This window comes from Pseudomonas sp. B33.4 (genome assembly GCF_034555375.1).
Taxonomy (GTDB): domain Bacteria; phylum Pseudomonadota; class Gammaproteobacteria; order Pseudomonadales; family Pseudomonadaceae; genus Aquipseudomonas.
In genome coordinates this window covers 1,549,748-1,665,090 of the sequence record NZ_CP140706.1, presented here as the reverse complement: position 1 = coordinate 1,665,090, position 115,343 = coordinate 1,549,748, and the positions used below count along the sequence as shown (strand labels likewise).

Genomic DNA, 115,343 nt, shown 5'->3' with positions numbered 1-115,343 from the left:
TTTCAGCGCGGCTTCGTCAGCAGCGTTGATGTCACCTTCATTGGGTTTGCCGTCCGAGAAGAAGTAACCGACGTTCTGCGCCCCGGTGAGTTTGCCCGAGGTGTTGAACGCGGTTTGCATCACCGCCACCGCGGCGTCGTAGTTGGTGCCGCCGCCCGCCGTCAGGCCGGCGAGAATCGTCTTCGCCGTCGCCACATCGACCCATACCGAGGTTCGGTCAGTGGCGTTGCTGCTGAAGGTGACGAGCTGGACTTTGACGTCGCCGAGATCGTCGTACTTGTCGAGCAAGGCACTGATCGCCTGCTTGGCCAGCGCCAGTCGCGACAGGCCCGGCACACCGGAGGCGTCGGCCATACTGCCGGAGATGTCGAGGACGATGAGCAGGTTGGAATCGATCTCCACCGCTGCTACTGAACGATCCGACGCCACGGCTTTTGGCACGTCATCGACGATGTTGACCACGAGGGTGCTGGTGGTGCTGTTGCCCAGCGCGTCAGTGGCTTTGTAGGTAAAACTTTCGCTGAGGGTGTTCGCACCGTCGTTGGCGCTCGGCGAGGTTTTCGGCGCTGAGGTCAGCGTGTAGGTGTAGGTGCCGTCGGCGTTCAGCTGGATCTGCCCGTAAGTGCCAGTGGCGCTGCCGACCAGGGTGTAAGTGATCGCGCCCGTGCCGCCAGTGACTGCGCCGACCAGCGTGCCGGTGGCGGTTTCGCCAGTGTTGCTCGGGTCGCTGCCGGTGACCGTACCAGGGGCCAGATCCGCGCCGTCCTTGCTCAGATCGAGGGCTTTTTCATACACCGTCACGTCCTGATCGACCGAGGCCAGCAGTTTGCTGTCGGCGACGTTTATGGTGATGGTCGTGGTGCTTTCGTCGCCGTCGCTGTCGCGGATGGTGTAGGTGAACGTGTCGGTGGCACCCGGTGGGCTCACCGAGTTCGGGTTGCTGTGGTAAACGGCGTTGCCCGCCGCATCGAGGGTCAGGTAACCGAAGTTGCCATTGATGTTGCTGTTGAGGCCACCGATGGCTGAAGTGCCAGTATTGCTGCCGGCACGCACGCCAACCACCGTGGCCGCGCCATCGGCACCGCTGACGTCATTGCCGAGCACACTGACGTTGACCGTACCGCCCTCCGCCACCGAGCCGGTGTCGGGTTTGGCGGTCGGCAGGTCGTCGATGATATTGACGTTGATCTGACCGTTAGCGGTGCTGCCATCGGTGTCGGTAGCCACCACATTGAAGTTCTCGGTGAGGCTGTTGGCACCGTTGGCGTTCGGGTGGGTTTCGTTATCGACCAGGGTATAGCTGTAGCTGATCACGCCAGTGGCCGGGTTGTAACCGGTGATGGTGAAGGTGCTGCCCAGCGGCGAGACGACCGATTGCGGGAAGCCTGCGGCGACGCCATTAGTGACCACGGCAATGCCGCCGACGGTGAGGGTTTGCAGGCCATCGAGCGCAGTGACGGTGAACGTACCGCTCTGGGTCAGCGCCGGAGTGTTGGGGCTGGTGCCGTCGCTGAGGTTTTTCTCGTAGACGGTGAGTTCGCCGCCGTTGACGTCGAGGCCATTGAGCAGCACCGGATCGTCATTGTTGTGAATGTTCAGCACCAAGTTGGCGGTGCTGGTGTCGCCGTCGGCATCGGTCAGCGTGTAGGTGAAGGTCTCGGTGCCGTTGCCACCGCCATGCAGGTTTTTGAAGTCGGCATCGTTGGGATTCAGCGTGTAGGTGTACGTGCCGTTGGCGTTGAGCACCAGGGTGCCGTACGTACCGGTGAAGGTGCCGGCGGTGATCGGCCCGGCATTTGGTCCGGTCGCCACCACATCGGCGCCTTGCACATCGTTGCTCAGCACGTTGCCGGTCAGGGTCAACTGGGTTTCCGAGGCGCTGTTGATGTTGCTGTCGTTCACTGCTTTCGGCACGTCATCGACGATGTTCACCACAATGGTGCTGGTGACGATGTTGCCCAGCGAGTCGGTAGCCTGATAGGTGAAGGTTTCGCTCAGGCTGTTGGCGCCGTCGTCGGCATGTGGCGTGGTGCTCGCCGGCGAGGTCAGCGTGTAGGTGTACGTGCCGTTGGGGTTGAGGACGATCTGCCCGTAGTTGCCAGTAGCACTGCCGACCAGCGCATAGCTGATCGCACCGACCGCGCCGGTGACCGAACCGACCAGGGTGCCGGACGCGGTTTCGCCGGTGCTGGTCGGGTCGCTGCCAGTGACCGTACCGGGCGCCAGATCCGCGCCGTCCTTGGTCAGATCCAGCGCTTTCTCGAAGACGGTGACGTCGGTGTCGCTGGTCGCGCACAGTTTGCTGTTGGAAACATCGATGGTGATGGTGGTGGTGCTTTCATCGCCGTCGGCATCGCGCACGGTGTAGGTGAACACATCCACCGCGCCCGGGCCGCTCACGACGTTGGGATTGCTGTGGTAAACGGCGTTGCCGTTGGCGTCCAGGGTCAGGTAGCCGTAGGTGCCGTTGATGTTGCTATTGAGGCCGCCGATGGCCGAGGTTGAGGTGTCGGCGCCGGCGCGCACGCCGACCACTGCGCCGGTCACGGCTGGGCCGTCAGCGCCACCGATATCGTTATCCAGAACATTACCGCTGACCGTGCCGCCTTCCGCCACCGACGCGGCATCAGGATGGGCGCTCGGCAAATCATCGACGATGTTGACGTTGATCTGGCCGTTGGCGGTGCTGCCATCGGTGTCAGTCGCCACCACGTTGAAGTTTTCGGTGATGCTGTTGGCGCCGTTGGCGTTTGGATGAGTTTCGTTGTCGACCAAGGTGTAGCTGTAACTGACCACGCCGGTGGCCGGGTTGTAACCGGTGATGGTCAACGTGCTGCCGAGCGGCGTGACGATCGATTGCGGGAAGCCTGCGGCCACGCCGCCGGTGACCACGTTGATGCCGCCCACGGTCAGGGTTTGCAGACCGTCGAGGGCGGTGACAGTGAAGGTGCCGCTCTGGGTCAGCGCCGGTGTATCTGGAGCGGTACCGTCGCTGAGGTTTTTCTCGTAGACGGTGAGCTCGCCGCCATTGACGTCGAGGCCGTTGATGATCACCGGATCGTCGTTGTTGTGGATCTGCAGGACGAGGTTGGCGGTGCTGGTATCGCCGTCCGAATCGGTGATTGTGTAGGCGAAGGTTTCTGTGCCGTTGCCACCACCGTGGAGGTTTTTGAAGTCTGCGTCATTGGTGTTCAGCGTATAGGTGTAGGTGCCGTTGGCGTTCAGAACCAAGGTACCGTAAGTCCCGGTGAATGTGCCTGGCGTGACGGGTCCGGTCGGCACACGATCAGCACCTTGCACATCATTGGTCAGGACGTTGCCGGTGAGGGTCAGCAAGGTTTCCGACGCAGTGCCGGTGTTGCTGTCATCCACGGCTTTGGGCAGATCGTCGACGATGTTCACATCGAGGGTGGCGTTGGCGGTGGTGCCGTTGTCATCGACCACGGTGACGGCGAATTGCTCAGGCAGATTATTCGCGCCGTTGGCAGTTGGATGCGCTTCGTTGTCGACCAGGGTGTAGCTGTAGCTGACCACGCCAGTGGCGGCGTTGAAACCGGTGATGGTCAGCGTACTGCCCAATGGCGTCGTCACGGATTGCGGGAAGCCTGCGGCCACGCCGTTGGTGACCACGGCAATGCCGCCGACGGTCAGCGTTGTCACGCCATCGAGTGCAGTGATGGTGAACGTGCCGCTTTGAGTCAGCGCGGTGGCGTCCGGCGTGCTGCCATCAGTGAGGTTTTTCTCGTAGACGGTGAGTTCGCCGCCATTGACGTCGAGGCCGTTGATAATCACCGGATCGTCGTTGTTGTGGATCTGCAGAACCAGATTCGCTGTGCTGGTATCACCGTCCGAATCATTGATCGTGTAGGCGAAGGTTTCAGTGCCGTTGCCACCACCGTGCAGGTTTTTGAAGTCGGCGTCGTTGGTGTTCAGCGTGTAGGTATACGTGCCGTTGGCGTTCAGCACCAAGGTGCCGTAAGTCCCGGTGAAGGTGCCCGGGGTGACCGGTCCGGTGGGTACACGGTCGGCGCCTTGCACGTCATTGGTCAGGACGTTGCCGGTCAGGGTCAGCAGGGTTTCCGACGCGGTGCCGGTGTTGCTGTCATCCACGGCTTTGGGCAGATCGTCGACGATGTTCACATCAAGGGTGGCGTTGGCGGTGGTGCCGTTGTCATCGACCACGGTGACGGCGAACTGCTCAGGCAGATTGTTCGCGCCGTTGGCCGTTGGGTGTGCTTCGTTGTCGACGAGGGTGTAGCTGTAGCTGACCACGCCGGTGGTGGTGTTGAAACCGGTGATGGTCAGCGTGCTGCCCAATGGCGTCGTGACCGATTGTGGGAAACCTGCCGCTACGCCGTTGGTGACGACGGCGATGCCGCCGACAGTCAGGGTCGTCACGCCGTCCAGCGCAGTGATGGTGAACGTGCCGCTTTGGGTCAGAGCGCTGGAATCCGGTGCGCTGCCGTCGCTGAGGTTTTTCTCGTAAACAGTGAGTTCGCCGCCATTCACGTCGAGGCCGCTGATGACTACTGGATCGTCGTTGTTGTGGATCTGCAGAACGAGATTCGCCGTGCTGGTATCACCGTCCGAATCGGTGATGGTATAGGCGAAGGTTTCCGTGCCATTGCCACCGCCGTGCAGGTTTTTGAAGTCGGCGTCATTGGTGTTCAGCGTGTAGGTGTAAGTGCCGTTGGCGTTCAGCACCAAGGTGCCGTAAGTCCCGGTGAACGTGCCCGGGGTGACCGGTCCGGTCGGTACGCGATCGGCACCTTGCACGTCATTGGTCAGGACGTTGCCGGTGAGGGTCAGCAAGGTTTCAGAGGCTGTGCCATTGGCGTCGTCAACCGCACGGGGAACATCGTCGACGATGTTCACGTCCAGCGTGCCATTGGCGGTGGTGCCGTTATCGTCGACCACCGTGACGGCGAACTGCTCAGGCAGATTGTTCGCGCCATTGGCGTTTGGATGTGCTTCGTTATCGGCCAAGGTGTAGCTGTAGCTGACCACGCCGGTGGCGGCGTTGAAACCGGTGATGGTCAGCGTACTGCCCAATGGCGTGGTCACGGATTGCGGGAAGCCTGCGGCCACCCCGTTGGTGACAACGGCGATGCCACCGACAGTCAGGGTCGTTACTCCATCGAGTGCAGTGATGGTGAACGTGCCGCTTTGAGTCAGCGCGGTGGCGTCCGGTGCGCTGCCGTCACTGAGGTTTTTCTCGTAAACCGTCAGCTCGCCGCCCTCAACGTTCAGGCCATTGATGACCACCGGGTCATCATTGTTGTGGATCTGCAGAACCAGATTCGCCGTGCTGGTATCACCATCGGAATCGGTGATGGTGTACGCGAACGTCTCGGTGCCATTGCCGCCACCGTGCAGATTTTTGAAGTCGGCGTCGTTGGTGTTCAGCGTGTAGGTGTACGTGCCGTTGGCATTGAGCACCAAGGTGCCGTAAGTCCCGGTGAACGTGCCCGGCGTGACTGGCCCGGTCGGCACGCGATCGGCACCTTGCACATCATTGGTCAGCACATTGCCGGTCAGTGTCACCTGCGTCTCTGACGCCGTGCCATTGCTGTCATCAAAGGCCTTGGGCACGTCGTCGGAAATATTGACGTCGAGCGTACCGGTCGCGGTGTCGCCATTGCTGTCACCGGCAATCACGGTGAACTGTTCGCTGAGGTTGTTCGCGCCATCGCCAGCCGCGTGGCTTTCGTTGCCGTTAAGGGTGTAGCTGTAACTGACCACGCCGGTCGCCGGGTTGTAGCCGGTGATGGTCAAAGTGTTGCCCAGTTGCGTGGTGATCGATTGCGGGAAACCGACCGCTACGCCGCCGTTGATCAGGTTGATGCCGCCGATGCTCAGGCTGGTCAGACCGTCCGGCGCCGACACGGTGAAGCTGCCACTTTGCGTCAGTGCGCCCGGATTGGCCGCCGAACCGTCCGGCAGGTTGGCTTCATTGAGGTTCAGTTCGCCGCCCGCGACATTCAGGCCGGTAAGGGTTACCGGGTTGTTGACCGGAGGCGGCACGACGACCACCAGGTTGTCATCGCCGTTGTCGATCACCGCGTTGTGGCGTTCTTCAGGGAATTCAGGAATACCACCGAACCCGGCAGTGGGGAAACCGATGATCGGATCGACCCGGCCGCCGACTTCCGTCAGCAAGACAAAACTGTGGCCGCCGCCCAGCTCACCCGGCGCACCGCCCGGAGCATTCGGGCCGGCGGCAGTGGCTTGGGCGGTTTTGCTCGGGTCATCACCGGCAGCGATGGCTTTCTGGATCTGCTCAACGTCAGTCAGTTGCGCTTCGCTCGGGGTTACGGCTTCCGCAACGTTCACATGCGCCGCTTGATCGGCCAGCAACTGACCGGTCATGGTCAGGCTGCTGTCACGACCCAGGGTCAGTTCCTGGCCGTTCTGCAGATGAACGGCGACGGCGCCTTCTGCGCCGGTGATCAGTTGATCGCCGGCATACAGGCGATCCCCCTCAACCAGTGCGCGTTTAGTACCGTCGGCTGACTGGGCGAAAACCTGGCCAATGACTTTAGTGACTGTGCCGATGAGCGTTGCCATGTGAAATCCTCCGCTGCCGACCACCGTCGGCACTGGTAAGCGAAGCAGCCCATGGCTCAATCGGGTTGTTGGAGGCGACGCTCGCACCTTCAACAGTTCGTTTCGCAGGTGGCTTATTCCGGAAACATCAGTGCTATCAAGCACTTCCGCATTCTGATCAAAGCAATACGCCTACTAACGCTACGTAACGGTGGTGAATCACCCGAGTGACAAAAATCTGTCACTCATCAACCGCTACGCGTCCCTCCCCTTCAGCAGTACTTCGCCGTATGTCGCAAAGTGAGTGGAACTTTCCTCAAGCCTTTCTGCGCTCCCTAAAGCGCACAAAACAAAGGCTTTCATGCTGAACAATGTGCCGGTTTTTACAAAGCGCATAAGTTTTTTTCGGCATAAGCCTTATGAAAATTTTTTCTTAGCTACGCTTCAGGATGTTCTTAGCTCTGTTGTTACAAGAGTGAAACGCTTAGACCTAAAAATATCGTCAAATATTTGGCGACAGTAACACACCATCAGGACTCAGGGAGATGCACCCATGCGCGTTCTAACCCCCCTCTGCAGCGCGGTTTTGCTGGCCATGGCTTGCACTTCTCAAGCCCAGGCCATGAACCTCACCGAGGCTATTCAAAGCACCATCGCCACTCACCCGGAACTGGCCTCGCGCGTGGACGCCCGCCTGTCGGCTGATGAACAAGTCAAAGTAGCCAAGGGCGGCTTCTATCCGTCGGTCGATTTGAACGCTGCGTATGGCCGTGGCTACAGCGATAACACCAACACCCGGGCCTTCGGTAATCACCACACCGAAATCCTCAATTACACCCAGTCCGAGCTGCGCCTGCGGCAAATGCTGTTCGACGGCTTCAATACCGCTAACGAAGTCGAGCGCACCAAAGGCGTGTCCAATTCGCGCGCCTACTACGCGCAAGGTACCGCTCAGGATCTGGCCCTGCGCACCATCGAGGTCTACCTCGAAGTGCTCAAGCGTCGCGAACTGGTGACCCTGGCCCGCAACAACTTGCAGGCGCACCTGCGCGTCAACGACCAGATTGGCCTGCGCACCGAGCGTGGCGTCGGCAGTACCGCCGACTCGGATCAATCGGTCGCGCGTAAAGCGCTGGCGCAGAACAACCTCGACACCGCCGAAGTCGATCTGTCTGACGCTGAAGCCAACTTCTACAGCGTGGTCGGGCGAATGCCAGATGAGCTGGAAACGCCGGCCTCGACCCGTGGCGAACTGCCGACCGAATTGCGTGAAGCGCAGCAGAGCATGGTCGACAACAACCCGTATCTGAAGTCCGCTCAGGCTGACGTGCAATCGGCCGAGAGCCAGTATGAAGTCGCCAAATCGCCGTTCTACCCGCGCTTCGATGCCGAAGCCGCCGTGGGCGCGAACAACAACGTGCAAGGCGATGAAGGCCACGACAACGAATGGCGCGTAGGTGTGGTGATGAACTACAACCTGTTCCGTGGCGGCAGCGACAAGGCACGCCTCGCCTCCGACGCGCACCAGATCAATCAGGCGATGGACATCCGCAACAACGCCCTGCGCCAGCTCAACGAGAACATCCGCCTGGCGTGGAACGCCATGGAAAACGCGAAGAAACAGACCCCGACCGCCCGCGAGTACGCCGAAACCACCAAACGCGTACGCGCTGCGTATCAGGATCAGTTCGGCCTTGGCCAACGTACCCTGCTCGACTTGCTCGACAGTGAAAACGAGCTCTACAACGCCAACCGCCGCTACACCGAAATCCGCTACACCGAGGAATATTCGATGTACCGCGTGCTGGCGAACATGGGCCAGTTGCTGAGCAAGCAACGGGTGGTGCTGCCGGCGGATGCGATTGCGTCCAGTGAAGTGAAAAGCGAGGCCCGCCTCCCCGAATTGAAATAACCAACTCCCTGTAGGAGCTGCCGCAGGCTGCGATCTTTTGACGTTGTTTTTTACGATCAAGATCAAAAGATCGCAGCCTGCGGCAGCTCCTACACGTGATTGGGGTGATAGACGATCAAGCGTTCCGTTCAGTTTTGTGTAGCCAGTGCCACCGTTTCAGGGGAGCGATCAATATGACCAGCATGGAACCCGGCCACACCGGGGTCGATCCGCGGCTGAGCTTCGATGATCCGTTACTCGACGGTCTGTTGATCCTCTGCAAACTGCATGGCGCGACGGTCAGTCGCGCCAGCCTGAGTGCCGGGCTGCCCCTCAACAAACAGCGCCTGAGCCTGGATCTGCTGCCCCGCGCCGCCGCCCGGGCCGGGTTGCAGGCGCGCATTTTACGCCGCGATTTAAAGGACATCTCACCGCTTAACCTGCCAATTCTGCTGCTGCTCAACGACGGACGCACCGCTGTTTTACGGCGTTTCGGCGACGACGGCAAAGCGTTGATCCTGCCCAGCGAAGCCGACGGCGGTGAGCAATGGATCAGCCGCGACGAACTCAATGAGCACTACAGCGGCCAAGCCTTGTTCGCTCGGCCGCGCCACGAACTCGAAGACCTGCGTTCACCGCTGGTGCCGCGCGTCCATGCCTGGTTTCGCGACACATTGAAGCTGTCGAAATGGCTCTACAGCGATGCGATTCTCGCCAGTTTCCTGATCAACTTGCTGGGCCTGATGGTGCCGCTGTTCGTGATGCAGACCTACGACCGCGTGGTGCCGAATCAGGCCACCTCGACCTTGTGGGTGCTGTCGATCGGTTTGCTGATCGGCACCGGGTTTGAACTGGTCCTGCGGGTGGTGCGCGCGCACTTGCTCGACACTGCCGGCAAGAAAACCGATGTGATTCTTTCCGCCACATTGTTCGAGCGCATCACCGGCATGTCGATGAAGGCACGGCCGGCGACCATCGGCGGTTTCGCCCAAAGCATTCATGATTTTCAGGGTCTGCGTGAATTTCTCACGGCGGTAACGCTGACCAGTCTGATCGACCTGCCCTTCGTGGTGTTGATGCTGGTGGTGATCGGCTTGCTCGGCGGCTGGCTGGTGGTGATTCCATTGCTGGCGTTTCCAATCACCATCATCTTCGCGATGATCATTCAGGTGCGCCTGCGTGACACCGTGCAAAAGAGCCTGAGCCTCGGCGCCGAACGTCAGGCGGTGCTGATCGAAACCCTCGGTGGCCTGGAAACCCTCAAGGCTTGCAGCGCCGAAAGCGAGCGCCAGCACAAATGGGAAAGCACCCACGGCGCCCTCACCCGCCTCGACAGCCATGCGCGCAATCTCTCGGCGCTGGCCACCAATGGCACGCTGTTCATTCAGCAGTTTTCCGGGATGGCGACGATTGTCGCCGGGGTCTACAGCATCATCGCCGGCAACCTCAGCGTCGGTGCGCTGGTCGCCAGTTATATGCTCGGCAGCCGTGTGCTCGCGCCGCTGGGCCAGATTGCCGGGCTGATCACCCGCTATCAGCAAGCGCAACTGACCATGAAAAGCACCGATGCGCTGATGGCCCTGCCGCAGGAACGCGATGGCAAACAGCGGCCACTGGAGCGCACACAACTGCAAGGCGCGCTGGACGTCAACGGCGTGACCTTTCATTACAACGGCCAGAATGCCCCGGCACTGAGCAATGTCAGCTTCAGCCTGAAACCCGGCGAGCGGGTCGGCATCATCGGCCGCAGCGGTTCGGGCAAAAGTACCTTGGCGCGTTTGGTCATGGGCTTCTATGAACCCGAGGAAGGCCAACTGCTGCTCGACGGCCTCGACCTGCGCCAACTCGATGTCGCCGACCTGCGTCAGCAGATCGGCTACGTCGCCCACGACCTGCCACTGCTGGCCGGCAGCCTGCGCGACAACCTGACACTCGGCGCACGTTACATCAGCGATTCACGAATGCTCGAAGTCGCCGAACTGACCGGCGTCACCGAACTCGCCCGCCAGCATCCGCAGGGCTTTGATCGGCCAGTGGGCGAGCGCGGGCAATTGCTCTCCGGCGGCCAGCGCCAGGCCGTTTTGCTGGCGCGCTCGCTGTTGCTCGATCCGCCGATCATGCTGCTCGACGAACCCACCAGTGCCATGGACAACAGCAGCGAAGACCAATTGCGCCAGAAGTTGCACGGCTGGGTGCAAGGCAAAACCTTGCTGCTGGTCACCCACCGTACTTCGATGCTGAGTCTGGTGGACCGCTTGCTGGTGCTGGACAACGGCCGGGTCGTCGCCGACGGTCCGAAAGAAGCGGTCATCGATGCACTGCGCAAGGGCCGTGTCGGCTCGGCGGCGGTTTAGGAGTTGCCCCATGTCTGCTTCCTCCGATAGCAAAGAGCGCGGCTACTTCGACAGTTTCGGTAAAAGCGCCGAAGCCGAATTCATGCCGGAAACCGCCGGCGCTTCATTGCAGGATTCACCGCGCTGGTCGCGGATCACCGTATGGCTGGCGGCGGCGCTGCTGATCAGCGCGGTGGTCTGGGCCAAGTTCGCCGTGCTCGAAGAAGTCACCATGGGCGAAGGCAAGGCGATTCCGTCGAGCAAAGTGCAGGTGATCCAGAACCTTGAAGGCGGGATCGTCACTGAAATTTTCGTGCGTGAAGGGCAAATGGTGAACAAGGGCGACACCCTGCTGCGTCTGGATGACACACGCTTTCGCTCGAACAAGGGCGAAAGCGAGGCCGATCGATATGCGCTGACGGCACAGGTCGAACGGCTGTCAGCGGAGGCCGAAGGTCGGCCATTCAAGCTCTCCGATGAGGTTATCGCCAAGGCGCCGCAAGTCGCCGAAGACGAGCGTTCACTGTACGAACAACGCCAGCGCCGCTTGGCCAGCGAGCAGCGCACGCTGAGCGAACAACTGCGGCAGAAGACTCAGGAACTCGCCGAGTTTCGCTCCAAACAAGGCCAGTTCAGTTCCAGCCTGGCGTTGCTGCAACAAGAGATGAACATGTCCGAACCACTGGTGAAAACCGGCGCGGTGTCCCCCGTGGAAATCCTCCGCCTCAAGCGCAGCGCCGTGGAAATTCGTGGCTCGCTGAACGCCACCACTTTGGCGATTCCCCGCGCCGAATCAGCGATTGCCGAGATCCGCAGCAAGATCGACGAGTCGGAACAGACCTTCCGCTCGGAGGCCGCGAAAGAGCTGAATGAGAAACGCACCGACCTATCGAAAATCACCGCGACCAGCATCGCCATCGACGACCGCGTCACCCGCACTACCGTGACCTCACCGGTCCACGGCGTGATCAAGCAATTGAAGGTCAACACCATCGGCGGCGTGGTCCAGCCGGGCAGCGACATGGTCGAAATCGTACCGCTGGAAGACAACCTGTTGATCGAGGCCAAAGTGCGGCCACAGGATGTCGCGTTTCTGCATCCGGGCCAGAAAGCCATGGTCAAGTTCAGTGCCTATGACTACACGATTTACGGCGGGCTGAGCGCCAAGCTTGAGTTGATCGGTGCAGACACCATCACCGATGACAAGGGCAACAGCTTTTATCTGATTCAGGTGCGCACTGATAAAAATCATTTGGGCGGGGATGTAAAACCGTTGCTGATCATCCCGGGGATGGTGGCGACGGTGGACATTATTACCGGGGAGAAGAGTGTCTTGGATTATCTGTTGAAACCGGTGCTGAAAGCGCGGACCGAGGCGATGCGCGAACGGTAAATCTCGCCGTAACCTGTGTTGACTGAACAATTGCTATCGCGAGCAGGCTCACTCCTACATTTGGAATGTGTTCCCCCTGTAGGAGTGAGCCTGCTCGCGATAGCGCCAGTCCAAACGACAATTATCTTTCGCCATGGTTACGCTGAAACGTCTCCTCCCCCATCGCCGCAATCTGCCCCTCGATCAACGCCTCGAACGGTTTTAGCAACGGCTCGAATGAGGCCGGTGCCTCCAGCATCTGCAACGCCTGTACAATCGCCTCAATCGTCGACAACGCCCCCGGCCCCGGTGCCTTGCGCAGGCGATAGCGCGACACGCCGCCCTCGGCCAGCGTCACCCGTGGCAACGCCGCCAGCAGCGGATTGAGGTGCAGCATCTTGCGCGCCTTGCGCCACGTGCCATCAGGAACGACCAATAGCAAGGGTTCATCAGACTCGCCGTAAGCCTGCATCGGTTGCGCATCCTCAGCCGGAAACAACAACCGCGCCCGATAGCCCGGCCGGTTCAGCAGCGCCGGCAAATCCTCGAATACCTCACCGACAATCAGCTCGGCATTGGTCAACCCGAGTGCCGCCAACCGCGCGGTATTCAACGCATGATTAACTTCACTTGGATGCTGCAACAGCAACACCCGCGTGCGGCTGTCGAGGCTCGGGATCAGCGGGCACAGGCAATGGGTTTGGGGGCGCAGGCAGCGCGGGCATTGGGGTCTGGACATCGTTGTTAGGCCTGATTGAGCTGTGCTTTGAGCAAATCACGGAAGGTCTGGATAAGCGGCTCGCGGCTGCGGCCCCGGCGCATGATCATCGAAAATGGTGCCTGATAACCGAAGGTCGCCGGCAGCAATACGCGCAAGTCACCCTTGTCCGCCCACGCCTGAGCGTAGTGCTCCGGCAAGTAACCGATGTAAGCGCCGGACAGCACGAGAATCAGTTGCGCCTCCATACTTTCCACCGTCGCGGCGCTGTGTTTGAAACCATGGCGCGCCAGCTCGGCCTGACTCCAGTAACCGCGCCCGACCATGCGTTGCTGGGTGATGACTTGCTCGGGGATGCGCCGCTCGTTGAACAACGGATGGCGGCTGCTGCAATACAACCAGTGTTGTTCACGGTACAGCGGCATGTAGACCAGCCCGCTCATGCGCGTGGAAAACGCGCCGATGGCCAGGTCGAGGCGGTTGTCCTGCACACCGAGTTGCAGTTCGTAAGGGCTCATCACCGACAGGTGCAAATGCACCGCCGGGTGTTCCTGACTGTAAGCGCCGATGGCTTCGGCGAATGGCAACGCCTTGTCGCTGACGGTGGAGTCGATCACGCCGAGGTTGAGCGTGCCGCGCAGTTCGCCCTTGAGCGCCGCGGCGTATTGCTCGAAACCTTCGAGCTCGGCGAGCAGGCGCAGGGTTTCCTGATGGAACAGCTCTCCTTTGCTGGTCAGGCTGAAGCCGCCGCGCCCGCGATGGCACAACACCAGGCCGAGCGCGGCTTCGAGCTGGCTCATGTAGGTGCTGATCGCCGAGGTCGACAGGTTGAGTTCCTGCTGCGCGTTGGCGAAGCCCTGATGACGCACGACGCTGACGAAGATGCGCAACAGTTTCAGGTCGGGTAAAGCGTTGGCCATGTCTGCTCCGGGCTTTAGAGATGTGTTGCCTGATAAAACTTTCCCTCACCCCAGCCCTCTCCCAGAGGGAGAGGGAGCCTACCGAGCTGTTAAGAGGATCTACGCCGACCTGCGATATCAAGTCGAACTCAGGATTAGAAGCCAAGGAGATCGGCCCCCTCTCCCTCCGGGAGAGGGCTGGGGTGAGGGCAGCAATGTTCAGCCAGGCAAGAATCCCGAGACCGCAAAGTCTAATCCCAGCCTCGCCATTAGTTTAGAAAAATCTGAACTAAGTTTTTGCCCGTAGCGATTCTTTCCCCTCACTACATTTCGCATCATCGGCCCCACAGCGGCGTCCGACCCCGTGCTCCACGGCGCGCCGACATAAATAAAACAAAGACGATGAGGCCTTACCCGTGGACAAGATTCTTCACCAACCACTGGGCGGCAACGAAATGCCGCGCTTCGGCGGCATCGCCACCATGCTCCGACTCCCCCATGTACCGACCGCTGCCGGCCTGGACGCTGCCTTTGTTGGCGTGCCACTGGACATCGGTACTTCACTGCGCCCCGGCACCCGCTTCGGGCCACGCGACATCCGCACCGAATCGGTGATGATCCGCCCGTACAACATGGCCACCGGCGCTGCGCCGTTCGACTCGCTGTCGGTTGCCGACATCGGTGACGTGGCGATCAACACCTTCAACCTGCTCGACGCCGTGCGCATCATCGAAGAAGCCTACGACAACATCCTCGAGCACAACGTGATCCCGATGACCCTGGGTGGCGACCACACCATCACCCTGCCGATCCTGCGTGCGATTCATAAAAAGCACGGCAAGGTCGGACTGGTGCACATCGATGCCCACGCTGACGTCAACGATCACATGTTCGGCGAGAAAATCGCCCATGGCACCACCTTCCGTCGCGCCGTCGAAGAAGGCCTTCTGGACTGCGACCGCGTGGTGCAAATTGGTTTGCGTGCGCAGGGTTACACCGCTGATGACTTCAACTGGAGCCGCGATCAGGGCTTCCGCGTCGTACAAGCCGAAGAGTGCTGGCACAAATCGCTGGCGCCACTGATGGCTGAAGTGCGCGAGAAAGTCGGCGGCGGCCCGGTTTATTTGAGCTTCGACATCGACGGCATCGATCCGGCCTGGGCACCGGGCACCGGCACCCCGGAAATCGGTGGTCTGACGACCATTCAGGCGATCGAAATCGTTCGCGGCTGCCAAGGCCTCGACCTGATCGGTTGCGATCTGGTAGAAGTCTCGCCCGCTTATGACACCACCGGCAACACCTCGCTGCTGGCCGCCAACCTGCTGTACGAAATGCTCTGCGTACTGCCTGGCGTGGTCCATCGCTGAGGGTCGGGTCATGAACGAACGTGATCAGGTTTTGCAAGCGGCCGCCGATCTGGTGGCCGCCTTCGCCCGTAACGATCGCGAAGCTTATTTCGGCGCGTTCAGCGCCGATGCAAGTTTCGTCTTCTACACCCTCGAACAGCCGCTGCTGTCGCGCGATGCCTATCAGGCCTTGTGGGACAGCTGGCGCGCCGAGCATGGCTTCGAGGTGCTTGCGTGCACCTCGAGCAACGCTTTCGTCAGCCTGCAGGGTGACGTGGCGATTTTCATCCATGACGTGGCCACCGAGCTGCGCATGCAAGGGGAGCAACACTTCAGCCAGGAGCGCGAGACGATTGTTTTCAAGAAACACGCGTCGAGCCTAGAACAACAAGGCCTTTGGCTGGCCTGTCACGAACATTTGTCCGCAATGCCGGAAGGGCTGCCATCCCCTTAGCCAAGACAGGTGACGCTCACGCACGATGAGCGCGCCTTTATGATCGGAGCAGATCATGAATAACAACAACAACGACCAAAGCCTTACGCAGATTGAAACCCACGGGGTCGAGCAGATCCCGGACCACGAACGCAGCGCAGGCCCGACGGACTTGTTCCGGATGATCTTCGGTGGTTCGAATACCTTTGCCACCGCCGTGCTCGGCAGTTTCCCGGTGCTGTTCGGTCTGTCTTTTCAGGCCGGCGTCTGGGCGATTGTGTCGGGCGTGCTGCTCGGCTCGCTGATCCTCGCACCGATGGGCCTGTTCGGCCCGCTCAACGGCACCAACAATGCCGTGTCGTCGGGTGCGCATTTCGGCGTGCATGGGCGCATCGTCGGTTCGTTTCTGTCGCTGTTGACCGCTATCGCGTTTTTCTCGCTCTCGGTGTGGAGTTCGGGAGATGCGCTGATCGGGGGTGCGAAACGCCTGATCGGTCTGCCGGAAACCGACCTGACTTTGGGCCTGGCCTACGGTCTGTTCGCGATTCTGGTGCTGACCGTGTGCATCTACGGCTTCCGCTTTTTGCTGTGGGTAAACAAGATCTCGGTGTGGAGCGCCAGCCTGTTGTTCCTGCTGGGCATCTTCGCCTTCGCCGGTCCTTTCGATGTGAACTACGCCGGTACGGTGAACCTCGGTCAGCCGGGCTTCTGGGCGGCGTTCATCGGCGCTGCGCTGGTGGCGATGAGCAATCCGATTTCCTTCGGCGCGTTCCTCGGCGACTGGTCGCGTTACATCCCGCGTGACACCTCCAAGCAACGCATCATGGCGGCGGTGGTGCTGTCGCAGATCGCCACGTTCATCCCGTTCCTGTTCGGCCTGACTACCGCGACCATCGTCGCGATCAAGGCGCCGGACTACATCGCGGCGAACAACTATGTGGGCGGTTTGCTGGCGGTGTCGCCGAGCTGGTTCTTCCTGCCGGTGTGCTTGATTGCGGTGATCGGCGGCATGTCCACCGGCACCACTTCGCTGTATGGCACCGGGCTGGACATGTCCAGCGTATTCCCGCGGGTGCTGTCGCGCGTGAAAGCGACGTTGCTGATCGGCGTGCTGTCGATTGCCTTCATCTTCATCGGCCGGTTTGCGGCGAACCTGGTGCAGAGCGTGTCGACCTTCGCCGTGCTGATCATCACCTGCACCACGCCGTGGATGGTGATCATGATCATCGGTCTGCTGGTGCGTCGCGGCTTCTACTGCCCGGATGACCTGCAAGTGTTCACACGCGGCGAACAGGGCGGACGCTACTGGTTCAGCCACGGCTGGAACTGGCGCGGTCTGGGCGCATGGATCCCGAGCGCGGCGGTCGGTTTGTGCTTCGTCAATCTACCCGGGCAGTTCGTCGGCCCGCTGGGAGAAATGGCCGGTGGCATCGACATCAGTTTGCCGGTGACCCTGGGCCTGGCCTCGGTGGTGTACCTGACGCTGCTGAGCCTGTTCCCGGAACCGCGCGAAGTGTTCGGCCCGAAGGATGCGCGCAGCCAAGTCGTGGAAAAACCTGAACTGCGCCAAGCCGCCTGATTAAACACAAAACCCTGTGGGAGCGAGCTTGCTCGCGAAGGCGGCGGCACATTCAAAGGTGATGTGACTGACAGATCGCTTTCGCGAGCAAGCTCGCTCCCACAGGGAGATTCGAATTCAGCCTCACATAAAAAAGACAATCGGAGACACGCCATCATGGCTTTGGATTTATTCGTCGTCCTCATCTACGCCGCCGGCATGCTCTTGCTCGGCTACTTCGGCATGCGCAAGGCCAAGACCAACGAGGACTTTCTCGTCGCCGGTCGTAACCTCGGCCCAAGCCTGTACATGGGCACCATGGCCGCGACCGTGCTCGGTGGTGCGTCCACCGTCGGCACCGTGCGTCTGGGCTACGTGCATGGCATCTCCGGCTTCTGGCTGTGTGCGGCACTGGGTTGCGGGATCATCGCGCTGAACCTGTTCCTCGCCAAACCGCTGCTGAAACTGAAGATCTACACCGTTACCCAGGTGCTGGAAAAACGCTACAACCCGATGGCCCGCTCGGCGAGCGCGATCATCATGCTGGCCTACGCGCTGATGATCGGCGTGACCTCGATTCTGGCAATCGGCACCGTGCTGCAAGTGCTGTTCGATCTGCCGTTCTGGGTATCGGTATTGCTCGGGGGTGGCGTCGTGGTGGTTTACTCGGCCATCGGCGGCATGTGGTCGCTGACCCTGACCGACATCGTCCAGTTCATCATCAAGACCGTGGGCCTGATGTTCATCCTGTTGCCGATCTGCCTGTACCGCGTCGGCGGCTGGGACGAACTGGTGCTGAAGTTGCCGGCCGCTGCGTTCAACTTCACCAGCATCGGCTGGGACACCATCATCACCTACTTCATGATCTACTTCTTCGGCATCCTGATCGGTCAGGACATCTGGCAACGGGTGTTCACCGTCAAGAACGAAAAAGTCGCCAAGTACGCCGGCACCTTCGCAGGCTTCTACTGCATCCTTTACGGCCTGGCCTGCGCCCTGATCGGCATGGCCGCTCACGTCCTGATCCCGGACCTGAGCAACGTCAACAACGCCTTCGCCGCCATCGTCAAACTGTCGCTGCCGGACGGCATTCGTGGTCTGGTGATCGCTGCCGCACTGGCGGCCATGATGTCCACCGCCAGCGCCGGCCTGCTCGCCGCTGCCACCACCGTGACGGAAGACCTGCTGCCGAAACTGCGCGGCGGCAAACAGTCGAGCCTGGGCATCAACCGCCTGTTCACCCTGCTGACCGGCATCGTCGTGCTGGGCATCGCGCTGGTGGTGAACGATGTGATCAGCGCCCTGACGCTGGCGTACAACCTGCTGGTGGGCGGCATGCTGATCCCGCTGATCGGCGCGATCTTCTGGAAACGCGCGACCACCGCCGGCGCCATTGCCTCCATGGGTCTGGGTTTCGCCACTTCGCTGCTGTTCATGTTCAAGGACGGTCTGGATGCCAACACGCCGATCTACTACAGCCTCGGCGTAGGCCTGGTGAGTTTTGTGGTTGTCAGCCTGTTCTCCCCTCGCCCGGCAACCGTGGCGAGTGCGATCTAAGCTTTGATGTAACGACTTGATGCTTTCTTCGACGGGTGTGGCGTCGGTTGCCACACCCGTTTTTTTCGTCTGAAGGAAAGTGCTGATGAAGATTGTTTCTCGCGATAAATGGTTCGAAGTACAACACCTGAGTGACGGCATTCGGCTGATTCACGAGCCGTATATTCGGCCGTTTTACCGATGCAACCTCTGGCACGTTCAGGGCCGTGACAAAGACTTGTTGCTCGATAGCGGTTCAGGGCTGGTGAGCTTGCGGGAGCAATTGCCGTGGATAACCGAACGGCCGTTGGTGGCGGTGGCCAGTCATTGCCATTTCGACCATATCGCCGGGCATCACGAATTTGCTGAACGGCTGGTGCATCCAGCCGAAGCGGACATTCTGGCTGCGCCGGATGGCGAAAACGACTTGAGCCGCGCCTTCGTCGGCGACGACATGTTTGAAGCGCACCCGGATTGCCCGTTGTGCTACGCCGAATACCGGGTCAAAGCCGCGCCGGCCACCGGGTTTGTCGAGGACGGTGATGTGCTGGATCTGGGCAATCGCACGCTGCAAGTGCTGCACACGCCTGGACATTCGCCGGGCGGGATCAGCCTGTACGAGGCGGCGACTGAAACATTGTTCAGCGGCGACATCATCTACGACGGACCGTTGATCGAAGACGCCTACCATTCGAATCTCGAGGACTACGCCGCCAGCCTGCGACGTTTGCAGGCGTTGCCGATCCGCACGGTGCATGGCGGGCATTTCGGCAGTTTTTCCGGGGAGCATTTGCGTTCGATGATTGACCAGTGGTTGCGCGAGCACGCCTGAGGCCTGCTTCACTCAAGCAGAACAACCATCAGAAAAATCTGCCATGAGAAGAGCTGCCGTGCGTGCCGCCGTGCACCGATACATCCGGCGTCTGCTGGAAACCCGAGAATTCAACGACAACACCAGCCTGGTGCAACTGGGGCTGGAGAAAGCCGATATAGAAGATCTGATCTTTCATCTGGAAGATGAATTCGGACTGACGGCGTTCACCGCCGAGGAAGACCGCATGCTCAAGACCGCGAAGACGGCGAATGACTTGAGCCGGTTTTTGCTTGAGATAGGCCGTCATTAAAAGCAAAAGATCGCAGCCTTCGGCAGCTCCTACATTAATCCGTGTAGGAGTTGCCGAAGACTGCGATCTCTTGATCTTGAATCCTTGATCTCGGATCGGGGGCGTTACCGGCGCCGTTGTTGACGGCGGCGCTGCTCGTCATCGGTGCGGATCGGTACAGGCAGCAGAGGCGGTTCGATCAAGCCAAGGGCAACACCCAAGTCGTGCAGCCAGTTTTGAATTTTCTCTTTCATCGTCATGCCCCCTTCAGGGTGGTGCTGAGCGGCCGGAATTCTGAGGCCGCTTCGCACTGATAATAGTCCGAAGTCCCACGCAATGCTCGGCCAAATCCGCAATGATCTGTTACTGAATTGAACAGAATTCGCCGAGATTGGTTCAGGCTGTTTCCCGGGTTTCGATCTGAGCCGCAGGATAGACAGCCTGCTGCACCTCAATCCAGGCATTGAGGTTGGCGCCGACCATGCCCTTGCGCCACATGAGCCATGTTGTCGCACCCGCGAATGATTCGGCCAATGGGTGCACCGCTACGCTTTCACGCCCCGGCAGACTGGCCAGCATCGACTCCGACATCAACGCCACGCCACTGCCGGCAATCACGCAGGCGAGCATGCCCTGATAGGATTCGATCTCCATCGCCCGGCCCATCGTCGCGTGATAGTGCGAAAACCACGCCTCCAGGCGCATGCGATACGAACATCCGCGACGAAAGGTGAACACCGACCGCCCTTCAACGTCCCGGGCGCTATGCACTGGCGGATGATCAGGTTCGCTGATCAACACCAATCGCTCTTCACACAACGGCACACCGTCCAGTCCGGCCAGCTCCAGCGGACCGTCCACCAGCGCCGCATCGAGCCGTCCGGTGAGCAAACCTTCCAGCAACTCGGCACTCGGCGCCGACTGGACCTGCAGATTCACCGCCGGGTATTGCTTGTGATAGCGCGCGAGCAAGGCCGGCAGATGAATCGCTGCCGTGCTGTACATGGTGCCGAGGACAAAATCCCCCGCCGGCTGCCCGCCCATCACCGCCGCACTGGCCTGATCGCGTAACGCAAACAACTTGCCGGTGTAGTCCAGCAGGACTTTTCCCGCAGGCGAAAGCTGCAAACGCTGACGCTCACGGACGAAAAGTTCGACACCGAGTTGCTCTTCCAGCTGTTTGAGCCGCGTCGACAGATTCGACGGCACTCGGTGCAAACGTTCGGCGGCGCGGGTAATCGAACCCTCCTCGGCCACAGCCTGAAAGATCCGCAGTTGGCTGAACTCCACAAGCTTTCTCCATAACAGAACAAGTTGCTCACTATTATTCAATTTTAAAGAAAGTCAATCAGTCCTAGCCTGACGGTCATTGATCCTTCAAAGGAATCCCGACCATGTCGCCGCTGATTCGCTTATCCGCTTGTTTTGTTGCCCTGATGATGGCCATGGGTATCGGCCGTTTCGCCCTCACCCCGCAAATGCCGCACCTGCTCAGCGAAGGTCAGTTCGACCTGACGGCCGCCGGTCTGATTGCGGCGGCCAACTACCTCGGCTACCTGCTCGGCGCGGTGGACGCGATGTTCGCCCATCGCCCGCAGCAAGTTCAGCGGCGCCTGCATGGCGGTCTGTGGTTGTGCGTGCTGCTGACCCTGGCGTCGTTTTGGGCCAATGGTTTCTGGTCGCATCTGGTGCTGCGCTTCGGTACCGGGATAGCGAGTGCCTGGGTGCTGGTGATGATCACTTCGTTGAGTCAACCGTTGGCGGCGGCAGCAGGTCGTCCGGGATTGGGCGCACTGGTGTTTGCCGGACCGGGGTTGGGGATTTTTCTGACGGGGTTGCTGGCACTGGTCTCACATCTGCTGAACCAGACGTCCGCGACGTTGTGGTTGATTTATGCGGCGGCCGCATTGGTCATGCTGCTGAGCGTCTGGCGATTGCTGCCAACGCCCGTCGCAACGGCGAAGGTGGTTGCCGCGCCGGTCAGTCTGTCGAATCGGGGCATTGCGCGGCTGGCGGTGATTTATGCGTTGTACGGCGTCGGCTACATCATTCCGGCGACCTTCCTCTCGCAAATGGCCAACGCGCAGTTTCACGGGCAATGGCAGGCGGATCTGTTCTGGCCTTGTTTTGGTCTGGCTGCGGCGCTTGGCGTATTGCTGGTGAGCCTGCGGCGTCACGATCCCGCAACCACCCGTCACTGGTTGATGGCGACGCTGTGGCTGCAAGCGGCCGGCGTGTTTGCCTGTCTGCTGGGCAGCGGCCTCGGCCTGGCGCTGGGTGTGATCCTTTGCGGCACTCCGTTCCTGGCGTGTATGCAACTGGTCATGCAACGCTCGCGGGAACTGGTACCGCACGCCACCCAGCGCAACGCCGGCATGCTTACCGCGTGCTTTGCGCTCGGCCAACTCAGCGGCCCATTGCTGGCGGCGCTGAGCAGTCATTTCAGCGGCGGTTTGCAGCCGGCATTGGTGATCGCCGGCAGCGGCTTGCTGATGGCCGGCGGTCTGGCGATGCAATCGGCTAGCGCTGGCCGAGCGCTTTGCGCAAACGCCGACGCAGCCACTGCTCGGCGCTGACAAAGGTGATGCCGAGCAACACCAGCACCGCGCCGATAACGAAGTTCACGCTCAGCTGTTCGCCCAACAGAATCACGCCGAAGGTCACGCCGAACAACGGCGTCATGAACGAAAACACCGCCAGGTTGGCCGCCAGATAACGGCGCAGCAACCAGAACCAGATCAGGTAGCTGAAGAACGACACCACCAGGCCCTGAAACAACACGCTGGCCACCGCTACGGGAGTCAGACTGACGTGAGTGATCTGGCCGCTGAACAGCGCAATCAGCAGCAGGCCGAGGAAGCCGACGATCAACTGATAGAACAGAGTCAGTGTCACCGGTGCTTCCGACAGCCGCGAGGCGCGCACTACCACTGTGGTCGCGCCCCAGCAGGCCCCGGCCAGTACACCGAAGGCATCGCCCAGCAGCATGCGCCGGTCAAGATTGTCCCATGACACGCCGCCGGCGAAAGCAATCGCGATGCCGATAAACGCAAGCAGAATGCCCAGCCATTGCAGCGGTCGCAGGCGCTCACTGGCCAACAGGAAATGCACGCCCAGCGCGGTGAAAATCGGCGCGGTATAGAGGAACACCGACATGTGCGCGGCGGTGGTCAGTTGCAAGCCTTCGGCGATGAAGAAGAACTCCAGACCGAACAAGGCACCGGCCAGCAATCCACCGCGCCAGGTAATGCCGACCTGATCCCAGCCGCCCTTCCAGCAGATCAGCAAACCGACCAGCAGCGCGGAAATCCCCGAGCGCGCCGCCGCCTGCATCACTGGCGCAATGTCCGGCGCCGCCCATTTGATCATCACCTGCTGCACGCCCCAGATCAGGCACAGGCCGATCATCACTTGCAGAGCAAAACTGTCGGCATTACGCCGCTCGACACTCACCGCAACACCTCGAACACGCACAACATGGCAGGCCATCCAATGGTCAAAAACAATGCTGGGGATTATCAATCAGTCGGGCGGAAAAAACCGTCTGGAAAAGACATTTAGTTCTTCAGTGGCGTCAGCGGTGAGTGGCTGTCGGCTGCGCCGCCATTCGCTGGCAAGCCAGCTCCCACAGGGACCGGGGTTGCTCACTGATTCTTTGTTCAACACAAAACCCTGTGGGAGCCTGGCTTGCCAGCGATGGCGTCAGTTCACTCAACCCTGCTCATGGATCTGAATTCAGTCGTTTAGCCAGCAAAAACCCAACGCTACAAGCCACAGCAGTAGCAAACGTCCCCCACGCCCAATCCATCAGCGTCACCTGCACCGACCAGCCGCGCAATGTTGCCCAATTGGTCAGATCATAGGTGCCGTAAGCTATCAGCCCTAACAACGCGCCCCGCTTCGCCGCCCATTGCCATGTCACGGCCGGCGTCACCACAAACACCACACAGCCAAAAACATACAGGCAATAAAAAACCGCTGCCGGAACCAGCAGCGGTTTTTCGAGCATCAGCGGACCGAGTAGCTCACGATAGGTCGGCGCCATCAACAGGCCGAGCCAGATGCCGTCGAGCAGCAGAAACGCAATCAGCGTCGCAACATAGGCAACCAGAGACTTCTTCATCACACCCGCCCTCATGTAGGAACTGCCGCAGGCTGCGATCTGTTGATCTTCAAAGTCAAAAGATCGCAGACTGCGGCAGCTCCTACATGGGGCCAGCGGTGTCTCAGGTTAGTTCAATGCGATCAGCATGAATGACGATCTTGCCTTCCTTGTACAGCGCACCGATGGCCTTCTTGAAGTTGCCTTTACTGACGCCAAACAGGCTGCTGATCAGCGCCGGATCGCTCTTGTCGCTGACCGGCAGCGTGCCGCTGTTGTCGCGCAACTTGGCGAGGATCTTCGAGTTCAAACTGCTCGCCGCTTCCTGGCCAACCGGTTGCAGGCTCAGGGCGATCTTGCCGTCGGCACGGACTTCCTTGATGTAGCCCTTCTCGATCATGCCGGCGCGCATGAATTTGAAGATTTCGTTCTTGTGAATCAAACCCCAGTGCTTGTTGTTGATGATCGCCTTGAAGCCCATGTCGGTGGCTTCGGCAACCAGCAGATCAACTTCCTGGCCCTGGCTGTAGTTGGCCGGGGTCTTGTCGAGGTAGCGATCCAGGCGCGCAGTGGCGGTGATGCGGCGGGTGTGCTTGTCGAGGTAGACGTGCACCACGCAGTATTCGCCGGCGGTCATCTGGCGCTTTTCTTCGGAATACGGCAGCAACAGATCCTTCGGCAGCCCCCAATCGAGGAACACACCGATGCTGTTGACTTCAACGACTTTCAGACTGGCAAATTCGCCGACCTGAACTTTCGGTTTTTCCGTGGTAGCGAGAAGTTTGTCTTCGCTGTCCAGATAAACAAATACGTTGAGCCAATCTTCATCTTCGGTCGGAATATCTTTCGGGATATAACGATTAGGCAAAAGAATCTCGCCGTCAGCACCGCCGTCCAGATATAAACCGAAGTTAGTGTGTTTAACCACTTGCAAACTGTTGTAACGCCCGACTAAAGCCATTTCCAGAACCCTCATTGCGTGGGCGGCATTCTACCCGTTTTTGGCGTGGCCGTCGGGCGGCAGATCCGCACGCGTCGGAATTCTGCGCAACGCCTTGATTTTCCTTGTGTGCGGCTGGGTTGAGGTGCCGCTCGTCTGGCAGGCAGCACCGCTCGCGGCTGAGTATTTCAATACCGCCAAGCGCAAATGTTCTTATTTAAAACAGCAGGTTAGGCGGATATATCGAATATTCAATCGAGAATAATGCAGCACAGCGCTGGGTTATTCCGGGGGATATTTACCAAGCAATTGTCAAGTTATTCCTGTACGATGCCTGGCCGAGTTACTTTTCTACAGGTTAATGGCCGCCATGCGTGTAAAAGCATCCACCAGCAAAGCAAAGCCAGCTCCAGCCGTTGAAACCAGCGAATCGATCAACGATCAGATCGCAGCGTTCCTCAAGTCTGGCGGCGAGATCCAGCAAATTGCCAAAGGCGTCAGTGGCCAGACATTCGGCCCGTCCAAGCAGATCAGCCTGGGCAAGAAGTAACACCCGGTTTTACACCCGTCCAGAGGCGCTTTGAGCTTCGAAGCGCCTGGACTGGCACCTCGCAACCCCCCTCCTTTTTCAACAAAAATTCTTGTAAATCGACGAACGGCCCTCAATGCCGGTCATTCGCCGGTATCCTTGCACGCGTCTAGATCAAGCGTTTCAGCAGGCCCGCCGCCCTGCGCTCGCTGTTCATGGAGTGACGCATGCGCAAATCATCCTGTTTATCACTTGTAGGCCTGCTGGTTTGCACGACTGCGCACGCGCAGATTTTCCAGCGTGAACTGGGCGATTTCGATCTCAAACTCGGCACCACGCCTTCACGCAGCATGGCCCAGGGTCTGGTCAAACCGGCTGCGGTCGGTTCCTTCCACGGCGGCCTCGACCTGAGCCACGACAGTGGCCTCTACGTTGGCCAATACGCGCCGAGCATGGGCATCACACCTGGAAAGAATCTCGAAATCGATTCCTACGTCGGCTTCAAACAACCTTTCGATCAAACCCTCGGCTATGAAGTCGGCATGATCCACTACAGCTATCCCGAAGTAGACACGCTCGACAGTCAGGAACTGTTCGGCGGCCTGACTCTGCTCGGCAGCCGTTTCGGCGTGGCCTTGAGCAACGACCCGGACAAACAGAACAACACCTTGTTTGCCGACCTTGGCGGCAATCAACCGTTCGGCATCGGCGTCAGCATGAAATACACCACTCACCAACTGAACACGCCAGTGGCCGTGGACGGCGGTTATGTCAGCAGTTTTACCGATTGGTCGGTGAAACTGTCCCGGCCGTTCATGGGCGTCGATCTCGACCTGATCTACAGCAACTCCAGCCTCAGCGGCAGCGATTGCTCGGCTTATTCCGGGCACAACAGCCAGTGCGACGGCCTCGTCACCCTCAAGGCTGCGCGCGCGTTCTATTGATCGGCTGAACTGCCGGGTTCATTCTGCGTTCACATAGGAATCAGTCCCTCGAAGCCAGGCTCACGCAAGGATTCGCCCATGTCTCGCTGGTTCAAGCACATCGCCGCGCTACTGATCTTTACCCTCGCCCTCGGCGCTTGCAGTCGCGTCGGCCTGGCCTATCGCAATCTCGACGTCATTATTCCGTGGACGCTCGGCGACTACCTGGACATGAACGGCGAGCAGAAAGACTGGTTCAACGAACGCCTTAAGGACCACCTGAGCTGGCATTGCACCACGCAATTGCCGGGTTACCTGGACTGGCTGGATCGTCTGCAGACCATGGTCGAAACCAATCAGGTCACCGATGCCGCGTTACAGGCGCGCACTACGGAAGCCAAGCAGGCCATTGCCGAAACCGCTCGAGAGATCACCCCGTCGGCGATCGAGTTGCTGCAAGGGCTGGATGACAAGCAAGTGGCCGAGATGAATGACGCGTTTGCCAAGGATCTGCGCAAGCGTCAGCAGGAATACCTCAAGCCGCCGCTTGATCAGCAAATTGCCGAGCGTGGCGCGCGAATGGTTAAACGCTTGAATGACTGGCTCGGCCCCTTGAGCGCCACCCAGGAACAGCGGGTCATGGCGTGGTCGACCGCGCTGGGCGATCAGTACACGCAATGGATTGCCAACCGCGCCCATTGGCAGAAGCAATTCAGTGCTGCCGTAGCGCAACGCAAAAGCCCCGAATTCCCACAGAGAATCGAGACGCTTCTGGTCAATCGCGAGAACTTATGGACAGCGGATTACCGCAAGGCCTTCGCCGATACTGAAGCGCAGGGACGCTCTCTGGCGGTTGACCTGATGGCCGAAAGTACGCCGCAACAGCGTCAGCGGTTGCTGAAGAAGATCGAGGGTGTGCGTAAAGACTTCAACGACCTCAAGTGCCTCAAGGCCGCGAAGCAGAATTAGAAGATCAAAAGATCGCAGCCTTCGGCAGCTCCTACACCGATCTCTGTAGGAGCTGCCGAAGGCTGCGATCTTTTGCCCTGTGGAAAATCAGGCGATCTGGGCTTTGGAAGCCACTTCATCAAACGTCGCCTCAGCCAGCGCATCCTCCTGCTCATCCAGCACCTGACGCGGATGGTCATTGCCCGGAATGCTGCTGTCGATCAGGCTCAGCAGGCTAGAGCCGCGCGGGGTCAGGACAAAATTGTTTCCCGTGCTGCCCTCCTCATCCGGACGCGGTGCGATGTAGCCACGCAAGAGCAACAACCTTTCATAGTCGCAGGCCAGCGTTTTCAGATGATCAAGGTTCTCGATCGGCTCGCCGGCGCTGGCTTTTTCCGCCGCATAGTCTTCGGCGTAAGCCCGAGGGGCAAAACTGTGGCCGGCACTGTTCTGCACTTCGTGCAGCAAGCGTTCAATCAAATCCCAGTTATAAGTCGTCATCCTGATACAACCTCCGGTGCGCGTGATTTATGGCGCGTTCATAGGTTGTGACCGGAGCGGCTCGCAGCCGTTCAGCCGCATTTTCAGGGCCGACCGACCGGCGGTCTGTCGATTTCCCGCTGGGTTAAACGACTAGTCTGAGACAGACGGTTTCAACCCCGCAGGAGAAATCATCATGAACGTTGAGAATCATCCGGTGGTGTCGCGCGAAGAATGGCTCGCCGCCCGTAAGCAGCATCTGGCCCACGAAAAAGCCTTCACCAAGGAACGCGACCGCCTCAGCGCTGAACGTCGCGCATTGCCATGGGTAAAGGTCGACAAGGACTACCACTTTCAGGGCCCGAACGGCGAATTGAAGCTGACCGATCTGTTTGGCAAACACAGCCAATTGGTGGTTTACCACTTCATGTTTGCCAAGGATTGGGAGGAAGGCTGCCAGGGTTGCTCCTTTCTCAGCGATCACATTGATGGCGCCAACCAGCATCTGGCTCATCACGACATCGCGGTGGTAGCTGTTTCGCATGCGCCGTTCAACGAGTTTCAAGACTTTAAACGGCGAATGGGCTGGAAGTTTGACTGGGTGTCGTCAGAGGGTTGCGACTTCAACTATGACTTCGGTGTTTGCTCACGGGCTGAGGATGTCGCGGCCGGAAAGGCTACTTACAACTACGAAAAGACTGACAGCGCCGAGGAAGAAATGCCCGGCCTGAGCGTGTTTTATCGTGATGCAAAGGGCGACATCTTCCACACCTATTCAACTTACGCTCGCGGTCTCGACATGCTGGTCGGCGCCTACAACTATCTCGACCTCACGCCCAAGGGCAGGAATGAGGACGAGATCATGGAGTGGGTGCGGCATCATGATCGGTATGAAGGGGGAAAAGCGTCCAGTTGCTGCCACGAAAAATAAGTATTGAGTAGATGGAAATAGTGAGAGTGGGTGCGCTCACAAGTGCCCTGTTTCGCATCCTTCCGGGCGCCTGTTCAGGGACCCTGAATTGTTTTGTCGCCCGAGCGGTAGATATCAATGTTTCCCTGAGGAAGGAACAATCGGGCGGCGAACCAACACGTTGCCAGTGATGCGAAAAACACGCCCGACAACTCCAACAGATAATCCGAAATCCCACCGCCCTTAATGTCTTCGTCGAACACCACGAGCAAGACAAAACAAAACACCCACCCGGTGGCGACACTGGCACCCGCCAGTGCCACCAGCGAACAGCTCGCCGTCGTCCTCCTGACCTTCAGCAATGAAATTGCCCCTGCTAATATTAAAAAGGGCAGGAGGAAAATCAGTTGCGCAAGAAATGGCGCTAATAGCGGCATCAGAACCAGTTCGCCTCCCCTGACCTCGCCCAAGAGTTTCGGGGTATTGACCAAGTGAGCAAGCAGAGTGATGGTCTTGATGATCCCCCCAATGAATCCCAAAACGAACGGGCATAAAAGAAACGCCAGGAAAACCCTGCGGCGTGGATACCCCGTCTTACTCATGGTGCGCAACCCTGGCTTTTCGAAAGACCCAGCAATTTACAGCCATATTCGACCCTTGAGTCGTAATTCAAAATAATCACGCCACCATCGACGCCCTGTTTGTCGCCAATAAACGGGTTGAGTGATGTATCTGTTGCGTACTTGCCAACCGTTTGAAAGAACGTGTGATCACCCAGAAACTTCTCATGAATGGTCTGCAACAACGACTGCTCGTTCTTCAATTGTTTGATATCCCAGGCTGCCGGATCCGTAGCGTTTTTATTGTAAAGGTCTTTGAAGTTATCAAACCCGCCTGTAATCAACGCATCGCCAGCCGCTTTACGCCAGTCATAAACGGGCGCCAGGAACCAGCCCAGCCCAAAGCTGAGGAACGATGCATTGCCATCTGCGCCCAAACCGGTCAACAGCGCTCGGGAAACGGTCTCAGCGCCTCCAAACCATGACGCGCCTATTCCGAGTTGTTGCTCATACACATTGCTCGCACCGAAAAAGTTGGCTCGGTTATCGATCGTGTTCAGATAGGTCACCAGACGATCAGAAGCACCTTGGGTGTTGTAGAGATAGTCAAAGGTCGTTTGCGATGTACGTGCCACGTCTTTGTGCATGACATTCCACGCATCCTGCATGGCAATGTATTTGAGTGCCGAGTTGACCGCCGTGCGGCAGCCATCACTTTGGGGGGCCTTGTCACACATGCTGCGCATTTCCGAATCGAGAAATTCGCTCAGCTTTTCGGCCTTGGCGATGGCAGCGTCTTTCTGTTCCTTCGTCGTGCAGGTTTTGCCATTGAGGCAGTTTTCGACTTCCTCGAAGGCTTGGTGAGACAGATAGTTGTAAAGCGTTCCATTGGCAGCCACCGAAGCGGCGATACCCACATCGCTACCGGAAGCGGCAGCGCCCAACACCCCCACTATTTGTGAGACGGCCAGCAGATTGGCCTGCGCCTGAATGTATTCAGGGGTTCCCGGAACATAGTTTTCCGGCAAGAGCTTATCGCCCAGCAAACCGACCAGAAACTCGTTGGCACCACCGGCAAGCGCTCCGGTGCCGAAATCTCCGCCCATGGCTTTGGACACCAGACCGCCGAGTCCGGCGTGCAGGAGAATTTTCTCCAGGCTGCCCTCGGGCAGTTTCAGGTCGCCAATTTCCCCCGCGCCCATGGCTGCGCCGATGCTGGCCAGCGTTCCGGCCGCAGAGCTGACCAGGTTGTCCTTGAAACTGCCTCCGTAGACGACGGTTTTGATCAACGCATCGGCAGTCACTTTGGTCGCCACGGCCTTGAGCCCCTCCGGCGTCAAAGTGATATTGCCCACATCGAACTTCATTCCCTGAGTAACGCCTGCAGTTGCCGCCGCCACGACGTAGCTTTTCAAGGCATCTTCGGACGTAACGTCCTTGAGCACTTTTCCAAGGTTACCGCGGTTGTCGATCGTGCTGACCGTCGCTTTGGTTGCGGCGGTAATGGCGACTCCCTGCAACATTGCGTTCATGCCGGCCATCATCGGTCCGAGGATGGCCGCCATGGCGATGGCAATGATCAGTTGTGAAGCTGGCCCCAATCCGGAGTTCTGGTATTTGAAAGACTCATGAATCTCCTTGACCTGCCGCCAGTCCACATCGCCACGTTCTTCTGCCTGTTTAAGCCAGGCCATCTGCGGATCGGCCTTGACCATGGCATCAATGGACTCGCTGACCGTTTGCTGATTGACCTGCTTTACATCGATTTTCAGGCCATCGACCGCTTTGATGACGATGTCGCCCTTGGCAAACATCTGCGTCTGACGGAACGTTTCGTCGGTATTGCCCTTACCTTTGGAAGAGTTCCAGAACGCATTATTGTTGGTTTTCGTATGGCTCTCATCGTGCAGATCCTTCACGCCTTCAAAGACAATCTGCCCACCACTGTCCAACAGGATGTCGCCACCGCTGTTGAGTTTCGCGACCTGGAATCGTTGATCGCCGCCACTCACTACAGCCAGGTTTCCACCGGTCGTAATCTCACTGCCAACGTTCGTCACCTGCGTGACTTCGTCATGCTTCAATTTCTTTTTGCCAAAACTGCCTTTGTCTTTTTTGTCGTACAAAGAGTAGTCCGTGTCTTGTGCGGCAAGCACTTGAATATCGTTCTCCGCCACCAGATAGGCTTCATCGCCAGCGGTGATACGACTGGAGATCAGCGCCAAATCATTACCTGCCCGGATCGCGACATCACCACCGGCAGTGATCGTGCTGGCAATCTGTTTAACGTGGTCTTCCTGAGTCGTGAGTTTTTTGGTTTTTGAATAGGAGTGACTTTCATCAGCGGCTGAAGCAATCGTCACATCACCCTCTGCAACGAGGGTGAAATTGCGCTTGGCATTCATGTCACTGCCCACGGCGGCAAAGTCACGGCCCGCGCTCATCAGGATATCGCGTCCGGCATTGATGCTGGATCCGTACTGCGTGATGGAGCTGCGTTGTTCCTTGCCGCCACTGTCAACGCTCAGCTGTTGGGCCGAAGCGATGGCGATATCTCGACTGGCCTCGATCCGCGTGTCTCCCCCGCTGGACATGGCCCCACCGATGCCAAGCACGTCCCGGCCCGAGAAGATGGTCAGATCATTGGCTGCTTCGATACGTGCAGCGCTATCAACATAGTCACGTTGCTGGATTTGGCCCTTGTTGTTGAAGACCGTACTGTTGACCGTGCGCTCGTTGATGACGTCTCCGGTCAGCGTCACCATGGTGACATCGCGTCCGGAAATGACACCGCCTGATTTATTGATGATGTCATGGGTGGCTAGCAGCCCCAGCCGATTCCCCGCCTCAATCAAGCCACTGTTGGTCAGGTCTTGCCCGGCACTGGCCGCCAGATTGTTGGTAGCGCGCAACGTTCCTGCGTTGGTCAGGTTCTGGCCCGCGATCAGGTCAACATCATTGCCCTGGATCAGCGCACCGTTCGGCGCCAGGCGGTTATCGGCATGGGCTAGATACAAGACAGGCACGAGCACCTTCTCACCGTTCACTTCGTGCTCTTCGAGCCAGACGATGTCGTGGGTCAGTGCCGCCACTTGCTGAGCGGTCAGGGTCACGCCCATCGAAAGATTGAGTTCATTCTTGCTGGCGATGGCGTTGTTCATCAGGTACTTGAACATCGCTTCGTCGGAGGTCTGGCCGTCGATGAAGCGCTGACCGGTGCGGGCGACCACGGCTTGTTGCACCAAGCGCTGTTCAAACAGGCCGTCGCCCAAGCGCTTGGCGCTGTTGTCGGGGTCGTAGCCGAGCTTGGCCAACAGATAGTCCGAACTCATGAACTGCTTGAGATCGGTGAGTACCGGGTTGGTCTCGATCAGGTATTTGTGCGGGTTGGAGCGCACGCTGGTGTCAGGCAAGCCTTGGACACGCGGGACGTTGAATGAGGGGCCGCCACGATTGGGCAGCATGACGCCAACGGGGCCATCGCCAGCGGCGGCATTGACGTTTATGTCAGCAATTTTGTCGTTGAGATTCAGCGATGGTCGATCGGCCAACGCCAGTTCACGGTTTTTAACCGAAACCGGATCGTTCTTGTCGATCTGGAAATCCGTTGCATGTCTGACCGGCATGCCGCCTGCGTGTCCAGCGGGTGCGGCAGTGATAGAGCCAATGGTCCAGTCTTTGCCCGCAACAATCGTCTGTTCGCTACCGTCCTTGCGGCTGAGTCGGAACAGGCCGTTATCACCTGTTGGCAAGGTGAAGCCCGGCAGCGCCAGTGGGTTGACTTGCTGTTGAGCCAGATCCGGAGGCAACTGCGGATTCAAGAAGACTACGGTGGGTTTGGCGGAGTTCTTCACCCCGGTGTCAGCCGTGTCTTTTACCGTGCCACCGAAATTGGTGTACGGGTTCAGGTTGCCGTTGTTGATGGTGGTTTTGGCGTTGATCTCGACCGCTTGCCCGGCTTGAACGATAGAGGAGACACTACTTCCGCCATTAGTGAAAACTCGGTCATCACGCTGCTTGGTGCCCGCCAGAATCTGCGAAGGCACTGCGACTTCAGGTCCAATACCGAACTTGGTATTGACCCTGTTCATGAGTTGCTTGTCCAGCGACTGATAAGCCCAGTGAGTCCCCCCCTTGTCGGGTTCGTGCCAAGTGTCTATGTAGTCATATTGGTTTTTTGAGTTTCGGTTTGCGTAGTTCTGCAGATCGACGCTGACCCAACTGGTTTGTTTGTTCGGTAACCCGCCAAGCTTATAAACACGCATCCGCGTGAAGCTGCCCGACTGCAACCCGAAGTTGTCGAATGTGTCGACATCAAGTTTGATGTTCCTGCCAGCGGAAATCAGCGACGCAGTATTGGTGAAAGCCCCCACATTAGCAGTCAGACTTCCCGCCACCGAAAGCGATGCTTGCGGCCCGGTGATCGTCGAGGTCGATTCAAAGTTTTCATTGACGTAAAACGTAGTGCCACTGAAGGTGATGTCCCCGGAGATAAGCTTCTCCTCGCCAACCACCCCTTCCGTCTTGTTATTGAAGCTATTGGCCGACAGCGAAAAATCACCATCCACATTGATCGAAGCTGCAAGGTTATTAACGCTGTTTGCACGCCCACCGTATTGCCCGCCAATCGTCAAATTGCCAATGCTGTAAACGTCACCGGTCTGGTTGGTGAAATCGTTTACCAGTAGATTCATATTGCCGCCGCTGAAAATCAGGCCGCGATTATTCACCAGATTTGCAGTCCTGATTGTCAGGTCCTGCGCAGCCCCCAACGTACCAGTGTTGCTCACCGCACCGGCGTTGATCGTCATCGCATAGTTGGACGTCAGTCGTCCGCCGGCATTGTTCAGCAGGCCTCCGACGTTAACGGTGGTCAGGCCACCACCGCCAATGCTTGAAGCGCTGGTCAAGCCAAGTTGCGCAGCATTGAAGGTCATATCACCCAAGCTGCTGACACGACCATTGCCGCCGTAGGTGCCGCCCAGTTGCATGTCCATGCTGCCGTCACTGGCGATCAAACCTTCGTTGCTCCAGTTGCCGCCACGTCCCACCAGTTGATTGGAAGCCAGCAACTGCCCGCTCGCGGTCTGCACAAAATTGCCGACATTCACCGTCAACCGCCCGGCCTGAATCACGCTACTGTTGGTCCAGCTGTCGGCGTTCAGCGTCAGGCCGCCACGGGTCACCAGCGAGCCGCCGGCGTTCATCACGTTGGCGGTGGAAATGCCGAATTCACCGAGGCCGACATGCGTCACCGAACCGCCGGCGTTGAGGAAGCTTGGTGCGGCGAGAGTGAAATCGGTGTTAGCGGTTTCCACCAGACCGTTGCGGTTGTCGAACTGGCTGCCGATCTGGAAATCGGTTTTGCCGCTGGTGCCGAGCGCGCGCAGTTTGCCGCCCTGGTTGTCGAGATTGGCGGCGCGAATCGCCAGTGTGCTGGCGCTTTCGATCAGGCCGCTGCGGTTGCTCAAGTTGCCGTCGGCACCCAGCTCGATGCTGCTGCCGCTGATCTGGCCGTTGTTGTTGCTCATCAGGCCGGCGATGGTTTTCACCACGCCTTTGGCATAGATCCCGCCGCCGCTGTTGTCGAGGGTGTTGCCGCCGGCGTTGAGCAGGATGTTGCCGGTGTTGGCGGCGATCCGTCCGCCATCGCTGTAGATACCGCCGAGCGCTTGCAGGTCGAGGCGACTGCCTTCGATCTTGCCGCCCTGACCGTTGCGCAACACGCCGCTCAGACGGGTTTGCAGCAAACCGTTAAGGCTTGAGAGCACCCCGCCACGGCTGTCGAGGCTGGCAGCGTTGAGGGTCAGGTCGCCGTTCTGGGCGATGATTTTGCCGCCCTGGTTGTCGATCGCGCCGCTGCCGGTGTTCACGGTCAGCGCGGTCATGCTTTGCACCGCGCCTTTAGCGTTGTTCAGCGCAGCGGCAGTGAGGGTCACGCCGGCATCGCGGCTGGAGATCAAACCATCGTTTTTATTATCCAGCGTGCCGCCAGCAGCGATATCCAGTTGATCTTTGGCCGACAGGGTGCCGCGTTGGCTGTTGTCCAGGTCGCCGCTGGTAAACAGGCTCAGCAGGGTCTGGCTGATCAATTGCCCGCCGCGGTTATCAATGTTGGTGGAGCGGTTGATCAAGAATGCGCCGGTACTGCCCAGAGTCCCATTGATATTGATGAGAGCACCGAGCAGGTCGAGGGTGACGCTGTCATCGCTAACCAGACTGCCGCTGGTGTTGTTCAGTTGCGTGCCAGTGAAATTCAGGGCTTTTGTGGCGCTGATTCTGCCGGAGGTGTTGTCCAGCGTGGCGGCACGGATATCCAGTGCGTCGCCACTTTCGATCAACCCACCCGCAGTGTTGCTGATATTGCCGCCGCTGATGGTCAACGTCTGCTTGCCGCCGCTCGTGACGATGCCGTTGCTGTTGTCCAGACTGGTAGCCTTGATGCTCACCTCGCCTTTGCCGCCCACGCCCCCATTGCTGTGGTTGATCAACGCGCCGCTGAGGTCGATGCTGGTGTTGCCGAGCAGACTGGAGACGGTGCCTTCGCGACTGTTATCGAGCGTGCCGCCTGTAAGGGTGACACCCTTCCAGCCCGAAATCAGTCCACCCTGGTTTTTCAGTTCGGCAGCCGTGAGGCTCAACTGATCGTTGCTGATCAGGTTACCGCCACGGTTATCGAAACGGTTGCCGGTGAGGCTGAAGCTGTTGACGCTGGAGATTTCGCCCTGCTGGTTATTCAGGTCACGCAGGGTGGCGATGCTCAGCACGCCTTTGCTGTTGATCACGCCGTTCTGGTTACTCAGGTCGCGCAGATGGGCAATGCTCAACCCGCCTTTGCTGCTGATCACTCCGTCCTGGTTGTTCAGATCCTGCGCGCTGGCGCCCAGGTCAATGTTCAGGCCTGAGACGCCGACCAGCGTGCCGCCCTGATTGTTCAGGCCGGTGCTGTTGAGGGTCAGTTGTTGCGCGGCGCGAATGCTGCCTTTGTTGGTATTTTTCAGCAGGCCATCGACAGTCACCTCGATGTCGCTGTCACTGAGCAACACGCCGCCGTCGCTGTTATCCAGACTCGCCGCGCGAACCTGCAACGCCGCAGCGGCAATCGTGCCTTTGATCGAGGTCAGCGCGTTGTCGAGGGTCAGGGTGAGTTTCTGGTTGCTCAGCAATTGGCCGCCGCTGTTGTCCAGCGACTTGGCGATCAGTTCAAAAGCCTGATCGCTGGAAATCTCGCCGCCACGGTTGTTCACGTCGGAGAGGTTTTTCAGCCGCAACTGGTCCGGCGCGTTGATCACGCCGCCCTGGTTATTCAGCGCGCCGCCGTTCAGATCGACACTGACGGTGCCGCCGCTGAACAGTTTGCCGCCCTGCTGGTCGAGGCCTTGGACATTGGCGGTCAGCGTCTTGCCGGCGCCGAGGCTGCCAGCGGTGTTGGTCACCTGACCGGCATTAATCTCAACGTGGTCGGCCGCGTAAATATTCGCTTGGCTGTTGTTGAGTTCGCCAGTGCTGATGCTCAGGTTGGCCTTGCTGCTGAGCACACCTTTTTGCTGGTTATCCAGCGTGCTGCTGTTGAGGGTGAGATCGCCATCGGTCAGCAGGCTGCCGCCGCGGTTGCTGATGGAGCCGCGCGTGTCGACGGTGAGCGCTTTGGCACTGGAGACGGTGCCGGCGTTGTTGTTGAGACTTTGCGCGGTGATCGCCAAAGCGCCTTCGTTGACGAGGCTGCCCTGCGCGTTGTTCAGATCCCCGGAGAGATTGATCGCGAGGTCTTTCTGGCTGGTCAGGCGCCCGCTGTTTTCCAGTGTCTTGCCGGTCAGTGTCAGCCCGCTGTCACCGGACAGCAGGCCTTTATTGCGGTTGATGACGTCGTTAACGGTCAGCGCCAGATTGCCGCCGGCGAGCATGTAACCGCTGTCGCTGTTATCGAGCCACGCACCGATCAGGCTGACATCGCTCTTGCTCGACAGCTCGCCGCTGCGGTTGTCGACACGCTCGACGTTGAGCTTCAGCGCATTAGTCGAACCGATCAGACCTTCCTGACGGTTATCCAGACTCGCGGCGGTGATCGTCAGGCCGTTGTCGGCGATAACCACGCCGTTCTGGTTATCGAACATGCCGGTGACGCTGAAATCAGCATCACCGCGCACACGGATGTCGCCACTGCTGTTGTTCAACGTATCGCTGCGACTGTCGAGGCTGGCGGAGGCGATCAGGCCTTTGACGTTGCTCAGCGCACGCTCGATGACCAGGGTGAGTTTTTCATTGCTGAGCAGTTTGCCGCCGTCGTTGTTGAAGCTTTGTGCGTTGACGCTCCAGGCCTTGGCGGCGGAGATTTCGCCGGCGCTGTTGTTGACGTCCTTGAGGTTTTTCAGCAGCAACTGGCCCGGCGTATGGATGTTGCCGCGCTGGTTGTCGAACAGACCGTTGTGCATGTCCAGGGTCAGGTCGCCGTTGCTGAACAGCTCGCCGCCATCCTGTTCCAGCGAGGTCACCGAGACCTCGAGTTTCTGCTGACTGCCGAGGCTGCCGCCGGAGTTGTCCAGGTGCGCGGCGGTGAGCAACAGCGTACCGTCGCTGGCGATGCTGCCGCCCTGGCGGTTTTTCAGCTCGCCGGTGGTCAAGGTCGAATCGGCCTTGGCGCTGATGATGCCGTTGTCGCTGTTATCCAGACTGCCACTTTTAAAGGTCAGGCCTTTCTGCGAAACGATCAGGCCGCCCTGACTCAGCACGGCACCGCTGGCAGTCAGCGCCATCGCTTCAAGGCTCGACAGTTTGCCCAGACGGTTGTCGAGGCTGCCGGCAGTAAGGGTCATCTGCCCTTCGCTGCTGATCAGGCCTTGCTGGTTGTCCGTGGCCTCGTCGAAGTTCAGCCCGAGCGTGTTCTGGCTGACAATGCGCCCGCCAACGTTGCTCAGGCCGATGCCGCTGAGGGTGCTCGCGCCTTTGCTGAAAATCAGGCCGTTAGTGGCGTTGATGATCTGTTCGATTTTCAGCGCCAGTGTGGTGTCGGACAGCACCTTGCCGCCGTCGCTGTTGTCCAGGCGTGCGCCGTTGATGTGCAGGTCCAGCTGGCTGGACAGTGTGCTGGCGCGGTTGTCGATCTGCTCGACATTGACGGTCAAAGTCTTGAGCGAACCAACCAGACTGTCCTGATGGCTGTTGAGGGTTTTGCCGGTCAGCAACAGGTTGCCTTCGGCGACCAGTTCACCATGCTCTTGATTGAGGCTGTCGATGTTGGCGTCGATATCGCCCTTGGTGGAAATCCGTCCACCGTCGTTGGTCACGGCTTTGGCTTTGAGGCTCAACAGACCGGTTGCGGTGAGCAGGCCGCCATTGCTGTTATCCAGCGTGTTGCCGTCGACGCTCAGCGCGGTCTTGCTTTCGAGGCGGCCCTTGTCGCGGTTGTCCAGGTTGTCGATCAGCAGTTTGGCGGCCTGATCGGCGCGAATCGTCCCGCCACGGTTGTCGGTGTTTGCGCTGCTGACGGTCAGGGTGTCGAGGCTGGAAATCTTGCCGGCGCGGTTATCCAGGCGCGTGGCCTGCACGTCCATGGCGCCGTTGGCCTGGATCAGGCCCTTGTTCTGGTTGTTCAGTTGCTCGCTGACCCGCGTGGTCAGCGTGCCTTCGCTGGTCAACTGGCCTTGCTGGCTGTTGTCGAGTTGTTGGGCTTTTACCAGCAAGGTCTGTTTGGCGCCGATCCTGCCGGTGCGGTTGTTGATCGCGCCGAGGGCGCTGATGTCGAGCAAACGGCCGGCGCTCATCAGGCCGGCAACGTTATCCAGCGAGGTGACGTTGAGAACCGCGTCGGTCTGGCTGCTGAGTTCGCCGTTGCTGTTGATCAACTGGCCGATGTTGGCGGTGAGGCCGGCGTTGCTGTTGATCACACCCTGACTGTTGAGCACCTGCGCGGCGTTGAGGTTCAGGGTGGTGTTGCTCTGCACCTTGCCGGCATTGCGGTTGTCCAGCGTGCCGGCACTGATCGCAGCGGTTTGGCCGCTGAGCGTGCCGCCCTGGTTGTTCAGGGTTTGCGCGGTGTTGACCGTCAGATTGCGGCTGGCGGTGAGGCTTTTGCCGGTGTTGTCGAGGTTCTGCGCAGTGATGCCCAGATCGCCGTTGGCATTGCGGCTGCCGTCGGCGTTGACGCCGGCATCGATGACGCCGGCGTTGGTCAGTTGGCCGCCGGCGCTGAGGCTGATGCTGTCGCGGGCCGCGAGGGTCTGGCGGTTGGTCAGGTTGCCCTGGGTTTGCACGTTGAGCGCGGTGCCGGCGTAGACCGGGCCGCGTGCATCAAGGCTGGCGGCTTTGACGTTGACCGCGCCCGTGGCCGAGGTATCGGCCAGACTCAGTTGGCCATTGGCATCGAGCTGAATATCGCCGCCGCTGGCAATCAGTTTGCCGTCGAGTTTCACCCCGACCCCGGCCTCGGTGCCGACCAGTTTGATCGCGCCTGCGTACATGCCGCCCAGCGCTGAAGAGTCGATGGCCAGTTGCGGTTTGGCGCTACCGTCATCGACCCGCGCCGTGGCATTCAGGGTTTGCGCGTTGACGTCGTTACGACCGGCCACAATCGTCAGGTTCTGCGCCTGAATCTCGGCGTTGATCTTTGCGCTGCGGGTGATGATTTCGAAGCGGTCGACATTGGTTGCATTAAGGCCCGCGCCCTCGATGGCTACAGAACCCTGATCAACCTGAAAGCGATCCAGTCGGCCGTTGTCGAGCACCGGTTTACCGGTGGTCAAGGTCACACGCGGTGAGTTGATGAAACCGCAACCGTTGCAGGTAATGCCATAAGGGTTGGCGACGATCACCCGCGCCGACTGCCCTGCCACTTCGGTGTAACCGCGCAACTGGCTTGGGTTGCCACTGATGACTTCGTTGAGAATCGCCTGCGCCGAACCGCTGTTCTTCAGGTTCGGGTTGTCGATGATGTGCCCGCCCAGCTGGGTCAGATTATTCTGCGTCGAGCCGTTGTTGAGGATCAGCCCCTGCGCACCGACGTTGTAATCATGGAACTGGTTGTGCGACAGGCCGCTGGCATTGGGCGTAGCGATGTTGATGATCGGCACGCCATTGCCGGCGCGATCCAGCGAGGTGTTGGGGTTGGCCACCACGATACCGTCGGCCTGCGCCCACATCGGTTGCCAGAACATCACGTTCGCCAAGAGAAACGCCAGCCCGCGCTTGGGCATGCCAAGGAATGACTCGCGGGTTTTCACGGCAGCGGCAGGCTGACGAGCAAGGAAGGCGTACAGGCGAACGTCCATGTTTAAAGTCTCTTTGCAACGGGCAAGTTGATCGGGGCAATCGACAGGCAAAGCAATCCCTACCCGGCAAATACAGGGTGCCGACAGAGTGAAAGAAACAAATGGGGATAAATGCGCGTTTCGGTCAGAACGTCCGAAACGATGCGAAAACAATCGCAGTGCAGACTGCAAAAAGTCTTTTCGATCCCTCGAAAGCGCACACTGATATCAATGTGATGGCGCGATGGTAGATTGCCATCATTCTGGCGTCAATAAGTCGTAACAAGGCTTTTTTGGCAACCGCTCTAGAACGCGGCTTTTCGGGACATAATCGAAGTTTTGCCGAAAATCGCGACTTATCGGTCACACAAGTCGACACGCATCAGGTGCATTGCACTGAACTTTTCCAGACCAGCAGCCCTCAACCGATCAACCCGCCTTGACCGGAACTGAGGCCGTCCTCCATGAAAATCCTTAACACACTATTGATCGCTACCACCCTTGCCTGCGCCCTGCCCGTCTGGGCCTGTACGCCGGAAGAAGCCACCGCCAAGCGTGAGCAACTGGCCAAGGAAGTTGCCAAGCTGACCGAGCAGAATCCAGCCAAGGCCAAAGAGATCAACGCCGAGTTGCAGAAAATGGACCTGGGTACGGCCAGTGCGGATCTGCCGGATAAATGCCAGTTGATTGATCAGCGGTTGAAAGAGTTGGCCACGGCTGAGAAAAAAGCCGAAAGCTAAAAGCCAGATCAAAAGATCGCAGCCTGCGGCAGCTCCTGCACCGATCCCTGTAGGAACGGCCGAAGGCTGCGATCTTTTGCTCTTGAAAATGCATTTATGCATTTATTTATTTGCATTAACGCATATCAACATCTACGGTTACATCGAGCAACGAGATCGGAACCCGCCATATGACATGGCAACCCGTAAACACCGATCGCTCGGCAACACCGCAACACCCATACAAGCTGGACGCTTGTTTTCACTCATGGAGGATTGAAAAATGTTAACTACAGCAGCAACACAATTCACCGGCGAATCACTGCCAAGGTGCCTGGCCGGTCACCTGCTCGACCCGCAACTCGCCGAAGTCGAAGCCGCTGAAAAGCTCAGCGCTCTCGCCGCCGGCAGCCTCAACTTCAACATGCAGAAACAGACCCAGACCAACTGGTGCTGGGCCGCCGTTTCCGCCTCGGTCGGCAATTATTACGGCACCGGAAACTGGACCCAGTGTGGCGTCGCCAGCACTCAGCTCGATCGCAACTGCTGCAATCAGCCGGGGCCATGCAACGTCTACGGCTATCTGGATTCGGCCCTGCAAACCACCCGCAGCTACAACGGCATGAATCAGGGGTCGCTGCAGATGTCGGCCATTCAGAACCAGATCAGCATGGGCCGTCCGGTCGGCCTGCGCTGCGCCTGGTACGGCGGCGGTGCGCATTTTCTGACGATCTACGGCACCAACGGCGACTACGTATTGGTTGCAGACTCGATCTACGGCTATTCGACCCGCGCACTGAACGCATTCCCCCGCGCCTACAACGGCGGCGGCAATTGGACTCACACTTACTTCACCGTGAAAAACTAGGAGGGCGACATCATGCAACTGACTTATCCAAAGGCGCCTTCCAACGGCGTACAGACCTTGCGCCCGGCGCTGCAAGCCGCGCTGCAAACCCAGGGCTTTGGCGCCAATCGCCAATTCGCCAACGCAGCACCTGCGAAGATCAGCCTCAGTGAGGCCTATCGCGGCTACTCGCTGAACCTGGAAGACCTGAGCCACGGCAAAGGTCTGAAAGACGCCCGACTCGGCGACTGGCATTACCTGGTTTTTGCCGACGGCGTGACGATTGCCGGTGCGCAATTGGCCGAAGTGCGCGGGCATGTCGAGTTTGCCTCGTTGAACCACGGCGATCATGCCGCTGCTACGGTGGGTGCGCTGAAACTGGCAGAACAAGCACCGCAACTTCAGGGCAAGACCGTTGAGTTGCGCGTGCTGTTTGTCTCGGCCCTGCACGTTGTCGCGATCTGGCTGCATGCCGACGGTGAAGACGTGCTGATCCCGATCGAGCCGACACCGAAAGAACTGGCGACCACGCGGTTGTACAGCGAAGCAACACTGCTCGCCGCACTGAAACCGGCAGCGGATCAAGCCAAGCGGCGCTTTGACGCCGACACCAGTGGCCAACTCGGCAACTGATGGACGAAAAAAAACCCGGACACTGTCCGGGTTTTTTTATGCATGCCTGAAACGCCTTACTCTGCCGCAGGCTCTGCTGGCTTGCGGCGTTTCAGCGGCGCCATGCCATCGCTGCTCACCAACGAGTCCGGCTTCGGACGGTTGGCGCTCTTGCGCTTGGTCGGCGTCTTGGCGGCAGTTTTCTTCTTGTCGCCCTTGGCGTCAGTCTTTTTCTTCTTCACGCCGACGGCTTTGCCCGAAGCCTTGACCTTTTTCGGCCCGCCGTAGGTGCCTTTGACTTCCTTGATGGTGCGGCGCTCGAAGCTTTGCTTCAGGTAGCGCTCGATGCTCGACATCAGGTTCCAGTCGCCGTGGCAGATCAGCGAGATCGCCAGACCGTCGTTACCGGCGCGGCCAGTACGGCCGATGCGGTGCACGTATTCGTCGCCGCTGCGTGGCATGTCGAAGTTGATCACCAGATCCAGACCATCAACGTCCAGACCACGGGCCGCGACGTCGGTAGCGACCAGAATCTTCACGCCGCCCTGCTTCAGACGGTCGATCGCCAGTTTGCGATCCTTCTGGTCTTTCTCGCCGTGCAGCACGAACGCCTTGTATTCCTGAGCCACGAGGCGGCCGTAGATGCGGTCGGCCATGGCGCGGGTGTTGGTGAAGACGATGGCCTTCTGATAGGTCTCGTTGGCCAGCAGCCAGTTCACAATCTGCTCTTTGTGCTGATTGTGGTCGGCGGTGATGATTTGCTGACGGGTTGTCGAGTTCAGCTGGCTGACCGCGTTGAGCTGCAAGTGCTCAGGGTTGTTCAGCACCTTGGCGATCATGTCGCGCAGACCGGAACCGCCGGTGGTAGCGGAGAACAGCATGGTCTGCTGACGATTCGGGCATTCGTCAACCAGACGCTGGACGTCTTCGGCAAAGCCCATGTCGAGCATGCGGTCAGCTTCGTCGAGCACCAGCACTTCGACTTCTTTGAGGTCGAGGTTGCCGGCGTTGAGTTGCTCGATCATCCGGCCCGGGGTGCCGATGAGGATGTCCGGCACTTTGCGCAGCATTGCGGCCTGGACCTTGAAGTCTTCACCGCCGGTGATCAGGCCGGACTTGATGAAAGTGAACTGCGAAAAGCGCTCAACTTCCTTCAACGTCTGCTGGGCCAGTTCACGGGTCGGCAGCAGGATCAGCGTCTTGATGCTGACGCGGACCTTGGCCGGGCCGATCAGGCGATTGAGGATCGGCAGAACGAAAGCGGCGGTTTTGCCGCTACCGGTTTGCGCCGTCACCCGCAGATCACGCCCTTGGAGCGCCAGCGGAATGGCCGCGGCTTGCACAGGCGTTGGCTCGACAAATTTCAGCTCGGCCACAGCTTTAAGCAGGCGTTCGTGCAGGGCGAATTGGGAAAACACGGGTGCTACCTCGAAGATATGCAAAAAAACAGCTGCATAGGTTACCGGTTTCGAGCGCTCAGGCCGAGTTTCTTTATACAAACGGACGCAATCAGTGGCTTTTTTGTTGCTCGATTTGTCTCCAACGGTAATACACGGCGGCTTAAATGCTCTAATCACCCATCGCGTCTCACAGAAGAATCGTTGCTCATATGGATTTCAAACAGCTCTGGCTCAACGCCCAGGACCTCTGGGGCACCCTCGAACAGCATCCGCTTTTGCAGGCGGGCCTTGCCCTGACGCTGCTGCTGGTGATCGCGCTGGTGCTCGGACGAGTGGCGCGTTACCTGATCCTGCATGCCAGCCGCATGCTCGGGCGCCAACCGGCGCTGCACTGGATCAATGACTTTCGTCACAACAAGGTGTTCCAGCGTCTGGCGCAGATGACGCCATCGCTGGTGATCCAGTTCGGCCTGCATCTGGTGCCGGAACTGAGCAAAACCGCGATGACCTTCCTCGGCAATGTGGCGTTGTCGTTCACCATTCTTTTCCTGCTGCTCTCGGTCAGCGCTCTGCTCAATGCCCTGCTCGACATCTACGCCCGAACCGAGCACGCCCGCACACGCTCGATCAAAGGCTACGTACAACTGGCGAAAATGGTTTTGTACGTGTTCGGTGCGATTATCATCGTCGCCACATTGATCGACCGCTCGCCGCTGTTGCTGCTGTCCGGTCTGGGTGCGATGTCGGCGGTGATTCTGTTGGTCTACAAGGACACGCTGCTGTCGTTCGTTGCCAGCGTGCAGTTGACCAGCAACGACATGTTGCGCGTGGGCGACTGGATCGAGATGCCGCAAGTCGGCGCCGACGGCGATGTGGTCGACATCACCCTGCACACGGTCAAGGTGCAGAACTTCGATAAGACCATCGTTTCCATCCCGACCTGGCGGCTGATGTCCGAGTCGTTCAAGAACTGGCGCGGCATGCAGCAATCGGGCGGGCGACGGATCAAGCGCAGCCTGTTCATCGACGCCAGCGGCGTGCGTTTCATCCGTGACGACGAAGAAGAAAAGCTCTCGCAGGTGCACCTGCTCACCGACTACATGAGCCGCAAAAAAGCCGAACTCAAAGCGTGGAACGAGGCACAGGGCAATGTCGCGGCGATGTCGGCCAACCGTCGGCGCATGACCAATATCGGCACTTTCCGCGCCTATGCACTGGCGTATCTGAAGAGCCATCCGGAGATTCAGCCGAACATGACCTGCATGGTCCGCCAGATGCAGACTACCGCGCAGGGCATTCCGCTGGAGATCTACTGCTTTACCCGCACCACGGCGTGGGCCGATTACGAGCGGATTCAGGGGGATATTTTCGATTATCTGCTGGCGGTGCTGCCGGAGTTTGGTTTGAGTCTGTATCAGCAGCCGAGTGGTGGGGATTTGCGCTCTGGCCTGCTGCCGGCGGTGCTCGGCGCGGCCAGCATCCCCGAGCCGCAGAAACACCTGATGTAGCCAAAAACTCTCGTGTAGGAGCTGCCGCAGGCTGCGATCTTTAGACTTTAAAGATCAAAAGATCGCAGCCTTCGGCAGCTCCTACACCGGATCATGCAGTGCGGCGGATGCCCAGTCGACTGATCCATACGGCAGCAAGGATGACGCTGCCACCCAGGAACAACCGCCCCAATTCCTCATGCTGATTCCAGATCAGCAGATTCAGCAGCAATCCCACCGGCACGTGCAGGTTGTTCATCACCGCCAGCGTGCCACCGTTGACCATGCACGCACCCTTGTTCCACCAGTACATGCCCAGCGCGGTAGAGACCAGCCCGAGGAACAGCAATACGCCCCACTGCAACGGTGCTTCCGGCAGGAAGTTGGCTTTGCCGAACATCAGGAATGCAGGCAGCACCACCGCCAGCGCGCCGAGATAGAAGAAGCCGAAACGCCGGTAATGCGGCAGGTCGCTCGGGTGTTTCGCCACCAGATGCTTGTACATCACCTGACCTGCGGCGTAGGTGAAGTTGGCCAGTTGCAGCAGCAGGAAGCCCATGAAGAAATCCGGATTGATGCTGTCGAAACGAATCACTGCCGCGCCGCCCACCGCCACCAGCGCGGCGATCAGAGCCCACGGATTGAAGCGCCGATTCAGCGCGTCTTCGATCAACGTCACGTGCAACGGCGTGAGGATGGTGAACAGCAACACCTCTGGCACCGTCAGCACGCGAAAGCTCAGGTACAGGCAGACGTAGGTCACACCGAACTGCAACGCGCCGATCAGTAGCATGCCGCGCATGAACGCCGGTTCCACCGAGCGCCAGCGGGTCAACGGAATGAACACCAACCCGGCCAGCACCACACGCACCAGCACCGCGAAGTAACTGTCGACATGACCGGCCAGGTATTCGCCGATCAGACTGAAGGAAAACGCCTGGATCAGCGTGACAAAAAGTAGATAGCCCATGCTCGCCTCGAAATCGAATGGCGGCGACGATAGCGGTTTTTCCACCCTGCAACCAACAAAAATCCCCCTGTAGGAGCTGCCGCAGGCTGCTCCTACAGGGGATCGGTGAATCCCAGGCAAAAAAAAGCCCGATCTCGCTAATGCGTTCAATCGGGCTACAGCACTCAGGAGCAACAAGTGCAAAGGGAGGTTCGATGCGCGTAGAGCCTTGAAGGGGTTGCGCCAGGTCACTTAAACAATCGGCGATTATCTGGCGATTAACATATCAAGCAACCTGGGACAGCTTGGCGTTGGCCTGATTCAGGCCCTTCTCCTGGAAGTCGCCACCGAGGTTCATGCCCTCGGCGTGAATGAACGTCACGTCGTTGATGCCGATGAAGCCCATGACCTGACGCAGGTACGGTTCCTGATGGTCCGCCGGGCCGCCGGCGTAGATACCGCCGCGAGCGGTGAGCACGTAGGCACGTTTGCCGCTGAGCAGGCCTTGCGGACCGGTTTCGGTGTACTTGAAGGTCACGCCGGCACGCAGCACGTGATCGAGCCAGGCCTTGAGGGTGCTCGGGATCGCAAAGTTGTACATCGGCGCCGCCATCACCAGTACGTCGGCGGCGAGCAACTCATCGGTCAATTCGTTGGAACGGTCCAGCGACGATTGCTCGTTGGCGTTGCGCTGCTCGGCAGGCTTCATCCAGCCGCCCAGCAGATTGATGTCCAGGTGTGGCACCGGGTTCACGGCAAGGTCACGCACGGTGATCTGATCGGACGGGTGCGCCGCTTTCCACTGACTGATGAATGTCTGGGTCAGTTGACGGGATACCGAGTCTTGCTGGCGGGCGCTGCTTTCGATGATCAGAACGCGGGACATGGTGTGTAGCCTCCATCCGAGAATGTTGTAGGTCGATGGAGTGAAGGTTAAACAGAGTTGAATCGATGAAAAAGCGCAAATAATTGCTGCAAAGTATCGAAAAATTCGTTTAGATGCTGACACATACCCTTGTAGGAGTGAGCCTGCTCGCGATAGCGGTGTGTCAGTTAACACCGATGTATATGACACACCGCTATCGCGAGCAGGCTCACTCCTACAGGTGATCGACCGTTATTTCGGGGTGCAGGTCAGTTCGATGCGCAACTTGATGATCTCGCGGGTGAACTTGGCCGTGGCGTTCTTATGTTTGCCGGCTGGTACATCGATGCTGCGGATGCGCGGCGCTTCAGGGCCATTGCTGAATTTCGCTTTGCACGTCGCATCGACATCACCGTAGTTGGCCACCCGAATGGAGCCGATGTCGTTATCGGTGTCGAAGGTCTCGTAATCGATCTTCATGCCGTTGAGATCTTTCTCCACATCAATCGGATAAGCAAAAGCCGTCAGCGGCAGCAACGCCAGCAGCACACAACAGATTTTTTTCATTCGGCAGTCTCCATGAGGGACGGCCAGCTTAGGACAAGAGGAGCTATTGATGAAAGCGCCCCGCGTGACCCTTGATCAATGGCGAACATTGCAGGCCGTGGTCGACCACGGCGGGTTCGCCCAGGCCGCCGAGGCCCTGCACCGTTCGCAATCGTCGGTGAGTTACACCGTCGCCCGCATGCAGGACCAGCTCGGCGTGCCGTTGCTGCGCATCGACGGGCGCAAAGCCGTGCTCACCGAAGCCGGTGGCGTGTTGCTGCGCCGTTCGCGGCAACTGGTGAAACAGGCCAGTCAACTGGAAGACCTCGCCCATCACATGGAGCAAGGCTGGGAAGCTGAAGTCCGTTTGGTGGTCGACGCTGCTTACCCGAGTGCGCGCATCGTCCGCGCGTTGACCGCGTTCATGCCGCAAAGTCGCGGCTGCCGCGTGCGTCTGCGTGAGGAAGTGTTGTCGGGTGTTGAAGAGGTGCTGCTCGAAGGCGTGGCCGATCTGGCGATCACTGGCCTGAGCATTCCGGGTTACCTGGGTGCGGAATTGAGCGACGTCGAATTCGTCGCCGTCGCCCACCCGGATCACCCGCTGCATCGGCTCAATCGCGAGCTGAGCTTTCAGGATCTGGAAACCCAGATGCAGGTGGTGATCCGCGACTCCGGTCGTCAGCAACCACGGGACGTTGGCTGGCTCGGCGCCGAGCAGCGCTGGACCGTCGGCAGCCTCGCCACGGCGGCGACGTTCGTCAGCAGCGGCCTCGGTTTTGCCTGGCTACCACGACATATGATCGAACGAGAACTGAAAGATGGCTCGCTCAAGCTGCTACCGTTGGACAGGGGCGGCAACCGCAACTCGAGCTTCTATCTGTATTCGAACAAGGACAAACCCCTGGGCCCGGCCACGCAAATCCTCATCGAACTGCTGCGCACCTTCGACACTTTGCCGCTGGACGCACCGTTCGCCGCCCCTGAACAAGCCTGATACGGAGTTCACCGATGGCGTATTTCGAGCACGAAGGTTGCAACCTGCACTACGAGGAATATGGCCACGGCACGCCGTTGCTGCTGGTTCACGGGCTCGGCTCGAGCACGCTCGACTGGGAAATGCAGATCCCGGCACTGGCCGCGCACTACCGGGTGATCGTCCCGGATATTCGCGGTCACGGGCGCTCGGACAAACCGCGCGAGCGCTACAGCATCGCCGGTTTCAGCGCCGACCTGCTTGCCCTGATAGAGCATCTGAACCTTGGCCCGGTACATTATGTCGGGCTGTCGATGGGCGGCATGATCGGTTTCCAGTTTGGCGTCGATCAGCCGCAATTGCTTAAAAGCCTGACCATCGTCAACAGCGCACCCGAGGTGAAAATACGCAGCCGCGACGATTATTGGCAGTGGTTCAAACGCTGGAGCCTGATGCGTGTGCTCAGCCTCGCGACCATTGGCAAAGCCCTTGGCAGCAAACTTTTTCCCAAGCCGGAACAAGCCGATCTGCGGCAGAAAATGGCCGAACGCTGGGCAAAAAACGACAAACGTGCTTATCTCGCCAGCTTCGATGCAATTGTTGGCTGGGGCGTTCAGGAACGACTTTCCCGAGTGTCCTGTCCAACGCTCGTCATCAGCGCCGACCGTGACTACACGCCGGTCGCGCTGAAAGAAACCTATGTAAAACTGCTGCCGAATGCGCGGCTGGTGGTGATTGCCGATTCACGCCACGCCACCCCGCTCGATCAACCCGAACGCTTCAATCAAACGCTGCTGGAGTTTCTCGCCGCAGTCGATATTCAATCTCAGGATCACTGACCCATGCTGAAAAAAATCGCCCTCGCCGCTGGTACTGTGCTGTTTGCCGCCAACCTGATGGCTGCCACGCCGGCCAAAGCACCGCACGTGCTGCTGGACACCACCAACGGTCAGATCGAAATCGAACTGGACCCGGTCAAGGCGCCGATCAGTACCAAGAACTTTCTGGATTACGTCAACAGCGGCTTCTACAACAACACGATTTTCCACCGTGTGATCCCGGGCTTTATGGTCCAGGGCGGCGGGTTCACTCAACAAATGCAGCAAAAAGAAACCAAGGCTCCAATCAAGAACGAACACAAAAACGGTCTGGCGAACGTTCGTGGCACCTTGTCGATGGCTCGCACTTCCGTACCTGATTCGGCGACCAGCCAGTTCTTCATCAACGTCAAGGACAACGACTTCCTCGACCAGGGCGATGGCTACGCAGTATTCGGCAAAGTGGTCAAAGGCATGGACGTCGTCGACATCATCGTCAACTCGCCAACCACCACCAAACAAGGCATGCAAAACGTGCCTTCCGACCCTGTGTTCATCAAGTCGGCTAAAGTCATCGACTAAGCTGTACAGGGCGTATCGAGCGGCGTGAATTCAACCTCACGCCGCTCACACCGATAAAAGGAGAGCCCGTACTCCGGGCGGTTATCTGATGCTCTATCGCCGTTTCGAACAACTGATCGACATATTCCGCGACGCCCCGACGGCGTCTCCGCCGGACCGCGTTCTCCCCTTCTATACCTATTACCTCAAGCAGGTCTGGCCAAGTTTTGCCGCCCTGCTCGTCGTCGGCCTGTTTGCCGCGCTGATCGAAGTGGCGCTGTTCAGTTATCTGAGCCGCATCATCGACCTGGCCCAAGGCACGCCCAACCCGAATTTCTTCAGCGATCACGCCCTCGAACTGACGTGGATGCTGGTAGTTGCCCTGGTACTGCGACCGATCTTCTTCGGCCTGCACGACCTGCTGGTGCACCAGACGTTAAGCCCCGGCATGACCAGCATGATTCGCTGGCAGAACCACAGCTACGTGCTCAAGCAGAGCCTGAATTTCTTCCAGAACGACTTCGCCGGGCGCATCGCCCAACGCATCATGCAGACCGGCAACTCGCTGCGTGACTCGGCGGTGCAGGCTGTGGATGCGCTATGGCACGTGGTGATCTATGCGATCAGCTCGCTGGTGTTGTTCGCCGAGGCCGACTGGCGCCTGATGATTCCGCTGCTGACGTGGATCGTCGCCTACATCGGCGCGCTGTATTACTTCGTGCCCCGGGTGAAAGACCGCTCGGTGGAAGCTTCTGACGCGCGCTCGAAACTGATGGGCCGCATCGTCGACGGTTACACCAACATCGCCACGCTGAAGCTGTTCGCCCACACCAATTTCGAACAGCATTACGCCAAGGAAGCCATCGAAGAACAGACCGTCAAAGCGCAAATGGCCGGCCGGGTCGTCACCAGCATGGACGTAGTGATCACCGCCATGAACGGCTTGTTGATCGTCGGCACCACAGCTCTGGCGCTTTGGTTGTGGACGCAGTCGATGATTACCGTCGGCGCAATTGCCTTGGCCACTGGACTGGTGATTCGCATCGTCAACATGTCCGGCTGGATCATGTGGGTGGTCACTGGCATTTTCGAAAACATCGGCATGGTTCAGGACGGTCTGCGCACCATCTCGCAACCGGTCAGCGTCACCGATCACGAGCAGGCCAAACCGCTGGAGGTGGCCCGTGGCGAAGTGCGTTTCGAGCACGTGGATTTTCACTACGGCAAGAAGCGCGGGATCATCGGCGACCTCAACCTGAACATCAAACCGGGCGAAAAAATCGGCTTGATCGGGCCGTCCGGTGCCGGTAAATCGACGCTGGTCAACCTGCTGCTGCGCCTGTACGACGTCGAGGGCGGACGGATTATGATCGACGGCCAGAACATCGCCGAAGTCGGCCAGGAAAGCCTGCGTGCGCGCATCGGCATGATCACCCAGGACACCTCGCTGCTGCACCGTTCGATCCGCGACAACTTGCTGTACGGCAAACCGGATGCGACCGACGCCGAGTTGTGGGATGCGGTGCACAAGGCGCGCGCCGATGAGTTTATTCCGCAGCTGTCGGACGCTGAGGGCCGCACAGGCTTTGATGCGCATGTCGGTGAGCGTGGGGTGAAACTGTCCGGCGGCCAGCGCCAGCGCATCGCCATTGCACGCGTGCTGCTCAAGGACGCGCCGATCCTGATCATGGACGAAGCGACCTCGGCACTGGATTCGGAAGTCGAAGCGGCGATTCAGGAAAGCCTGGAAACCCTGATGCAGGGCAAAACCGTGATCGCGATTGCGCACCGACTCTCGACCATTGCGCGGATGGATCGGCTGGTGGTGCTGGAGAACGGCAAGATTGCCGAGAGCGGCACCCATGCTGAATTGCTCGCTCACCGTGGGTTGTATGCACGGTTGTGGGCGCATCAGACCGGGGGGTTTGTCGGCATAGATTGATGCACTGGATTTCCCTGTGGGAGCAAGCTTGCTCGCGAAAGCGTCGTGTCAGTCGACACTTGCGTTGCTGATCCACCGCTTTCGCGAGCAAGCTCGCTCCCACAATGGACATGCGACAGCTCACAAAGCCGCCACAGCCCGCCAACCACGGGCGCTGGCGGTTTTTTTGTGGCCGCTGGAAATCCGTTGAAAGCCTGCTGTACTCAGCCAAGGTTCCGGAACGGAGCCTGTCGTAAGTCTGCAAGGACGCACAACTCGATGCAGTCTCGATAGCGACGCTATCAAGGACGCTCTCATGTCTCTGTTCAAACGTTCAGTCACTGAGTTGTTGGGTACGTTCTGGTTGGTATTGGGTGGTTGCGGCAGCGCGGTGATCGCCGCGTCTTCACCGCTGGGAATCGGGGTGCTGGGGGTGGCCCTGGCGTTTGGTCTGACGGTGCTGACCATGGCCTTCGCCATCGGTCACATCAGCGGATGTCACCTCAACCCGGCCGTCTCGGTCGGTCTGTTCGTCGGCGGTCGGTTTCCGGCCAAAGAGTTGCCCGCTTACATCATTGCCCAAGTGCTCGGCGCAATTCTCGCGGCGGCGCTGATCGCCCACATCGCCAGTGGCAAGGAGGGTTTCGATATCGCCTCAGGCCTCGCTTCCAACGGTTATGGAGAACACTCGCCGGGCAAGTACTCGATGGCGGCAGGGTTTGTCACCGAGCTCGTGATGACCGCGATATTTGTGATCATCATCCTCGGCGCCACCGATAAACGCGCACCACCCGGGCTGGCACCGATAGCCATCGGCCTGGGTCTGACCCTGATTCACTTGATCTCGATTCCGGTCACCAACACCTCGGTAAATCCAGCCCGCAGCACGGGGCCGGCGCTGATGGTCGGCGGCTGGGCGATTGCGCAGTTGTGGATGTTCTGGGTCGCGCCGTTGATTGGTGCGGTGGTCGGTGGCGGGATTTATCGATGGCTGGGCAAGGAAGAAACCTGAGGGGTGCCTGAGATCCCTTTGTAGGAGCTGCCGAAGGCTCGGGCCGCGATCGGACGATCTTTTGATCTTGATGTTCAAAAAACAAAATCAAAAGATCGCAGCCTTCGGCAGCTCCTACAGGGGATCTAGGTTTGGCGGTAGGGCAACGCGGTTTTCGCTTCCTCGGCGTAGGCAAGGATGCCGTCCCGTTCCTGTTGCAGGAAATCTTTCACCGCTGCTTTCAGACCGGGATGCCGCAGGTAATGCCATGAATGGGTGATCACCGGTTCGAAACCGCGGATCAACTTGTGTTCGCCCTGCGCCCCGGCATCGAAACGCTGAAAACCCTGGGCAATCGCATAATCCATCCCCTGATAAAAACAGGTCTCGAAGTGCAGCCGATCAAACTCCGCCAGACATCCCCAGTAACGCCCATAGAAACTGTCGCCGCCGACCAGGCTGAACGCCATCGCCACCGGCCGTGAGCCCTGTCTGGCCAGTACCACACGGATCGCTTCGGGCATGCGTTCGGCCAACAGACTGAAAAACTCCCGCGTCAGATACGGGGTCTGACGGCGCACCGCGTAGGTATTGGCGTAACAGGCGTAGACGAAATCCCACTGCAACTCGTCCAGTTCGCGCCCCTCCAGCCACTCAAATTCAAAGCCCTGCCCCGCCACCTGCTCGCGCTCCTTGCGCATCTGCTTGCGCTTGCGCGAACTGAGCACATCGAGGAAGTCCTGGAAGTCGCGGTAACCGCGATTCTGCCAGTGATACTGACAACCAATGCGTTGCAGCCAGCCTGGCTGTTCGGCCATCGCAGCGTCGGTGAAAGCGTCGGTGAAATTGATGTGCGCACTGGAAAGCCCTTCGATCTCCAGATAGCCGGGCAGGCTCTTGAGCAGTTCGAAACCGTCCTCGACATTGGCCGCCAGCAGGCGCGGGCCGCTGACCGGACTGAACGGCACGGCGGTCAACAGCTTGGGGTAGTAATCGATGCCGGCGCGGGCACAAGCGTCGGCCCAGCCGTGATCGAACACGTACTCGCCGTAGGAATGCCACTTGCGGTAACTGGGTAACGCGGCGATCAGACGATCGTCCTCGATGTGCAGCAAATGCTCAGGTTGCCAGCCGGTGTGGGGGCCAACGCTACCGCTGTCTTCCAGCGAACCGAGAAAAGCGTGGCGCAGAAATGGCTGGCTTTCAGGCACCAGTGCATCCCAGCTTGCCGAGGCGATTTGCGACAGGTTTTGCAGGCGTTGCAACGGCATCAACAAGCTCTCCACAACAGGACTTCAGCGCCCGGCGAGTATCGCCGATTGCGCGGCATTGCACACCCGCAATCGGCCGACAGCGCTCTAGATCAATAGTTCAGGGCGAATCGATATCGTCATCAAGCTGCCATCATCGTGCCACTGCTCTGTCATAAACGATCGCGATACTGGCGCCTGTTTTTAGAGCGCCGGGTTCTACCCGGACACTGTTTTCCGACCGTATGCGTCGGTTGTGCCCGGGATGGTTCAGCCATCCCTCTCATCTTCGGAGATTGCTATGCGTCTTGCTTCCACGAAAACTGCGGCGGCCCTGTGTGGCGGCCTGTTGCTGGCCATGAGTGTTCCGGCCAGTGCCGCAGTCGACGCCAAACTGCTCGACATGCTCAAGGCTAACGGTTCCATTTCCCAGGCGCAGTACATCGAACTGCAAACTGAACTGGCCAAGGATCAGAAGGCTCAGCAAATCGCGCAGCAGGCGCAGCAAGAGACCAACGAACAAGTCGCGGCTGTCGCGAAGAAGAGCACCGAACAAAGCGCTTTCGACCAGAAACTGGCCTGGGCCGCGAAGACCCAGTTCAAGGGCGACGTACGTATTCGTCAGGAAACCATCAAGATCGACGGCGAGCCGAACAACGGCGGCCGCGACAAGGATCGTCAGCGTATCCGTGCCCGTCTGGGTGCCTACACCGAGATCAACCCGCAGGTCGACACTGGCATTCGTATCGCCACCGGCGGCGGCGACGATGCCCGTTCCACCAACCAGGACCAGGACAACTACTTCGACAAGAAGCAGATCTGGCTTGACCTCGGCTACATCGACTACCACCCCGATCAAATCAAGAATCTGCACATCATCGGCGGCAAGATGCTGCAGCCGTGGGTCAGCATGGGCGACGTGATCTGGGACAGCGACATCAACCCGGAAGGTCTGGCCGTCACCTACAAATACCCGTTGGGCGGCAGCGCCGAACTGTTCGGCAGCCTGGGTAACTACAACCTCAAAGACAACGTCGACGGCGATGGCGTGCAATTCCGTCACGACTTGCGTCTGACCGCTGGCCAGTTGGGTAGCCGCTTCAACATCACCGACAACCTGAAAGTAACCGTGGGCGGCAGCGTCTACGCCTACCAGAATGACGAAGACAGCCGTTGCACCGGTACTTCCACGCCGTGCGCACTGGCGGTCAACGGCAACTCGGCCAACAACGAATTCCGTCTGTATGAAGGGTTCAGCCAGGTCGACATCGGCGGTCTGCCGATGCCACTGTCGTTCTACGGTCAGTACGTGAAGAACAACGATGCCGTGACCGATCAGGACACCGCATGGCTGTTGGGTGCCAAGTCGAAAGTCTTCGGCCTGAACCTCGATTACAACTATCGTGACGTGCAGCGCAACGCCGTGGTCGGCGCCTTCACCGACTCCGACTTCGCCAACGGCACCACCGATTCCCGTGGCCACAAGTTCAAGGTCGGTTACGACATCGACAAGAACTTCGCCATTGGCGCTACGTACTTCCTGACCAAGGCCGATTTCGCCAGCCGTACTCAGCGTGATGCTGACGCCAACACCCTGCAGCTGGACGCGGAAGCCAAGTTCTAAAACGCTTCACCCTATAGCCCGGTGCGGGCGGGACGATCCCCATCATCCGTTCGTTTCACCCGCACTGTGCTATTTCCTGTGTGGGAGCTGCCGAAGGCTGCGATCTTTTGATCTTGTTTTCAAAGATCAAGATCAAAAGATCGCAGCCTTCGGCAGCTCCTACAGGGGACTGTCTTTGCGTCGTTGCTCGGCCAGGCGTTCAGCCAACGCATCCACCCCCTCCTCCGGTTTCTCCGGCATCGCCTTCAAGGTCGCTTGCATCAAACGCATCTGACGAATGAAACGCCGACAGTTCGGGCAGAACATCAGGTGATGACGCACCATCAGCTTTTCGCGAAAGCTCAATTGGCCATCGAGATAATCGCTGGAGCGCGCCACTTGTTCCTTGCAGGTCAGCATTCCCCGGTCTCCTCAAAATGCTCCACGGTCGCGAAGACTTTCAGCCGCGCACGATGCAGCAGCACACGGACATTGGAGAGCGAGATCTCCAGAAGATTACAGATCTCTTCCAGCTCCAGCCCCTGGCGCTCACGCAACAGCAAAACGCTGCTTTGCAATTCCGACAGATTCAACAAGGTGTGCTCCAGACAGTCGCGCAATTCGCTCTCGGTCAGCAGCGCTTCCGGTGTGTCCTGGTGCCAGGCGAACGGGGCGACCAGCCAATGGCCGTCACCGGGAGAAAAGCGATCGTCGTCGATCGTGCCGTGGGGCGATGGCAAATCATCCATCAACACTTCCCGGCGATTTTGTTTATAACGACTTTTGGCTGAGTTGGCCGTGATGGTCAACAGCCAGGTCTTGAGACTGGAGCGACCTTCGAAACCGGCGATGTGGCGAACCACCGACAGCCAGGCGTCCTGCACCACTTCTTCGACATGACGCTGGCCGACAATGGCATACGCCACGGCGCGCATGGCGCTCTGATACGTCGTCACCAGTTCCTTGAAAGCCTGTTGCTCACCTGCCAGCAGGCGCGCAAGCAGTTGGGTGTCGTCAGCCGCCATCCAAAAATCTCCTTGTGCCGATTCCGAAAATGATAGCGGCAGGTTTTCACCTGCCGCCATTTCCGAAAAATTACAGCGTTTGAGCCGATTCGGATGTAGGAAAGGTCGGCGCGATTAAGGGGAAATTAAACCCTTATCAACGCTTGCGCAGAATCACGCTGCCGATCGAATAACCCGCGCCGAACGAACTCAGCACCGCCAGCGAACCGCTCGCCAGATCATCCTGATACTTGTGGAAAGCAATCACCGAACCCGCCGAGCTGGTGTTGGCGTAGGTGTCGAGAATCACCGGGGCTTCTTCTTCGGTGGCTTCGCGACCCAGCAGCTTGCGCACGATCAGGTGATTCATGCTCAGGTTGGCCTGGTGCAGCCAGAAGCGTTTCACATCGCCGACGTTGAGCTGGTTCTCTTGCAGATGCTCGCCGATCAGTTCGGCAACCATCGGGCAGACATCCTTAAACACCTTGCGGCCTTCCTGCACGAACAGCTTGTCGCGGGCACCGATGCCCTCTTCCGCTGCGCGGTTGAGGAAGCCGAAGTTGTTGCGGATGTTGTTGGAGAACTTGGTCAGCAGCTTGGTGCTGACCACGTCGAACTGGTGCTTGGACGTCGCGGTGTCAGCACGTTCGATGATCACCGCAGTGGCGGCGTCGCCGAAGATGAAGTGGCTGTCGCGGTCACGGAAGTTCAGGTGACCGGTGCAGACTTCCGGGTTGACCATCAGGATCGCCCGGGCCTGGCCCAGTTGCACGCTGTTGGCGGCGGCCTGAATGCCGAAGGTTGCCGAAGAGCAGGCCACGTTCATGTCGAAACCGAAGCCCTGAATGCCCAGCGCTTCCTGGACTTCGATGGCGATGGCCGGGTAAGCACGTTGCAGGTTGGAGCAGGCAACGATCACGCCGTCGATATCAGCGGCGGTTTTACCGGCGCGCTGCAAGGCTTGTTCGGCAGCGCCGATGGCCATCTGGCACAGCACCGACCATTCGTCGTTGGAGCGCTCCGGCAGGCGCGGGGCCATGCGTTGTGGATCAAGGATGCCGTCCTTGTCCATGACAAAGCGGCTCTTGATGCCCGAGGCTTTTTCGATGAACGCGGCGCTGGATTCGGTCAGTGCCTGGACTTCGCCGCTGGCAATGGCCTCGGCGTTGTCGGCGTTGAACTGGGCGACGTAGGTATTGAAAGACTGCACCAGCTCTTCGTTGGAGATGCTGTTGGCCGGGGTGTACAGGCCGGTGCCGCTGATGACGACGTTATGCATGGTCGTTTCTCTAATCTGTTCAGGCAGAAAGTGCTGGAACCGTCGTACCAACACACAAAGGGTCTATTCCCATCCGGGGGACGCAAACCTGGCATCGCTTTATTCCGTCTCGCACCACGGCCGAAGGCTCTGGGTCGCGAAACCGGCGTTTATGGTCGCGAAGTTTGCCATAAACGGGGCCTTTTGGCGCCTTTCTCAAGATCAACACCAATCCCCTGTGGGATTGTGCAGGTCTCCAGGTCAGGGTTCTACCTGGCTCCACTGCTTGCTCAGGCGCTTGTCGGAAATCGGCACCTTGGTGCCCAACTGCTGGGCGAAAAGCGACACCCGGTATTCCTCCAGCCACCAGCGATACAACTCAAGCTGCGGATCGCGTTTGCCTTCCTGCGCATGTTTCGCCGCGCGGGTCTGGTATTGCGCCCAGAAGCCGGCGAGTTCGCCGCTCCAGACGCGATCCTTCTGCACCTGCGCACCGAGTTTCTCGAAACGCTGCTCGACGGCTTTCAGGTAACGCGGCAGTTCCTTGAGCCATTGCATCGGCGTCTCGCGGACAAAACCCGGGTAAACCAGATTGTTGATCTGCTGCTTGATGTCGTTCAACGCCACGGCCTGGGCCAGATCGATCTTGCCCTTGAAGCGCTTTTGCAGACCGTGCCAGACCTTGAGGATCTCCAGCGTCAGCCGCGCCACCCGTTCGGCATGCTCGGTCCAGCTGCCGCGTTTGCGCTCGGCCAATGCCGCCAACCCGGCGCCATCACGCGGCAGCGGGTCTTCGCCCTCAAGAATGCAGCTGTCGAGGCTGGCCAACAGAATGTCTTCGACCAGCGCATCGACCCGGCCCAGTTCGCGATAGAGCAGGCCCAACTCGGTCTGCCCCGGCAACTTGCTGCGCAGGAATTTCGCCGGTTCTGCCAGTTGCTGCATCAACAACCGCTGCAAGGCGCGACGGTGCTGGAATTCGGCTTCGGCCGGGGTCGAGAAGCGCCCCTCCTTGACCGTACCGCCCTCCTCGACCAGCGCCGGATACACCGTCATCGACAGCCCGGCGATCTTCTGTTGAGTCTTTTCCGCCACCGGCGCAAAGACTTTGGCCTCGACCGGCTGCTGGCTTTTCGCAGTTTGCGGCACGGCCAACGCGGCCTGGCTGGCTTCGGCAAACCGCGCGGTCAGCTCGGCCAGATCGCGCCCCTCACCGAGGAACTTGCCCTGGCCGTCGACGATTTCCAGGTTCATCCGCAGATGTCCTTCAACGCCTTGCTCAGCTTCCGCCCACGCTTCATCGCTGACCCGCGCGCCGGTCATGCGCAACAGCTCACGGCCCAGCGCTTGCGGCAACGAGCCTTCGGCAAAGGTCATGCGCTGCAAGGCAGCCTTGATGAAGTCCGGCACCGGCACAAAATTCTTGCGCAGCGCTTTCGGCAGGTTGCGCACGAGGGCGATGCACTTGGCCTCGATCAGCCCCGGCACCAGCCACTCCAGTCGTTCTGGCGGCAACATCGGCAGCAGCGGCGCCGGCACACGCAGGGTCACACCGTCGCGCGGGTGATTGGGTTCGAAGTGAAAGGTCAGCGCCAGTTCCAGATCACCGATGTGCAGGGTGTCCGGGTAATCGCGCGCGGTGACTTCACTGGCCTCGCGAGCAAGCACGTCTTCTTCGCGCATGATCAACAACTGCGGATCTTTCTGACTGTTGATGCGATACCAACTGTCGAACGTCGCGGTCTGGTGAATCTCCGCTGGCAGCCGCGCATCGTAGAACGCGTACAAGGTTTCTTCGTCAGCGAGAATGTCGCGGCGACGGGCCTTGGCTTCCAGTTCGTCGAGCTGTTCCAGCAGTTGCTGGTTGGCCGTCAGGCACTTGGCTCTGGACTGAATCTCGCCACGCACCAGACCTTCACGGATAAACAGCTCACGCGAAACGACGGGATCGACCGGACCGTAATGCACCGGCCGGCGGCCGACCACGATCAGCCCGAACAGGGTGATCTGTTCAAACGCCACGACTTGGCCGCGCTTCTTCTCCCAATGCGGTTCGAAGTGATTTTTCTTGATCAGGTGCCCGGCCAGCGGCTCAATCCAGTCGGCGTCGATCTTCGCGACCATGCGCGCGTATAGCTTGGTGGTTTCCACCAGTTCGGCGGTCATCAGCCATTGCGGGCGCTTCTTGCCGATGCCCGACGATGGATGAATCCAGAAGCGGCGCTGACGGGCGCCGAGGTAATCGCCATCTTCGGTTTTCTGACCGATCTGGCTGAGCAGACCAACCAGCACCGCTTTGTGCAGTTTCGGATAATCCGCCGGCTCTTTGTTCAGGCTCAGCTGCATGTCGCGGCAGATCAGGCTCAACTGACGGTGGGAATCGCGCCATTCGCGCAAGCGTAGATAGTTGAGGAAATTCTTGCGGCACCAGTTGCGTAGCGGACTCGCGGTCAACGCCTGGCGCTGCTCCTCAAAACCACGCCACAGATTAACCAAACCGGCGAAGTCCGAATCGATGTCTTTCCATTGCGCGTGGGCCTGATCGGCGGCTTGCTGACGCTCCGGCGGACGCTCGCGCGGGTCCTGGATCGACATGGCACTGGCGACGATCAGCACTTCTTGCAGGCTGCCAAGTTTTGCCGCTTCAAGCAGCATGCGGCCCATGCGCGGATCGACCGGCAAGCGCGCCAACTGACGGCCCAGCGGCGTCAGTTGGCTGTTTCGGTCAACCGCCGAGAGTTCTTGCAGCAGGTTGAAACCGTCGCTGATCGCCTTGCCATCCGGCGGCTCGATAAACGGGAATGCAGTAATTTCGCCAAGGCGCAGATGCAGCATCTGCAGGATTACGGCGGCAAGGTTGGTGCGCAGAATTTCCGGATCGGTAAATTCCGGGCGCCCGTTAAAATCTTCTTCGCTGTACAAGCGAATGCAGATACCCGGCTCGACCCGGCCGCAACGACCCTTTCGCTGATTGGCGCTGGCCTGGGAAATCGCCTCGATCGGCAGGCGCTGCACCTTGGCGCGATAGCTGTAACGGCTGATGCGCGCGGTGCCGCTGTCGATCACGTAACGGATGCCCGGCACGGTCAGCGAGGTCTCGGCGACGTTGGTCGCCAACACCACGCGACGGCCCGGGTGCGACTGGAAAATCCGCTGCTGCTCGGCCGGCGACAGGCGCGCGTACAACGGCAGGATTTCAGTGTGTTTGATCTGGGCCTTGCGCAGCATGTCGGCGGCGTCGCGAATCTCGCGCTCGCCCGGCAAGAACACCAGCACATCACCGGGGCTGCGCCGTTCGCTGCGCTCGTAAGCGGCGATTTCGTCGAGGGTCGCGAGGATCGCCTGATCCACCGTCAGGTCATCCTCGACGCGGTTGCCCTCTTCGTCCTGCTCCAGCGTCAGCGGGCGATACCAGGTGTCCACCGGGAAAGTACGGCCCGACACCTCAACGATCGGCGCATCGTCGAAGTGCTTGGAAAAGCGCTCCAGATCAATGGTCGCCGAAGTGATGATGACTTTCAGATCCGGGCGACGCGGCAGCAGGGTTTTCAGGTAACCGAGCAGGAAGTCGATATTGAGACTGCGTTCGTGGGCTTCGTCGACGATGATCGTGTCGTAGCGTTCGAGGTAGCGGTCATTCTGGGTTTCCGCGAGCAGGATGCCGTCGGTCATCAGTTTGATCAGGGTGTTGGAATCGCTTTGATCTTCGAAACGCACCTGATAGCCGACCAGCGATCCGAGCGGCGTGCCGAGCTCTTCAGCAACGCGGCTGGCAACGCTGCGTGCAGCGATTCGGCGTGGCTGGGTGTGGCCGATCAAGCCATGCTGACCGCGACCGATTTCCAGACAGATCTTCGGCAACTGGGTGGTTTTGCCCGAGCCGGTTTCGCCGGCGATGATCAGCACCTGATGCTGCTCCAGCGCCTTCTTGATTTCGTCGCGCTTGGCCGCAATCGGCAAACTGTCGTCGTAACGAATCACCGGCAGGCTCGCCTTGCGCGCCAGCACCTGATCACAGGACGCCTGCATGCGCGTCACCCACTGGGCCAGCTTGGCCTCGTCGGGTTTCTTGCGCAGCTCAAGCAACTGCCGCCGCAGCCGGTGACGGTCGGCGAGCATGGCGTGATCGAGGTTTTTCAGCAGTTTGTCGATGGAGGGCGATTCGTCGGTCATCGGGTAGGCAATTCGGTCGTCTATTTATGCAGGGGGCGGATTGTCGCAGATTTGGCGGATTTGTGGCGTGTCAGGGGGATTGCTGCCCTCACCCTAGCCCTCTCCCAGAGGGAGAGGGGACCGACCGAGTCAACTTTGCCAGCTTCGCCGACCTGAACGTGCATCACTGAATCCACAATCGCCAACATCTTTCAGGTCGGCGCTTGGCGCAAGACACCTCGGTCGGCCCCCTCTCCCCCTGGGAGAGGGCTGGGGTGAGGGTTTCAGGGCTTACTCGTTATCCAAGCCTCTGCGCCGATACGGAAAGACATCAATAACCTTCCCCGCCCGAATCGCCTCCTGCAGGCTCTTCCAGTAATCGGCGTTATACAACTCGCCATGCAACTGATCGAACAGCTTGCGCTGCCCGGAATCGGCAAACAGAAACGGCGGAAACTCCTCGGGAAAGACATCCAGCGGCCCGATCGAATACCACGGCTCGGAGGCCATTTCGTCCTCCGGCGTACGCGGCGCGGGGATATGGCGGAAGTTGGCTTCGGTCAGGAAGCAAATTTCGTCATAGTCATAAAACACCACCCGCCCATGCCGGGTGACGCCAAAGTTTTTCAACAGCATGTCGCCGGGAAAGATGTTCGCCGCCGCCAATTGCTTGATCGCCAGACCGTAGTCCTCCAGCGCCTCGCGCACCTGCGCATCGTTGGCATTTTCCAGATAGAGATTGAGCGGGGTCATCCGCCGCTCGGTCCAGCAGTGACGGATCAGCACCGTCTCGCCTTCCACCGATACCGTGGACGGCGCGACTTCCAGCAGCTCTTCCAGACACGCCGGATCAAACTTGCTCAGCGGAAAACGGAAGTCGGCAAACTCCTGGGTATCGGCCATGCGCCCTACCCGGTCGACGCTTTTCACCAGCCGGTATTTTTCGATCACCGTGGCGCGGTCGACGTTTTTCGACGGTGAAAAACGGTCCTTGATGATTTTGAACACGGTGTTGAAACCCGGCAGGGTAAACACGCTCATGACCATGCCGCGCACGCCCGGCGCCATGATGAACTGGTCATCAGTGTTGGCCAGATGATTGATCAGTGCTCGGTAGAACTCGGATTTACCGTGCTTGTAGAAACCGATCGAGGTGTAGAGCTCGGCAATGTGCTTGCCCGGCAAGATGCGCCGCAGGAAACCGATGAACTCCGCTGGCACCGGCACGTCGACCATGAAGTACGAGCGGGTGAACGAGAAGATGATCGACACATCGGCTTCGTCGGTGATCAACGCATCGATCTGAATCCCGCGCCCTTCGCGGTGCAGCAATGGAATCACCAGTGGCCATTGTTCGTCGCGGGTGTAAATGCGCCCGACCAGGTACGCGCCCTTGTTGCGGTACAGCACCGAGGAAAACAGCTCGACACTCAGTTCCGGGTCTTTGCACACCCAGTCCGGCAGGTTCTCGCGCAATTGTGCTTCGAGGCGAAGCAAATCGCCGGGCAGATCGGCGTAATCCTCGCTGAAACGATAGTCGGCAAAAATGCTCGCGAGCATCCCCGACAACTGCCCTTGCGGTTTATACGTACGGGTTTGCGCGGCGCGGGCACGGCGCAGGCTCGGGCGCGTGGTGTGGATGAACATGCAGCCGTCGCTGATCAGGTCATGGCTGAACAGCCCGCAGAAAATCGAGTTGTACCAGGTCTCGGACAGCTCATCGTCGAAGCGCAGGTCGATAACGCTAATGTAGGCGCTTTTCACCAGCGGCCAGCAGCTGACATTCATCAGCGTGTCGTCGTCGAAATACTCGCGCAGGCGGGCGATGGTTTCGCCGACCTTTTCTTCGTAGAGATTGATCCGCGCTGCCGACGCCGTTTGCGTCTCCTGCCAGCGGGCCTGTTCGAAGCGTTCCCGGGCGCCGTCGGTGATACGCCGGAAATGCTCGCGGTAATCGTCAAAGCCATCGAGGATCATCCGGGCGATGTCGGTGGCTGGCCATTGCTGCGGCATAGATAAGACCTCGGCGTAGGTGTGGAAATCTGTGCCTGAGCTTAGTCACGCAAGCGTGTGCGCGTGAAGTGCAATTTCGGCCAAATCCGCGTCAGGGTTGTACAGCGACGCAGTTTTTAGCAAAGTTTTTTTAATCGACCGTTCGGTCAATTAATCACCTCATCGGTCGTTCTTGCAGCCCTGCGCCAACCCGCTAATTCTCTGGGCTTCGGATCCAATACTGATCAGACGCCTCTAGCTCGTGGCTTTGCTGCAAATTCACTTACCGCCGGCGGCGCATGCAGATTGGTCTTACCAAAATAGTGGCACTTTGATATACAGCCCGCCGTTACCCGCCTCATAACAAGATCCTCGCTGACGAGGACGACCTCCCCCATCAAAGATCAAGGAGCACACTGATGTCTATCCGGAATCTGCGCATAGGTTTGCGCGCCAGTTTGAGCTTTGCCGTTTTGGCCAGTCTGCTGGTGGTGGTCGGCCTGTTCGGGCTGGGCCAGATGAAAACCCTGCGCGAAAGTGCCACGGTGATTGAAGAATCCTGGATGCCGAGCATCGAGAGCATCCATGACGCGGCGGCGAACATCGCCAGCATCCGTCTCGAATCGTTGCGCTTGATCACCAGCACCCAGCCTGCCGTGCGCGACAGAAGCAAAGGCATCATCAAGGCGCAGCGCGAGGAATTGCTCAAGCGCCTTACCGATCACAAAACCCTGCTCGCCAGCGAGGAAGAACGGGTGATGCTCGACGGTTTGAATGCCAACACCGCCAAGTACATGAGCATCCTCGAACAAATCATCGGCCAGATCGACGCCGGACAGAGTGAACAGGCCTACACGCGTCTTAACAATGAATTGGCACCACAGGGAACGGTACTCGACAAGGCACTCGAGCAGATGATCTCGTTCAATCAGCAGGGCGCCGATGCCGCTGCTGATGCCGCCGCCGCGATGTACCAACGGGCATTGTGGATCGTCGCAATCATCATCGTGGTCGCCCTGATTGCCACGCTGCTGTTGGCCTGGCAACTGACACGCAGCATCACCACGCCGATCAATCAGGCACTGGATGTGGCGCGGCGCATTGCGGCCGGCAATCTCAGTGGCGAAATCATCAGTAGCGGCAAAGATGAGGCGTCGCAGCTGCTCGACGCCTTGGCCGAGATGCAGGGCAATCTGCGCTCGACCATCCGCGGTATCAGCGAATCGGCGCAGCAACTGGCCTCCGCTGCCGAGGAAATGAGTTCGGTGATGGAGCAAAGTACTCGCGGACTGCAGCAGCAGAATGATCAGATCGAACAAGCCGCCACGGCAGTCACCGAGATGAGCACAGCGGTGGATGAAGTCGCCGCCAACGCCGTGTCCAGCGCCGAGGCGTCCGCCGCCTCCAATGAAGACAGCAAGCACGGCCATGTACAGGTCAGCGAAACCATCAGCTCGATTCAACAACTGGTCGATGCGGTACTCGGCGCATCGGAGCAAGCCGAGGGCCTGGCCACTCAGGCGCAGGACATCAGCAAAGTGCTGGAGGTGATTCGCGGAATTGCCGGGCAGACCAATCTGCTGGCGCTCAATGCGGCGATCGAAGCGGCTCGGGCCGGTGAAGCCGGGCGCGGCTTTGCCGTGGTCGCCGATGAAGTGCGTTCGCTGGCCCAACGCACGCAGAACTCCACCGAAGAAATCGAGCTGATGATCAGCAGCATCCAGCAAGGTACGGGGTCGACCGTGGGTGCGTTGCAGAGCAGTGCTGAGCAGGCGGGTCAGACGTTGCGCCGCGCCAACAGCGCCGGTCAGGCACTGGAAAAAATCACCGCGTCGATCTCGCAGATCAACCAACGCAACCTGGTGATCGCCAGTGCGGCCGAGCAGCAGGCATTGGTGGCGCGTGAGGTCGATCAGAATCTGGTGACCATCCGCGACCTCTCGGCCCAGACCGCCGCTGGCGCCACTCAGACTTCGGCGGCGAGCCAGGAACTGTCGCGTCTGGCCGTCGATCTCAACGGCCTGGTGACACGCTTTGTGATCTGATCGGAAAGTTGCATGCCCCAATAGCGGTTGCCTTCGTCAGGGCGCTCGGCAACACTCTCGTCCCGATCAAGGAAGGAGACCCGCCGTGAGCCCTGTCGATATTTTCCGTATGTTGTCGCTGGCGGCCATCTGGGGCGCGAGTTTTCTGTTCATGCGCATTATTGCGCCGGTGATCGGCACGATCCCGACCGGGTTCTTTCGCGTGTCGATTGCAGCCGTTGGCCTGTTGGTAATCCTTGGGCTGATGCGCGTGCGCTGGGATTTCAAAGGCAAACTGAAAACCGTGATGCTGCTCGGCGTCATCAACTCGGGAATTCCGGCGACGCTGTATTCCGTTGCGGCCCAGGTACTGCCAGCCGGCTACTCAGCGATTTTCAATGCCACCACGCCGTTGATGGGCGTACTGATTGGCGGATTGTTCTTCAGTGAAAAACTCTCCGCAGCCAAGTTGGGTGGGGTGTTTCTCGGGTTATTCGGTGTTGGCGTGCTGACCCGCGCCGGACCCGTGGCGTTCGACTTGCAGCTGTTGATGGGCGCCGTCGCCTGTCTGCTCGCAACCACTTGTTATGGTTTCGCCGGATTCCTCGCGCGGCGCTGGCTGGATCAGGCCGGAGGACTGGACAGTCGTCTGTCGGCGCTGGGCAGCATGCTCGGTGCGACGTTGTTCCTGTTGCCGTTGTTCACTTATAGCGTGATCAGCGCTCCGCCCGTCAGTTGGGGCGGCTGGAATGTCTGGCTGTCGCTGCTCGGTCTTGGTCTGGGCTGCACAGCGTTCGCCTACATCATTTACTTCCGCCTGCTGAGCTCGATCGGCCCGGTGAAATCGATGACCGTGACCTTCATGATTCCGCCGTTCGGGGTTTTGTGGGGGGCGTTGTTGCTGGATGAGCCGTTGTCGATGGCGCATATCTACGGTGGCGTGCTGATTGCGGCGGCGTTGTGGTTGGTGTTGAAGCCGGCGGTGGTGAAGCCGGCTGAGGTGCCGGCCCGATAAATTTGTGCTGTGGCCAAGACGGCCATCGCGAGCAGGCTCACTCCTCCAATTGGAATGCGTTCCCCTGTAGGCGTGAGCCTGCTCGCGATCGGCGGCCTAAAAGCCGCCACCTGACGATCTGTTAGCTGGTTTTACGGAACACAAACGCCAGACCGACAATGATCAACAGCATCCCCAGCACACTCAACGCTGCCAGGCGATTGCCGAAAATCAGATAATCCATCACCGCCGTCACCGCCGGCACCAGATAGAACAAACTGGTGACATTCACCAGATTGCCCCGCGCGATCAGGCGATACAGCAACAGCGTCGCCAGCACCGAGACCACCAGCCCCATCCACAACACCGGCACGATGAAACCTGTGCTGTGTTCAAAATGAAATGGCTGGAACGGCACGAAAATCCCGCACAACAACAGCCCGGCCAGATACTGCACCGGCAGCGTACCGAGAGGATTGTCGGTGATGCGCTTCTGCATGATCGAACCCAGCGTCATGCTCGCCAGCGCCAGCAACCCAAACAGCATTCCCGCCCAGGACATCCCGGCAAGACCAATGCCCTGGTACACCACCATGATCAGCCCCGCCAGCCCCAGCGCCAAACCGAACAGGCGGCTGGCCGAGCGCTGCCGCTCCATCAAGACCACGGTGAGAATCGGCTGCACACCCATGATGGTCGCCATCACACCGGGGGTGACTTTGGTGTTGAGCGCCAATAGATAGAAAATCTGATAGGCCCCCAACAACACCACGCCCGTGGCGATCGCAAACAACATCGGCCGCCCGCCCTTGGGCAACTTCAATTTGAGCAACGGCGCCAGCAACACCAGCCCGCACAAGGCAATCGCGAAGCGAATCAGCAGAAAGGCAAACGGGGAAGCATGGGCCAGGCCCCATTTGGAGAAGATCGCACCGCTGCTCCACAGCAGAACGAACAGGCTCGTGGACGTCGCCGCGAGCGCGGATTTTTTCGACAGGACAAACATGAATACCACCTGTAGTCAGGCAAGAAGCCAACTCAGCCGAAGCTGAAATTCAGTAGGTTTTTCTGGCGGGCGGCAGGACTCTGCAGACAGTGCTGATCAGTCCGAAACGCCAACGCCCGGCGGTGATACGACTGCGCACACCGGCGTGCTACTGACAGGTGGGGGGTAATGACTGATCTGCTTGGGCTGCTGATTCCCGCACGGCACCACGACAGCGTTGACCGCTGAATCGACTACCGCGTTGATGAGGGATGCAGGCATTGGGGCAGATCTTTTTGAGAGTGTGGAAGGTGAGGCATACGACTCACGAGCGCCGACTATAACCAGCGTGGGACATGGATTGCAATGATTTGGACAAAGGGCCAGCAGGGACAGTTGGCCGCAAGGTGAATAGGCTGGATTGCAATCGCGACACCCAACCATGGGGGACAAGGAATGCACAGGATCTCCTCTTTACCGGCAGCTGGGTTTTGAATTCGATTCAGAGGGTAGGCTTGTGAAGCTAATTTGGTAAGACTAGTATCGGACAACTGCTCATTTAATGATCAACGCCGGAGGCACCATGAAGGCTGCCGATGAAAAAAGGGCGCCAGGCGCCAGATCGATAAAAGCTGTTAGAAAACGCTCTTCCGGAAAGTTGTCTGAACGGGAGTTGCACCGAATCAGAGAAGCATTGGTGAATCCAGCTGCGGTAGAGCCAGGAGGCGTGCTCGCTGGCGCTTCGTTCACCTTCTCTTCATAAAAAAAACCGCTCTCAAGGAACGGTTTTTTATTACAACATCCAGCCTTAACCAAACAGCCAATACCCCAACAACGTCAACACCGCCACTGCCAGCACCGGCCGCATCACGCGGTAAGCCTTCGGATGACGGCGTTTCCACTGTTTGACCACGCCACTGAACTTGTCACTGAAGCTCTTGCTCCAGGCGTAGGCCTGATTGATCCCGCCAACGCGTTCATCGTCGAGGTTCTGCGGTGCGGTGGCACGGCCGAGCCAGGCGCTGATCGAGCGGTTGATGCGAGTCATCAGACGGTTGCTCAGCGGACGCTCGACGTCGCAGAACAGGATCACGCGGGTTTTGTCGGTTTCATTCTTGACCCAGTGCACGTAGGTCTCGTCGAACATCACGTCTTCGCCGTCACGCCAGGCGTACACCTGACCATCAACGAAGATCCGGCAATCGTCGGAGTTCGGCGTCGACAGGCCGAGGTGATAACGCAGTGAACCGGCAAACGGATCACGATGCGGGTTCAGGTGACTGCCACCCGGCAGCAACGCGAACATCGCGCCTTTGACGTTGGGAATCGCACTGACCAGCGCCACGGTTTTCGGGCAGAGAGTTTCGGCCGATGGCAGCGGTTTGTCGTACCACTTGAGGTAGAAACGTTTCCAGCCCTTCTTGAAGAACGAACCGAAACCGGCGTCGTTGTTCTTTTCCGCCGCGCGAATGTAGCCTTCATCGAAGAGATGCATGGCTTCGTCGCGAATGGTTTCCCAGTTGTCGCGCAGCACGTCCAGTTCCGGGAATTTGCTGCGATCCAGATACGGCTTGGACGGCACGCCGGAGAACAGGTACATCAAGGCGTTGTACGGGGCGAACAGCGCCGAGTGGTTGACGAACTGGCGCAGAACCGGCAAACGCGCCTTGCCGCGCAAATGCACATACAGGATGCTGCCCACGAACAGCAGCAGCACCAATACCTTGGCGGCTAACGAAAAGGTCATCAACGACTCCTTGAATAAAGACAACGCTGCGCAATGCCCTTTACCCGGCATGGCAGCCGGCCATGATAAACACTACCGGCGCCGGGCAAAACCCGTTCAACCCAAGATTCAGTGTTAAGAATTGCGCAACAAAGCATTTATTAGCATATCGATCCTGAACCCCGGCTGACCTGAATCAACTCGGTTACTGCTGCGTCTCCTGTTCGGTAAACAGATCACTGAACAACATGCTCGACAGATAACGCTCGCCGGAGTCCGGCAGAATCACGACGATAGTCTTGCCCTGCATCTCCGGCGTCTCTGCCAGACGCACCGCCACGGCCATCGCCGCACCGCAAGAGATACCGCACAAAATCCCTTCTTCCTGCATCAGACGCAGCGCCATGGCCTTGGACTCGTCGTCGGTGACCTGCTCGACCCGGTCAACCATCGACAGATCAAGGTTCTTCGGCACAAAACCGGCACCGATGCCCTGAATCTTGTGCGGGCTCGGTTTGATCTCTTCACCGGCCAGCGCCTGGGTGATCACCGGCGAGGACATCGGCTCCACGGCTACCGACAGAATCGGCTTGCCTTGGGTATTCTTGATATAACGCGAAACGCCAGTGATGGTTCCACCGGTGCCGACGCCAGCGACCAGTACATCGACAGCGCCGTCGGTATCGTTCCAGATTTCCGGGCCGGTGGTTTTTTCGTGAATCGCCGGGTTGGCCGGGTTGTCGAACTGCGCCGGCATGAAATATTTGTCGGCGTCGCTGGCGACGATCTCGGCAGCCTTTTCGATAGCCCCTTTCATGCCCTTGGCCGGCTCGGTCAGCACCAGTTCGGCACCCAATGCCTTGAGGACCTTTCGGCGCTCGATGCTCATCGAGGCCGGCATGGTCAGCATCAATTTGTAACCACGGGCAGCAGCAACAAATGCCAGGCCAATCCCTGTGTTACCCGATGTAGGCTCGACAATGGTCATGCCCGGCTTGAGTTTGCCGCTGCTTTCGGCGTCCCAGATCATGTTGGCGCCGATCCGGCACTTGACCGAATAACCGGGGTTGCGCCCCTCGATCTTGGCCAGAATGGTCACGCCACGCGGCGCGATGCGGTTGATCTGCACCAGCGGCGTGTTGCCGATGGAATGGGCGTTGTCAGCAAAAATACGGCTCATGGCTGGGTCCTTATGCAGCATTGAATTCAGCGTTCCAAGGTAAGCCTGTTGCCCATCACAGTCCAGTCGGGTCGAACGTCTGCGCGACGTAACAGTCAATCGCTTACATCGTCAGGGAATTGCCGTCATGAAGCGTCGCTACAGCTGGCCATTAGGGATTTTTGCCGTCGTCGTTGTGTTGCTGATCGCGCTGCATATCGCGCTGCCTTACATGGTGCGCGACTACCTGAACGGCAAACTCGCGGACATGGGTGACTATCGGGGCCAGATCACTGATGTCGATCTGGCCCTATGGCGCGGCGCCTACAAGATCAACGGGCTGAAAATCGTCAAGGTCGACGGCAAGGTACCGGTACCATTCGTCAACGCACCGCTGATCGATCTGGCAGTCAGTTGGCATTCGCTGTGGTACGACCATGCCGTCGTGGCGCAGGTGAGATTCGTAAATCCTGAAGTCAATTTCGTCGATGGTGGCGCTAACAAACAGAACTCACAAACAGGTCAAGGCACCGACTGGCGCGCGCAACTGGGCAAATTGCTGCCGATCACTCTCGACGAAGTACAGATTCAGGACGGCAAGATCAGTTTCCGCAACTTCAATTCAAAACCTCCAGTGAACATGAACGCGACCAATGTCGACGCGAGCATCTACAACCTGACCAATGTGGTCGACAAACAGGGCAAACGCGACGCCCGTTTCGAAGGTAAAGCCTTGCTGCTGGGCCACGCACCGCTGGAAACCACTGCCACGTTCGACCCCCTGAGCAATTTCGAAGACTTCGAATTCCGCCTGCGTGCCAAAGACATCGAACTCAAGCGCATGAACGACTTCGCCTCGGCCTACGGCAAGTTCGACTTCAACGCTGGCCACGGTGATGTGGTAATCGAGGCCAAAGCCAAGAAAGCCCAGGTCAACGGCTATATCAAACCGCTGCTGCGCGACGTCGAAGTGTTCAACTGGCAACAAGACGTTGAGAACAAGAACAAGAGCATCTTCCGCTCGGTCTGGGAGGCATTGGTGGGCGGGACGGAAACCGTGCTGAAGAATCAGGCGAAAAACCAGTTCGCCACCAAGGTCGAACTCAGCGGCAACGTGCATCAGCAAAATATCAGCGCGTTCGAAGCGTTTTTGCAGATTTTACGCAATGGTTTCGTACAGGCATTCAACGCCCGGTATGAGCGGCCGAAGCCTGATGCGGGTTAGGGTTCATTTCTGGAAAGCATCCAGATATAGAGTATCAGCGCCAATCTGAATATCCGGGGCAGGCCATTCAACGGTCCAACCTTCGTCGCCCAAGATGGCAGTCGCAAAGACTTGGGGATCAAGCAAGGGCTGCAACTGCTTATACGTTTGAATATCTCGACTCAAATCGAGTGTCAGCGCTCGGCCATCAACAAAGCAGAGTGCAAGCCGGCTATCAGATAGCGCAGTAACTGCCGCCAAGCGTGGTCGTTCCATGGATAGCATCAATTCGGCGCCTCCGGGCACATGGGGACTGCTTCGCAGCCCAGCGGGAGCAAGCTCCTTCGCCACAGACTCAGTGGACATCCTGAAGGCTATCGTCAAATCAACGAGGCCTGAATACTGGCCATCGGCCGAGACTGAGTCAACATGTGACGCCCCATTCAGAGACTGAATAAGCCGTCTGCGTTCACAGTCGACCGGGCTGCGCGTTATAGTCGGGCATCCGATTATTTCGCCCCCGCCCTGCCCGTCAGGTCGGCGTTACCGTTCGAGGATTAGCAGATGAAGTTCGAAGGCACCCAGGCCTACGTCGCCACCGATGACCTGAAGCTGGCGGTCAACGCCGCCATCACCCTGGAGCGGCCGCTGCTGGTCAAGGGCGAGCCAGGCACCGGCAAGACCATGCTCGCCGAACAACTGGCCGAATCGTTCGGCGCCAAGTTGATCACCTGGCACATCAAGTCCACCACCAAGGCTCATCAGGGCCTCTACGAGTACGATGCGGTCAGCCGTCTGCGCGACTCGCAACTGGGCAATGAGAAAGTCCACGATGTGCGCAACTACCTGAAGAAGGGCAAGCTCTGGGAGGCTTTCGAGTCCGAGGAGCGGGTCATTCTGCTGATCGACGAGATCGACAAGGCCGACATCGAGTTCCCCAACGACCTGCTGCAAGAACTCGACAAGATGGAGTTCTACGTTTACGAGATCGACGAGACCATCAAAGCGAAGAAGCGCCCGATCATCATCATTACCTCCAACAACGAGAAAGAGCTGCCGGACGCTTTCCTGCGCCGCTGCTTCTTCCATTACATCGCCTTCCCCGACCGCACCACCCTGCAAAAAATCGTCGACGTGCACTACCCGGACATCAAGAAGGATCTGGTCAGCGAAGCGCTGGACGTGTTCTTTGACGTGCGCAAGGTGCCAGGCCTGAAGAAGAAGCCATCGACCTCGGAACTGGTCGACTGGCTGAAGCTGCTGATGGCCGACAACATTGGCGAAGCGGTGTTGCGCGAACGCGATCCAACCAAAGCGATTCCGCCACTGGCCGGCGCACTGGTGAAGAACGAACAGGACGTGCAACTGCTTGAGCGCCTGGCGTTCATGAGCCGTCGCGGCACCCGTTAAGAGGCTGATGCCATGTTGCTCAACCTGTTCAATGAAATGCGTGCAGCCAAGGTGCCGGTGTCGGTGCGCGAGCTGCTCGACCTGATCAACGCGCTGAAACAGCGCGTGACTTTCGCCGACATGGACGAGTTCTACTACTTGTCGCGGGCGATTCTGGTGAAGGACGAACGCCATTTCGACAAGTTCGACCGCGCGTTCGGCGCCTACTTCAATGGCCTCGAAAAGCTCGATGATCACTTGCAGGCGCTGATTCCCGAAGACTGGCTGCGCAAGGAGTTCGAGCGCTCGTTGAGCGACGAGGAACGTGCGCAGATCCAGTCACTCGGCGGTCTGGACAAGCTGATCGAAGAGTTCAAGAAACGTCTGGAAGAACAGAAGGAACGCCACGCCGGCGGCAATAAGTGGATCGGCACCGGCGGCACCAGTCCGTTCGGCTCCGGCGGCTTCAACCCGGAAGGCATTCGGGTCGGCGATGCCGGCAAGCGCCAGGGCAAAGCAGTAAAAGTCTGGGATCAGCGCGAGTACAAGAACCTCGACGACTCGGTGGAACTCGGCACGCGCAATATCAAAGTCGCCCTGCGTCGGCTGCGCAAGTTTGCCCGTCAAGGCGCTGCGGAAGAACTCGACATCGATGGCACCATCGACCACACCGCTCGCGATGCCGGTTTGCTGAATATCCAGATGCGCCCCGAGCGACGCAACACGGTGAAGCTGTTGCTGCTGTTCGATATCGGCGGTTCGATGGACGCGCACGTGAAGATCTGCGAGGAGCTGTTCTCGGCCTGCAAGACCGAATTCAAGCATCTGGAGTACTTCTACTTCCACAACTTCGTTTATGAATCGGTGTGGAAGAACAACATGCGCCGCACCTCCGAGCGCACTTCAACTCAGGATCTGCTGCACAAGTATGGCGCCGACTACAAAGTGATCTTCATCGGTGACGCCGCCATGGCGCCTTATGAAATCACCCAGGCTGGCGGCAGTGTCGAGCACTGGAACGAAGAGCCCGGCTACGTGTGGATGCAGCGTTTCATGGAGAAGTACAAGAAGCTCATCTGGATCAATCCGTATCCGAAAGATACCTGGGGCTATACCTCGTCGACCAATATCGTGCGGGATCTGATCGAGGATCAGATGTATCCGTTGACGTTGCGCGGGCTTGAGGAGGGGATGCGGTTTTTGTCCAAGTAAGGTCCCGAAGGTAAATACTGAAAGGCAAACCGTATGAAAGCGGCTGCCTTTCAGGCTTGCGGATTTACCAACCTGTCGCGAGATAAGACTTGCAGAGCCGGTCCATGAAGGAGGTGTCCTGAATCGCCGGTCCTACAGCAGCCGTTTGTTGCCCGCGGCGTTTTTTCTTCCCTTTGGCGACAACTTTCGCCCCACCATTTTCCAGCGCTACCCTGCGATTTTTTTCAATGTCCGTTTCAGGACTCAGGGTCATTTCATTCTTCAATTCGCCCTCAGGGGTCAGAATGCGAAACCTCACGCTTTTCGCCTCTGCACCCGAGCTGGCCTCCACGGCAATCAGCTCAATGACATTGCCGCTCGCCTCTGTACGGTGATTCCATTTAAACATACGTATCATGTCGACGGTTGCGTTGGACATGAATGTCTCGATGCGCGCCACGATGTCCTGATCAGCGGCGTGTTCGCCGTTCAGTCGCTGCACATTGTAGAAATGGTCAACGCTGGCCTGATAAACAGGCACGCTGCCCACGCCATCATAAAACCCGACAATGTGCCCATCGACACCGCTCGCGCACTCGCCCTCTGACTGAGCCATTACTTTCAAATAACGCATCTGGAACTTCCTTGTAAAAGATGAAGACCGATAGTTCCACACCCCCTCGCCAAGTGATGTAGGGCGACTTACCCATGCACGTGGAATCGTCTCGGTCTTCAGTCCGAATGACGGACAATCACAAGTAGGACTTCAGATAGTTGAGATGAGTTTGCCATGCGCGCTCTTGCATGACTGGCGTGAACCGCACCCTGTCACCCGGCAGACATTGCGCCAACCGTGCCAGCGCCAGCGGCGTCAATGCCCCCAAGCGTGGATAACCACCGATGGTCTGCCGATCATTGAGCAGCACGATCGGTTGTCCGTCCGGCGGCACCTGCACTGCGCCGAGAGGAATCCCTTCGGAAATCATCGGCTGCCCCTGATAGTGCAAGGCGCTGCCCAACAAGCGAATGCCCATGCGATCTGCGCGGCTGTCCAGAACCCAGGTCGTATTGAATACATCAAACAGGCTTTGCCCGCTGAACTGGCCGATCTGCGCGCCGAGTACCAGATCCAGCGGCGCATTCGCTTGCAAATCCGGCCGTACACCCAAAGGCACTTCGCGAACCAACAGCGATTCACCGTGATATCTCAATGTCGATCCCTTGGCCAACGGCAAACCCAGGCCATCGAGTCCCCCAAGCTCTTCGCGCACGACGGTGGCGCTGCTGCCCAATACCTTCGGTGCGTCAAAACCACCGGGCGCTGCCAGATAAGCCCGGGCGCCAAGCAACGGCTGAGTGAGCTGCAACCGCTGCCCTTTGCCCAACTTGAAACTGCGCCACGGCGCCAGCGGCTGACCATCAATCTGCGCGCCAAGATCCGCTCCGGCCAACGCCAGCAAGCAATTATCCTCTGCCACCACAGTAAAGCCGCCGAGGGTGATTTCGATCACCGTTGCATCGAGATTATTGCCCAGCAACCAGTTGGCCCAGCTCATCGAACGCCAATCCGCCGCACCGCCCTGTGTGACGCCCAGATGGCGCACGCCAAACCGTCCTGCGTCCTGCAACAGGCACAGCGCAGTACTCGCCTCAATCGTCAATCGGCTCACGCCTGCACCTCCAGTGGCGTGTCATCACCGCCCAGACTCACGAACTCGGCGTGACTGACTGCTTCGAACCGCACGGTGTCACCGGGCTGCATCAAGCTGTAGCCATCACGATGACGGTCGAACAGTTGCGCCGGGGTGCGGCCAATCAGGTTCCAGCCACCGGGGGATACGACCGGATAGGCAGCGGTCTGGCGCTCGGCGATACCGACACTGCCCGCCGCGACTTTCTTGCGTGGAGTGTTCAGACGTGGCGCGGCAAGAATCTCTTCGACCAGCCCCATAAAGGCGAAACCCGGCGCGAAACCCAAAGCGAACACCTGATATTCGCGGCCACTGTGGCGCCGGATCACCTCCTCCACCGCCAGCCCGCTGCGCTCGGCGAGCAGAGTCAATTCAGGCCCGACGCTCAAGTCATACCAGACCGGCAGCACATGGCATTGCCCAGCGTTGCGCGCATTCGGCGACAAATCAATCAGCGCCTCAGCAATCAATGCCCGCGCCTGATTCGGGCTCAAAACCGTCAGATCGTAATGCACCATCAATGTCGTATACGACGGCACCAGATCGATTAATTGCGCGCCAAATGCCGCACGCAAGCGCTCACTGGCGGCGAGCATCCACGGCATGTTGGCTTCGGCGATTTCATCGAACAGACGCAGCATCAGGCAATCCAGTGCCACCACTTCAATCCTTGGGTTCATGACGCGCTCTGCTGGTTCAAGGCCTCGCGAATGCGCTGCACGGCGGCCACCGAACTGGTGTTGTCGCCGTGTACGCAGAGGGTGTTGGCGTGCAGACGCAAGGCGCTGCCGTCGCTGGCGGTGAGGTTGTCACCACGGGCGATGGTCAGCGCTTGTTCGATGATTTTTTCAGGTTCGTGATGCACCGCGCCCGGCAGTTGTCGCGACACCAGTTTGCCGGCGCGGTCGTAGGCGCGGTCGGCGAACGCTTCGAACCACAACGTCACTCCGTACTCGTCACCGATTTGCTGCGCGGCGCAGTTGTCGCGAGTAGCCATGAGCATCAACGGCAGACTGCGGTCATAAGCGGCCACGGCCTGAATCACTGCACGCAATTGTGCCGGGTTGGCCATCATGTCGTTGTACATCGCCCCGTGAGGTTTGACGTAACTGACGCGCCCGCCCTGGGCTTTGCAAATACCGTCGAGTGCACCGATCTGGTAATGCAGGATGTCCTGCAGCTCTTGCGCCGAATACGCCATGGAGCGACGGCCGAAACCGACCAGATCCTGATAAGCCGGGTGGGCGCCGATCTGCACGCCATGGCTCAACGCCAGGCTGACGGTCTTGCGCATGATGCTCGGGTCGCCGGCGTGGAAACCACAGGCCACGTTGGCGCAATCGATGAAGGGCATGACCTCGGCGTCCAGACCCATGGTCCAGCTGCCGAAGCTCTCGCCAATGTCGCAATTCAATAGCAGGCGGCTCACGGTGAACACTCCTGTAGGTGCTTGTCTTTTTATCTGTAGGACTGTGCTTGGCAGGTTATCAGTTACTGCGCATCGAGTTGCTTGCCGCGGGTTTCCGGCAGGCTCAACGCCGCGATAATCACCACGCCGTAGGACACCGCCGCAAACGCGCCAATGCCAACGCTCAATGGCACTTTCTGGCTGAGCAGTCCGATCAGCAGCGGAAACAATGCCGCCAGCGCTCGACCGATGTTGTAGCAAAAGCCCTGCCCGGAACCGCGAATCCGCGTGGGGAACAGCTCAGTCAGAAAAGCGCCCATGCCGCTAAAAATCCCCGAGGCGAAGGAGCCCAGCGGGAAGCCCAGCCACAGCATCACGCCGTTGCTCACCGGCAACTGCGTATAGAGCAGAACGATGGTGAACGAGCCGACCGCGAAGAGGATGAAGTTCTTTTTCCGGCCGAGCAGGTCAGTCAGGTAAGCGCTGATCACATAGCCGACATAGGAACCGACAATCACCATCGCCAGATAACCGCCCGTGCCGAGTACGCTCAAACCGCGCTCGTTTTTGAGGAAGGTCGGCAGCCAGGAAGTAATCGCGTAGTAGCCGCCCAAAGCACCCGTGGTCAGCAGTGATGCGCGGATTGTGGTGAACAGCATGCCGGGGGCAAAGATCTCGTAAAACTTCGACGGGTTCTCCGGCGTTTGCTGGGCTTTGGCCTCGCGGTAGATCTCCGGATCTTTTACCAAGCGACGGACGAAAATCACGAAAATCGCCGGCACGATGCCGAGGATGAACAGCGCGCGCCAGGCATCTTCCGGCGGCAGCACCGAGAACAGCAGCGCATATAGAATCGCTGTGAGCCCCCAGCCCAGCGCCCACCCGGATTGCACCATGCCCACGGCTTTGCCGCGATCCTTGGCGCGGATTACCTCACCGATCAGCACAGCGCCAGCGGTCCATTCGCCACCGAAACCAAAGCCCATCAACGTGCGAGCGATCAGCAGTTGTTCATAGTTTTGCGCGAAGCCGCAGAGGAAGGTGAAGAAGGCGAACCACAGCACCGTCAGTTGCAGGGTGCGCACGCGGCCGATGCGATCGGAAAGAATCCCGGCGACCCAGCCGCCAATCGCCGACGCAATCAACGTGCTGGTGTGAATCAGCCCGGCTTCGCCAGTGGTGATGCCCCACATCGCAATCAGCGTCGGCACGACGAAGCTGAGCATCTGCGTGTCCATGCCGTCCAGACCGTAGCCGATCTTGCAGCTCCAGAACGTACGGCGCTCCTGCTGATTGATGTTGCGATACCAGTCAAACGGCCCGGGACGCGCCGTTGCCGTGGATGCTTCTAGGGTGTCGGGAGCACGCATGGCTTATCTCCGCAGGTTTTTTATTGGTCTTGTTCGTAGCCCCGACGACGCCTATCGTGGGAACCGGATGCGCCGATTTTTCGTCGCGCGGCCCTGCTGCGTCCAACGAATAAAAACCCGCCTTAGCCATAAGAAAAATTTGTCACCCGAGCCTTGCCCATGAATCTGAAGTTTCTCGAGACCTTTGTCTGGGTCGCCCGACTGAAGAGTTTTCGCCTGACCGCCGACAAGCTGTTCACCACCCAGGCGTCGATCTCCAGCCGCATTGCGGTGCTGGAAGGCGAGTTGGGGGTGAAGCTGTTTCTGCGCGATTCGCGCGGTGTCAGCCTGACGCCCGAAGGGTTGAAAGTACTGGAGTATGCCGAGCAGATGCTCGACACGATGTCGGCACTGAAGCAGTCGATCGAGACCCGTTCGAGCAAGGTCGGCCGGGTGCGTATTGGCGTGATGGACACGGTAATCCACACCTGGCTCAGCCCGTTGGTGGCGCAGATGACCGATCTGTATCCACGGGTGGAAATCGAGTTGGTGGCGGATACTTCACTGAACCTCTGCGATCAGCTGCAAAAAGGTTTTCTCGACATCGTTCTGCAAACCGATCTGATCCGCCATGAGAGTGTGCGCAGTCTGGAGCTGGCCAGTCATCCGCTGGGCTGGATTGTCGCGAGTAATTCGATCTACAACCGCGACTATGCTGACCTCACCGAACTGGCGCAGGAACGGATCATCACTTACTCGAAAAACTCCCGACCGCATCAGGACCTGCTCGCGTTGATGCAGGCCAGCGGCGTGATTGCGCCGCGTTTGAATTGCGTGAATTCGGTGTCGGCGATTACCCGGTTATTGCGTGATGGATTTGGGATTGGTGTGCTGCCACCGGTGTTGGTCGCCGAAGAGTTGGCTCGGGGCGAATTGACTTTGCTCGACATCGATCAACGGCCACCGAACTTGCAAGTGGTGGTGTCGTGGCGGATGGGGGTTGAGTGGGTCGAGGAGATTGTGACGTTGTGTCAGCAGGTGTTGGCGGGGTATGCGCAGAAGGTTGGTGATGGGTATGTGGTTTTGACCCCTTAACAGCAAAAGATCGCAGCCTTCGGCAGCTCCTACATTGATCTCTGGAGCTGCCGAAGGTTCGGGCCGCGATCGGACGATCTTTTGATCTTGTGCTGTTACAACCCACGCACGTCGCGGTCTTCGATCGGCCGGCTCTGGCGCAAACGTCGGCCACCGAGGACGACCCAGTCGATCAGTCGGAACAGGCATTCAATGCCGAGCGACAGCAACAACGCGCCGCTCATGCCCCAGATCATCGCTTCCGGCGTCAGCAGGATCTGATAACTGTAACCGTTCCAGGTTTCCTTGCGGATATCCGGATCAGCGGCCAACACCACTTGCAGGAAGCGGATGTACCACGGGCCCTGCATCGCCTGGAACTGCTTGTCCAACGCGATCTGGCGGCTGAGCAAAGTGCTCAGGCTGTCGGCATCGCTGCGAAACACCGGGTCTTCACTGGCGCGATAATGCGCCACCAGCGCTTGCATATCGCCTTTGAAAAACTGCTCGGCAGTCCCCTGAAAACCGCGCAGACCGGTCTGCGCCTCGATCAGATGCGCCTCGACCCGTTTCGCGTAATCGTTGATGAATCCCGGCACCTGGACACCGATCAACAGGCCCGCCGCAAACAACACCAGCCGTACATAACTGAGCAACATCGGGGTAGATCCTTATTCGGTCTTGCCCTGGCTTACGCATTCGCCGCGTCGCCACAGGCTCCATTGGCCCGGTTCGTAGCGGGTCCAGGTTTCGTTTTCGGTCAAAGGCTCGGTGGCGATCACCGTGACCACGTCGTTGGGCGTGGTTTCTGCCTGAAAATCGACGATCACGTCGACATCCTTCAGACGCGCCGGGCCGAACGGTGCGCGCCGGGTGATCTGTGCGAGTTTGGTCGAGCAATAGCAGAACAGCCAGTCGCCATCGCTGAGCAAGCAGTTGAATACGCCTTTGCTGCGGTATTCGGCGCACGCGGCAACCAGATCCGGCAGCAGCGCTTCTATATCGACCGGCTCCGGAAAAGCTGCACGCACGCGATTGAGCAAATCGCAGAATGCCGCCTCGCTGTCGGTATCGCCGACCGGGCGGTAGAAGCTTTTGATCGAGGTGAAATCGGCGAGCTGGCCGTTATGCGCGAAACACCAGTTGCGCCCCCACAGTTCACGGACGAACGGGTGGGTGTTGGACAGGCAGACCTTGCCGACGTTGGCCTGGCGGATGTGGCCGATGACCACTTCGCTCTTGATCGGATAACGCTGTACCAGATTGGCTACTTCCGATTCGCAACTCGCCGCCGGGTCCTGAAACAGACGCAAGCCACGGCCCTCATAGAAGGCAATGCCCCAGCCGTCGCGGTGCGGGCCGGTGCGGCCGCCGCGCTGCATCAGGCCGGTGAAGCTGAACACGATATCGGTCGGCACGTTGGCACTCATGCCCAGTAATTCACACATGTGCGGACTCTCGGGTTACAGGCGCGGCTCGACCCGCATGCGCTGCGGATTGTTTGGTACTGGCGGGCGACCGTAACGGTCATCACCAGCGCCGCCAAACGGTTGATCGTCATCGCGGTCATCGGCGCGGGCGGCAGCTTTGGCGGCCTCGGCCTGCTCTCGACGCGCGCGGGAAGCTTCGATCGGGAAGCGGATCAGCACAAAGATCAGGTAGATGCCGAAAGCGATCATGCTGTACATGAACAGATCGGAGATCGCCCGCCAGGCGTTGTTGCCGACCTTGAAAGCCAGGTCCAGCGCGGTAATGGCGATGGACGGTGCAACCTTGGCTTTCACCGGATCAATGATGGTCGGGCTGAACAACAACACCGCCATCAGCACACGCAGCGGCTCGCGCAACCAGCGCCACATCCAGGTGGTCAGGCGCATCCATACCAACAGGCAGCCCACAGCGGCAAAGGCGTAGAGGCCCCAGGCGATCAGATAGTCGTTCTCGGTCATGGTGTCCATGGCAAGGCAGGCAAAGAGGCGCTTATAGTAACGACTTTTCGCCCGTGCGGCTTGTCCCAATAGACACACGACCTGTGGGAGCGAGCCTGCTCGCGAATACGGACTGTCAGTTGAAACATTGTTGTCTGACCCACCGCTTTCGCGAGCAGGCTCGCTCCCACAGGGGCCTGCGACGGTTTCAAAAGCTGCGAAAACCCTATTCCGTCATTTGTCCGAGAGCCTTCCATGCCCCAATCCGCCAACGCCAACAGTGCCCCGATCGCCCACAAGGCCGCCGGTGCCGACCCGTATGCCTGGCTGCAGGAGCGCGACACCGACGCGGTGCTCGATTACCTCAAGGCCGAAAACTCATACCAAGAGGCGCAAACCGCCGATCAGGCCGATTTGCGCGAAACGCTGTTCGAAGAGATCAAGGGCCGGATTCTTGAAACCGACCTGTCGCTGCCCTCGCCTTGGGGCCCGTATCTGTATTACACCCGCACCACGGCGGGCGACGAATACGCCCGGCATTACCGCTGCCCGCGTCCGGCAGACGACAGCCTGAGCCTCGACGAAAGCCGCGAACAACTGCTGCTCGACCCGAATGTGCTGGCTAACGGCGGGTTCTTCTCGCTGGGCGCGTTCAGTATCAGCCCGGACCACCAGCGTCTGGCCTACAGCGTCGACGCCTCGGGCGATGAGATTTACACGCTGTTCGTCAAGGAACTGGCCAACGACAAAGTCAGCGAACTGGAATTCGAAGACTGCGACGGCAGCATGACCTGGGCCAACGACAGCCTGACCCTGTTTTTCGGCGTACTCGACGACACCCATCGTCCACACAAATTGTTCCGCTATCGCCTGGATGGCACCGCCGCTGAAGAGGTCTTTCACGAGGCGGACGGGCGTTTCTTCCTGCATTGCTACCGTTCCAGTTCCGAGCAACAACTGCTGTTGTCGCTGGGCAGCAAGACCACCAGCGAAGTCTGGGCGCTCGACGCCAATCTGCCGCACCTGCCCTTCACGTGCCTGGCGCCACGGGTCGAAGATCACGAGTACGACGTCGATCACGGCCTGCTTGATGGCGTATGGACATGGTTCATCCGCAGCAACCGTGACGGCATCAACTACGCGCTGTATCAGGCGCCGGACACCGGCACCGCGCCGACCGAAGCCGACTGGCAGAACCTGATCCCCCACAGCGATACGGTGATGCTCGACGGCGTCAGCCTCAACACCGAGGCCATGACCCTGAGCCTGCGCGAAGGTGGCCTGCCGATCATCGAAGTTCACCCACACGGTCTGGCGCCGTATCGCGTGCAATTGCCGGACGCGGCCTACAGCCTGTATGTGCAAAACAGCCTGGAGTTTGAAAGCGACCGCATTCGCCTGCGCTACGAAGCGTTGAACCGTCCGGCACAGGTTCGCCAACTGATTCTCGCCAGCGGCGAACAAACGGTGTTGAAAGAAACCCCGGTACTTGGCCCCTTCGATGCCGACGCTTACGTTAGCCAGCGTCTGTGGGCAACGGCGCCGGACGGCACGCAAGTGCCGATCAGTCTGGTGATGAAGCGCGAAATGGTTGGCAAAGCGGTGCCGCTGTACCTGTACGGTTATGGCGCCTACGGTTCGAGCCTTGATCCGTGGTTTTCTCACGCGCGCCTGAGCCTTCTGGATCGGGGCATGGCCTTCGCCATCGCCCATGTGCGCGGCGGCGGTGAACTGGGCGAAGCCTGGTATCGCGCCGGCAAGCAGGAACACAAGCACAACACCTTCAGCGATTTCATTGCCTGCGCCGAGTTTCTGATCCTCAACGGCATTACCACGGCGGAAAAACTGGCGATCAGCGGCGGCAGCGCGGGTGGTTTGCTGATTGGCGCGGTGCTCAACCAGCGTCCGGATCTGTTCGCCGTGGCGATTGCCGAAGTGCCGTTCGTCGACGTGCTCAACACCATGCTCGATCCGGATCTGCCGCTGACCGTCACCGAATATGACGAATGGGGCAATCCTGAAGAGCCGGAGGTTTACGAGCGGATCAAGGCTTACGCGCCGTACGAAAACGTCAGCGCGCAGGACTATCCTGCAACGCTGGTAATCGCCGGCTACAACGACAGCCGCGTGCAATATTGGGAAGCGGCCAAGTGGGTGGCGAAACTGCGCGCGACCAAGACTGACAACAACGTGCTGCTGCTCAAGACTGAACTGGGCGCCGGGCATGGCGGGATGAGCGGGCGCTATCAGGGATTACGTGACGTAGCACTCGAATACGCATTTGTTTTCAAGGTTTTGGGTCTGGCCTGAGGAACTCCGTTGGTCACTTGGGTCTTAATTGCAGACCCAAGAGGCCGATACTCCACAGATCCCCTGTAGGAGCTGCCGAAGGCTGCGATCTTTTGATTTTGATTTTCTCTAAGGCAAGATCAAAAGATCGCAGCCTTCGGCAGCTCCTACATGGGGACCGTGTGAAGCCTGAAACAGTGAAAACAAAAAGACCGTGACGACATGTCAGAACCGACCTTCCTGAACAACGAAATCCGCGACTGGCTGATGGACTGTGGCCTGTTCGATCAATTGCAGCTGGCCGACTTTGCGGCCGCTTCCGGCTATTTCAGCATCAGCACCGTGGCCGAAGGCGAGGCGATTTTCCGCGAGGGCGATGCCGGCAGTTTCATGTGCATCCTCCACACCGGCCAGGTCGCTGTGCAGAAAACCGGGCCAGATGGCCAGGTCATCACCATGGCCACCCTGCGCAGCGGTCGCGCCTTCGGTGAAATGGCCGTGCTCGATGGCGAACGACGTTCGGCGACCTGCATTGCCGCGAGCAACTGCCAGTTGCTGAACCTCGGCAAGGACTCGCTGGAAAAAATGCTCAATGACGCGCCGAAGATCGCCGCCAAGATCATCCGCGCCCTCGCCGTCTCCCTGTCGAAACGTCTGCGCATGGCCGACGGCCAACTGGCCGCGCAACAGGTTTAACCGCCGGGTGATTTCGCTTTGGTGCCGCTCGGTTCAATGCCCGGCACAGGTTGATCCTTGCTCGGCGGAGTAGGCATTTCAATCGGCACCAGCGGCGGGCTGCCACTGCCGGCGCCCGACTTGGGAATGTTGATCGGCGTGATCTGCGGATACGGCGTCGGCGTTGCGGTGCCGGGCGAGCCGGGTTGCGGCGCCGGGCTGACCGGTATTGTCTGTTGCGCCTGCACTGCAGTAATCGAGAGCGCGGCCAGGGCAATGACCGTTAGAATGGTGCGCTTCATCAAGGGCTCCGTTTGGCCTCTAGTCTGTGCTCAGGCTACTCCCAACGCGCCTGCTTGCCTTCCCCCTTGTAGAGATTTCCATGAAACGTTTCGTTCTGCTCGACACCACCCCGATCCCTGAAAGCGGCGGTGCCCTGTGCCTGTTCGAATATGGCGAGGATTTCGTCATCAAGATCCAGGGCGGCGACGGCGGGCAATTGATGAACACGCGCATGCACGGTTCCGAAGATGCGCTGGCCGAAATTCCATGCCGTAAAGTGGCCGGGCGGCCGGACTCGCGGGTACTGATCGGCGGTCTGGGCATGGGCTTCACCCTCGCCTCCGCGCTCAAGCATCTGGGCAAAACCGCTGAAGTGGTGGTCGCCGAACTGGTGCCCGGCGTAGTCGAGTGGAACCGTGGCCCGCTCGGCGAAAAGTCCGGTCGACCGCTGCTCGATCCGCGCACGGTGATCCGTCAGGAAGACGTGGCGAAGGTGCTGCAAAGCGAACCGAACGGCTTCGACGCGATCATGCTCGACGTCGACAACGGCCCCGAAGGCCTGACCCAGAAGGCCAACAGCTGGCTGTACTCCGCCGCCGGTCTGAATGCTTGCGCCAAGGCTTTGCGCCCGAAAGGCGTGCTGGCGGTATGGTCGGCCAGCGCTGATCGGCTGTTTTCCGACAAATTGAAAAAGGCCGGATTCAAGGCCGAAGAGGTCCAGGTCTTCGCCCACGGCAACAAGGGCACGCGCCACACGATCTGGATTGCCGAGAAGCTCAAGGGCTGAGCTAAACTCTGCGCATAACCGTCATTAGTCTTTTACAAAGGTGAACCCATGAGTTCGTCCACCCCAACCAACACGTCGAAGCTGGATCGCATCCTCGCCGACAACCAGCGCGACAAGGAAATGGGCTACCGCGACAAAGCCCTGAAGATGTACCCGCACGTCTGTGGCCGCTGCACCCGCGAGTTTTCCGGCAAGCGCCTGAGCGAACTGACCGTGCACCACCGCGACCACAATCACGACAACAACCCGCAGGACGGCTCTAACTGGGAATTGTTGTGCCTGTATTGCCACGATAACGAGCACTCGCGTTATACCGATCAGCAGTATTTCAGCGAAGGCTCGTTGAGCACGCCGAAGATTGCCAAGGCGACGCATAACCCGTTTGCCGCCCTCGCCGGTCTCATGAAAAAAGAAGATTAATGATCTTCATCGCCTGAACTGGCCCCATCGCTGGCAAGCCAGCTCCCACAGTGATCAGGCTCGTTCACAAATTTTGTGTGTATCCAGGAAACCTGTGGGAGCTGGCTTGCCAGCGATGAGGCCGGGCCAGACACCGCAGATCTCGAATCTGCCCGCCCTCCCCCAATCCCCGTATAATCGCGCTCTTTTTCCCGAAGGCACCCCGCTCGTGGCAGACAAACGGTACAGCTGCATTGGTTTGTATAACCCCAAATCACCGGAGAACGTCGGTTCGGTGATGCGCGCCGCAGGCTGCTATGGCGTGGCGTCGGTGTTTTACACCGGCAAGCGTTATGAACGCGCCGCCGACTTCGTCACCGACACCAAACGCGTGCACTACGACATCCCGCTGATCGGCATCGACGATCTGAAAAAGATCCTCCCGCTCAACTGCGTGCCCGTCGCCGTGGAACTGGTCGAGGGCGCCCGTCCGCTGCCGGAATACACTCACCCGGATCGCGCCCTGTACATCTTCGGCCCCGAAGACGGCTCGCTGGATAAAGAGATCCGCGACTGGTGCGAAGACGTCGTGTACATCCCGACCACCGGCTGCATGAACCTCGCCGCGACAGTCAACGTCGTGCTCTACGACCGCATGGCCAAGGGCTTGAACACCCGCTCCGGGCCGAAATTCCGCTGAAACGCCGCATATTCGATGGAACGAGCTGACCGCTGCGGCAGTCAGCTTGTTTATCGATTACTCATTGCCTGGAGAAAGATCATGACCGAGCTCAAACGTGTCGAACGCATCGAATCCACCCCGTTCCAGAGCCATCCCGAGCAGAACGTCGAAGGCTGGGAGCGCATCGGCTCACTCGCGGGCGGCGTGATCATGGTCGGTAAAGGCCTGCGCCGTGGCGGCGTGTTCGGTTTGATTCAGGTGGCAATTGGCGGCGTGGCCATGGCGCGCGGGATTACCGGGCACAGCTCGGTGAAGAGCCTGTTTGAGAAAAGTCGTCAGGACATGAATAACGTGCGGGCGAAGATCGAGCGGGCCGGGGAGGAGTTGAGCAAGCTGAAGGCGAATGCCGAGGCGGCGACCAAGACGGCTACCGTGACTGGCAATGATTCGGTGAAATCGCCTAAAGCCGGGGTTTGATCCGAGATTTGCGGTGGGGCTGATGGCCTCATCGCTGGCAAGCCAGCTCCCACAGGTTCTGTGGAGACCACAGAATTTGTGCCCAGTCCAAATAGGTTTATGGGTTGTGCACTGATTTGTGCCCAACCTAAAACACTGTAGGAGCCGGCTTGCCAGCGATCGCGGTGTTACTGAAGTAACGTGGTATCGAGGACTTTTGAGGACTCACCGAGAACGCTCTCGGTCAGTTGCACAAACTCCTTGGTACTCACCGTCCCCAGATGCATTGCCCCACGCAACACATCATCCAGCGAACGCTTGTTACGCGTCTTCAAGCGAATCTCGCGATCCAGTTCCTGCAACACCACCACCGCTTTCGAAACCTGTGCCGGGCTGATCTGTTCGCCACGCAAGGTCGTGACTTTCTGGCTGTCCTTGGCCAGTTTCGCCTGCAACGCCTGATAGCGCTCATCGCTCATTCCACCGGCACGGCGCACCAGTTCGATCGCGTAATACTCGGCAAAGCCTTCACTGATCCAGTCACTGCGCTGCTCGTCATTGATCCGCCCGAACACCTGGGCTAGCTCACGCACCAGCGCGCTGCTGCCGTTCTCGCTGACCAGCGGCAATCGTGTGTTCAGATAAATCGACTCATGCGCGCCGAGACTGCCGCGCCACATCGGGTCGTTGGCGCCGACAATCAACAGTTTGGCCGGATGGCGTGGATAAACGGCCTGCACCTGCGGCCAGACGAACGTCAGCAAGGTCAGCACATCCATGCGGCGCATGCCCTGCCCTTGTGGCGAAGCCACGGTGACTTCGGTTTCGCCCAGCCGTGTGCGGCGGCTGCCGAGATGACCGGCGAGCACCCAGCCGGTCGGGCGGTCAAACAGGCGTGATGGATTATCGATGCGGAATTTGTTCTTGCCGATACGTGGCCACGCGGTTTCGATACTCTTCCAGCCGTCGGGCAATTCGAATTGCAGACGCGCGACCAATTCGGTGCCGTCCTGCTGATCAAGTTTGGCCGGCGGCACCAACTCATCACCCCGCATCAGCGCCCAGTTCGCGGTCATGCGTGTATCGAAGCTACCGTTCTTGCGACCATGGCTGATGCGCACGCGGTAGGTGAGACTGGATTGGTCACTGGCTGGCCGCCAGACGCCGCGTGCATTTTTGCCCGGGGTCAGCAGCCATTGGCCGTCAGCCTTGAAGTCACTGTAATGGCTGCCATCGCCAAGGTCGAAATCGAGGCTGCGCACGGCTTCGCCTTTGGCCAGGGTCAGGCGCACTTCGGCCTGATCGCTCTGTGGCAATAGGCGTACGTGGTAATCGAGATCGACTTTTTTTGCTGCCCACACCGGTGCGCTCAGCGCCAGCAGTGCAACCAGCAGCGATCGCTGCAATCCGACAGCCATACACACTCCTTGGTAAAGCTTGAATCCGCAGGTGTTTAACCTGCGCGGAAAATCAGGTGATCTTCCCAGTCATCCTCCGGCACGCTGCCTTCGGCGAGCATGCGCCCGGACTGGGAAATCCGTTCGTGGTGCACTGCATCGCGGTCACCGCTGACCAGATGGTGCCACGACGGCAAATCCTTGCCTTCGCTGACCAGTCGATAACCGCAGGTCGGCGGCAGCCATTTGAATTCTTCGGCCTGGCCCGGGGTGAGCTGGATGCAGTCCGGGACAAACTTGATGCGATTCGGGTAATCGCTGCACTGGCAGGTGTTCAGATCGAGCAGTTTGCAGGCGATGCGCGTGTAATAGACGCTGTTGTCTTCTTCATCCTCGAGTTTTTGCAGGCAGCACAAACCACAGCCGTCGCACAGCGATTCCCATTCCTCGTGATCCAGTTGATCGAGGGTTTTGCGTTTCCAGAACGGTTCAAGTGTGGCGGACATGGCTCAAGCATCAACATCAGGTGGTGAAAAGGCCGCCAGTCTAGTGCTCAAGGCCTTGCGGGCCAAGCGCTGGCGACTGCCGGTTGTGCGGGACTTGTCAGTTTTTGTGGCGGCGCGTAGCTTTGCCAGTCGCAGGAGCCTTGCCCGCAAGCCATTAACGCTCGACCGCGTTGCATTGTGGTGAACCCTCAGGCTCGGAAAACCCCATCGTTCAGCGCAACTGATCCCGCCGGGTTTTCATTCAAATCCCTGACTCAAACGTAGCAAGGAATCTCTCGATGAGTGCCAACCCTCGTGTTGCCGATTACGCCATTCACCCGCAATTCACCGACCGCTGGTCGCCGCGCGCCTTCACCGGCGAAGCGATCCCGGAAGAAACCCTGCTGAGCTTCTTCGAAGCCGCCCGCTGGGCGCCATCGGCGTACAACTCGCAACCGTGGCGTTTCCTGTATGCGCGTCGCGATACGCCGAACTGGGAGCGTTATCTGGGCCTGCTCAACGAATTCAACCGCAGCTGGGCGCAGCATGCCTCGGCGCTGGTGATCGTGATTTCGAAAACCACCTTCACCGCACCGGGCGCGACGGAAGAAACCCCAGCGTTGTGGCACACCTTCGACACCGGCTCGGCGTGGGGCCATCTGGCGCTGCAAGCGAGCATCAGCGGCTGGCACACCCACGGCATGGCCGGTTTCGATCAGGAGTTGACGCGCAAGGAGCTGAATATTCCTGAAGGTTACGCGCTGCATGCGGCGGTGGCTGTTGGCAAACTGGGTGACAAGGCAACCTTGGCTGAGTACCTGCAGGCCCGTGAGGAGCCGAGCCCGCGCCGTCCACTGAACGAACTGGCGGCCGAAGGCGACTTCACCCTCTAAGCCAGCACAAAAACAAATGTGGGAGCGAGCCTGCTCGCGAAAGCGGTGTATCAGGCAACGATGATGTTGGCTGACACTCCCCCTTCGCGAGCAGGCTCGCTCCCACATTTTATCCGGCGAACACTCAATACCCGCGGTTGAAATCCACTTCCCCGCGCAAGGTTTCACCCGCCTGATACGCCTTCAGGTTCTCGACGAACAACTGCACCATCAACGCCGGTGACGTCGGTGCCGAGCTGTGCCCGGTCAGCAGCAAGCCCCACGCGGTCCAGAACGGATGCCGTTGCGGCAACGGTTCCTGACGGCAAACGTCGATCACCGCCCCCGCCAGATGCCCTTCCTTCAACGCCTCCACCAGATCGGCATCGACCACTGCGACTCCGCGCCCGGCATTGATAAACAACCCGGTCGGCTTGAATTGCTTGAACAGCGCCGCGTCGTAGATATCGTGGGTGTGTTCAGTGTTCGGCAACAGATTGACCACGTAATCCACCTCGCCCACCAGGCGTGGCAGATCGGCCATCGAACCGACTTCGACAAATGGCGCCTGCTCGCGAGCAGTGCTGGCGATCCCGTACAACTCGATACCAAATGGCAGCAGGAACTGCGCAACGCTCTGGCCAATGTCGCCGGTGCCGACGATCAGCACCTTGCGTCCGACCAAGCTCTGGCCGCTGCGGTTGTCCCACTTGCGTTCGACCTGGCTGACCAGTCTCGCCAGCACTTCGCGCTCATGGCCAAGAATGTACGTCAGCACGTATTCGGCCATCACCTGACCGAAAATCCCCACCGCACGGGTCAAACGATAATCGCGGCGCAAGCCGTCAGCGAGCAGCGGCGTGATACCGGCCCAGGTCGATTGCAGCCATTGTGGTTGATGGCCCTGGCGCAGCAGGGTCGCCAGCAGGTCCGGCTGACCCAGCCACACCGGGCAATCGGCGGCCTGACGGGCCAGTTCGGCGGAGTCACCGCTGGTCAGTACTTCAAGCTCGGGCGCTGCCTGACGCAGCAGCCGGGCGTATATCGCGTGGTCGTGTTCAGCAATCAGAACGCGCATCTTCAAACCTTTCGCAAACCGTGCAGACGGCCGCCGGATTCGGACGGCCATCGCGGTATAAACAGTTCCAGGGTAAACCGAGACTCAGAACAGAGCCTCGCAGATCAGACCGGATCGTTGCGTCGCAGCAACTCTTCGGGCAAATGCTCGATGTACTCGTCTTCGGCCGGTGGCATTTGCAGGTGGTAGCCCTGCTTGTCGAGGTTTTCCAGGACCAAGACGATGTCTTCACTGGCCAGTTTGCGCTCGGGCGACAGCACCAGATCAAAGGAATGCTTCGGCTTGCCGAACGCCAGCATCAGCGCTTCCGGCACACGCTCCAGAGCATCGCTCTTGAGCACATAAAGGTACATGCCGCTGCGCTTGGAGCTTTGGTAGATGGAACAAATACGTTTCAAGGCTGTTCTCCGGCGGTGGCCAGGCTGTCGAGCAGCTTCTGGCCCATGAGTTCGCGGCGCCAGCCACGCAACGACTCAGGCAATTGGTAAGGACCCTCGGGGAAGCCACTTTTGACCAAGGCTTCGAGGGTTTTCTTGCGCAGCATCAGTTCCGGCGCGATGCCCAGACGCTCGGCCTCGGCCTGGCCCAGTGCGCGCAGTTGTTTGATCAATGCAGCCGCTTCAATCGGCAACGGCTCAGGTACGGCAGGCGGCCATTGATCAGGCCCCACACTGCCAGAGCGCTTGATCAGATCAAGCAGAAATTGACCGTCCTGACGCACGGTACGCGGGTGCATGTCTTCGATCTTGCCCAGCGCCGCAAGATTGTCCGGCTGCGTGCGGGCCAGCGGCCACAACGAGTGTTCGCGGACAATGCGGTTACGCGGCAGATCGCGGGCGCGGGCTTCGGTTTCACGCCAGGCGCACAGTTCACGCAGGACGGCCAGTTGCGCACGCGAGAGTTTCCACGCCAGCTTGGCGTCGCGGTAGACCTCGTACGGGTCGGTTTCGCGGCGCAGGTTGGCGACCAGTTCGGCACCGTCCTCCAGCACCCAGGCAAATTTGTCGTCAGACAGTTTCGGCCGCAGCTGTACGAAAACTTCCGCCAGATGCACGGCATCTTCAGCGGCGTAGCTGATTTGCGTGTCGGACAGCGGACGTTGCAACCAGTCGGAGCGGGTCTCGCCTTTCGGCAACTCGATGCCGAGCACTTCCTGCACCAACCGCGAATAGCCCATCGAGAACCCGAGGTTCAGATAGGCAGCGGCCAGTTGCGTGTCGAACATCGGCGCCGGCAGGCTGCCGGTCAGGCGCAACAGCACTTCGAGGTCTTCGCTGCACGCGTGCAGGACTTTCAGCACCGCCGGGTTTTCCAGCAGAGCGGCCAGCGGTTGCCAAGCGTTGATGGTCAGCGGATCGATCAGGTAAGCACGTTTGCCGTCGCCCACCTGCAACAAACCGGCAATCGGGTAGAAGGTGTCGACCCGCATGAATTCGGTGTCGAGGGCAACGAACGGCAGTTGCTGCCACTCGGCGCAAAACTGCGCGAGGCTTTCGTTGTCGCGAATCCAGTGAATATCGATGGCCACACGGCTCTCCCTTGAAGAATGGCGCGCAGTATATATCGCCACTGGCGATTTACGCGCCTGCGAAGGGCAAGAGCTATAACGAAATGTCCTGCCAAAGAGCAAGAATAGTCTGACAGAGGAAACAGACAGGCCCGTCGCGTCAGAACGACAGGCGCGAAACGGCTCAGTCCTTGGCCAGTACGCCGTCGATCACCGCGCCACGGCAACCGGCAAACATGTCCAGATCCGGCTGATAGACCTTGCTCTTGACCTCCAGCAGGCCAAGCATCGAGTGGAACAGATTGTCCTGGCTCAACGGTTTATCGCGACTCATCTGCAAGCAATGCGTGTCGACCGAATAGGCTTTCTGGTAGTTGTCGGAGAACCACGCCAGCATCGCCACGTGTTTCTGCTGTTCCGGCGCGAGCATGTAGGGCGTGCCGTGCAGGAACAGGTTGTACTCGCCCAGCGACTCGCCGTGGTCCGACAGATACAACATGGCGGTATCGACTTTGTCCTGATTGCTGCGTAACACATCAATCAGGCTCGACAGCACATGGTCGGTATACACCAATGTGTTGTCGTAACCGTTGACGATACTTTCGCGGCTGCAATTGTTCAGCGCGTTACTTTCGCAAACCGGGGTGAAGTGCTCGTATTCCTTCGGGTAACGCTTGAAGTATTCCGGGCCGTGACTGCCCATCTGGTGCAGGACCAGCACCGTGTCTTTGTCCAGATGATCGATAAAGCTTTGCAAACCTTGCAGGAGGATTTCGTCACGGCATTCGCTGTTGGCACACAGCGCCGGGTCTTTCAGGTTGCTGACATCCTGCAGGGTGACCCGATCGCAGGTGCCTTTGCAGCCAGACTGGTTGTCGCGCCAGATCACGTCGATACCGGCACGCTTGAGCACGTCGAGCAGACCTTCTTCATTTTTCGCCTTACTGGCGTCGTAATCCTTGCGGCCCATGTTGGAGAACATGCACGGCACCGAAACGGCAGTCTCCGTGCCACAGGAATGCACATCGGTAAAGGCGATCAACCCGGCTTCCTTGTCGAGTTTCGGCGTGGTGTCACGGTCATAGCCGAGGATGCCGAAGTTCTCTGCGCGAGCGCTTTCACCCACGACCAGCACGGTCAGGGATTTGCGCGGCTGAAGTTTCAAATCGGGATTGCGCTGTGCGTCTTCGCCGATCTTGACGAACGGTTGCTGCGACGAGACCACTTGCTCACGCAGGTAACCGGCCGATGCGCCAATGTAGTTGCTCGGTACCAGCATCAGGCGAATTTCGTGGTGATTGCGAAACAGCGAAGACAGCCCTTGGTAGTTGGCCAAGGCAACACCACCGATAACGGCTGCCGAGGCCACACTGACAATAACTTTGCTGAACAACTCACGGTGCCAGCGACGATATTTAACCGGCAACTTCCACAACAACCAGGAGGGCAAAACCCCGAGAAATAAAATATAGGCAAACAACTTCAACGACAGCAGGTCGCGAACTTCTGTGGCATTGGTCTCGGCAAAGTTACGCAACATGCCCGCATCAATCATGACGCCATATTGGCTCATGAAGTAAGCCACCCCGGCACTGATCAAAAAAATCAATATCAGTGCTGGCTTAAGCACCGGCCGAAAGGCGATAAACGTCAGCACGATGTTGAACGCCGCGAGAATCATCACCCCGAAAGCCACGCGCATGGCGATGCCTTTGCCATCGGCGGCGGTGATTTCAAAGAGATGCTGCCAGAGGACAAAATTGAAACCGATCAAAAGAAAGGCGCTGGCGATCAACGTCACCCATTCCGGGCGCGCGGCTTTTAACTTCAACATAAAGGTGGGCGATTCCTGAAAAGAAGAGCCCTAGTTAATGACGAAAAATTCGATTGTGAAAAATTCATTAACCAAGGCAGTACAAATGTTAAGCAGGTAACCATCAATTTTTTGTGAAAAAGACGCCAACGATTAGTTGGCTTTCGGCAATACAAAGAAACTTGTGAAGTATTTGAGAATGGTTCAGCTTTGATTCAGAAAAAACAACACGGCTGCACATTGTGGGGGCGAGCCTGTTCTCGAAGAGGCCGGCACATTCGATATTTTCGCCGGCAGACAATCCGCTTTCGCCAGCAGGCTCGTTCCACCGAGAGTGGCGGGGTATCGACTTTTTAAATACTGCTGAGGGTTTTCTGGTTTGCTCGGGCCAGACGGCTGAGCGCCTAATCACCAGCCCCGCCCAAAGGTTTGAAGATGGATAATGTCCGCGCCACCGCCCGTCCTGCTGTCTGGTTGATGTTCGCCATCATCCTCGTTGCGCTCAACCTGCGCCCGTCGATGGCTGCGGTCGGTCCCCTGCTGTCTGCGATTCGCAATGATATTGCGCTCAGTTTCAGCCTCGCCGCACTGCTGACCATGTTGCCGGTAATGGCCATGGGACTGGCGATGTTTGTCGGCCTCGGCATCAGTCAGCGTTTGGGTGAGCAACGAACGGTGCTGCTGTCATTGCTGATCATCGCGCTGGCAACGTTGTCACGGCTGTTTATCGACACGGCATTTCAACTGATCGTCAGCGCGGTGCTGGCCGGGATCGGTATTGCGCTGATTCAGGCATTGATGCCGGTGTTGATCAAATCGCGCTTCACCAATAACGTCTCGTTGTGCATGGGTTTGTACGTCACTTCGATCATGGGCGGTGCGGCCATTGCCGCCTCGCTTGCACCGCTGGTCATGGTGCAAACCGGCAGCTGGCGCAGTGGTCTGGCAATCTGGGCAATCCTCGCTTTGCTCGCACTGGTGTTCTGGTGGTCGCAACGCCGCCATCTGCCCTCCGTGGTGTCGGCAAAGCGTGAGGATCGCTTTTTCAGCAATCCTCGCGCCTGGCTTCTGGCGATCTTCTTTGGGCTGGGTACCGCGTCCTACACCTGTGTGCTTGCCTGGCTCGCCCCGTACTACGTGGAAAAAGGCTGGAGCGAACAAAACGCCGGGCTGCTGTTAGGTTTTCTGACGGCCATGGAGGTAATTTCCGGCTTGGTGGTTCCTGCTATCGCCAATCGCAGTCAGGATCGGCGCGTGATTCTGATGGCGCTGCTGACGCTGATCATCGGCGGGTTTTGCGGCCTGATCCTCAGCCCGCAACAGTTCAGCCTGCTGTGGCCCTGCCTGTTGGGTCTGGGTATCGGCGGTCTGTTTCCGATGAGTCTGATTGTCTCTCTCGACCACCTCGACAATCCGCAACGTGCCGGGGGCCTGGTCGCTTTCGTGCAGGGTATCGGCTACTTGATCGCTGGCCTCTCGCCGTTGTTGGCCGGAATGATCCGCGATCGACTCGGCAGCTTCGAAGGGGCCTGGTGGTCATTGATGGCCGTGATGGGTTTGATGTTGCTGATGGTGTGGCGCTTCGATCCTCGGCATTACGTGCGGCACTTTCGGGGCTCAAGCTAAAGGCCTCTGGCCATCTTTCCGCGCTTTGATCGGCGACGTCGTGTTACTAAAACTTTCTGTCCCACAACTGACCGTGAAACGTCCTACAGGGCTTTGTCCTGGCACCATCGTTCCGTTAGGATCATTCGCACACGTTTGCGCGGATTCAGCGCAAGGAGCACAGCGAGACAGAACGGATGCTGAACAGTAACTTGCTTCGAAAGCTCGACATGCAGGACCTCATGGTGTTTATCGCCGTTTATGAGCAGAGCAGCGTCACCGATGTGTCAGAAACCCTGTTCGTCAGCCAGTCCACCGTCAGTTACTGTTTGAAAAAACTGCGCACAAGTTTCGAGGACGAACTGTTCATCAATACCCGCACTGGCATGCGTCCGACCTACAAGGCCAGCACCATGTATGGCCACGTGCAGAAGATCCTCGAAAGCATCAACCTGTGCCATGCTGGCGCGCCCACGTTCGACCCGACCCAGCAAGCCGTCACCTTCAACATCTGCGCGCCGGAATACTTCGAGCAACTGATTCTGCCGCGCCTGCTGAAGCGTTTCGATTTCGATGATTTGCCAGTGATGGTCAACATGCACAAGTTCGAGACCGACGTCCCGGCGGATGAACTGCGCGACGGCAGCCTCGATCTGGTGATCAGCTTCGGCCCCAACTTCCACCGCCATCACACCGACCTGAAATCACGGATGCTGCTGGAAGATGATCTGGTCTGCGTCTTCGACAAACGTGCCACGCCACTGGAACCGCGCCTGAGCCTGCAGGCCTTTACCGAACGCCGGCATGTGTTCCCGACGCCGTGGACGTCGACCACCAACATGGTCGATGGCTGGCTGGCACGGCAGGCGCAGAAGCGCCAGATCGTCGCGCGCTCGAACAGCTACAGCGCGGCATTGAAAATGATCACCGGGACTGACTTCATCCTCACCCTGCCCCGCCGTATTCAGCGTTTGCTGACCAACGAAGCAGTGTTCAATCACTGTGAAGCGCCGAACGGCTTGCCTGGTTTTACCCTCGACATGCAGTGGTGCCAGAGCGTTGATCAGGACAGCGCCAACCTGTGGTTGCGCGAGCAGGTGGTCAATGTGTGCAACGAGCTGGAAACGGCCTGAATCCTACGCGCCAATCGCGGTTTTGCTGTAAGACTCGCGATCCATATCGACCAGCTCGACACACAGCTGCACTTCGACGCCGGCCGGCCATTCGCACAAGTCCTGCAAGACGGCCAACAGGCTTTCTGACAACTGCTTCTTGATCTGCGGCGAACGCCCGCTGAGCAGCGCCAGCTTCACATAGACGAAACCGCGCTCGGCCATGGCGGTGCCGACCTTGAACGTTTCGACTTTCACCGCGCGACTTTTGATATCGAACTCCGCCGCGAACTGCCCGGAACCCACCAAGGTGTTGTTCAGGCGGATCAACGCGACGTCGGCGTTCAACTGCGGCAGGTTGGCGGTGTATTCCATATGCAGGTGTGGCATTGCAGTTCCCCGGTGAGTTGGCAGAAAGGTCGTACATATAGCACAGCTCTGTCCTACCCTCCCGGTGACTTTCCAATGTGGGAGCGAGCTTGCTCGCGAATGCGCTCGTTCAGCGACACTCAAGGTGCCTGATACGCCGCTTTCGCGAGCAAGCTCGCTCCCACACGGTATGTGATGTTCGTCAGACCGGGGTCAGTGGCCGTTCGCTCATGAATTGCTCCAGCCTTGAGCGCAACCAGCGCTCGGCCGGGTCGCTGTCCACGTGGCTGAGCCAGACCATCGACAGATCCAGCGTTGGCGTCTTGAACGGAAACGGCTCCTTGAACAGTAACCCGGAGGTGGCCATGGCGGCCGCGGTGTAATCCGGCAGGCTGGCGATCAGATCAGTACCGGCCAGCAGCGCCGGCAACGCGCTGTATTGCGGCACCGACAGCACCACCTGACGGGTACGACCGAGCTCCGCCAGCCACTCATCAGCGAAACCACTGACATTGGCGGTGTGCGAAACCAGTACGTGCGGACGCGCGCAATATTCATCCAGTGTCAGCGGTGTGTCGCTGGCGTCGGCGCGCAGGATGCTCGGCTGGATGTGCCGCAACAGTTTGCGTTTGGCGTTGGCCGGCAGACCACGGGTCTGACTGATGCCGACAGTGATGTCGCCCGCCGCCAGCAGATCGGGAATTCGCCAGTAATCGACGTGTTGCACCACAAACACCACATTCGGCGCTTCCTGACGCAGCGCACGCAACAGCGGCGGCAGCAGGCCGAATTCGACGTCATCGGACAGGCCGATGCGGAAAGTCATGGTGCTGACGGCCGGATCAAAATCGCGGGTCAGGCTCAGCGCCACCGACAGCGAATCCAGCGCAGGCTTGAGATGGCGGAAAATATCTTCGGCGCGGGCAGTCGGTTCCATGCGGTGACCGACGCGGATGAACAGCGGATCGTTAAGCATCGTGCGCAAGCGGTTAAGTGCCGAACTGATGGTCGGCTGACCGAGAAACAGTTTCTCGGCGGCCCGGGTCACGTTGCGTTCAAGCATCAAGGTCTCGAACACCACCATCAGGTTTATGTCAGCCTTGCGTAGTTCATTGCGGTTCATCCTTTACCCCCTGCCCCCCGGAATACCGGCAGTGTAGAAAGGCGCAGGCCCCGGCGTCCATCGCCACAGTGCGTCAGTTCACCGTCAAGCGCTTCAAGCCCAGGCCCATGACCCGTGAATCGTCGTTCAGGCCCATTTGTTCCGGGCTGATGGCGTCGGGTAATTGCAGCTCGATCGTCAGGCGATCAGTGTCCACCAGCTGCTCGCGGATCGCCGCAGGGATCGGGATTTCCAGATGATTATCCTGAAGTTGCGTCAGCCGCGTGGTCAGCACCTGCTCGCCATTCAAACTGACAATCACTCGCTGCGCCGGGTGTTGCGGCAGAACGAATGCCATGACCTCCAGTGCAATCGAGCGTGCTTCGGGTGTCACCCGCAAGTCAATCTGCGCCTGCTGCCCCGCGGACCATGTTCCCCAGTTTTCCGGGGTCGACCAACCGCTGCTGAGCTGCCGGGTGGTGTGGTTGAACGTCATGACCTGACCGGGACGGGACAGCGCCATCCATGACATTCGCCGACCTTCATCCGGCATGCTCAAGCATTGCGAACAGCGCTTCCAGCCCGGCGCCAGCACCACCAGGTCATCTACTCTGGTCAGCAGATCGGTTTCACTGTTGACACTTTTGGCAGCATCGGCCAGCACGGAATCGTCGAGTATGTACAACGAGTCGGCATCGTATTGCCCTGATTCGAGCATGCGCTGCGTTTTCTGCCTGGCCTGATCCAGTGCTTTGGCACTCATGCGCCCCAAATAGACAGCATCGGTTTTCAGGCCATGGGTCGCGGCGAAATCGGCAATCACTTGCCAGCGTTCGGACTGATTCTGTGGCATCAGACTGCGCACCTTCGAGTACCGCGCCGCTGCACTCGCCCAGAACGGATCGCGCATCGGCGTTGCCCATTCTGCGGAGGGCGTGATCATCTTGCTGTTGCGCAAACCCATCCAGCCGTTGCGTGTGTCGACAATCTGTATCGTCAATGCCAGTGCCAGCAGCGCGACGACGATGCGTGGCTGGTAACCGCGCACCAGCAGGAACATCACCATCAGGATGAGCGCGTACAACACCGGCCAGAACATCCGTCCCGAAGCGCGAAAAACATTGGCCAGTTTGAGGGCGATTTTCGGCAGCGGGTAGCTGAACGTGTGCGCGCCGGCACCGATCTGGTTCGATAGCGCGAACAAAGCCAATCCGATCAACGCCAGCAACAACCAGGGGCGAACGCGAAGCTCTTCCTTCACGGGCTGGCGGTTCCTCACCCAGGCAATCAGTGCCAACGGCACCAGCAACAGCACGCCGAGGCCCGGGTAGTTGAAGCCTTCGTAATCGCCGCTGGCTTTCGGCAGATTCGGCAAAATGAACGACCAGCCTGCCGGATCCAATGGCGACAGCAGATTCATCCGGTACAAACCGAAACCACCGGATTGCCCGCCGTCAGCAATGGCGAAGTACCCGGCCTGCCAGCAACACACACTCACCACGGCAAACAGCGAAACGCCTTCGAGCAGCCCTTGGCGCCGAGTCAGTTGTTGGCTGAAGGTCTTGCCAAGCAGATCCGCCACCCAGATCAGCGCCACCATCGCCAGCAGGTACGCATGCACCATCGCCGTAACCGCCAGTAACGCGCCCCAGGCCAGGCGTCGTCGAGACAGGTTCGGCAACAACGCCAGGTACAGCGCCGCCAGGATCAGAAAATGCCCGGACAGAGAAAGGTGTCCGCCCATGCGCAGGAACATCGGTGGTGAGACCACCAGCAAACCGGTGCCCAGCAAGCGAATCAGCGGATTGCCGGTCATCAACCCCAGCAGTTTCCAGGCGAACCAGGCTTGCAGCACGAAGCACGCCAGCAGCCACAGTCCGAAATACTGGAAGGTCGCCGGTAACCAGCCATTGAACGGTTTGAACAGCAGCGCCAACAGCGGATTGGAGTCGGAAAAAATGATCGAATTGCCCAGTTCCAGACCATAGAACGGGTTGAGCCCGAGCGGAAAGGTCCAGGGTGAATGGCGGAAATATTCCCAGCCCAGATAATGCGTTGCCGGATCGCCCTGCTCCAGCCAGGCAATGTTTTGCGGATCCAGCGCTTGCGGCCCGATCACGCAGAAAAACGCCAACACGCCGAGCAACAATGGCAAAACGCCCAACGCCGGATGGTTTCGTGAAGCCTTCATCGATACGTCCAGAAATTGTGCAAGACAAAGGTGAATGCCGGAATTGTCAGCGCGACTGCAACGATGCCCAGCAGATAGGGCAACCCGGCAATCTGCGCCGCCCAGGCAACGAACATCGCGAGGAAAAACCCACCCGTGGAAACCAATAGAAAACGCCGCAGTGTTCGCCCGTGCAGTCGGGCAGAAAAACTCCAGGTGGTATTGATTACGTAGGACACCACCGTCGCCACGGCAAACGCCACACCATTGGCAAGCGGCGGTTGCGCGGCGATGAAGTTGATGAACAGCACCGCCACCAGCGCATGCAGCGCAGTGACGAACAGACCGGTCAGGGCAAAGCGCAAACCACGCTGAATCAGCGCTGACTTTTCGCCTGAAGTCACGGTTTTTGCGCCAACACAAAAACACTCAAACCGGCGAGACGGTTCATGCCCATCAACGGTAACTCGAGGCTGCACAAGGTCTTGAGCACGCCATTCACCAGCGGATGATGGCGTTTGAGTTGCGAACGCACCGGCTGGGTCTGGGCGCTTTGCGGCAACAAACGCAACGCCGCCGCAATCGGGAACACCGCTCCGAAATAATAGGTACCGCGCTGTACCGTCAAACCCGCGTCACGTGCCAGTGTTTCGAACTGCGCCAGAGTGTAGCGGCGCTTGTGTTCGAGAAAGTCGTCGTGACCACTCCACAAGAACTGGAATGCCGGCACTGTCATCAGGAAGCGACTCCCCGATGGCACTTTATCGACATACATCTTGAGCAAGCCGAGGTCGTCATCGACATGCTCCAGCACGTCCATCAACAGCACCAGATCGGCATCGATGGTTTCAATTGCGCGACGGTAATGCACCGGTTTGCCGGCAGTGGTGGCGCTGGAGTCGGCGGGATAACTGATATCCACGCACCACGCTTCACGTGCATCGGTATGCGTCAGCAAATGATGGGAAAAAAATCCCGAGCCGGCGCCGACATCGAGGATTCGGCTGATGCGGGCATCGCCCAGCAATCGCCTGGTGGCTGCAGCTTTCGAGCAGTAATACCAATGCTCGTTGATGCTGTCGCCGAGGATGTCGGTTTCCTTGAGATCCATGTGTCAGTCCTTGGGGTCGTAGACGCGACGCACCAGAAAAACCGGCCGGCGTTTGGATTCGATATAGGTGCGGCCCAGGTACTCGCCGAGCACCCCGATGCCGATCAATTGCAGCCCACCGAGAAAGGTTACGGCTACCATTAGCGAGGCATAACCGGGCATGTCGACACCGTGAATCAATGTGCGCACGACAATGAAAATGGCGAAGGCAAAGGACACCAGCGATACCAGCGCACCGACATACGTCCAGACCCGCAATGGCTCGGTGCTGAAACTGGTGATGCCCTCCAGTGCGAAATTCCACAGCCGCCAGCCATTGAATTTGCTCTGCCCCGCTACGCGCTCCGGACGTTCGTAATCGACGTGGGTGGTGCGAAAGCCAACCCAGGCAAACAGGCCTTTCATGAAGCGCCGGGATTCGGGCAACGTCAGCAAGGCATCGACCACGCAGCGATCCATCAGACGAAAATCGCCGACGTTTTCGGGTAAAGGCTGTTCGGCAATTTTATTGTGCAGGCGGTAGAACCAGTGGGCCGAGGTCTGCTTGGCCCAGGTGTCGCTGCGACGACTGATGCGGTGACCGAGCACCACCTCGAAGCCTTCTCGCCAGCGCTCGATCATCTGCAGAATGATCTCCGGCGGGTCTTGCAGGTCGGCGTCAATTGGCACCACGATCCGCCCGGTCGCGATCTGCAAACCGGCGGACAACGCCGCTTCTTTGCCGAAGTTGCGGCTCAGGTCGACGATGCGCAGACGCGCATCCTGGCGCTGATGTTCGAGCAAGCGTTCGAGCGTGGCATCGGTGCTGCCGTCGTTGACGAACACCAGTTCAAGAGCGATCAACGTCTGTGCCTGAAAGACTTCATTGATGCGCCGCAGAAACGTGTCGAGACTGTCCTCCTCGTTAAATACGGGGACCACCAGCGATAACGTCACCTGCCCGGCCTGTTGCGTTCCGTACTCAGTCAAAGGAGTGCTCTTTTTATAGTGTTTGTCGGTCGCCGAACGCTGTTCGACGCCATGAGCCGTCCCGTATTAAGCAGGAGCGTCGACGGCGTTGCAAGGAGCAGACGGCGTCATATTGGCCAATCCAGACGCTTATCCGTGCGCTCTAGCCCGCGCCCTTCAGAAACATCCGCGAACGATTGGAAACAAATGTCCGATAGCCAAAAAAACCGTCTGCGCTAGGCTTGCGACCATGCGCCACACAGGCTGTCGCACAAAATCAATCGCATGGAGCGAACTGAATGTATTTCGAGATTTACAGGCAATCCAGAGGCACCCCGAGTACCGGCAAGGGACAATGGCGCTGGAGGTTGAGGGCGGGTAATCACGAGACGATCGCCAGTGGCGAGTCTTATGTGAACAAGGCGGATTGCTTGCATGTGATCGGGTTGATCAAGGCTGTGCAGGGGGAGACGCCGGTTAAGGAGATTTAATGGTTTGTGGCATTCACTGCTGTGAATGACTGGATGCGGGAAGTGGTGTGTTTCCTGCAGAAATGGGAAAGTCCCCTGATTTGATGCAGTGGGGCTTTCGTGTGCATTCAAAAAATAAGATTCCGAAAATAGCACCTGGTCGACCAGGCACTTATCCACAAACGAAAAACCCAGCAAACACGCTGGGCTTTCAGGTTGAAAATATTCGCAACATTACTTGCAAGATTCTGATCTGAGCTTTTTCGCAGTCAGAATTACTGCTTTTTGCATCGCAATCGCTTCGTTTGCCGCAACAAGGTAGGCTTCTCGCCTTTCCTGTACGGATCCAGTACGAAAAAAATCAGACATCGTGGTCGATGCTGCCTTTTTCTTGGTTTCGTCGCTTTCGCCTTTCATAAGGCTACTCCGTTCAAAATACGTTGCAGTTCGTTCTGATCATAGGGCTGGGTAACGAAACGGTCAATTTCGTCAGCTGAAAGGTCAATGCCGATGTCAGCGTTCCCACATCGGTGTTTTTAAGGATTACATCTACTTTTAACGAATTGCCCCACTCCTGCTTAAGTTCACAGACCGTCGTTTTCGAAGCATAAAACTGTCGCACGAACTCGTTGCATGGAATATTTCGCCCTTCAGTTTCCTCCCGCGCCAGTACAAATTCCCACGCTAGCTCAGGTCGTTGGTAAACGTAAATGATCTGAGCTGATCTGCCTTCCTTATCAAGAGTGCGCTGAATGTTTCTTCGTGCGACCTCATAGTTCGCGAGCGTTCCATCCAGTAAAAATGATTGCCCTTGCTGATAAACCAAATCAACGGTCCGTTCGACTATCGTTGTGACTGCTCGCTGAAAAAGGCTGGAATTACGGCCGTTATACTCAGAAAAGAAGAGCCTGAAATCATCCGGATCGATTCTCAGAGGACGGGAACCACCTACTCCCATCAGATTGATAAATGATTTGGAGATTTCCGTTTTACCCGCGCCAGGAGAACCTGCCATAAATACTGAAACCGGGTGCTCATCACGGGGATATTCGGTTATACACGCCATCTCACGCGCAATACGAGTACGATTAGCCATTGCAAAGACTACAGCGCGCTCAGCTACCGCCTGCTCTAGCAATGTCATCAATTTCTCCTCGGTATGAACGGAATTTATCATCCATTACGATTCGCCATACATCGAGATAACAAATCAAAAAGTAACCTTCCGCTGGATCGAATAGCTACGCATCTCTTTGCTCGAACAACCAATCACCCCCTTCTTGAGCCTTTTCACAGCGCAAACAAAAAAGCCCCGTAGCTTCTCAGCTACGGGGCTTTTTCTATGTAATGGCGGAGAGATAGGGATTCGAACCCTAGGTACCGGTGAAGGTACAACGGATTTCGAATCCGTCCCATTCGGCCACTCTGGCATCTCTCCAACGGCGCGCATCATAACAACACTTTTACCGAAAGCAAACCCTCTTTCGAAAATTTGTTCGTGCTATCAGATGCTTGCGTCGATTAAAGCGGTACGCCCAGACGATTGGCGACTTCTTCGTAGGCTTCGATGACGTCACCGAGGCCTTGGCGGAAGCGGTCTTTGTCCATTTTCTTCTTGGTGTCCTTGTCCCACAGACGGCAGCCGTCCGGGCTGAACTCGTCGCCGAGGACGATGGAACCGTCGCTGAACACGCCGAACTCAAGCTTGAAGTCGACCAGCAGCAGGCCGGCGTCGTCGAACAGTTTGCTCAGGACTTCGTTGACCTTGAGCGACAGTTCTTTCATGCGAACCAGTTGCTCGGCGGTGCCCCAGCCGAATGCCACAACGTGGGATTCGTTGATGAACGGGTCGCCCTTGGCGTCGTCCTTGAGGAACAGTTCGAAGGTGTACGGGTTGAGCTTCAGGCCCTCTTCAACGCCCAGACGCTTGACCAGGCTGCCGGCGGCGTAGTTACGCACGACGCACTCGACCGGGATCATGTCGAGCTTCTTCACCAGCACTTCGTTGTCGGCCAGCAGTTTGTCGAATTGGGTCGGAATGCCGGCCGCTTCGAGTTTCTGCATGATGAAGGCGTTGAACTTGTTGTTGACCATGCCTTTGCGGTCGAGCTGCTCGATGCGCTTGCCGTCGAACGCCGAGGTGTCGTTGCGAAACAGCAGGATCAAGCGGTCAGCGTCGTCGGTCTTGTAAACCGATTTGGCTTTGCCGCGGTAGAGTTCTTCACGTTTTTCCATGATGGGCTCCGCTTGCTAAGTAGATGGGCTAGGCGATGTGGCGCCAGTCGAGCCCTGAATCTTGATCGGCCAATTGCAGCCAGTCCGGGTCGCACCCGAGGGTGTCGACAAAACATTGCCGGGCCAGCTGCGGCAGGTTGTTCTTGCTGCTCAGATGGGCCAGAACCAGGTGTTGCAGACCCTGCCAGCCCAACTCGGACACCAGGAATGCCGCCTGATGGTTATTCAAATGTCCCAGCTCGCCGCCCACCCGCTGCTTGAGAAAGTACGGGTAGTGACCACGGGCCAGCATGTCGCGACAATGGTTGGACTCGATCATCAACGCATCGAGATCCCGATAACCGTCCAGCACCCGCTCGCAGTAGGAACCCAGGTCGGTCAGCAGGCCGAAGCGCCGCTGCTCGTGATCACTGAAGACATACTGGGTCGGCTCCTGCGCATCATGGGCCACGGCAATGACCCCGATGTTCAGTGCACCGATCTGCAGTTGCTCGCCGCCGGCCAGAAAGCCTGCGGGTTCAATCGGTTTGCGCATCCCGCGCAGTGTGCCGCGACTGAGGTAGACCGGTAGATTGTAGCGCCGAGACAGCAAACCCACGCCATGCACGTGGTCGGCATGTTCGTGGGTTACGAGTATCGCGCTCAGTTGCGCCGGGTTCACACCCAGGCGCAAAAGGCGTTTTTCGGTTTCCCGCAGGGAAAAACCACAATCCACCAGCACGTACGTATCAGCACTGGCGATCAGCGTGCCGTTCCCTTGGCTACCGCTGCCGAGAACGGCAAAACGCATGGTTGATCAGCCCAGGTTGTCCTGAATCACGCTCAACACTTTGCGTGCCACTTCAGCCGGCGCGACGGTGTTGATGTTTTTCTCGACGGTCACCTGAATGTTCTCGCCAACCTTGCTCAGGCGAACCTGATAACGCTCGGCACGGGCTTCAACTTCTTCCTTGCTCGGCGCGCTGCCGAACAGGCTGCTGAAGAAACCAGGCTTGTCGTCTTTCTTCTCGGCTTTTTCGGCCAGGTTGATGTAGTACAGGCCGAGGCTGCGGTTGATGTCTTCAACGCGCCATTCGCCTTGCTCCAGCGCACGGCCAACACTCGACCAGGCACGGTCAAGATCGGTACCGACGTTCAACACCGGGTTACCGCTGCCGTCTTCGCTGAGGCTGACACGGCTTGGGGTATCGAAATCACGCGAGGCCAGCATCGACACCGAACCGCCCTTCTCGGAGATTCGGCTCATGCTTGCGAGCATGTCGTCGACCAGTGCTGCGTCCAGGCCAGTGTTGACCGAACGGTTGGTGAAGGCGACGTCGGCAGTGCTGCCGGCAGGACGCTCGGCGCTGACCACGTAGATCTCACTGGTGTTGCGCTGCACGCCCGGCTCGATGCGAACACGCACACGGGTTTCGCTGTCGCTGGCAATGCCGGCTGCGCTCAGGCGCTTGGCCATGGACGCGGACAGTTCATCGGAATGCTGCCAAGTGGTGGTGAATTCGCCGGTTTGCGGGCGCTGCTCGTCCAGACGGAACCCGTTGTCCTGGAAGAACTGCACCGCCACTGGCCAGACTTCGGCCGGCGGATGCTGGGCCACGACCCAACGCGAATCACCGCTCTTCTGCAGCGAGTAATCGCTGGCATCGGCAACGGCCGACAGCGGCTGAGGACGCGGCACAATGTATTCACCCTTGGCGGTGTCATCAGCAACGTTACGCGGGATCGGCAACAGCGGATCCAGACGCTTGGAAGTGCTGACTTCCGGCGGCAGTTGCATCGGTGCAGTCTGTTGCGCTTGCAGGTAATCGCTACCACGGTCGCGGAAATAACCTTCCGGCCCCCAGACCCATCCGCAGCCACTGGTGCTGGAGATAATCAAGGCAAGTGCGGAAAGTCCGGCCATTCGCTTCATGCGTTGTACTTCCTCAATTAAACCAGGACGCTGCACTGGCGCAGGGCCGTGCGAAGCGTTTCATGACAAGGTGTGCTCAGCCAGGTCAGTGGCAGGCGGATGCCTTCGTGCATCAGGCCCATTTCAACCAAAGCCCACTTCACCGGAATCGGGTTGGCTTCGATGAACAGGTCTTTGTGCAGCGGCATCAGTTTTTCGTTGATCGCCCTTGCGGTGTCGGCGTCGCCTTTCAGCGCGGCCTCGCACAGGTCGGCCATTTCGCGCGGCGCGACGTTGGCAGTCACCGAGATGTTGCCTTTACCGCCCAGCAGGATCAGTTCAACGGCGGTCGGATCATCGCCGGACAGCACGATAAAATCCTTGCTCACACCTTCGATGATCGCTTTGGCGCGCTTCAGGTCGCCAGTGGCTTCCTTGATACCGATGATGTTCGGCACGGTGGACAGGCGGATCACAGTCTCGGCCTGCATGTCGCACGACGTGCGGCCAGGAACGTTATAGAGAATCTGTGGAATGTCGACCGATTCAGCAATGTGTTTGAAGTGCTGATACAAACCTTCCTGAGTCGGCTTGTTGTAGTACGGCACGACCAGCAGGCAGGCATCGGCGCCGGCTTCTTTGGCGTTGCGGGTCAGCTCGACGGCTTCGCGGGTCGAGTTGGCGCCAGTGCCGGCGATGACCGGAATGCGCCCGGCAACCTGTTTGACCACGGCTTTGATGACGGCGATGTGTTCTTCTACATCAAGGGTTGCCGACTCGCCGGTAGTACCGACCGCGACAATGGCATGGGTGCCGTTCTTGAGATGGAAGTCCACGAGTTTGCTGAGGCTGTCCCAGTCAAGACGCCCTTGTGCATCCATGGGAGTGACCAGTGCCACCATACTGCCCGCAATCATGAAACCGCTCCTGCCGGAAAAAGAGAGCGGTAATGGTACTGGCGCCAAGATGCTTGCACAAGCGAAGTACTGCGCTGCCGCCATTCCCCTTGGCGCCGCTTTTCGCTACCCTTCAGACTTTGATCGGTACTGATCAGCTTGTACGCCGGGTTCCAGCCTCCCTTTTCGGCCTCCCAGACCCCGTTCCTGCGTCGCATCGACGCGCTCCCGCTATAGTGGAGCGAGCCGCGAGCGCTTGCCGGGGCTTTTAGTACGGATAGCCAGAACAGGCACTCCCCGGCAGCCAACGCCCGTAAACCTACCGACCGCTCATCGCTTTAGGAATGCTGCATGTCCACCCCCACAGTTCGCGAACAATTCCTTGTCATCAGTGCCCTTGGCGCCAACCCCATGGAGCTGACTAACGTCCTGTGCCGCGCCAGCCATGAAAATCGCTGCGCCGTGGTTACTTCGCGCCTGACCCGCCATGGCGAGTGCAGTGCGCTGATCCTCGAGATCTCCGGCAGCTGGGACGCCCTCGCCCGCCTGGAAGGCAGCCTGCCGGGCCTGGCCAAGAAACACGCTTTCACCGCCAACGTGGTGCGCAGCGCACCGCTGGAAAATCGTCCGCAGGCGCTGCCGTACGTGGCTTACGTCAGTTCGGCGTATCGCCCGGACATCATCAATGAGTTGTGCCAGTTCTTCATGGATCACAACGTCGAGCTGGAAAACCTGACCTGCGACACCTATCAGGCGCCGCAAACTGGCGGCACCATGCTCAACGCCACGTTCACCGTGACCCTGCCGGCCGGCACCCAGATCAGTTGGCTGCGCGACCAGTTCCTCGACTTCTCGGATGCGATGAACCTGGACGCACTGATCGAGCCTTGGCGCCCACAGAACCCAATGTAAGGAAGCTTTCATGGCCGTTGTCATTGACCAACCGGTTGCCGATTTCGCAGCACCTGCCACCAGCGGGCAGACTGTCAGCCTGTCTGCCCTGAAGGGCAAGCAAGTGGTGATCTACTTCTACCCGAAGGACAGCACGCCGGGCTGCACCACTGAAGGCCAGGGCTTTCGTGATCAGTACGCGGCCTTCAAGGCTGCCAACACGGAAATCTTCGGCATTTCGCGCGACAGCCTGAAGTCCCACGAGAACTTCAAGTGCAAGCAGGAGTTTCCATTCGAGCTGATCAGCGACAAGGACGAAGCTGTTTGTCAGTTGTTCGACGTGATCAAGTTGAAGAAACTGTACGGCAAGGAATACCTGGGCGTTGATCGCAGCACATTCCTGATCGACAAGAACGGTGTGCTGCGCCAGGAATGGCGTGGTGTGAAAGTGCCGGGGCATGTTGATGCAGTTCTGGCTGCTGCTGAAGCGCTGAATAAAGCCTGAAAATCAAAAGATCGCAGCCTTCGGCAGCTCCTACATTTGGAATGCGTTTCCCTGTAGGAGCTGCCGCAGGCTGCGATCTTTTGCTTTAAAGCAGCGGTGCCACCGCCGGCTCTTGGCGCGGCCACGCATCCAGCACCGCCTTGAACAGCGTCGCCAGCGGGATCGCAAAGAACACCCCCCAGAATCCCCACAACCCGCCAAACAACAGCACCGCGCAGATAATGGCCACCGGGTGCAGGTTGACCGCCTCCGAGAACAGCAACGGCACCAACACGTTGCCATCCAGTGTCTGAATGATTCCGTACACCGCCATCAAATAGATGAACTGATCGCTCCAGCCCCACTGAAACAGCGCGATCAGCAACACCGGCACGGTCACCACCACGGCACCGACATACGGCACCACTACCGACACACCGACCAGCAACGCCAGCAGCGCCGCATAATTCAATCCGAGCGCCACAAAAGCGATGTAGGTCACGCCACCACAAATCACGATCTCGATGACCTTGCCGCGAATGTAGTTGGCAATCTGCCGGTTCATCTCCTGCGCAACCCGGGTGATCAACGCACGCTCACGCGGCAAGTAGCCACGCACCCATTCGCCGATCATGACCCGGTCCTTGAGGAAGAAAAACACCAGAATCGGCACCAGCACCAGATAGATCATGATGTTCACCAGCAACGGCAGACTCGACAGTGAGAATGTCAGCGCCCACTGGCCGAACTTGCCGATCTCGCCGCGCGCCGCCTCGATCGCCTGCAGCACCTGCTCATCGGACACCAGATGCGGATAACGCTCCGGCAGCAATAACAGCAGCGATTGCCATTTGGCGAGCATGCCCGGCAGTTCATTGAACAGGGTGATCAACTGATGCCAGAGCAACGGCAGCACCACCACGATAAACAGCATCAACACGCCCATGAACAGCGCAAACACCAGCCCCACCGCCACACCACCCGGCACGCGCAGGCGCTCCAGCGTGACCACCAGGCCCTGCATCAGGTACGCCAGCACCATCCCCGCCAACACCGGCGCGAGCATGCCGCCGAGGGTGAGCACGGCCGTAAAGGCGAGAAACAGCAGCACCGCCAGCACCACCGCTTCTTCATCGGAGAAATAGCGCTGAATCCAGTCGCGTAACACTTTGAACATCAATAATCCTTAGGTCTTTTACGCTGTCGGTTTCAGGCTTTTTTCAACCAGTAACGGTAGACGCCCGCCTCGTCTTCTTCGCGCAGCAGGGTATGACCGGCCAACCTGGCAAAGGTGCGAAAGTCGCGCTGCGAGCCCGCGTCGGTAGCGATCACCTTGAGAACGGCGCCACTCTCGAGTTTGTTGAGTTCCATTTTTGCCTTGAGCAACGGCAACGGACAGTTCAGGCCACTGGCGTCCAGTTCCACGTCATGGGCTACAGCGTCAGTCATTGCGTCACTCCGGTTCGGGTCGTCGAGCTGCCTAGAATATCTGGTCGCAGCTCCGGTGTCCGGCTACAGTAAGGTCTTTGTCTTCTAAGGCTTTGTGCATGACTTTTCTGCGCCCTACCCTGCTGACGCTCGCTTGCCTGCTCGCCTCACCAGGCTTTGCCGACGATCTACCGTCACTCGGCGACGCCAGTTCTGCCATTGTCTCGCCGCAACAGGAATATCAGCTGGGCCGCGCCTGGCTGGCGATGTTGCGTAGCCAGGTTTCACAGCTCAACGATCCGCAGCTCAAGGACTACGTCGAATCCAGCGTTTACAAACTGGTGGAGACCAGCCAGGTCACTGACCGGCGCCTTGAGTTCATTCTGATCAACAGCCCGCAACTCAACGCCTTCGCAGCGCCGGGCGGTGTGGTCGGGGTCAACGGCGGTCTGTTCCTCAATGCGCAGACCGAGGGTGAATACGCATCGGTACTGGCGCACGAATTGGCGCACTTATCGCAACGCCACTTTGCGCGTGGCGTCGAAGCTTCGCAGCGGATGCAAGTGCCGATGATGGCCGCGTTGCTGGCCGGCATCGTCATCGCGGCGGCCGGTGGCGGTGACGCAGGCATCGCCACAATTGCCGGTACGCAGGCAGCGGCGATTCAATCGCAACGCACCTTCTCCCGCCAGAACGAACAGGAAGCCGACCGCATCGGTATCCTCAATCTGGAGAAGGCCGGATATGACCCGCGCTCGATGCCGACCATGTTCGAGCGCCTGATGCGCCAGTACCGTTTCGACGCCAAGCCCCCGGAATTCCTGCTGACTCACCCGGTCACCGAATCGCGTATCGCCGATACCCGCAACCGTGCCGAACAGGCCAAACCGGGCGGTATCGAAGACTCCAAGCGCTATCAGTTGATCCGGGCCCGCGTGCAACTGATTTACGAAGAAACTCCGGGCCTGGGTGCGAAGCGCTTCCGTGCGCAACTGGATGAAAATCCGAAAAACGACGTGGCGCGCTACGGTCTGGCGATTGCGCAGATCAAGGGCGGCCAGCTGAACGAGGCTCGCGAGAATCTCAAGCAATTGCTGGCCACGTCGCCAAACGAAATCATCTACAACCTCGCCCAGATCGATCTGGACATCACCAATAATCGTTTGCCGGATGCACAATCGCGGGTTGACCGGATGCTCACGCAATATCCGGGCAACTATCCGTTGAATCAGGTTCGAGTGGATCTGTTGCTCAAACAGAATCGCGCACCTGATGCCGAAAAAGCGCTGGAAGCATTGCTCAAGTCACGTCCGGATGATCCGGATGTCTGGTATCAAGTCGCCGAAACCCGTGGTTTGTCGGGCAACATCATCGGCCTGCATCAAGCACGTGCCGAGTACTTTGCACTGGTGGGTGATTATCGTCAGGCGATCCAGCAGCTCGATTTCGCCAAGCGCAAGGCAGGCAGCAACTTCCCGCTGTCTTCACGCATCGATGCTCGTCAGCGTGAGCTGATGGAGCAGGAACGCATGATCAAGGACATGATGGGCTGATCGTTACCCGCCAGCACAAAAGCTTCAGGCATAAAAAAACCGCCTCTTTCGAGGCGGTTTTTTTTTACCTTAGCGCTGGATTATTCCGCCAGCTTGAAGGTGATGAAGCTGGCACGACCTTGACGCAGTACGCGCATCGACACCGAACGATTCTTCGGCAGCGCTTTGGCGATCTCGCCGAACTCCTTTGAGGAGCCGATGGCTTGATTGTTCAGGTGCGTGATCACGTCACCTGGCTGCAGACCGATCAACGCCGCAGGACCGTCCTGCACTTCCTTGATCACCACACCACCTTTGAGGTCGTAGGTTTTCTTCTGCTCGGCGGTCAGCTCGCCCACCGAAACACCGAGGCGGTTGCTGGTACTTTCAGCGCCGGACTTCGGCAGTGCATCAAGCTCTTTGTCTTCGTCAGGGATCGCGCCAACCGTCAGCTCGACGTTCTTGCGCTTTCCTTCACGAATTACTTCCAGATTGGCCTTTGCACCAGCTTTCAGTGCGCCAACCAGATGCGGCAGGTCAGCAGACATGACGATCGGCTGACCGTTCATGCTCAGGATCACGTCGCCGACTTGCAGGCCACCCTTGGCTGCCGGGCCATCATCCTGAATCTGCGCAACCAGCGCGCCGGCAGGCTTCTCCAGACCGAACGACTCGGCCAGATCCTTGTTCACTTCCTGGATGACCACGCCCAACCAGCCACGACTGACTTTGCCGCCGCTTTTCAGCTGATTGGAAACGTCCATCGCTACGTCGATCGGAATCGCAAACGACACGCCCATAAAGCCGCCGGAGCGGGTATAGATCTGCGAGTTGATCCCGACCACTTCACCGTTCAGGTTGAACAGCGGACCACCGGAGTTACCCGGGTTGATCGGCACGTCGGTCTGAATGAACGGCACATAGTTTTCGTTCGGCAGACTGCGGCCGACGGCGCTGACGATGCCTTGGGTCACGGTGTGGTCAAAGCCGAATGGCGAACCGATTGCGACAACCCACTGACCGGCTTTCAGGTCCTGGGATTTGCCAAGCTTCAACACCGGCAGATCCTTGCCTTCGATTTTCAGCAGAGCCACGTCGGAACGTGGGTCAGTGCCGATCAGTTTGGCTTTCATTTCGCTGCGATCAGCCAGACGCACGAGGATTTCGTCAGCATCGGCGATCACGTGGTTGTTGGTCAGGATGTAGCCATCCGGTGAAATGATGAAGCCTGAGCCCAACGATTGCGCTTCACGTTGACGACCACCGCCGCCCGGCGAACGCTGCTGAGGCGGCATGCCACGCTCGAAGAACTCGCGCAGCATCGGCGGCAGACCTTCCAGGTCAGGCATCTGCTGATTCACTTTGCGATCCGGTAGTTTCTGCGTGGTACTGATGTTCACCACGGCTGGCGAAGCTTGTTCGACCAATTGGGTGAAGTCAGGCAGATCGGCCGCTTGCGCAGCAGGGACCACCTGACCGAGCAACAGCACAGTGGCGAAAATGGAGAGATAAGATTTCAAACTTGGTATCGACATACAGCTCCCGTTACGACGAGCAGGGTTAAGCGATATGGAGCAAGGAACACCGTAAACCACCGACCGGCATTTTTGTTCCGGCAACAACAAACAAGGCCAGAGCCGTGAGGCTCTGACCTATAAAAAATTTTCGGGGTATTTGCAAATGAAAATGCTCAGCAAACATTTCATCTACGTCTCGACGAAGAAGTGGTAGTGACTGAATCAGCTCACTGCTTGCTGGTGGCAGTGCCATCAGTGTTACGCATCGACAGAGCAATTCGTTCGGCGGTGCCAATCGGAATTTCGCCGACCACCGTCACCATCATTTCGCCTTCAGGCGTGGTCAGGCGGCGGGAAACGGCAACGGTCGGGCCCAGTTGAGTCCGCGTGTCAGTAACGGTTGCGCCGTTCAATGGCTCA

98 protein-coding genes, 1 tRNA gene and 1 pseudogene (2 of these 100 running past the window's edge) are annotated in these 115,343 nt (G+C 58.9%); 43 read left to right on the top strand and 57 right to left on the bottom strand.

Annotated elements, in window-relative coordinates; genetic code table 11:
* A protein-coding gene (locus U6037_RS07385; RefSeq protein WP_322846295.1) for a retention module-containing protein crosses the window boundary here: on the bottom strand, positions 1 to 6,567 show its 5' portion. Its footprint begins 2,034 nt before the window's first position; only the first 6,567 of its 8,601 coding nucleotides appear in the window; the start codon lies at positions 6,565 to 6,567; its stop codon lies off the left edge, out of view.
* Between the two features lie 532 nt (positions 6,568 to 7,099).
* Between U6037_RS07385 and U6037_RS07380 the strand changes: the two genes are divergently transcribed.
* The 3 genes from U6037_RS07380 to U6037_RS07370 all read left to right on the top strand — a co-directional run bounded on the left by U6037_RS07380 (position 7,100) and on the right by U6037_RS07370 (position 12,163).
* Positions 7,100 to 8,458 (top strand): TolC family outer membrane protein, encoded by a 1,359-nt coding sequence (locus tag U6037_RS07380; RefSeq protein ID WP_322846294.1) that lies wholly within the window; start codon positions 7,100 to 7,102, stop codon positions 8,456 to 8,458.
* 173 nt (positions 8,459 to 8,631) lie between these two features.
* Positions 8,632 to 10,791, top strand: a complete 2,160-nt coding sequence (locus U6037_RS07375; protein WP_322846293.1) for a type I secretion system permease/ATPase — start codon at positions 8,632 to 8,634, stop codon at positions 10,789 to 10,791.
* Positions 10,792 to 10,801: 10 nt separating this feature from the next.
* Entirely contained in the window at positions 10,802 to 12,163 is a 1,362-nt protein-coding gene (locus U6037_RS07370; RefSeq protein WP_141128957.1) for an HlyD family type I secretion periplasmic adaptor subunit, read from the top strand.
* A 121-nt stretch (positions 12,164 to 12,284) separates the two neighbouring features.
* Here the strand turns inward: U6037_RS07370 and U6037_RS07365 are convergent, their stop codons facing one another.
* Together U6037_RS07365 and U6037_RS07360 are read right to left on the bottom strand one after the other, a co-directional pair.
* Positions 12,285 to 12,881: a tRNA-uridine aminocarboxypropyltransferase gene (locus U6037_RS07365; protein ID WP_322846292.1), complete on the bottom strand. Its 597-nt coding sequence runs from the start codon at positions 12,879 to 12,881 to the stop codon at positions 12,285 to 12,287.
* Positions 12,882 to 12,886: 5 nt separating this feature from the next.
* On the bottom strand, positions 12,887 to 13,780 hold the full coding sequence (locus U6037_RS07360) for a LysR family transcriptional regulator (RefSeq protein WP_007956593.1): 894 nt from the start codon (positions 13,778 to 13,780) through the stop codon (positions 12,887 to 12,889).
* Between the two features lie 395 nt (positions 13,781 to 14,175).
* Between U6037_RS07360 and speB the strand changes: the two genes are divergently transcribed.
* The 6 genes from speB (at position 14,176) to U6037_RS07330 (ending at position 19,756) form a co-directional block, all read left to right on the top strand.
* On the top strand, positions 14,176 to 15,126 hold the full coding sequence (gene speB / locus U6037_RS07355) for an agmatinase (protein ID WP_003222717.1): 951 nt from the start codon (positions 14,176 to 14,178) through the stop codon (positions 15,124 to 15,126).
* A gap of 10 nt (positions 15,127 to 15,136) precedes the next feature.
* Positions 15,137 to 15,559: a YybH family protein gene (locus tag U6037_RS07350; RefSeq protein ID WP_322846291.1), complete on the top strand. Its 423-nt coding sequence runs from the start codon at positions 15,137 to 15,139 to the stop codon at positions 15,557 to 15,559.
* A gap of 55 nt (positions 15,560 to 15,614) precedes the next feature.
* A complete protein-coding gene (locus U6037_RS07345) occupies positions 15,615 to 17,117 on the top strand; it encodes a cytosine permease (protein WP_322846290.1) in 1,503 nt (500 codons plus the stop codon).
* Positions 17,118 to 17,273: 156 nt separating this feature from the next.
* Positions 17,274 to 18,653: a sodium:solute symporter gene (locus U6037_RS07340; protein ID WP_242204423.1), complete on the top strand. Its 1,380-nt coding sequence runs from the start codon at positions 17,274 to 17,276 to the stop codon at positions 18,651 to 18,653.
* An 85-nt stretch (positions 18,654 to 18,738) separates the two neighbouring features.
* The gene (locus U6037_RS07335; protein ID WP_322846289.1) at positions 18,739 to 19,464 is read left to right on the top strand and encodes an MBL fold metallo-hydrolase; all 726 of its coding nucleotides are present in this window, start codon (positions 18,739 to 18,741) and stop codon (positions 19,462 to 19,464) included.
* Positions 19,465 to 19,507: 43 nt separating this feature from the next.
* The gene (locus U6037_RS07330; RefSeq protein WP_034153223.1) at positions 19,508 to 19,756 is read left to right on the top strand and encodes a phosphopantetheine-containing protein; all 249 of its coding nucleotides are present in this window, start codon (positions 19,508 to 19,510) and stop codon (positions 19,754 to 19,756) included.
* Between the two features lie 104 nt (positions 19,757 to 19,860).
* Here U6037_RS07330 and U6037_RS07325 read toward each other — a convergent pair whose 3' ends face one another.
* Both U6037_RS07325 and ptrR read right to left on the bottom strand, forming a co-directional pair.
* Complete coding sequence (locus tag U6037_RS07325) at positions 19,861 to 19,989, bottom strand: PA1414 family protein (protein ID WP_322846288.1); 129 nt, start codon at positions 19,987 to 19,989, stop codon at positions 19,861 to 19,863.
* A 142-nt stretch (positions 19,990 to 20,131) separates the two neighbouring features.
* Positions 20,132 to 21,025: a putrescine utilization regulator PtrR gene (gene ptrR, locus U6037_RS07320; protein WP_322846287.1), complete on the bottom strand. Its 894-nt coding sequence runs from the start codon at positions 21,023 to 21,025 to the stop codon at positions 20,132 to 20,134.
* Between the two features lie 104 nt (positions 21,026 to 21,129).
* Between ptrR and U6037_RS07315 the strand changes: the two genes are divergently transcribed.
* Positions 21,130 to 22,311: an MFS transporter gene (locus U6037_RS07315; protein WP_322846286.1), complete on the top strand. Its 1,182-nt coding sequence runs from the start codon at positions 21,130 to 21,132 to the stop codon at positions 22,309 to 22,311.
* On the opposite strand, the gene U6037_RS07310 is transcribed toward U6037_RS07315, so the two are convergent.
* The 3 genes from U6037_RS07310 to U6037_RS07300 form a co-directional block, all read right to left on the bottom strand.
* Positions 22,256 to 23,188: a DMT family transporter gene (locus U6037_RS07310; protein WP_322847291.1), complete on the bottom strand. Its 933-nt coding sequence runs from the start codon at positions 23,186 to 23,188 to the stop codon at positions 22,256 to 22,258. The two genes, U6037_RS07315 and U6037_RS07310, sit on opposite strands and share 56 nt — an antisense overlap.
* A gap of 268 nt (positions 23,189 to 23,456) precedes the next feature.
* Positions 23,457 to 23,858, bottom strand: a complete 402-nt coding sequence (locus U6037_RS07305; protein ID WP_322846285.1) for a DUF2177 family protein — start codon at positions 23,856 to 23,858, stop codon at positions 23,457 to 23,459.
* Between the two features lie 103 nt (positions 23,859 to 23,961).
* Entirely contained in the window at positions 23,962 to 24,798 is an 837-nt protein-coding gene (locus U6037_RS07300; RefSeq protein WP_077571586.1) for a S1 RNA-binding domain-containing protein, read from the bottom strand.
* Between the two features lie 340 nt (positions 24,799 to 25,138).
* On the opposite strand from U6037_RS07300, the gene U6037_RS07295 reads away from it, so the two are divergent.
* The 3 genes from U6037_RS07295 to U6037_RS07285 all read left to right on the top strand — a co-directional run bounded on the left by U6037_RS07295 (position 25,139) and on the right by U6037_RS07285 (position 27,198).
* The gene (locus U6037_RS07295) at positions 25,139 to 25,327 is read left to right on the top strand and encodes a hypothetical protein (RefSeq protein WP_016985943.1); all 189 of its coding nucleotides are present in this window, start codon (positions 25,139 to 25,141) and stop codon (positions 25,325 to 25,327) included.
* 206 nt (positions 25,328 to 25,533) lie between these two features.
* Positions 25,534 to 26,250 carry a TorF family putative porin gene (locus tag U6037_RS07290; RefSeq protein ID WP_322846284.1) on the top strand — a complete coding sequence of 239 codons (717 nt, stop codon included), beginning with the start codon at positions 25,534 to 25,536 and terminating at the stop codon, positions 26,248 to 26,250.
* A 78-nt stretch (positions 26,251 to 26,328) separates the two neighbouring features.
* Complete coding sequence (locus U6037_RS07285) at positions 26,329 to 27,198, top strand: DUF6279 family lipoprotein (protein WP_322846283.1); 870 nt, start codon at positions 26,329 to 26,331, stop codon at positions 27,196 to 27,198.
* A gap of 87 nt (positions 27,199 to 27,285) precedes the next feature.
* Here the strand turns inward: U6037_RS07285 and U6037_RS07280 are convergent, their stop codons facing one another.
* The gene (locus U6037_RS07280; RefSeq protein ID WP_034153215.1) at positions 27,286 to 27,678 is read right to left on the bottom strand and encodes a hypothetical protein; all 393 of its coding nucleotides are present in this window, start codon (positions 27,676 to 27,678) and stop codon (positions 27,286 to 27,288) included.
* A 175-nt stretch (positions 27,679 to 27,853) separates the two neighbouring features.
* On the opposite strand from U6037_RS07280, the gene U6037_RS07275 reads away from it, so the two are divergent.
* The gene (locus U6037_RS07275) at positions 27,854 to 28,588 is read left to right on the top strand and encodes a thioredoxin family protein (RefSeq protein ID WP_322846282.1); all 735 of its coding nucleotides are present in this window, start codon (positions 27,854 to 27,856) and stop codon (positions 28,586 to 28,588) included.
* A 74-nt stretch (positions 28,589 to 28,662) separates the two neighbouring features.
* Here the strand turns inward: U6037_RS07275 and U6037_RS07270 are convergent, their stop codons facing one another.
* Complete coding sequence (locus U6037_RS07270; protein WP_322846281.1) at positions 28,663 to 29,169, bottom strand: hypothetical protein; 507 nt, start codon at positions 29,167 to 29,169, stop codon at positions 28,663 to 28,665.
* Positions 29,166 to 40,391, bottom strand: a complete 11,226-nt coding sequence (locus U6037_RS07265; protein WP_322846280.1) for a filamentous hemagglutinin N-terminal domain-containing protein — start codon at positions 40,389 to 40,391, stop codon at positions 29,166 to 29,168. Before U6037_RS07265 ends, U6037_RS07270 begins: the two co-directional genes overlap by 4 nt.
* A gap of 443 nt (positions 40,392 to 40,834) precedes the next feature.
* Here U6037_RS07265 and U6037_RS07260 point away from each other — a divergent pair, with 443 nt between their 5' ends.
* The 3 genes from U6037_RS07260 (at position 40,835) to U6037_RS07250 (ending at position 42,569) form a co-directional block, all read left to right on the top strand.
* Positions 40,835 to 41,110 (top strand): hypothetical protein, encoded by a 276-nt coding sequence (locus tag U6037_RS07260; protein ID WP_322846279.1) that lies wholly within the window; start codon positions 40,835 to 40,837, stop codon positions 41,108 to 41,110.
* Positions 41,111 to 41,372: 262 nt separating this feature from the next.
* Complete coding sequence (locus U6037_RS07255; RefSeq protein WP_322846278.1) at positions 41,373 to 41,957, top strand: papain-like cysteine protease family protein; 585 nt, start codon at positions 41,373 to 41,375, stop codon at positions 41,955 to 41,957.
* A 12-nt stretch (positions 41,958 to 41,969) separates the two neighbouring features.
* The gene (locus tag U6037_RS07250) at positions 41,970 to 42,569 is read left to right on the top strand and encodes a hypothetical protein (protein WP_322846277.1); all 600 of its coding nucleotides are present in this window, start codon (positions 41,970 to 41,972) and stop codon (positions 42,567 to 42,569) included.
* A 56-nt stretch (positions 42,570 to 42,625) separates the two neighbouring features.
* Here the strand turns inward: U6037_RS07250 and U6037_RS07245 are convergent, their stop codons facing one another.
* The gene (locus U6037_RS07245; protein WP_322846276.1) at positions 42,626 to 43,966 is read right to left on the bottom strand and encodes a DEAD/DEAH box helicase; all 1,341 of its coding nucleotides are present in this window, start codon (positions 43,964 to 43,966) and stop codon (positions 42,626 to 42,628) included.
* Positions 43,967 to 44,157: 191 nt separating this feature from the next.
* Between U6037_RS07245 and U6037_RS07240 the strand changes: the two genes are divergently transcribed.
* On the top strand, positions 44,158 to 45,456 hold the full coding sequence (locus U6037_RS07240) for a mechanosensitive ion channel family protein (RefSeq protein ID WP_322846275.1): 1,299 nt from the start codon (positions 44,158 to 44,160) through the stop codon (positions 45,454 to 45,456).
* Between the two features lie 91 nt (positions 45,457 to 45,547).
* Here the strand turns inward: U6037_RS07240 and U6037_RS07235 are convergent, their stop codons facing one another.
* The 3 genes from U6037_RS07235 to U6037_RS07225 form a co-directional block, all read right to left on the bottom strand.
* Positions 45,548 to 46,405: a carboxylate/amino acid/amine transporter gene (locus U6037_RS07235; RefSeq protein ID WP_322846274.1), complete on the bottom strand. Its 858-nt coding sequence runs from the start codon at positions 46,403 to 46,405 to the stop codon at positions 45,548 to 45,550.
* Between the two features lie 265 nt (positions 46,406 to 46,670).
* Positions 46,671 to 47,270: an FMN-dependent NADH-azoreductase gene (locus U6037_RS07230; RefSeq protein WP_322846273.1), complete on the bottom strand. Its 600-nt coding sequence runs from the start codon at positions 47,268 to 47,270 to the stop codon at positions 46,671 to 46,673.
* A 231-nt stretch (positions 47,271 to 47,501) separates the two neighbouring features.
* Positions 47,502 to 47,816: a 3-phosphoglycerate kinase gene (locus tag U6037_RS07225; protein ID WP_322846272.1), complete on the bottom strand. Its 315-nt coding sequence runs from the start codon at positions 47,814 to 47,816 to the stop codon at positions 47,502 to 47,504.
* Positions 47,817 to 47,865: 49 nt separating this feature from the next.
* On the opposite strand from U6037_RS07225, the gene U6037_RS07220 reads away from it, so the two are divergent.
* The 5 genes from U6037_RS07220 (at position 47,866) to aqpZ (ending at position 53,080) form a co-directional block, all read left to right on the top strand.
* Entirely contained in the window at positions 47,866 to 48,789 is a 924-nt protein-coding gene (locus tag U6037_RS07220) for a LysR family transcriptional regulator (RefSeq protein WP_007914443.1), read from the top strand.
* Positions 48,790 to 48,803: 14 nt separating this feature from the next.
* The gene (locus U6037_RS07215; RefSeq protein WP_322846271.1) at positions 48,804 to 49,607 is read left to right on the top strand and encodes an alpha/beta hydrolase; all 804 of its coding nucleotides are present in this window, start codon (positions 48,804 to 48,806) and stop codon (positions 49,605 to 49,607) included.
* A gap of 3 nt (positions 49,608 to 49,610) precedes the next feature.
* Entirely contained in the window at positions 49,611 to 50,168 is a 558-nt protein-coding gene (locus U6037_RS07210) for a peptidylprolyl isomerase (RefSeq protein ID WP_322846270.1), read from the top strand.
* A gap of 88 nt (positions 50,169 to 50,256) precedes the next feature.
* Complete coding sequence (locus U6037_RS07205) at positions 50,257 to 52,089, top strand: ABC transporter ATP-binding protein (protein WP_322846269.1); 1,833 nt, start codon at positions 50,257 to 50,259, stop codon at positions 52,087 to 52,089.
* Positions 52,090 to 52,384: 295 nt separating this feature from the next.
* Complete coding sequence (aqpZ, locus tag U6037_RS07200) at positions 52,385 to 53,080, top strand: aquaporin Z (RefSeq protein WP_322846268.1); 696 nt, start codon at positions 52,385 to 52,387, stop codon at positions 53,078 to 53,080.
* Between the two features lie 125 nt (positions 53,081 to 53,205).
* On the opposite strand, the gene U6037_RS07195 is transcribed toward aqpZ, so the two are convergent.
* Positions 53,206 to 54,330 carry a GNAT family N-acetyltransferase gene (locus U6037_RS07195; protein ID WP_322846267.1) on the bottom strand — a complete coding sequence of 375 codons (1,125 nt, stop codon included), beginning with the start codon at positions 54,328 to 54,330 and terminating at the stop codon, positions 53,206 to 53,208.
* Positions 54,331 to 54,610: 280 nt separating this feature from the next.
* Here U6037_RS07195 and U6037_RS07190 point away from each other — a divergent pair, with 280 nt between their 5' ends.
* Entirely contained in the window at positions 54,611 to 55,933 is a 1,323-nt protein-coding gene (locus U6037_RS07190) for a putative porin (RefSeq protein ID WP_322846266.1), read from the top strand.
* A 159-nt stretch (positions 55,934 to 56,092) separates the two neighbouring features.
* On the opposite strand, the gene U6037_RS07185 is transcribed toward U6037_RS07190, so the two are convergent.
* The 5 genes from U6037_RS07185 to aceK form a co-directional block, all read right to left on the bottom strand.
* Complete coding sequence (locus U6037_RS07185) at positions 56,093 to 56,332, bottom strand: zf-HC2 domain-containing protein (RefSeq protein ID WP_322846265.1); 240 nt, start codon at positions 56,330 to 56,332, stop codon at positions 56,093 to 56,095.
* Entirely contained in the window at positions 56,326 to 56,937 is a 612-nt protein-coding gene (locus U6037_RS07180; RefSeq protein ID WP_322846264.1) for an RNA polymerase sigma factor, read from the bottom strand. Before U6037_RS07180 ends, U6037_RS07185 begins: the two co-directional genes overlap by 7 nt.
* Positions 56,938 to 57,073: 136 nt before the next feature.
* The gene (locus U6037_RS07175) at positions 57,074 to 58,195 is read right to left on the bottom strand and encodes a beta-ketoacyl-ACP synthase III (protein WP_242204474.1); all 1,122 of its coding nucleotides are present in this window, start codon (positions 58,193 to 58,195) and stop codon (positions 57,074 to 57,076) included.
* 240 nt (positions 58,196 to 58,435) lie between these two features.
* Positions 58,436 to 62,347 carry an ATP-dependent RNA helicase HrpA gene (gene hrpA, locus U6037_RS07170; RefSeq protein ID WP_322846263.1) on the bottom strand — a complete coding sequence of 1,304 codons (3,912 nt, stop codon included), beginning with the start codon at positions 62,345 to 62,347 and terminating at the stop codon, positions 58,436 to 58,438.
* 270 nt (positions 62,348 to 62,617) lie between these two features.
* Complete coding sequence (gene aceK / locus U6037_RS07165) at positions 62,618 to 64,339, bottom strand: bifunctional isocitrate dehydrogenase kinase/phosphatase (RefSeq protein ID WP_322846262.1); 1,722 nt, start codon at positions 64,337 to 64,339, stop codon at positions 62,618 to 62,620.
* A gap of 398 nt (positions 64,340 to 64,737) precedes the next feature.
* Here aceK and U6037_RS07160 point away from each other — a divergent pair, with 398 nt between their 5' ends.
* Positions 64,738 to 66,363 carry a methyl-accepting chemotaxis protein gene (locus U6037_RS07160; RefSeq protein ID WP_322846261.1) on the top strand — a complete coding sequence of 542 codons (1,626 nt, stop codon included), beginning with the start codon at positions 64,738 to 64,740 and terminating at the stop codon, positions 66,361 to 66,363.
* A gap of 85 nt (positions 66,364 to 66,448) precedes the next feature.
* On the top strand, positions 66,449 to 67,357 hold the full coding sequence (locus tag U6037_RS07155; RefSeq protein WP_322846260.1) for a DMT family transporter: 909 nt from the start codon (positions 66,449 to 66,451) through the stop codon (positions 67,355 to 67,357).
* 121 nt (positions 67,358 to 67,478) lie between these two features.
* On the opposite strand, the gene U6037_RS07150 is transcribed toward U6037_RS07155, so the two are convergent.
* The 3 genes from U6037_RS07150 to cysK all read right to left on the bottom strand — a co-directional run bounded on the left by U6037_RS07150 (position 67,479) and on the right by cysK (position 71,227).
* Positions 67,479 to 68,342 (bottom strand): DMT family transporter, encoded by an 864-nt coding sequence (locus U6037_RS07150; RefSeq protein WP_322846259.1) that lies wholly within the window; start codon positions 68,340 to 68,342, stop codon positions 67,479 to 67,481.
* A gap of 787 nt (positions 68,343 to 69,129) precedes the next feature.
* Positions 69,130 to 70,068, bottom strand: coding sequence for an aspartyl/asparaginyl beta-hydroxylase domain-containing protein (locus tag U6037_RS07145; protein WP_322846258.1), 939 nt, complete (start codon positions 70,066 to 70,068; stop codon positions 69,130 to 69,132).
* A gap of 184 nt (positions 70,069 to 70,252) precedes the next feature.
* Positions 70,253 to 71,227 carry a cysteine synthase A gene (gene cysK, locus U6037_RS07140; protein ID WP_127926224.1) on the bottom strand — a complete coding sequence of 325 codons (975 nt, stop codon included), beginning with the start codon at positions 71,225 to 71,227 and terminating at the stop codon, positions 70,253 to 70,255.
* Positions 71,228 to 71,354: 127 nt separating this feature from the next.
* On the opposite strand from cysK, the gene U6037_RS07135 reads away from it, so the two are divergent.
* Positions 71,355 to 72,431: a DUF748 domain-containing protein gene (locus U6037_RS07135; protein WP_322846257.1), complete on the top strand. Its 1,077-nt coding sequence runs from the start codon at positions 71,355 to 71,357 to the stop codon at positions 72,429 to 72,431.
* Between the two features lie 15 nt (positions 72,432 to 72,446).
* Here U6037_RS07135 and U6037_RS07130 read toward each other — a convergent pair.
* A pseudogene (locus U6037_RS07130) lies at positions 72,447 to 72,695 on the bottom strand (DUF2442 domain-containing protein); the annotation flags it as partial.
* A gap of 279 nt (positions 72,696 to 72,974) precedes the next feature.
* On the opposite strand from U6037_RS07130, the gene U6037_RS07125 reads away from it, so the two are divergent.
* Positions 72,975 to 73,820 carry an AAA family ATPase gene (locus U6037_RS07125; RefSeq protein WP_007911294.1) on the top strand — a complete coding sequence of 282 codons (846 nt, stop codon included), beginning with the start codon at positions 72,975 to 72,977 and terminating at the stop codon, positions 73,818 to 73,820.
* A gap of 12 nt (positions 73,821 to 73,832) precedes the next feature.
* On the top strand, positions 73,833 to 75,011 hold the full coding sequence (locus tag U6037_RS07120; RefSeq protein ID WP_008085921.1) for a vWA domain-containing protein: 1,179 nt from the start codon (positions 73,833 to 73,835) through the stop codon (positions 75,009 to 75,011).
* A 64-nt stretch (positions 75,012 to 75,075) separates the two neighbouring features.
* Here the strand turns inward: U6037_RS07120 and U6037_RS07115 are convergent, their stop codons facing one another.
* The 5 genes from U6037_RS07115 to U6037_RS07095 form a co-directional block, all read right to left on the bottom strand.
* Positions 75,076 to 75,624, bottom strand: coding sequence for a hypothetical protein (locus U6037_RS07115; protein WP_322846256.1), 549 nt, complete (start codon positions 75,622 to 75,624; stop codon positions 75,076 to 75,078).
* A 118-nt stretch (positions 75,625 to 75,742) separates the two neighbouring features.
* Positions 75,743 to 76,660 carry a biotin-dependent carboxyltransferase family protein gene (locus U6037_RS07110; RefSeq protein WP_322846255.1) on the bottom strand — a complete coding sequence of 306 codons (918 nt, stop codon included), beginning with the start codon at positions 76,658 to 76,660 and terminating at the stop codon, positions 75,743 to 75,745.
* Complete coding sequence (gene pxpB, locus U6037_RS07105; RefSeq protein WP_322846254.1) at positions 76,657 to 77,361, bottom strand: 5-oxoprolinase subunit PxpB; 705 nt, start codon at positions 77,359 to 77,361, stop codon at positions 76,657 to 76,659. The genes U6037_RS07110 and pxpB overlap by 4 nt, the downstream gene beginning before the upstream one ends.
* Entirely contained in the window at positions 77,358 to 78,110 is a 753-nt protein-coding gene (locus U6037_RS07100; protein WP_322846253.1) for a 5-oxoprolinase subunit PxpA, read from the bottom strand. The genes pxpB and U6037_RS07100 overlap by 4 nt, the downstream gene beginning before the upstream one ends.
* A 62-nt stretch (positions 78,111 to 78,172) precedes the next feature.
* Entirely contained in the window at positions 78,173 to 79,459 is a 1,287-nt protein-coding gene (locus U6037_RS07095) for an MFS transporter (protein ID WP_322846252.1), read from the bottom strand.
* A gap of 159 nt (positions 79,460 to 79,618) precedes the next feature.
* Here U6037_RS07095 and U6037_RS07090 point away from each other — a divergent pair, with 159 nt between their 5' ends.
* Entirely contained in the window at positions 79,619 to 80,533 is a 915-nt protein-coding gene (locus U6037_RS07090; protein ID WP_322846251.1) for a LysR family transcriptional regulator, read from the top strand.
* Positions 80,534 to 80,628: 95 nt separating this feature from the next.
* Here U6037_RS07090 and U6037_RS07085 read toward each other — a convergent pair whose 3' ends face one another.
* The 3 genes from U6037_RS07085 to U6037_RS07075 are packed head-to-tail and all read right to left on the bottom strand — an operon-like array spanning position 80,629 to position 82,470.
* The gene (locus U6037_RS07085) at positions 80,629 to 81,171 is read right to left on the bottom strand and encodes a DUF2937 family protein (RefSeq protein WP_322846250.1); all 543 of its coding nucleotides are present in this window, start codon (positions 81,169 to 81,171) and stop codon (positions 80,629 to 80,631) included.
* 12 nt (positions 81,172 to 81,183) lie between these two features.
* A complete protein-coding gene (locus tag U6037_RS07080; protein ID WP_322846249.1) occupies positions 81,184 to 81,960 on the bottom strand; it encodes a class II glutamine amidotransferase in 777 nt (258 codons plus the stop codon).
* A 15-nt stretch (positions 81,961 to 81,975) separates the two neighbouring features.
* On the bottom strand, positions 81,976 to 82,470 hold the full coding sequence (locus U6037_RS07075) for an MFS transporter (protein ID WP_322846248.1): 495 nt from the start codon (positions 82,468 to 82,470) through the stop codon (positions 81,976 to 81,978).
* Positions 82,471 to 82,695: 225 nt separating this feature from the next.
* Between U6037_RS07075 and U6037_RS07070 the strand changes: the two genes are divergently transcribed.
* Together U6037_RS07070 and U6037_RS07065 are read left to right on the top strand one after the other, a co-directional pair.
* Positions 82,696 to 84,750: a S9 family peptidase gene (locus U6037_RS07070; RefSeq protein ID WP_322846247.1), complete on the top strand. Its 2,055-nt coding sequence runs from the start codon at positions 82,696 to 82,698 to the stop codon at positions 84,748 to 84,750.
* A gap of 201 nt (positions 84,751 to 84,951) precedes the next feature.
* Entirely contained in the window at positions 84,952 to 85,425 is a 474-nt protein-coding gene (locus U6037_RS07065; protein ID WP_008085900.1) for a Crp/Fnr family transcriptional regulator, read from the top strand.
* Here the strand turns inward: U6037_RS07065 and U6037_RS07060 are convergent.
* The gene (locus tag U6037_RS07060; RefSeq protein ID WP_242204512.1) at positions 85,422 to 85,706 is read right to left on the bottom strand and encodes a hypothetical protein; all 285 of its coding nucleotides are present in this window, start codon (positions 85,704 to 85,706) and stop codon (positions 85,422 to 85,424) included. The genes U6037_RS07065 and U6037_RS07060 overlap by 4 nt on opposite strands.
* An 80-nt stretch (positions 85,707 to 85,786) precedes the next feature.
* Here U6037_RS07060 and U6037_RS07055 point away from each other — a divergent pair, with 80 nt between their 5' ends.
* The 4 genes from U6037_RS07055 (at position 85,787) to U6037_RS07040 (ending at position 88,031) form a co-directional block, all read left to right on the top strand.
* Positions 85,787 to 86,473 carry a spermidine synthase gene (locus U6037_RS07055; RefSeq protein WP_007911335.1) on the top strand — a complete coding sequence of 229 codons (687 nt, stop codon included), beginning with the start codon at positions 85,787 to 85,789 and terminating at the stop codon, positions 86,471 to 86,473.
* A 48-nt stretch (positions 86,474 to 86,521) separates the two neighbouring features.
* Positions 86,522 to 86,893, top strand: a complete 372-nt coding sequence (locus U6037_RS07050) for a YajD family HNH nuclease (protein ID WP_007911336.1) — start codon at positions 86,522 to 86,524, stop codon at positions 86,891 to 86,893.
* Positions 86,894 to 87,101: 208 nt separating this feature from the next.
* Positions 87,102 to 87,572 (top strand): RNA methyltransferase, encoded by a 471-nt coding sequence (locus U6037_RS07045; RefSeq protein ID WP_007911337.1) that lies wholly within the window; start codon positions 87,102 to 87,104, stop codon positions 87,570 to 87,572.
* An 81-nt stretch (positions 87,573 to 87,653) separates the two neighbouring features.
* Positions 87,654 to 88,031: a DUF2892 domain-containing protein gene (locus U6037_RS07040; RefSeq protein WP_064119662.1), complete on the top strand. Its 378-nt coding sequence runs from the start codon at positions 87,654 to 87,656 to the stop codon at positions 88,029 to 88,031.
* 167 nt (positions 88,032 to 88,198) lie between these two features.
* Here U6037_RS07040 and U6037_RS07035 read toward each other — a convergent pair whose 3' ends face one another.
* Together U6037_RS07035 and U6037_RS07030 are read right to left on the bottom strand one after the other, a co-directional pair.
* On the bottom strand, positions 88,199 to 89,428 hold the full coding sequence (locus U6037_RS07035) for a hypothetical protein (RefSeq protein ID WP_322846246.1): 1,230 nt from the start codon (positions 89,426 to 89,428) through the stop codon (positions 88,199 to 88,201).
* 35 nt (positions 89,429 to 89,463) lie between these two features.
* A complete protein-coding gene (locus U6037_RS07030) occupies positions 89,464 to 89,913 on the bottom strand; it encodes a YcgN family cysteine cluster protein (RefSeq protein ID WP_322846245.1) in 450 nt (149 codons plus the stop codon).
* A 278-nt stretch (positions 89,914 to 90,191) separates the two neighbouring features.
* Here U6037_RS07030 and U6037_RS07025 point away from each other — a divergent pair, with 278 nt between their 5' ends.
* A complete protein-coding gene (locus tag U6037_RS07025; protein ID WP_116028869.1) occupies positions 90,192 to 90,785 on the top strand; it encodes a nitroreductase family protein in 594 nt (197 codons plus the stop codon).
* A 124-nt stretch (positions 90,786 to 90,909) separates the two neighbouring features.
* Here U6037_RS07025 and U6037_RS07020 read toward each other — a convergent pair whose 3' ends face one another.
* The 4 genes from U6037_RS07020 to U6037_RS07005 all read right to left on the bottom strand — a co-directional run bounded on the left by U6037_RS07020 (position 90,910) and on the right by U6037_RS07005 (position 95,183).
* A complete protein-coding gene (locus U6037_RS07020; RefSeq protein WP_322846244.1) occupies positions 90,910 to 91,842 on the bottom strand; it encodes a D-2-hydroxyacid dehydrogenase in 933 nt (310 codons plus the stop codon).
* A gap of 104 nt (positions 91,843 to 91,946) precedes the next feature.
* On the bottom strand, positions 91,947 to 92,240 hold the full coding sequence (locus tag U6037_RS07015; protein ID WP_158954030.1) for a YcgL domain-containing protein: 294 nt from the start codon (positions 92,238 to 92,240) through the stop codon (positions 91,947 to 91,949).
* Positions 92,237 to 93,370 carry a ribonuclease D gene (gene rnd, locus U6037_RS07010; RefSeq protein ID WP_322846243.1) on the bottom strand — a complete coding sequence of 378 codons (1,134 nt, stop codon included), beginning with the start codon at positions 93,368 to 93,370 and terminating at the stop codon, positions 92,237 to 92,239. Before rnd ends, U6037_RS07015 begins: the two co-directional genes overlap by 4 nt.
* A 163-nt stretch (positions 93,371 to 93,533) precedes the next feature.
* Complete coding sequence (locus U6037_RS07005; RefSeq protein ID WP_322846242.1) at positions 93,534 to 95,183, bottom strand: phosphoethanolamine--lipid A transferase; 1,650 nt, start codon at positions 95,181 to 95,183, stop codon at positions 93,534 to 93,536.
* A 414-nt stretch (positions 95,184 to 95,597) separates the two neighbouring features.
* On the opposite strand from U6037_RS07005, the gene U6037_RS07000 reads away from it, so the two are divergent.
* Positions 95,598 to 96,788, top strand: a complete 1,191-nt coding sequence (locus U6037_RS07000) for a cyanate transporter (RefSeq protein WP_322846241.1) — start codon at positions 95,598 to 95,600, stop codon at positions 96,786 to 96,788.
* A gap of 176 nt (positions 96,789 to 96,964) precedes the next feature.
* Positions 96,965 to 97,900: a LysR family transcriptional regulator gene (locus U6037_RS06995; protein WP_322846240.1), complete on the top strand. Its 936-nt coding sequence runs from the start codon at positions 96,965 to 96,967 to the stop codon at positions 97,898 to 97,900.
* A 3-nt stretch (positions 97,901 to 97,903) separates the two neighbouring features.
* On the opposite strand, the gene U6037_RS06990 is transcribed toward U6037_RS06995, so the two are convergent.
* The 6 genes from U6037_RS06990 to U6037_RS06965 form a co-directional block, all read right to left on the bottom strand.
* A complete protein-coding gene (locus tag U6037_RS06990) occupies positions 97,904 to 98,269 on the bottom strand; it encodes a 5-carboxymethyl-2-hydroxymuconate Delta-isomerase (protein ID WP_322846239.1) in 366 nt (121 codons plus the stop codon).
* Positions 98,270 to 98,450: 181 nt separating this feature from the next.
* Positions 98,451 to 99,371, bottom strand: coding sequence for a LysR substrate-binding domain-containing protein (locus U6037_RS06985; RefSeq protein ID WP_194933718.1), 921 nt, complete (start codon positions 99,369 to 99,371; stop codon positions 98,451 to 98,453).
* Between the two features lie 73 nt (positions 99,372 to 99,444).
* On the bottom strand, positions 99,445 to 101,541 hold the full coding sequence (locus U6037_RS06980) for a DUF6311 domain-containing protein (RefSeq protein ID WP_322846238.1): 2,097 nt from the start codon (positions 101,539 to 101,541) through the stop codon (positions 99,445 to 99,447).
* Positions 101,538 to 101,924, bottom strand: a complete 387-nt coding sequence (locus U6037_RS06975; protein WP_322846237.1) for a GtrA family protein — start codon at positions 101,922 to 101,924, stop codon at positions 101,538 to 101,540. The genes U6037_RS06980 and U6037_RS06975 overlap by 4 nt, the downstream gene beginning before the upstream one ends.
* The gene (locus tag U6037_RS06970; RefSeq protein ID WP_322846236.1) at positions 101,921 to 102,631 is read right to left on the bottom strand and encodes a class I SAM-dependent methyltransferase; all 711 of its coding nucleotides are present in this window, start codon (positions 102,629 to 102,631) and stop codon (positions 101,921 to 101,923) included. Before U6037_RS06970 ends, U6037_RS06975 begins: the two co-directional genes overlap by 4 nt.
* A gap of 3 nt (positions 102,632 to 102,634) precedes the next feature.
* The gene (locus U6037_RS06965) at positions 102,635 to 103,600 is read right to left on the bottom strand and encodes a glycosyltransferase family 2 protein (protein ID WP_322846235.1); all 966 of its coding nucleotides are present in this window, start codon (positions 103,598 to 103,600) and stop codon (positions 102,635 to 102,637) included.
* A gap of 278 nt (positions 103,601 to 103,878) precedes the next feature.
* On the opposite strand from U6037_RS06965, the gene U6037_RS06960 reads away from it, so the two are divergent.
* Positions 103,879 to 104,070, top strand: coding sequence for a YegP family protein (locus tag U6037_RS06960; protein WP_016984684.1), 192 nt, complete (start codon positions 103,879 to 103,881; stop codon positions 104,068 to 104,070).
* A gap of 213 nt (positions 104,071 to 104,283) precedes the next feature.
* Here the strand turns inward: U6037_RS06960 and U6037_RS06955 are convergent, their stop codons facing one another.
* The 7 genes from U6037_RS06955 to dapA all read right to left on the bottom strand — a co-directional run bounded on the left by U6037_RS06955 (position 104,284) and on the right by dapA (position 109,092).
* Entirely contained in the window at positions 104,284 to 104,466 is a 183-nt protein-coding gene (locus U6037_RS06955; RefSeq protein WP_322846234.1) for a hypothetical protein, read from the bottom strand.
* 13 nt (positions 104,467 to 104,479) lie between these two features.
* Positions 104,480 to 105,193 (bottom strand): zeta toxin family protein, encoded by a 714-nt coding sequence (locus U6037_RS06950; protein WP_322846233.1) that lies wholly within the window; start codon positions 105,191 to 105,193, stop codon positions 104,480 to 104,482.
* A 204-nt stretch (positions 105,194 to 105,397) separates the two neighbouring features.
* Positions 105,398 to 105,487, bottom strand: a tRNA-Ser gene (locus U6037_RS06945).
* A gap of 83 nt (positions 105,488 to 105,570) precedes the next feature.
* Positions 105,571 to 106,284: a phosphoribosylaminoimidazolesuccinocarboxamide synthase gene (gene purC / locus U6037_RS06940; protein ID WP_077571533.1), complete on the bottom strand. Its 714-nt coding sequence runs from the start codon at positions 106,282 to 106,284 to the stop codon at positions 105,571 to 105,573.
* A 28-nt stretch (positions 106,285 to 106,312) separates the two neighbouring features.
* Positions 106,313 to 107,074, bottom strand: a complete 762-nt coding sequence (locus U6037_RS06935; RefSeq protein ID WP_007911390.1) for an MBL fold metallo-hydrolase — start codon at positions 107,072 to 107,074, stop codon at positions 106,313 to 106,315.
* 6 nt (positions 107,075 to 107,080) lie between these two features.
* A complete protein-coding gene (gene bamC, locus U6037_RS06930; protein ID WP_034153155.1) occupies positions 107,081 to 108,196 on the bottom strand; it encodes an outer membrane protein assembly factor BamC in 1,116 nt (371 codons plus the stop codon).
* 17 nt (positions 108,197 to 108,213) lie between these two features.
* The gene (gene dapA / locus U6037_RS06925; RefSeq protein ID WP_322846232.1) at positions 108,214 to 109,092 is read right to left on the bottom strand and encodes a 4-hydroxy-tetrahydrodipicolinate synthase; all 879 of its coding nucleotides are present in this window, start codon (positions 109,090 to 109,092) and stop codon (positions 108,214 to 108,216) included.
* 330 nt (positions 109,093 to 109,422) lie between these two features.
* Between dapA and U6037_RS06920 the strand changes: the two genes are divergently transcribed.
* Positions 109,423 to 109,983 (top strand): glycine cleavage system protein R, encoded by a 561-nt coding sequence (locus tag U6037_RS06920; protein ID WP_038358363.1) that lies wholly within the window; start codon positions 109,423 to 109,425, stop codon positions 109,981 to 109,983.
* A 10-nt stretch (positions 109,984 to 109,993) separates the two neighbouring features.
* Positions 109,994 to 110,467: a peroxiredoxin gene (locus tag U6037_RS06915; protein WP_322846231.1), complete on the top strand. Its 474-nt coding sequence runs from the start codon at positions 109,994 to 109,996 to the stop codon at positions 110,465 to 110,467.
* A gap of 85 nt (positions 110,468 to 110,552) precedes the next feature.
* Here U6037_RS06915 and U6037_RS06910 read toward each other — a convergent pair whose 3' ends face one another.
* Positions 110,553 to 111,623: an AI-2E family transporter gene (locus U6037_RS06910; RefSeq protein WP_077571529.1), complete on the bottom strand. Its 1,071-nt coding sequence runs from the start codon at positions 111,621 to 111,623 to the stop codon at positions 110,553 to 110,555.
* Between the two features lie 32 nt (positions 111,624 to 111,655).
* Positions 111,656 to 111,895, bottom strand: a complete 240-nt coding sequence (locus U6037_RS06905; RefSeq protein WP_095119109.1) for a sulfurtransferase TusA family protein — start codon at positions 111,893 to 111,895, stop codon at positions 111,656 to 111,658.
* 98 nt (positions 111,896 to 111,993) lie between these two features.
* On the opposite strand from U6037_RS06905, the gene U6037_RS06900 reads away from it, so the two are divergent.
* Positions 111,994 to 113,427 carry a M48 family metalloprotease gene (locus tag U6037_RS06900; protein ID WP_322846230.1) on the top strand — a complete coding sequence of 478 codons (1,434 nt, stop codon included), beginning with the start codon at positions 111,994 to 111,996 and terminating at the stop codon, positions 113,425 to 113,427.
* 80 nt (positions 113,428 to 113,507) lie between these two features.
* On the opposite strand, the gene U6037_RS06895 is transcribed toward U6037_RS06900, so the two are convergent.
* On the bottom strand, positions 113,508 to 114,941 hold the full coding sequence (locus U6037_RS06895; protein ID WP_242204549.1) for a DegQ family serine endoprotease: 1,434 nt from the start codon (positions 114,939 to 114,941) through the stop codon (positions 113,508 to 113,510).
* A 209-nt stretch (positions 114,942 to 115,150) separates the two neighbouring features.
* A protein-coding gene (locus U6037_RS06890) for a MucB/RseB C-terminal domain-containing protein (protein ID WP_322846229.1) crosses the window boundary here: on the bottom strand, positions 115,151 to 115,343 show its 3' portion. It continues 773 nt past the right edge of the window; 193 of the gene's 966 nt are visible here — the last part of the coding sequence; its start codon lies off the right edge, out of view — the gene reads right to left on this strand; it ends in the stop codon at positions 115,151 to 115,153.

Bases quoted from the DNA above. Each gene is read 5' to 3' on its own strand.
- U6037_RS07380 (WP_322846294.1), top strand. From the start codon at position 7,100: ATGCGCGTTCTAACCCCCCTCTGCAGCGCGGTTTTGCTGGCCATGGCT.
- U6037_RS07375 (WP_322846293.1), top strand. From the start codon at position 8,632: ATGACCAGCATGGAACCCGGCCACACCGGGGTCGATCCGCGGCTGAGC.
- U6037_RS07370 (WP_141128957.1), top strand. From the start codon at position 10,802: ATGTCTGCTTCCTCCGATAGCAAAGAGCGCGGCTACTTCGACAGTTTC.
- U6037_RS07365 (WP_322846292.1), bottom strand. From the start codon at position 12,881: ATGTCCAGACCCCAATGCCCGCGCTGCCTGCGCCCCCAAACCCATTGC.
- U6037_RS07360 (WP_007956593.1), bottom strand. From the start codon at position 13,780: ATGGCCAACGCTTTACCCGACCTGAAACTGTTGCGCATCTTCGTCAGC.
- U6037_RS07350 (WP_322846291.1), top strand. From the start codon at position 15,137: ATGAACGAACGTGATCAGGTTTTGCAAGCGGCCGCCGATCTGGTGGCC.
- U6037_RS07345 (WP_322846290.1), top strand. From the start codon at position 15,615: ATGAATAACAACAACAACGACCAAAGCCTTACGCAGATTGAAACCCAC.
- U6037_RS07340 (WP_242204423.1), top strand. From the start codon at position 17,274: ATGGCTTTGGATTTATTCGTCGTCCTCATCTACGCCGCCGGCATGCTC.
- U6037_RS07335 (WP_322846289.1), top strand. From the start codon at position 18,739: ATGAAGATTGTTTCTCGCGATAAATGGTTCGAAGTACAACACCTGAGT.
- U6037_RS07330 (WP_034153223.1), top strand. From the start codon at position 19,508: ATGAGAAGAGCTGCCGTGCGTGCCGCCGTGCACCGATACATCCGGCGT.
- U6037_RS07325 (WP_322846288.1), bottom strand. From the start codon at position 19,989: ATGAAAGAGAAAATTCAAAACTGGCTGCACGACTTGGGTGTTGCCCTT.
- U6037_RS07315 (WP_322846286.1), top strand. From the start codon at position 21,130: ATGTCGCCGCTGATTCGCTTATCCGCTTGTTTTGTTGCCCTGATGATG.
- U6037_RS07305 (WP_322846285.1), bottom strand. From the start codon at position 23,858: ATGAAGAAGTCTCTGGTTGCCTATGTTGCGACGCTGATTGCGTTTCTG.
- U6037_RS07300 (WP_077571586.1), bottom strand. From the start codon at position 24,798: ATGGCTTTAGTCGGGCGTTACAACAGTTTGCAAGTGGTTAAACACACT.
- U6037_RS07295 (WP_016985943.1), top strand. From the start codon at position 25,139: ATGGCCGCCATGCGTGTAAAAGCATCCACCAGCAAAGCAAAGCCAGCT.
- U6037_RS07290 (WP_322846284.1), top strand. From the start codon at position 25,534: ATGCGCAAATCATCCTGTTTATCACTTGTAGGCCTGCTGGTTTGCACG.
- U6037_RS07285 (WP_322846283.1), top strand. From the start codon at position 26,329: ATGTCTCGCTGGTTCAAGCACATCGCCGCGCTACTGATCTTTACCCTC.
- U6037_RS07280 (WP_034153215.1), bottom strand. From the start codon at position 27,678: ATGACGACTTATAACTGGGATTTGATTGAACGCTTGCTGCACGAAGTG.
- U6037_RS07275 (WP_322846282.1), top strand. From the start codon at position 27,854: ATGAACGTTGAGAATCATCCGGTGGTGTCGCGCGAAGAATGGCTCGCC.
- U6037_RS07270 (WP_322846281.1), bottom strand. From the start codon at position 29,169: ATGAGTAAGACGGGGTATCCACGCCGCAGGGTTTTCCTGGCGTTTCTT.
- U6037_RS07265 (WP_322846280.1), bottom strand. From the start codon at position 40,391: ATGGACGTTCGCCTGTACGCCTTCCTTGCTCGTCAGCCTGCCGCTGCC.
- U6037_RS07260 (WP_322846279.1), top strand. From the start codon at position 40,835: ATGAAAATCCTTAACACACTATTGATCGCTACCACCCTTGCCTGCGCC.
- U6037_RS07255 (WP_322846278.1), top strand. From the start codon at position 41,373: ATGTTAACTACAGCAGCAACACAATTCACCGGCGAATCACTGCCAAGG.
- U6037_RS07250 (WP_322846277.1), top strand. From the start codon at position 41,970: ATGCAACTGACTTATCCAAAGGCGCCTTCCAACGGCGTACAGACCTTG.
- U6037_RS07240 (WP_322846275.1), top strand. From the start codon at position 44,158: ATGGATTTCAAACAGCTCTGGCTCAACGCCCAGGACCTCTGGGGCACC.
- U6037_RS07235 (WP_322846274.1), bottom strand. From the start codon at position 46,405: ATGGGCTATCTACTTTTTGTCACGCTGATCCAGGCGTTTTCCTTCAGT.
- U6037_RS07230 (WP_322846273.1), bottom strand. From the start codon at position 47,270: ATGTCCCGCGTTCTGATCATCGAAAGCAGCGCCCGCCAGCAAGACTCG.
- U6037_RS07225 (WP_322846272.1), bottom strand. From the start codon at position 47,816: ATGAAAAAAATCTGTTGTGTGCTGCTGGCGTTGCTGCCGCTGACGGCT.
- U6037_RS07220 (WP_007914443.1), top strand. From the start codon at position 47,866: ATGAAAGCGCCCCGCGTGACCCTTGATCAATGGCGAACATTGCAGGCC.
- U6037_RS07215 (WP_322846271.1), top strand. From the start codon at position 48,804: ATGGCGTATTTCGAGCACGAAGGTTGCAACCTGCACTACGAGGAATAT.
- U6037_RS07210 (WP_322846270.1), top strand. From the start codon at position 49,611: ATGCTGAAAAAAATCGCCCTCGCCGCTGGTACTGTGCTGTTTGCCGCC.
- U6037_RS07205 (WP_322846269.1), top strand. From the start codon at position 50,257: ATGCTCTATCGCCGTTTCGAACAACTGATCGACATATTCCGCGACGCC.
- aqpZ (WP_322846268.1), top strand. From the start codon at position 52,385: ATGTCTCTGTTCAAACGTTCAGTCACTGAGTTGTTGGGTACGTTCTGG.
- U6037_RS07195 (WP_322846267.1), bottom strand. From the start codon at position 54,330: ATGCCGTTGCAACGCCTGCAAAACCTGTCGCAAATCGCCTCGGCAAGC.
- U6037_RS07190 (WP_322846266.1), top strand. From the start codon at position 54,611: ATGCGTCTTGCTTCCACGAAAACTGCGGCGGCCCTGTGTGGCGGCCTG.
- U6037_RS07185 (WP_322846265.1), bottom strand. From the start codon at position 56,332: ATGCTGACCTGCAAGGAACAAGTGGCGCGCTCCAGCGATTATCTCGAT.
- U6037_RS07180 (WP_322846264.1), bottom strand. From the start codon at position 56,937: ATGGCGGCTGACGACACCCAACTGCTTGCGCGCCTGCTGGCAGGTGAG.
- U6037_RS07175 (WP_242204474.1), bottom strand. From the start codon at position 58,195: ATGCATAACGTCGTCATCAGCGGCACCGGCCTGTACACCCCGGCCAAC.
- hrpA (WP_322846263.1), bottom strand. From the start codon at position 62,347: ATGACCGACGAATCGCCCTCCATCGACAAACTGCTGAAAAACCTCGAT.
- aceK (WP_322846262.1), bottom strand. From the start codon at position 64,339: ATGCCGCAGCAATGGCCAGCCACCGACATCGCCCGGATGATCCTCGAT.
- U6037_RS07160 (WP_322846261.1), top strand. From the start codon at position 64,738: ATGTCTATCCGGAATCTGCGCATAGGTTTGCGCGCCAGTTTGAGCTTT.
- U6037_RS07150 (WP_322846259.1), bottom strand. From the start codon at position 68,342: ATGTTTGTCCTGTCGAAAAAATCCGCGCTCGCGGCGACGTCCACGAGC.
- U6037_RS07145 (WP_322846258.1), bottom strand. From the start codon at position 70,068: ATGACCTTTTCGTTAGCCGCCAAGGTATTGGTGCTGCTGCTGTTCGTG.
- cysK (WP_127926224.1), bottom strand. From the start codon at position 71,227: ATGAGCCGTATTTTTGCTGACAACGCCCATTCCATCGGCAACACGCCG.
- U6037_RS07135 (WP_322846257.1), top strand. From the start codon at position 71,355: ATGAAGCGTCGCTACAGCTGGCCATTAGGGATTTTTGCCGTCGTCGTT.
- U6037_RS07125 (WP_007911294.1), top strand. From the start codon at position 72,975: ATGAAGTTCGAAGGCACCCAGGCCTACGTCGCCACCGATGACCTGAAG.
- U6037_RS07120 (WP_008085921.1), top strand. From the start codon at position 73,833: ATGTTGCTCAACCTGTTCAATGAAATGCGTGCAGCCAAGGTGCCGGTG.
- U6037_RS07115 (WP_322846256.1), bottom strand. From the start codon at position 75,624: ATGCGTTATTTGAAAGTAATGGCTCAGTCAGAGGGCGAGTGCGCGAGC.
- pxpB (WP_322846254.1), bottom strand. From the start codon at position 77,361: ATGAACCCAAGGATTGAAGTGGTGGCACTGGATTGCCTGATGCTGCGT.
- U6037_RS07095 (WP_322846252.1), bottom strand. From the start codon at position 79,459: ATGCGTGCTCCCGACACCCTAGAAGCATCCACGGCAACGGCGCGTCCC.
- U6037_RS07090 (WP_322846251.1), top strand. From the start codon at position 79,619: ATGAATCTGAAGTTTCTCGAGACCTTTGTCTGGGTCGCCCGACTGAAG.
- U6037_RS07085 (WP_322846250.1), bottom strand. From the start codon at position 81,171: ATGTTGCTCAGTTATGTACGGCTGGTGTTGTTTGCGGCGGGCCTGTTG.
- U6037_RS07080 (WP_322846249.1), bottom strand. From the start codon at position 81,960: ATGTGTGAATTACTGGGCATGAGTGCCAACGTGCCGACCGATATCGTG.
- U6037_RS07075 (WP_322846248.1), bottom strand. From the start codon at position 82,470: ATGGACACCATGACCGAGAACGACTATCTGATCGCCTGGGGCCTCTAC.
- U6037_RS07070 (WP_322846247.1), top strand. From the start codon at position 82,696: ATGCCCCAATCCGCCAACGCCAACAGTGCCCCGATCGCCCACAAGGCC.
- U6037_RS07065 (WP_008085900.1), top strand. From the start codon at position 84,952: ATGTCAGAACCGACCTTCCTGAACAACGAAATCCGCGACTGGCTGATG.
- U6037_RS07060 (WP_242204512.1), bottom strand. From the start codon at position 85,706: ATGAAGCGCACCATTCTAACGGTCATTGCCCTGGCCGCGCTCTCGATT.
- U6037_RS07055 (WP_007911335.1), top strand. From the start codon at position 85,787: ATGAAACGTTTCGTTCTGCTCGACACCACCCCGATCCCTGAAAGCGGC.
- U6037_RS07050 (WP_007911336.1), top strand. From the start codon at position 86,522: ATGAGTTCGTCCACCCCAACCAACACGTCGAAGCTGGATCGCATCCTC.
- U6037_RS07040 (WP_064119662.1), top strand. From the start codon at position 87,654: ATGACCGAGCTCAAACGTGTCGAACGCATCGAATCCACCCCGTTCCAG.
- U6037_RS07035 (WP_322846246.1), bottom strand. From the start codon at position 89,428: ATGGCTGTCGGATTGCAGCGATCGCTGCTGGTTGCACTGCTGGCGCTG.
- U6037_RS07030 (WP_322846245.1), bottom strand. From the start codon at position 89,913: ATGTCCGCCACACTTGAACCGTTCTGGAAACGCAAAACCCTCGATCAA.
- U6037_RS07025 (WP_116028869.1), top strand. From the start codon at position 90,192: ATGAGTGCCAACCCTCGTGTTGCCGATTACGCCATTCACCCGCAATTC.
- U6037_RS07020 (WP_322846244.1), bottom strand. From the start codon at position 91,842: ATGCGCGTTCTGATTGCTGAACACGACCACGCGATATACGCCCGGCTG.
- U6037_RS07005 (WP_322846242.1), bottom strand. From the start codon at position 95,183: ATGTTGAAGTTAAAAGCCGCGCGCCCGGAATGGGTGACGTTGATCGCC.
- U6037_RS07000 (WP_322846241.1), top strand. From the start codon at position 95,598: ATGGATAATGTCCGCGCCACCGCCCGTCCTGCTGTCTGGTTGATGTTC.
- U6037_RS06995 (WP_322846240.1), top strand. From the start codon at position 96,965: ATGCTGAACAGTAACTTGCTTCGAAAGCTCGACATGCAGGACCTCATG.
- U6037_RS06990 (WP_322846239.1), bottom strand. From the start codon at position 98,269: ATGCCACACCTGCATATGGAATACACCGCCAACCTGCCGCAGTTGAAC.
- U6037_RS06985 (WP_194933718.1), bottom strand. From the start codon at position 99,371: ATGAACCGCAATGAACTACGCAAGGCTGACATAAACCTGATGGTGGTG.
- U6037_RS06980 (WP_322846238.1), bottom strand. From the start codon at position 101,541: ATGAAGGCTTCACGAAACCATCCGGCGTTGGGCGTTTTGCCATTGTTG.
- U6037_RS06970 (WP_322846236.1), bottom strand. From the start codon at position 102,631: ATGGATCTCAAGGAAACCGACATCCTCGGCGACAGCATCAACGAGCAT.
- U6037_RS06960 (WP_016984684.1), top strand. From the start codon at position 103,879: ATGTATTTCGAGATTTACAGGCAATCCAGAGGCACCCCGAGTACCGGC.
- U6037_RS06955 (WP_322846234.1), bottom strand. From the start codon at position 104,466: ATGAAAGGCGAAAGCGACGAAACCAAGAAAAAGGCAGCATCGACCACG.
- U6037_RS06950 (WP_322846233.1), bottom strand. From the start codon at position 105,193: ATGACATTGCTAGAGCAGGCGGTAGCTGAGCGCGCTGTAGTCTTTGCA.
- purC (WP_077571533.1), bottom strand. From the start codon at position 106,284: ATGGAAAAACGTGAAGAACTCTACCGCGGCAAAGCCAAATCGGTTTAC.
- U6037_RS06935 (WP_007911390.1), bottom strand. From the start codon at position 107,074: ATGCGTTTTGCCGTTCTCGGCAGCGGTAGCCAAGGGAACGGCACGCTG.
- bamC (WP_034153155.1), bottom strand. From the start codon at position 108,196: ATGAAGCGAATGGCCGGACTTTCCGCACTTGCCTTGATTATCTCCAGC.
- dapA (WP_322846232.1), bottom strand. From the start codon at position 109,092: ATGATTGCGGGCAGTATGGTGGCACTGGTCACTCCCATGGATGCACAA.
- U6037_RS06920 (WP_038358363.1), top strand. From the start codon at position 109,423: ATGTCCACCCCCACAGTTCGCGAACAATTCCTTGTCATCAGTGCCCTT.
- U6037_RS06915 (WP_322846231.1), top strand. From the start codon at position 109,994: ATGGCCGTTGTCATTGACCAACCGGTTGCCGATTTCGCAGCACCTGCC.
- U6037_RS06910 (WP_077571529.1), bottom strand. From the start codon at position 111,623: ATGTTCAAAGTGTTACGCGACTGGATTCAGCGCTATTTCTCCGATGAA.
- U6037_RS06905 (WP_095119109.1), bottom strand. From the start codon at position 111,895: ATGACTGACGCTGTAGCCCATGACGTGGAACTGGACGCCAGTGGCCTG.
- U6037_RS06900 (WP_322846230.1), top strand. From the start codon at position 111,994: ATGACTTTTCTGCGCCCTACCCTGCTGACGCTCGCTTGCCTGCTCGCC.
- U6037_RS06895 (WP_242204549.1), bottom strand. From the start codon at position 114,941: ATGTCGATACCAAGTTTGAAATCTTATCTCTCCATTTTCGCCACTGTG.